The following is a 114111-nucleotide window of genomic DNA, read 5'->3' as shown; positions in this document are numbered from 1 at the left end:
GTTGCTCGGTGCTTACTGCGCGATGTTTCAGAACGATCTCAAGGGCCTGCTGGCCTATTCCACCATCAGCCATCTGGGGTTGATCACCCTGTTGCTGGGCCTCAACAGTCCACTGGCGGCGGTGGCGGCGGTGTTTCATATTCTTAACCACGCCACCTTCAAAGCCTCGCTGTTCATGGCCGCCGGGATCATCGACCACGAAAGCGGCACCCGCGATATTCGCCGGCTCAGTGGCCTGGTGCGGCTGATTCCTTTCACCGCCACCCTGGCCATGGTCGCCAGCGCGGCGATGGCCGGGGTGCCGCTACTCAACGGGTTCCTGTCCAAGGAAATGTTCTTCGCCGAAACCGTGTTCATTTCCGCCACGGCCTGGGTCGAGCTGGCGCTGCCGATCATCGCCACCATTGCCGGGACCTTCAGCGTCGCCTACTCCCTGCGTTTTACTGTGGACGTGTTCTTCGGCCCCCCCGCCACCGACCTGCCCCATACCCCCCATGAACCGCCACGCTGGATGCGCGCGCCGGTGGAGTTGCTGGTGTTCGCCTGTCTGCTGGTGGGCATTTTCCCGGCCCAGGTGGTCGGCTCGTTGCTGGCCGCCGCCGCGTTGCCGGTGGTGGGCGGCCCGTTGCCCGAGTACAGCCTGGCGATCTGGCACGGCCTGAACGCGCCGATGATCATGAGCCTGGTGGCGATGTCCGGCGGCATCGTGCTTTATCTGCTGCTGCGCAATCAGTTCAAACTGGGCCACATCAAGCATCCACCGTTCATAGGCCGATTCAGCGGCAAGCGGCTGTTCGAGCGCTGCCTGGTGCTGATGATGCGTCAGGGCCGACGGCTGGAACGCAAGATCAGCACCCGGCGCCTGCAAGCGCAGTTGTTCTGGCTGGTGCTGGCCGCCGTATTGGCCGGGTTGATTCCGATGCTCAACAGCACGCTGGTGTGGGGCGACCGGCCGAAGATCCCTGGCTCCATCGTGTTCGTGACCCTGTGGCTGCTGGCGATCGCCTGCGCCCTGGGCGCGGCCTGGCAGGCCAAGTATCACCGGCTCGCGGCCGTGACCATGGTCAGCGTCTGCGGCCTGATGACCTGCGTGACCTTCGTCTGGTTCTCGGCCCCCGATCTGGCATTGACGCAACTGGCCGTGGAAGTGGTGACCACGGTGCTGATCCTGCTGGGCCTGCGCTGGCTGCCACGGCGGATCGAGGACGCAGCACCGCGGCCCAACAGCGAACGGCGCGCACGCATCCGTCGTCTGCGGGACTTGCTGCTGTCCATCGCCGTGGGTGGCGGCATGGCGCTGCTGTCCTACGCAATGCTGACCCGTCAGACCCCCAACGATATTTCATCGTTCTACCTCAGCCGCGCCCTGCCCGAGGGCGGCGGCAGCAACGTGGTGAACGTGATGCTGGTGGATTTCCGCGGCTTCGACACCCTCGGAGAGATCACCGTGCTGGTAGCGGTTGCCCTGGCGGTCTTCGCCCTGCTGCGACGTTTCCGGCCGCCAAAGGAAAGCATGCAGCTACCGGCACAACAGCGGCTGCTGGCACCCGACGTGGTGACCGATCTGGTCAACCCGCGCCACGCCAGTGATACCGCGCTGGGGTTCATGATGGTGCCGTCGGTGCTGGTGCGTTTGCTGCTGCCGATCTCCCTGGTGGTGTCGTTCTACCTGTTCATGCGCGGTCACAACCAACCCGGTGGCGGTTTCGTGGCCGGGCTGGTGATGTCGGTGGCGTTCATCCTGCAATACATGGTCGCCGGCACCCAATGGGTCGAAGCCCAGATGAGCCTGCGTCCGCTGCGCTGGATGGGCACGGGCCTGTTGTTCGCCACGGTCACGGGACTTGGCGCGATGGCGGTGGGTTATCCCTTCCTGACCACCCACACCTGGCATTTCGAGTTGCCGTTGCTGGGCGATATTCACCTAGCCAGCGCGCTGTTCTTCGACATCGGCGTCTATGCCGTGGTGGTCGGCTCGACCCTGTTGATTCTCACCGCCCTGGCTCACCAGTCGGTGCGGGCCCACAAGCCTGGTCTGCATCCCAAACCCATTGCACAACCCGTAGCAGGAGGCGCGGCCTGATGGAAGAAGTCATCGCAATAGCAATCGGCGTACTGGCCGCCTCCGGGGTCTGGCTGGTGCTGCGACCACGGACCTTTCAAGTGGTTATGGGCCTGTGCCTGCTGTCCTATGGCGTCAACCTGTTCATCTTCAGCATGGGCAGCCTGTTCATCGGCAAGGAACCGATCATCAAGGACGGCGTGCCCCAGGATCTGCTGCATTACACCGACCCACTGCCCCAGGCGCTGGTCCTCACTGCGATTGTGATCAGCTTCGCCATGACCGCGCTGTTCCTGGTGGTCCTGCTGGCCTCCCGGGGCTTGACCGGCACCGACCATGTGGACGGCCGGGAGCCCAAGGAATGATGTTGACGCCTCATTTGATCGCCGCGCCGATCCTGCTGCCGCTGTTGACCGCTGCGTTGATGCTCATGCTGGGCGAAAAACATCGTCCGCTCAAAGCCCGGATCAACCTGTTTTCCAGCCTGCTGGGCCTGGGTATCGCCATGCTGTTGCTGTACTGGACCCAGGGCCAGGCCCTGCCCGCCTCCATCGGCGTGTACTTGCCGGGCAACTGGCAGGCGCCGTTCGGCATTGTATTGGTGGTCGATCGCCTGTCGGCGCTGATGCTGGTGTTGACCGGGATCATCGGCGTCAGTGCCTTGCTGTTCGCCACAGCCCGTTGGGATCGCGCCGGCGCAAGTTTCCATGCGCTGTTCCAGATCCAGTTGATGGGCCTTTATGGGGCCTTCCTCACGGCGGATCTGTTCAACCTGTTTGTGTTCTTCGAGGTGCTGCTGGCCGCTTCCTACGGTTTGATGCTGCACGGCTCGGGCCGGGCGCGGGTGTCGTCGGGGCTGCACTACATTTCCATCAACCTGCTGGCCTCCTCGCTGTTCCTGATCGGCGCGGCGCTGATCTATGGCGTCACCGGCACGTTGAACATGGCTGACCTGGCGTTGAAGGTGCCCCTGGTGCCGGAAGCCGACCGGGGCTTGCTGCACGCCGGGGCAGGCATCCTGGCGGTGGCGTTCCTGGCCAAGGCCGGCATGTGGCCGCTGAATTTCTGGCTGGTTCCGGCCTACAGCGCCGCCAGTGCGCCAGTGGCGGCGCTGTTCGCGATCATGACCAAGGTGGGCGTCTACACGATCCTGCGCCTGTGGACGTTGCTGTTCTCCGGTCAGGCCGGCGCCTCAGCGTATTTCGGCGGCGACTGGCTGATCTACGGCGGCATGGCGACGATCGTCTGTGCCGCCATCGCCATTCTTGCGGCCCAGCGCCTGGAGCGCATGGCCAGCCTGAGTATCCTGGTGTCCGCCGGGATCCTGTTGTCGGCCATCGGCTTTGCCCAGCCAAACCTGGTGGGTGCGGCGCTGTTTTATCTGGTGAGCTCGACCCTGGCACTCTGTGCGTTGTTCTTGCTGGCCGAGCTGATCGAACGCTCGCGCTCGGCCAATGAACCGTCGCTGGAGGACGATCTCGATGTCCTGCCTCGGCCACTTGAATCCCTGCAACCGCCCAAGGGCATCAACCTCGATGACGAACAGAAAGCCGTCATCGGGCAAGTCATTCCCTGGACCATGGCCTTCCTCGGCTTGAGTTTCATCGCCTGCACGCTGTTGGTGGTGGGCATGCCGCCGCTTTCGGGGTTCATCGGCAAGCTGGGGCTCATGAGCGCGTTGCTCAATCCTCAGGGGCTTGGGGAAAGTGTGGAACCGGTGTCGAACCAGGCGTGGGGCTTGTTGGCGTTGTTGATCCTGTCGGGGCTGGCGTCGTTGATCGCTTTCTCGCGCCTGGGTATCCAGCGTTTCTGGACGCCGCAAGAACGACCGTCACCCTTGTTGCGACCTTCCGAATGCCTGCCGATCATCGTGCTGCTGGGGTTGGGCATCGCGCTGACCTTCAAGGCCGAGCCACTGCTGCGCTACACCCAGGAGGCGGCCGCCGGGCTGAACAACCCCGAACATTACGTGATGTCGGTGCTCGCTACCCGCGCCGTCCCCGGCCCGAAAGCGGATAGCGCGCTGACAGAGGTGCAACCATGAAACGTTTGTTTCCTGCTCCGTGGTTGTCCCTGGCACTCTGGTTGCTCTGGCTGCTGTTGAACCTGTCCCTCAGCGCAGGGCATCTGCTGCTGGGAGCGGCACTGGGCGTGCTGGCACCTTTGCTGATGCGCCCGTTGCGCCCCAGGCCCATCCATATTCGGCGGCCTTGGGCGGTGCTGCGGTTGTTCCTGCTGGTGGGTCGCGAGGTGGTGGTGTCCAATCTGGCCGTGGCCTGGAGTGTGATGAACGCCGGACACCGCCCACCTCGCTCGCGGTTCATCAAGGTGCCGCTGGACCTGCACGATGCCAATGGCCTGGCGGCGCTGTCGATGATCACCACGGTAATTCCCGGAACGGTATGGTCGGAACTGGCCCTGGATCGCAGCGTCCTGCTGCTGCACGTGTTCGATCTGGAAGACGAAGCGGCATTCATTACGCACTTCAAGACCACCTTCGAGCGGCCGCTGATGGAGATTTTCGAATGAGCCCATTGCTGTCCAACGCGATCCTGTTGAGCCTGTTCCTGTTCTCCCTGACGATGGTGCTGACCTTGCTGCGTCTGTTCAAGGGGCCGTCGGCGCAAGACCGGGTACTGGCCCTGGACTATCTGTACATCGTGGCGATGCTGATGATGCTGGTGCTGGGCATTCGTTACGCCAGTGACACCTATTTCGAGGCGGCGCTGATGATCGCCCTGTTCGGCTTTGTCGGCTCGTTCGCCCTGGCCAAGTTCCTGTTGCGCGGCGAGGTGATTGAATGAGCGGCGAACTGTCGATGTGGGTCGAAATTCCCGTGGCCATCCTGCTGGTGCTCAGCAGCCTGTTCGCCCTGGCCGGAGCGATCGGCCTGGTGCGTTTGAAGGATTATTTCCAACGCATGCACCCTCCGGCCCTGGCTTCAACATTGGGCGCCTGGTGCGTGGCGTTGGCCTCGATCATCTATTTTTCAGCGCTCAAATCCGGCCCGGTGCTGCATGCCTGGCTGATACCGATCCTGCTGTCCATCACGGTACCGGTGACCACCCTGTTGCTGGCCCGGGCCGCGTTGTTTCGCAAACGCATGGCCGGCGATGACGTACCGGCGGAAGTCAGCAGCCGCAGGACGGATCAGGGCGACTCGCCAATGCCTTGAGAGCGAGGGGGTTATCTGCCAAGGATATCCCCCTGCCCTCGCAGCAATCGTTAAGCAACCCCTTGCGTTTCCGTCAATGCTTCCACCACCAGAGGATGCAGGACCGCGCCCGGGTGCTCGGTTTGCCAGGCACTCAACTGGCGACGCATGGCCGGCGTCCAGAAGCTCTTCATGTGTTGGCGCACCCCGTTCACTGCCAGCGTGTGATCCGGCTCACTGGCGAAGTACTGCGCGATCTGGTTGGCCATCTTGATCAGGCTTTCGGAACTCATCGGCGCACCTCGGCTTTCTCGGCATGGCGACGCTCTTTGAGCAGACGTCCCTGTTCATCACTGAAGGCCTGGTAGCGCTTCTGCCATTCGGAAGGCTGGCTGACCCGCACGATCTCGACCGCCGTCACTTTGTATTCCGGGCAGTTGGTGGCCCAGTCGGAGTTGTCGGTGGTGATGACGTTGGCACCCGATTCAGGGAAGTGGAAGGTGGTGTAGACCACGCCCGGCGCCACCCGCTCGGTGACTTTCGCACGCAGCACCGTCTGCCCGGCACGGCTGCCGATGCCGACCCAGTCGTCCTCGGCGATGCCGCGGTTCTCGGCGTCGGTCGGGTGGATCTCCAGGCGGTCCTCCTCATGCCAGGCCACGTTGTCGGTGCGTCGGGTCTGGGCGCCGACGTTGTACTGACTGAGGATGCGTCCGGTGGTCAGCAGCAACGGATAGCGGCTGTTGACCTTCTCTTCGGTAGGCACGTAGCCGGTGAGCATGAAGCGCCCCTTGCCCCGCACGAACTGATCGATGTGCATGGTCGGCGTGCCGTCGGGCGCGGCATCGTTGCACGGCCATTGCAGGCTGCCGTGACGTTCCAGTTCGGCGTAGCTGACGCGACTGAACGTCGGTGTCAGGCTGGCGATTTCGTCCATGATCTGCGAGGGATGGCTGTAGTGCATCTTGTAGCCCAAGGCGTCGGCCAGGGCCACGGTGGCTTCCCAATCGGCCTTGCCGGCCAAGGGTTCCATCACCTTGCGCACCCGAGAGATGCGGCGTTCAGCGTTGGTGAAGGTGCCGTCCTTCTCAAGGAACGAGCTGCCCGGCAGGAACACGTGGGCGAACTTGGCCGTCTCGTTGAGGAAGATATCCTGCACCACCACGCATTCCATGGCTGACAGCGCCGCAGTGACGTGCTGGGTGTTCGGGTCGCTCTGGGCGATATCCTCGCCCTGGCAGTAAAGCGCCTTGAAGGTCCCATCCAGAGCCGCTTCGAACATGTTGGGGATGCGCAACCCCGGATCGGGTTGCAGCGTCACGTTCCAGGCCTGTTCGAACTGGGCGCGCACCGTCTCGTTGGAAATGTGCCGATAGCCCGGCAGCTCGTGGGGGAAAGAGCCCATGTCGCAGGAACCCTGGACGTTGTTCTGCCCACGTAGCGGGTTCACCCCGACACCCTCGCGGCCGATGTTGCCGGTGACCATGGCCAGGTTGGCGATGCCCATGACCGAGGTGCTGCCCTGACTGTGTTCGGTGACGCCGAGTCCGTAGTAGATCGCCGCGTTGTCAACGCTGGCGTAAAGCCGCGCGGCGGCGCGGATCTGGTCGGCGGGTACGCCACAAACAGGGCCCAGAACCTCGGGGGAGTTCTCCGGCAGACTGACGAAATCGCGCCAGCGGTTGAAGTCCGCAGGCTCACAGCGTTGTTCGACAAACCCCTGATCAACCAGGCCTTCTGTGACAATCACATGGGCCAGCGCATTGAGCATCGCCACGTTGGTGCCCGGACGCAGCTGCAAGTGCAGGTCGGCACGGGCATGGGGTGAATCCACCAGGTCGATACGACGCGGATCGATGACGATCAGCCGCGCGCCCTGGCGCAGGCGACGTTTGAGCTGGGAACCGAAGACCGGGTGAGCGTCAGTGGGGTTGGCGCCCATCACCAGGATCACGTCGGCCTTCATCACCGAGTCGAAATTCTGAGTGCCGGCGGATTCGCCCAAGGTCTGCTTGAGGCCATAACCGGTGGGCGAATGGCAGACCCTGGCGCAGGTGTCGACGTTGTTGTTGCCGAAAGCGGTGCGCACCAGTTTCTGCACCAGGTAGGTTTCTTCGTTGGTGCAGCGGCTGGAGGTGATGCCACCGATGGAGTCGCGCCCGTACTTGAGCTGGATGCGGCGCAATTCGCTGGCCGCGTAGGTGACCGCCTCTTCCCAACTGACCTCTTGCCACGGGTCGCTGATGTGCTTGCGGATCATCGGCTTGGTGATGCGGTCCGGGTGGGTGGCGTAACCCCAGGCGAAGCGGCCCTTGACGCAGGAGTGGCCATGGTTGGCCTGGCCGTTTTTGTCCGGGACCATGCGCACCAGTTGCTCGCCTTTCATTTCAGCGCGGAAGGAGCAACCCACACCGCAATAGGCACAGGTGGTGATGACGCTGCGTTCCGGCTGGCCGATCTCCACGACGCTCTTGTCGATCAAGGTCGCCGTCGGGCAGGCCTGAACACAGGCGCCGCAGGAGACGCATTCGGAGTCGAGGAAGTTGTCACCGCCGGCTGCCGCCACGCGGGAATCAAAGCCGCGTCCGGTGATGGTCAGGGCAAAGGTGCCCTGGATCTCCTCACAGGCGCGCACACAGCGGTTGCAGACGATGCACTTGCTCGGGTCGTATTCGAAATAAGGGTTGGAGACGTCCTTGGCTTCGGCCAGGTGATTGGCACCTTCGTAGCCGTAGCGCACCTCGCGCAGACCGACCTGCCCCGCCACCGTCTGCAACTCGCAATTGCCGTTGGCTGCACACGTCAGGCAGTCCAGCGGGTGATCGGAAATATACATTTCCATCACGTTGCGCCGCAGGTCGGCCAGTTTGGAGGTCTGGGTACGTACCACCATGCCCTCGGTGACCGGCGTGGTGCAGGACGCCGGATAGCCGCGCATACCGTCGATCTCCACCAGGCACATGCGGCAGGAGCCGAAGGCTTCCAGGCTGTCGGTGGCGCAGAGTTTCGGGATGGTGGTGCCCAGCATGGCCGCCGCGCGCAGGACCGAGGTGCCGGAGGCGACGCTGATTTCGCGCCCGTCGATGGTCAGGCTGACCTGCACGTCGCTTTCACGCGCCGGGGTGCCGAGGTCGATATCGCTGCTGGGGTCGAAAATAGTGATCATTGGTCGGCCTCCGTGGTCGCCAGACCGAAGTCGGCGGGAAAATGCTTGAGGGCGCTGCCGACGGGAAAGGACGTCATTCCCCCCAGGGCGCAGAGCGAGCCGTACTGCATGGTGTCGCACAGATCATGCAACAGCAGTGCCTGCTCCTGGCGTGTAGCCGCATCGGTGCTGGCGATCAAGCGGTCCACCACTTCCACGCCACGGGTGGAACCGATCCGGCACGGCGTGCACTTACCGCAGGATTCCTCGGCGCAGAACTGCAAGGCAAAACGGGCCATGTGGGCCATGTCCAGCGTGTCATCGGCAACCACCACGCCACCGTGGCCGAGCATGGCGCCCATGGCGGCGAATGCTTCGTAGTCCAACGGCGTATCAAACTGTGAAGGCGGCACCCAGGCACCCAGCGGCCCGCCCACTTGCGCGGCCTTCAGCGGTCGACCACTGGCGGTACCGCCACCATAACCTTCCACCAGTTCACGCAGGCTCAGGCCGAAGGCGCGCTCCACCAGGCCGCCCTGGCGCACATTGCCGGCCAGTTGAAACGGCATCGTGCCCAGGGACCGGCCCATGCCGAAGTCGCGATAAAACTGCGCGCCCTTCTCCAGGATTACGGGCACCGAGGCCAGGGTCACCACGTTGTGGACCAGCGTCGGCAGCCCGAACAGGCCTTGGATGGCGGGCAGCGGTGGTTTGGCCCGGACCGTGCCGCGCTTGCCCTCGAGGGATTCGAGCAGTGCCGTTTCCTCGCCGCAAATGTAGGCGCCGGCCCCCACCCGAACATCAATGTCGAAAGCGCGGCCGCTGCCGCTCACGTTCGTGCCCAGATACCCAGCGTCACGGGCGATGCGCAGCGCATCGTTCAGGGTGCTGATAGCGTCCGGATACTCCGAACGTACGTAGATGTAGCCCATGGTCGCGCCGACGGCGATCCCGGCGATGATCATGCCTTCGATCAAAAGAAACGGATCGCCTTCCATCAGCATGCGGTCGGCAAAAGTACCGGAGTCGCCCTCATCGGCGTTACACACCACGTACTTCTGCGCCCCTACCGCGTCGCGCACAGTGCGCCACTTGATGCCCGCCGGAAACGCCGCGCCACCGCGTCCGCGCAAGCCGGAATCGAGCACGCTGGCGACCACCTCTGCGCCGTCCATCTGAATCGCCCGCGCCAGCCCGAGGAAACCGCCCTGGGCACGGTAATCGTCCAGGGACAGCGGTTGGGTGATGCCGGCACGCGCAAACAGCAGACGCTGCTGGCTTTTGAGATACGGGATCTGCTCAACCGGGCCCAAGGCCAACGGATGGCTGGCGGGATCGCCCGCCAGGGCATCGAGCAGGCCCGGCACGTCTTGCGGCGTGATGGGGCCAAAGCCCAGCCGGACGCCGTCGCTTTCAAGCTCCAGCATCGGCTCCAGCCAATAAAGGCCGCGTGAACTGGTGCGGCGCAGCTCGAATGGTAGTTGTCGACGCTCAGCTTCACTCGCCAACGCCGCTGCGACCTTGTCCGCGCCCACGGCACGGGCCACTGAATCACGGGGGATGCAGAGCTTCAGCATGCGCCCTCCTCCAGACAACCCTTGACCAGCTCACGCAAGCGCTCGGGGGTTAACCGTGCGTGCAGCTCACCGTCCAGTTCCAGCGCAGGTGAACAGACGCAGGCGCCCAGGCAATAGACCGGACGCAGGCTAATGCTGCCATCGGCACTGGTGCCGTGATCATCCAGCGCCAACTGCTCACGCAACTGTGCAGCCAGGCCTTCGGCCCCCATGCTCTGGCAGGACTCGGCCCGGCACAGACGTAGCGTGTGGCGCGCTGGCGGCGAGGTACGGAAATCGTGGTAGAAACTGATGACCCCGCGCACTTCAGCCTGGCTGAGGTTCAGGGCATGGGCAATTTCCGGGACGGCGGCGTCGGGGACGTACCCGCAGCCTTCCTGGATGGCGTGGAGAATCGGCAGCAAGGCACCGGGGGTGTCCTTTTCGCACTGCAACACGCTATGAATCAGAGGCAGGTGAAGCGTCTCATCAGGCATAAACGTACCTCGGCATCTCGAACGACACCGCCGCAATGCGGCAGCCGTCCGGAGTCTTGGCTGCGGTGCCGGGCCACGTCACGGACGCGTGGTTGATCCAGTCACCATTCTCGCTCTCCGGCCAAGTGTCTAGGCGCACCAGGTCCGGGGCATCGTTACAGCTTGCCACTCCCGGGGGGCGGCGGTTGCACACAGACGACTTAACGTGTCCTGAAAGCGACTTGAGCCAGGAGGCGGTCAGCTCTCATAGCTTAATTCACTATTGGTTATTAGCGAGTCGGGGCTGCCGGTGGCGGGTGGAGTACCTATGCTTCAGGGAGGGTTGCCCCTGGGATCGTCTCGGCGGCAGCTGAAGGCTTTCGTTGCCAAAGGTAAAGGCCGTCGAAGAACTGCTTGAAGCCATTCGTCGTTACTCCAAGTGAACCCATTCAGGTACACACTCATGAACAGCACTCACATCAACCACACACATGACCACGTGTTCCTTGGCTCAGGGCACGACGAAAACGCCAAGCGCACGCTTTGGGTGGTGGCACTAACCATGGTGATGATGGTTGGCGAGATCACCGCCGGCTATATCACCGGCTCAATGGCGTTACTGGCAGATGGTTTTCACATGGCAACCCATGCCGGCGCATTGGGCATCGCGGCGTTCGCGTATGGATACGCAAAACGCCACGCTTGCAGCCAGCGCTACAGTTTCGGTACCGGCAAGGTTGGAGACTTGGGCGGGTTCGCCTCGGCACTGATTCTCGGTATGGTTTCCCTGGGAATTGGCGTTGAGTCTGTCCTGCGCCTCTTGCAGCCAACGGACGTTCAGTTCGGCACGGCTACGCTCATCGCTATTGCCGGTTTGATCGTCAACATTGTCAGCGCCCTGCTGCTGGGCCACGGACACCATCATGGGCACGATCATGAGGATCATGGCCATGCCCACCACGGGAACGACAACAACCTGAAGTCCGCCTACGCCCACGTCATCGCGGACGCGCTGACTTCGGTTCTGGCCATTGTGGCACTGCTCGCCGGCCGCTATCTCGGTTGGGTGTGGCTGGACCCGGTCATGGGCATTGTCGGCGCCATCGTTATTGCGCGCTGGGCATGGACATTGATGGGGGTCACCGCAGGTGTACTGCTGGATCAGACAGATGTGCACATCGCCGAGGAAATCCGCGAACGGGTTGAAACGCCGGGGGATGCCACCCTCACAGATTTGCACGTCTGGCGGGTTGGGCCGCAAGCCCATGCGGCCATCGTCAGCGTCGTTGGTCACGCCACTGCGAGCGCCGACAGCATTCGTGAACGCCTCAAGCCGGTTCACGAAGTCAGCCATCTGACGGTCGAGTTTCGATCGGCCTGACTCAGCGCCTCCCCCACCATCGCCTCGAAAGGAACCCGCAATGCCCCTAGACCGCTCAGCAAGCTGCCAAAGGCAAGGAATAACCAGGTTTGCGTTCTACACCCAGAGGTCAGCCACTCCGATCAATTGAAAGACCTCTTCTCCCGAGGGCTCGGCGAAGATGATGTCCAGGTTACGGTAACCGGAGTGGTCCCCTGCCAAGCTCAACTCGAATCGAGCCCCATTGGCGTCGGCTTCGTAGCTTTTCAAGTAAGTCAGGTTCTTGGCTTCATTGACCACCACGTCCAACGTGCCGTTGTAACCATTCCCCAGCCGGGTAAAGGCCAAGGCGGACAAATCGATAGTGTCTTCACCCGCGGTATAGTCAATCAGGCGATCAGTGTGGTTTTCAGTGGCGGTACGGTAGCTGTCGCTCAGTGCGTCGAAGCGGAACACATCGTTGTTACCGCCACCCACCAATAGGTCCCGACCCTCTGCGCCAACCAATACATCATTCCCTAACGCTCCATAAAGGCGATCATCGCCCGCCAACCCTTCGATGATTTCGCCTCGAGCGTTGCCTTGTAAACGATCAGCCTCTTCGGTGCCCATCAAACTGGCGTGCTGGAACAGGACGTTGGTTTCATTCAGCGTTTGGCCCAAGTCACCGTCGAAGACCAATTCGAAGCGTTCCCCATCCGCGTTGGCATCGAAACTTTTGAGGTAAGTCCGCGTCCCGCTTTCATTGACTCGTATCGCCAGCGTTCCGTCATATCCATTGCCCAGGCCGAGCAAGCCCATGGACGAGAGGTCGATCGTATCGGTGTTGGGGTCGAAGTCGGTGATTCGGTCGCTATGGGCCGTGGTTGCGGTTCGGTAGCTATCTGTGACTGACTCGTAACGGAAAGTATCGGCTCCGGCACCGCCCGTCAGCAGGTCGCGACCTTGCTGGCCATCGAGCAGATCGTTACCGGCCCCGCCAACGATCGCATCGTCGAACGAGGCGGTACCCAGCAAGAAGTCATCATCGCGGCCACCGTCAAGGTGGTAATAGCCGTCGTCGGGATTGCCAAAGCTGTGGTCCAGGCTACCGTCGGGGTTCAACTGAACCAAGGCCGCCAGATAGCCGTCCGCGCTCGTGCCTTGCATTGCGCCGATCAACAGCTTGCCGTCGGCCAGCACGATCATGTCGGCTACGGCGAAAGGCGCGCTTTGCGAGCCCCAACTTACCCGACCCTGATCACCGAAATCGCTGTCGAGGGAGCCGTCGGCGTTGAGTCGAATGACGCTCGCCACGCCGCCCGAGGCGCCCGCCAGCAGGATTTTTCCGTCATCCTGGATGACGAGGGCGTCTGCGTGAATATCCAGGGCCAGGCTGCCGCCGTTGGCAAAGCTGCTATCCAGGGTACCGTCCTGGTTGAGGCGGGTCAGCGTATCTCGCCCCGTGACCAATACCTTCCCGTCGCCCTGCAGCGAAACGTCGATCGTGGCGCTGGGTTGAATACCGATGGACGCGGGTAGGTGCAGGACCCCTGCCTCTGCGAAAGACGAGACCAAGGCCCCTGTCGCGTCGAAGCGGGCGATATAGATCTCCCCAGAGGGATACGCAGCGCTCGCGAAAAAACTGCCGTCGCGTTGTACCGAGAACGACGCTTGCTGGCCTAGAGAGTCATTCCAGTAGAAAGGCACTGTCGCGGTGCCGCCGTTCCCGAAACTCGTATCGAGGCTGCCGTCAGCCAAGTTACGCGTTATGCCCGACACCCAGGCGTCGCCTACTTTCACGTATTGCGCCACCAGATAGCCTCCTCCCGGCTGCACCGCAGCATTACCGCCGTCCTCGATATCGAGCGACACAGGCAGGAGGGATTTACCGTCTCCACTGTAGTTGCGGTCCAGGCTACCGTTGGCATTGAACCGGACCAGGCTGCCGGTGAAGCCTGAATCCTCTTCGCCTCCCAGCCCCAGGCGACTGTAAGCGCCAAGCCAGATAGCACCGTCCGGATCGACCGTGATACCGCCGATGTTGTCCGAGCCCCATAAGGTCGTGGCTACCATGCCCGTGTTCCCCACAGCTGAAGCTGTGGGCGAGATGCTCTGACTCATGTCCATGCCTCCGATAGCAATCTGTCGCCAAAAACAATAGACACGCTTGAGTCTGGTTGCCACTTTACTAAACGAAGAGAGGTTCTTGGACGAGCTTCTACGCTGCTATCGATGCAACCAATCTGCGGAGCTGCGCAAGGTAACGCCAGGCTGGCTGAAGCTTTACTCATCGCGGGACTCTGAATCCAATCGCCGCTTGGCCACGGCCAACATCTGAGGAACTACGATTCGCTGGCTCAGAAAAGTAGCGACCATGAGGCGTTTTATCCAATCAGATTAATTCCTGAGCTTGTCTTGGTTGTCGCTGATCCAGAATATGAACCATCAGGCAGGCATACAGCGTCACGAGAATGAACAGTCCCATGCGTACGGCAAACGCCGTGTAGACATCCTTGCCTGCAATACTGTCTTGAACCGACTGGCCCAGCAGAATAATCAGCGTGATCAAGCTGTTGAGCCAGAACCCCGGGCTTAAGCGTGTGGGGCTTAGTCCATATAGCTTGCACGCCAGCGCGAGACCGAACAGCAGCATCCAAAGGAAGAACATCCATAGGTGTACAAAGAGGCTGAGTGCACACCAGAACAACACCGCCAGCAGGCCTCCCAACAAGGTCGAGCCAAGCAATTCGCGTGCGGCATTACGCGACGTCGTTGCGGAACTCTGCTGACCCAGGCTGACCGCTTTCAAGACAATGGGCAGGTAACCGGCCGGATCAATCAGGGCCACCAGAAACGCCGGTAATACAATCAGCGCAGCGCGCAGCGCAACCCTGTCGACGTCTTCCGCTCGCAGGGTCGGGGCCGCGGGTGGTGACGGCGTATGGGCTGACTCGGGAAACAGCCAATGACTTATCGCCAGCACCATGACGGCGAGGATCAAGCCTTTAACTAATGCACCGATGATCATCATCGCCAAGTCAAAATCGACGAAGCCAGCTGAGGAGATCATGGTCAGCCCGATCACCAGAAACGTGACGATCAGGTTATTGCCGCCACGCAGACCCAAGCGAAAAACCAGGAACAGGCTCACGCCGACCAGGAGAATGCCGCTGAACGGGTAGTAGCGCAGGATTGGGATAAGCAATAGGCCTACACCGGTGGTTAACATCGCGGCCAGTGCAAGTGTCAGTCCGGCCTTGAGTTGCAACGGACGATTGAGGGTGGCGATCAAAAGTACCGCAAGCACGGGCGCGATAAAGGGAATCGGCAAGGCCACGCCGAAGCTGATCGCAAGGCACAGCGCGGTGCCTGTAGCCAGGCGTAACGCCCGCTGAGTCCTCGGCGTCCGCTTAGTAGACATAAGACAGCCAACTCATCAGTCTCAGAAATAAGCGGCCCAGTGGGTTCAGCGGGTTGCTTTGAGAGGGGAAAGCCATGACCTCGGCTTGGCCACCGGCACGTATCGCGCGAGTGTCACGCAGCCTGGCCATTGAATCCTCGGAAAATTCGATGATCACCGGAAAACGCTGTGCCGGACGAAGCCAATCCCGGCTGTTCTGCACAGTTGGCAATGTACCGGGCGCCGTCGTTGGACCCACGCTGACGCCGTAACCGACACTGCGCACATGCCCGTCGAACACTTCGCCTGGCAATGCATCCAGAACGATCGCAACCGGTGTCTGGGGCTTGACCAGACCGAGGTTGTTTTCGGTCATGTCTGCGCTGATCCATACATCATGGATGGCGATCAGGGTCATGACTGGGCTGCCGATGGCCGCGAACTGCCCCGCGTCGGTGCGTAGATCGGTTATTAACCCTGCCGAACGTGCGCGAATCTGTGTATTAGCCTGATCGAGTTCAGCTTTCGACAACGCGGTGGCGGCGCTGCGCAGCAAAGCGTTGTTTTCCGCACTGCCGCCCTCTTGCTCGCGCGCGCGCTGGACCTCGGCACGGGCGGCGGCAACCTGGCTGACCGCTTGTTGGTAGTTGGCACGAGATACTTCGAGCAAGCGTACGGAAATGGTGCCTGGGTCTTCGCGGTACAAACCCTCGAGCCGCTGGTTATCCTGCTGCGCCTTGAGTTCATTCGCCTGGGCCGCTCGCAAATTGGCTTGAGCCGCGGCTATGCCGGCGGTGCTGGCACCGATCTGTCGACGGGTGGACTCAAGATCTGCACGCGCACGGTCGACGGCAATCTGATATGGCTGAGGATCCACTTCGAACAGCACGTCTCCTGCCTTGACGTCCTGATTGTTCCGCACGTTGACGCGGATGACTCGGCCAGCCACTTCCGCAGCCACCGGAATCACAAAGGCACCTACTCGAGCCTGTTGCGTATAAGGCGTAAAGCGGTCAGCCAACAAGTACCAGGCCAGACTCAGTGTGATTAAGATCAGTACCCACTTGATGCCTTTTGGCGCGGGTTCAGCTGGCGGTTCTGCCGCCTCGGGGGAAGAGGCATCGGGGGAGGACTGCGCGACTTCACTCATGATTGTTGACCTTTTTGGGTTCCGCTGCTGAAGGCTCATCCAGCAAATTGCCCCAGTCCGAGCGCTCTTCCATTTGCTGGCGGGTGGCCGGATCAACTTTCGGTCGGACGCTGTACCAACCGCCGCCCAGCGCTTTGTATAGGGCAATCACATTGCTGACGGCATTGCTGCGGCTGACCAGGTAATTGTCCTGTTGCTCTAGCAGCGCGCGTTGCGAGTCGAGCACCCGCTGGAAGTCCGAATACCCTTCCCGATACAGGGCGTTGGCCAGCACCAGCGAGCGCTTGGCGGCGACTTCGGCCTCACGCAGGATGGCTTCGCGCTCCAGGGACTTGATCAGTCCATTAGCTGCGTCATCTGCCTCGCGTGCAGCTTGGCGCACCTTTTCGCGGTACCCTTCGATCAGTTGCTGCAACCGCGCATCCTGCACGCGCACGTTGTTACTGATCTGGCCATGGTCGAACAGATTCCAGCGCAGACTCGGGCCACCGATCAGGTCCAGACTCCTGGGCGTGCCATTGAGCGTATCAGTCGTCCAAACGATGCTGCCCAGCAAGGTCAGCGACGGATAGAAATCGGTTTCGGCCACACCGATCAGGGCCGACTGAGCCGCGACATTGAGCTCGGCTGCACGCACGTCGGGCCTGCGCAGCAGCAGATTAGCCGGTACATCCTGCAGCACTGCACGGTCCACCAGCGGAATCCATCCTTCATTTTCGACCAGTTGCGGTAGCGCGCCGGGCGGCCGTCCAATCAATACGGACAACGAGTTACGGGTACGCAGAATCTGATCCTCGAAGTTGGGGATGGTACTGAGGGTGCCCAGGTATTGAGTTCTGGCTTGTTGCAGGTCGAGCTCTGCATTCTGGCCGCTCTTGAATAGCCTCTCGGTTATCTCGAAGTTACGTTTTTGCTGTTTGGCGTTTTCCTTAGCCACACGCAAACGTGCTTCGGTGGTACGCAGCGAAAAGTAAGTACTGGCCAGTTGGGCGCGTAGCAGAACCAGCCCGTCTTCGAGATTGGCCTGGGCGGCGAAGTAACTGGCATCGGATGATTCAATGGCGCGACTGAAACGCCCCCAGAAGTCCAACTCCCAACCCATGTCGAACCCCGCACTGTATTGCCAGAAATGACTGTTTTGCGGATGACTCCCGCCGGATTGATTACGGTTGAAGTACAGACTGTCGGCGCTGGCTTGCTGCAGTTGTGGGTAACGCCCGCTCTGGGCAATACCCAACTGAGCCCGCGCCTCAATCACCCGCAGACCAGCAACTTTAAGGTCTGAATTGTTGGCATCCGCCTCGGCAATGAGATGATTGAGGACCGGGTCACCGAAAACTTGCCACCATTGACGAAAGTCCGGGGTCCGGCTGCGTTGGCTGACTTGCTCAAGGGCAGGAGTCGTCCAATGTCCTGGCCACGCCTCCCTCGGTGACTGAAAGTCTGGCCCCAGGCGCACGCAGCCACTCAAGCCGAGCACTCCAAACACTAGCAGTTGGCCCGATCGCGTCAGATGCATGCGTTTTTCCCAGTCAAGGAAGACTACAGGAGCATAGACGCCCTGATCGCCCGCAGACTGCTAAGCTCTTCAAGCATCGTCACATTTGATAAGTCCAGTCAAAAAGGTACGGCAACCATGAATTCTCCCCATACCGCTAAATGGCGATTCAAACTGGGTATAGCCATCATTTGTCTGATGCTTGGCTCCTGGTTAATGGTGCCGGTCGCGGCAGCGCTCGATGTGCCTGGTTCAAAAATCGCAGCGCTGACTGGAGTGCTGTTTATCAGCAACAAAGTCCTGCTGATTCTGGTCATCGCCGTCATGGGCAAGGCCGGCTTCCAGCAGTTGAAGGGCAGCTTGGTCGGTTACGTGTCCGGGCTTGTGCCTTCCATGAAGGACGAAGTTGGCCCGGTTCGTCATCGAATCGGCATCGTGATGTTCTGCTTGCCGTTGATCTGCTCATTTCTCGAGCCTTACGTCGATGCCTTCTGGCCAGGTCTCAGACCGAACCTCTGGCAGGCTCAACTGTTGGGTGACATCATGCTGATTAGCAGCTTTTTTGTACTCGGGGGGAATTTTTGGGAGAAGGTACACGCGTTATTTGTGCGAACTGCACGTGTTTCAGACTCAAGTACGACGTGAGTCGACGATAGAAACGAAGGCTTTCAACTCAAGCGGACGTTTAACTGCCTGCGAGGCAGCCGGCTTCGAACCGCGAGTCGCTTTCGACTTCGTCATGCTGGCTCGGGGGCTGGCGAAGGGGTTATAGATCACTGATTGAATGGTTTTCTGCCCAGACGCTCCGAGTCAGCCGCCGTTGCTCTTCTCGCTGAACGAAACAGGCGACGGAGCAGTCGGAACACCAGGTCCCTCGGCAAAGAAACCTGACCCATGTCCTTACGATTCGCTGTCCTCGCTACGTTGCTCACGTTGGCCGCCTACACTGCGGCCGCCGCACAAGAACCGCTGCGCCTGGAACGCCTGGACCGCTGCGGTGACCTGCTGCAAAACCAGCACCAGGACTGGTGCCTGACCGTGCGCGGCTTGGGCAATCAAACACCACAACTGAAACTGGGTGAAAAGACGCTACCCGCGCTCATTGTCCAGCGCGAAGGCGAAACCCTGCGCGTGCGCCTGGACAGCGCCGCCTATCAGAGCGGCCCTCTTTGGCTGGAAGACGGACAGCGCGTCAGCAATGCAGCCTGGCTGAGCCTGCGCAACAGTCACGTACGGGCCGCCGGGCCAGACGAAGTGGCGAAGAACATGGACGGCTTGAGCACCTACGTCGATCTGGTCAGCCTGTTGATCGAGGAGAATCACGATGGGCGCCAGGAAGCTGAGCGTCTTGCCCAAAAATACGGCGCCACGGTCGTTGGCAGTATTGCTCCCCTGAACCTGTACCAGCTTCGTTTGCCGGCCAAGGACCTGGTGCAGCGCGACGCGCTGGTGCTGCGGATGGGCAGTGAGACCAGCGTCGATGCCGTGGTGATCGAGGAGTCGGCAGCCGAAGAGGCCGAGCAAGCCGCCAACCGCCCTGAAGAACCGAAAAAGCCGGCCCTGGACTCCGATGAGTGGGCCGCCAATCGTTTTCTCGACGCGGTGAACTACTACCAGCGGCGCATACCCGCGCGGCAACCGCCCACCCGCCCACAACCGGTGCGCATCGGCCTGATCGAACGTAACGTGGATTTCGACACCGCCGATTTCGCCGACTACCTCGGCGACTGCTCACTGCCGCGCACCTGCGTTTATGCGCGCGACGCGAACACACCAGACAACCACGGCACCACCGTCGCCGGCATCCTCGCCGCGCGCTGGGATGACGGTGGCAACACCGGTTTTCTCCGGGGTCTGGACAAAGCCAGTGGGGGCTTCGAAGTCATTGTCGAGCGCAATTCCGATGCCGGGATCACCGCCAACATCGCCGCCTCGGTCAACCTCGTGGAGGACGGCGTGCGGGTGCTCAACTGGAGCTGGGGCATTCACCGCGTTGGCGCGAAAAACGTCAAAGGCGATGAAGTCGACTCGCTGTTGCGCTCAGGCATCGCCATGAGTGGTTACGAGGAACTGCTGGAAGAGTTTTTCCTGTGGCTGCGCAAGGAGCATCCCGACGTGGTGGTGGTGAACTCCGCCGGCAATGGGTCGTCGTTCTCGGGCACCGATGAGTACCGCCTGCCCTCTTCGTTCATCACCGAACAACTGCTGGTGGTCGGCGGACACCAGCGCAGCGAGCGCGCCGGGGTGGCCGTCGATGACCCGGCCTATGCGGTCCAGCGCAGCTCCTCGAATATCGACATGCGCGTGGACATCACCGCCGCCGCTTGCGCCCACGCCTCGACCACCCGCGCCGGCGAAAACGGCGCAGTGCATTGCGGCACATCCTACGCCACACCCATGGTCGCGGGCCTGCTGGCGGCGATGCTGTCCATCAACCCGCAACTTCAGCCCGAGCAACTGCGCATGCTGCTACGGCGCAGCGCCATGACCATCGGTGAAAATCACGACTTCGAACGCATGGACGGCGAGGACCTAACCGCCCCCATCCTGCCGTCGGAGCGCAGCTATCAGCTTAACGACAAGGACGTGGGGCGTTCGGCGCGACTGGACATGCAAAAAGCGCTGGACCTGGCGGAGCAGAGTCGTACGCGCGTGCGTTGAATCATGCTCGCGGATTCCTGGCCGGCGGATCACAAGCAGTCTGGTGCAGTTGGTGCGGCGGCGAACAGGGCGATAAAGGATTGAACAATCTGTGCCAGGCCCTGGGGATCCTCGGCCGTCAACAAGTGCCCACATGGCAGGGAAAACAGGCTGCCGTTGGCCAATCGTCGATACAACGCAACACTCACCCTGACCGGGACCAACCGGTCGTCCAAGCCAATGATCACCGCCGTCGGACACTGAATCCGCGGGACCTGCGACGCGACATCCAGGGATAGGTTGAGGGCCAACTGGACGACGACACCGGGCCAATGAACCCGTAGATAAAACGCCTCGCTGTAAACAGCTACCTGCGCGGGTCCCATGGCCCGGCACCACGCGGCGGAAAAGCCTTGGCTGATAATGTTGGTCGCCAGCTCCCTGGGGTTCTTCTCGAGCAGCCGATGCCAATGTTCAAAGGTGCTACGTACCAGCGGGTCACGGGCATTGTCAAACGGCGCGATCAAGCTCAGCGTCAAGATATGCCGGGGAACGACGCTGGCCACCTCAATCGCCAGCGCCGCACCCAGTGAATACCCTATCAGGTGAACGCCTTCAACCGCGCGCTCCTGAATCTGTCTGGCAATCAGTCTGCCCAACTCCGTTACCGTCTGCGTTGCTGCGCTCGCCTGCTCCAGACGCGACAGGTCGACCGCCAGAACCCGATACGCCCCGTTCAGGTGACTGACAAACCTTTCCCAGGTGGAATGCGGACTACCTGCTGTGCCATGGATCAATACCAGGCAAATTTCTCCGCTTGCGTTGAGCTCAATCAGATTCAACATCTACGCACTTTCCCCAAGCCAGGTTCCTCTTTGATCTTAAGCCCTCTCACGCATTGTTCAGGTCATTTTTTCTAAACCGTGGAATCAGCTTTTGTGCGTTGAACTCCTCCCTGTACACAACCTAAAAAGGCCAAAAGGAGGAACGCCATGCAGACGATCAACTCAACGTTCAATTCGCAGCAGTTCAGTGCCGACTGGAGTTACCCCACCCCCATCTGGTTTGGTGTCGAACGGATCAGCGAACTGGTCAATGGATGCGTGCTACTGGGCAAACACAGGCCTCTGGTAGTCATTGATACAATGCTGGTGGAGCATCCACTGATCGTCCGTGCCTTGGAGCGTTGCAGCCAGGCGGGCATTGATCTGAAGATTTTTTCCAGCTTTCGCTCCGATCCAGATACCGAGATGCTCGACAGAGGCATCGGTATTTTCAATGAGTCCGCCCGAGACTCGGTCATCGGCATCGGTGGCGGGAGTGCTCTGGATCTGGCCAAGGCCATCGCCTTCATGGCGGTGCAAACCAAACCGATCTGGACCTTCGAAAGCCTGCCCAACCTCTGGAAAGCAGCGAATGACAATCTCCCGCCGATTATCAGTGTGCCAACCACCGCAGGAACGGGCGCGGAGGTCGGTCGGGCCGCCGTGCTGCTGGACACACTGGATAATCGCAAACGGCTGATATTCCATCCCAAGATGCTCTCCAGCCTGGTGATCGTCGACCCGACACTGACCCTGACGGTGCCGGCGTCCATCTCGGCGGCGGTGGGGATCGATGCGTTTTCCCATGCCTTTGAAGCCTATTGCGCTAACGGTTTCCATCCGATGGGAGACGGCATCGCCCTCCAGGCCATGTGCTTGATCAAGCAATGGCTACCTATCGTTTTCCGGGAGGGAAGCAACCTGCAGGCGCGCTGTTACCTGAGCGCCGCCGCCTTGATGGGCGCCGTGGCCTTTCACAAAGGCTTGGGCGCCGTGCACGCAGTCAGCCACTCCATAGGTGGCGTGTACGGAACGCACCACGGCCTGACCAATGGCGTGTTACTGCCCTATGTGGTCGCCTACAACCGCCCGGTCATTGAGGACAAACTCGTCCGGCTCAGCGAAAACCTGAACCTGCTGCAGCCTGGGTATGAGTCTTTCGTCACCTGGCTCAGAGAGTTCCTGGCGGATCTGGGAATACCCAGTCGCCTGAGCCAAATCATCCACGAACCCTTCGACTCCGAGTACATCGCACAACTGGCTACGGCAGACCCTACCGCGCGGACAAATCCGCAAACCCTCTCGCAACAACATTACAAAACCATCATCGACAACGCCTGGTTCGGACGCTGAGCCAGCACCCAAAGGAGGTCATATGTATAAGGACATTGGTTTGTTTATCAACGGTGAGTGGATTTACCCTCACGATGACAAGCCTTGCATCGACATCATAAACCCCAGTACCCATCAGAAACTCGGACGCTTGGCCTGTGCCCAACTCGGTGACCTGGACCACGCCCTGAAGGTCGCGCAACAAGCGTTCCTGAAGTGGCGAGCTTGCAGCGCCGAAGAGCGAAGCAAAGTGCTCTATGAGGCCTACCGCATTATCTTGAGCGAAGCCGAATCCATCGCCGCCCGGATGACCCTCGATCAAGGCAAACCCCTGGCCGAAGCCCTTGCAGAAGTGCGTTTTTGTGCAGAGCACGCCAAATGGCACGCCGAAGAATGCAAGCGTTTGTATGGAAGACTGATCCCCGCTCGAAATCCCAAGGTTCGTCAATTGGTGGTTAAAAGGCCGGTGGGCGTGTGTTGCGCATTCACACCCTGGAACTTCCCTTTCAACCAAGCCATTCGCAAAGTCTGCGCAGCATTGGGTGCCGGCTGCACGCTGATTCTCAAGGGACCCGAGGAAGCGCCTTCGGCGGTCGCGGCGCTCGCCGATATCTTTCATCGGGCAGGTCTGCCCGAGGGTTGCCTGAACCTGGTTTGGGGGGACCCTGAACAAATCTCCAGCTATCTGATCGACTCCCCGGTCATTGCCAAAGTCTCATTCACAGGCTCCATTGCCGTGGGGAAAAAACTCGCGGCCCAGGCGGGGGCGAAAATGAAGAGGGTCAGCATGGAACTGGGCGGCCATGCTGCTGTGATTGTCTGCGCCAGCAGTGATATCGACAAGGTGTGCACCTTGCTGGTGGAAGCCAAGTTCCGTAACGCCGGGCAAATTTGCATTTCCCCTTCGCGTTTCTATGTCCACGAGTCAGTGATGGATAAGTTCGTCTCCACCCTTCTTGACAAGACCTGCAAGGTCAAGGTGGGCGATGGCATGGACCCTGAGACCAAAATGGGGCCCTTGTGTAACGAGCGCCAAATAAAACGTCTCCAAGACCTCATAGATGACAGCCTGGCCGAAGGCGCCAGCCTGCTGACGGGTGGCAGCCGGATGGACCGGCCGGGAAATTATTTCCAGCCCACGGTGCTCGCCAATGTGCCTGCAAGCGCCCGTCTCATGCAGGAGGAACCTTTCGGCCCGGTGATCCCGGTCAACACGTTCGACGATCTGGACACCGTGATCGAGCTGGCCAATGCACTCCCCTATGGCCTTGCTGCCTATGGATTCAGCGAGGATCGCCAAGAATGCGCCAAGCTCGTCGAAGGCTTGGAAGCAGGCATGATTTCGATCAACCACTACGGTCTCGGCATGCCGGAAACGCCCTTCGGTGGAATCAAGGAAAGTGGCTACGGCAGCGAAGGCGGCATGGAGACTTACGACAATTATTTGTCCACTGTCTTTGTCAGCGAACTGACCCGGCCCTGAAAAATACGCCGCATTGCACATGAGGCAACACGATGAACATCACCCTCAGAACCTTTCAAGATAGTGATTTCGATACGGTTATTTCCTGGATCGATGGGCCACAAACCCTTTCCCTGTGGGCAGGAGCCACCTTTACCTATCCTCTGGACAAGGAACAACTTGAACGCTATCTGGCCAAGGCCCAAGAACGTTATCCATGGCGTTTCCTCTACGCCGTGGTGGACCAGGACGAAAAATTGATCGGCCACATCGAGTTTTCGGACATTTGGCCACATCTGTCCTTGCGCTTTGCGCGGATCCTTATCGGCGATCCCGAATCACGTGGCAAGGGTTATGGCCAGGCCATCCTGCGTCAGGCGTTGGCACTGGCGTATACCCGATTCAACGTTGCCCGGGTCGACCTGGGCGTAAAAAAAGAGAACCTGCTGGCGATCAATTGCTACCGCAAAGCCGGCTTCAAGGACATCGGGCTGTGGCCTCAGGCAATCGAAACGCCTATCGGTTGGATCGATGTCCACTGGATGACCCACACCCGAGAGGAGCAATGCCCATGAATCCGATCACCCTGTACGGCCACCCGGAGTCCGGACACAGCTATAAGGTCAAGTTAATGCTGGATGTGGCCAAGGTGAATTACACCTATCGCCAAGTGGATATTCTCGTTGAGCGGGACGCACGCCCCGAACCATTCAGGTCGTTAAGTCTGGCGCGCTTTGGTGAAGTACCACTGGTGAGCATCGGCCAGACGCACTACGTGCAATCCAACGCCATCCTGATCGAACTGGCCGATACCCTTGGGCTGTTCGGCGGTAGCGGGCGCAAAGGCACGCTCTCGTGCAAGGAATGGCTGATGTGGGAAGCCAACAAACTTGGCCTGTCACTGCCGCACCTGCGCCTGGCCCGAAATTACTTCCCCGATGATTACCCACCGGGTGCCGTGCAATGGTTGGCCAGTCGGTTCAAAGAAGACATCGGCAGACTAGACAAAGAGTTGCGCGATGGTCGCCGCTTCATTCTGGACGACGAGTTGTCCATCGCTGACTTCTCCCTGGCCGGCTATCTGTTCTGGAGTAATCAGGCCCAGGTGGATCTGCCTGGGACTGTCATTGACTGGCTGGGCCGCATCGCCAGCCTGGAAGGTTGGCAAAGCCCCTACGCGTGTCTGTCGCAGCACCCCGGCTATGAAACCTTTGGTCTAGTCAAGGAAGAGTTCGACCCCCGCCTCGCCGTCGTCTGAATATTGGAATCACATCGTCGGCGAGGAGGCAATCTCCTCGCCTTTTTTTGATCTGCCCTAGCTAATGGATTGATCCATTTCCTGTGCCGGTCGCTCATGCCTGGGCTGGCCCACCACACAGGCCGGGATCCCCACTACCGTAGTCCTGGCAGGAACCGCCTTGAGCACCACGCTATTGGCACCCACCTTGGACCCCGCACCGATCTCAATATTGCCGAGGATCTTCGCCCCCGCTCCAATCATCACTCCAGTCCTGACCTTGGGATGACGATCACCACTATCTTTTCCTGTGCCTCCCAAAGTAACGCCTTGCAAGATGGACACGTTATCCTCGACCACGGCTGTTTCACCGATAACGATTCCCGTGCCATGGTCCAACAACACGCCGCGACCAATACGGCACCCTGGGTTGATATCAATGCCCAGTACTACATTGCATCGCGCCTGAAGATACAGCGCTTCCAGGCGACGCCCCTGTTGCAACAGTGCATGACCGAAGCGGTAGGCCTGCAGCGCGGCGAAGCCCTTGGCGAACAGAAACACCTCCAGTTCGTTCTGATACGCTGGGTCTCGCTGAACCACGGCTTTCAAATCAGCCACCATGCAGCACACCAGATCGTGACAGCCACTGAGTTCCTGTAACACCTCGCGCATCAAGCCACGCTCACGGGAATCGTGGGGCGCCAGCAGGTTCGCGATACGCGCGGCCATGCCCGAGCCCAGGTCCGGGCACTCAAGTACCGCCTCGTTGACCATGTGACCCAGGCTGGGGTGGCGCCCGAGGGCATTCATCGCTTGCGCTCGGAGTACCTTCCACAGCATGGCATCGACGCCAGAGTCGGCGGTGCTGTCCAACAAATCATCATTGATCAGAAACATAGGCATGACCTCCCAGGTCTTTGGCCGAACTCATGGCCTCGAAGCACGTACGCGCGAACGCCGCAAACCAGGCCGCCCCCGAATACAGAATTGCATCGTTGAAATCGTAATGCGCTGAGTGAAGCGGTGGATCATCCGACCGACGCGCCGATCCCAGGAAGGCGAAAACACCAGGGATACGCTCGCTGAAAAATGCGAAATCCTCAGCTGCCATGGACGCCTGTGCCTGGGCTTGCACATACGGCTCTGCGAACACCTGCCGAGCCGCTTCCAGTCCAAGGTCAACCATAAACGGACAGTTGATCAGCGCAGGGTAACTGCGGCGAAAATCCACCGTTCCCCTGCATCCGAAAGCTTGGGCTATACCCTCGCTCATCCGCTCGATCGCTGATGCCAACCGATCGACCGTCAGGCTGTCGAAAGCCCGCACGGTACCGCGGATACTTACGCGCTCGGGGATGACGTTAAAGCCATTGCCCGCTTTTATTTCTGTCACCGTCACAACCGCAGCCTCCAACGCATTCACCTCGCTGGCCACCAACGATTGCAACCCCAGGCACAACTGCGCCGCGGCGTTAATGGGGTTGATCGCAATATGCGGCTGCGCGGCATGACCGCCACGGCCATCGAGGTGAATCTCGAACTTGTTGCTCGACGCCATCAAGGCCCCCGGCCGGGTAGCAAAACTTCCTGCCGGCAACGAAGGCCAGTTGTGTAAACCGGCGATAGCCTGGATTGGGAAACGCTCAAGCAGGCCATCGTCGAGCATGGCTTTGGCACCGGCCTGGCCCTCCTCGGCGGGCTGAAAGATCAAACACACCGTGCCGTTGAAATCGACAAACCGGTTGATTAACTCGGCGGCGCCAATCAGCATCGCCATATGTCCGTCGTGACCACAGGCATGCATGCAACCGGGGTGCTGTGACACATGGCCAAAAGTGTTGCGCTCAGTGATTGGCAAGGCATCCATGTCGGCGCGCACCGCAATACACGGACCGGCATTGCCTTTGGTGATAATGCCCACGACGCCAGTCTTGGCGAGTCCTCGAATGAACGGGATACCCAAAGCCCCCAGCGCTTCACAGATCACATCGCTGGTGCGCACCTCCTGGTAGGCCAGCTCAGGTATACGGTGCAGCACCTGCCGTAGCTTGATCAACTTGTTCACAAAATGCCGCTGTTGCTTGTGGCTCAGCATCATGATGTCGTCCTCCGACGGTTATCATGACCGCTACTCTCGTGACGAAAACCGATTTCCGTTAAAGCCAGGGATGAGAAAAACTAAACCTGCTTGTAGCCGGGCGTATTGCCAGATGAAGCCAGCGGTGCTTCCCTTGAGGAGAACGAACATCCATTGTTCGACCCACCTCGAAGTGAGAGATACATCGGGAGCATAACCTGTCAGCCAACATGGAGGAGATGGCGATGAAGCACACCCGTTTTTTTGGAAAGACTGTTCTGACCTGCACATTCATCCTGGCAATGATTGGTTGGGGGGTCGGTTTCTATGGACCGCCGATCTATATGCAGGCCGTGATGGATCGCACCGGCTGGCCGGTGGCCCAGGTGTCGGCGGCCGTTACCCTGCACTTTCTCAGCGGCACGCTGGTCATCGCCAACCTGCCCAGGCTCTACGCGCGCTTCGGTGTGCCGGCCATTACCCTGCTGGGCAGCATAGTGCTGGGAGTCGGGGTGAATATCTGGGCTCAGGCGAGCCAGTTATGGGTGCTGTATGCCGGAGCCATCTGCTCGGGCATCGGTTGGGTGACATTGGGCGCCGCAGCCGTGAATACCCTGATCGCCCCGTGGTATATCAAGGAGCGACCCAAAGCCTTGGGCAAGGCTTACAACGGCGCCAGCATGGGTGGGGTGATTTTCTCGCCGTTGTGGGTGTTGCTGATCGAGCGTTTTGGCTTCGCCACGGCGGCGCTGGTGATCAGTTCCGTAGCCGTGGTGCTGCTCGGCTGCTTCGCCTTTCTGGTTTTCAATAAAAGCCCGCAAAGCCTCGGCCAGCATCCTGACAATGCCGACCAGCCAGAGCCCGTGGCGATCAGCTCAAGTGCCGTACCCTGGACTGCGGCGCAAACCCTCAAGTCGGCAAATTTCCGTTCCCTGGCAGCCGGCATGTCCTTGGGGTTGTTCGCCCAGATAGGCTTGATCGCCCATCTGTATTCGATTCTGGCCGCACGCATGGGCGCCCAGGACGCTTCATTCGCCATGGGCCTGGCCACCGCCAGCGCCATGGGCGGGCGTTACGTGGCCGCACGCTTGATGACCCAAGGCATGAACCGCCGTCAACTGGCCTGCCTGGGCTACGGGATTCAGATGCTTGGCACACTGATGCTGCTGGGTCTGGATATCCATCCGGCGGTCGCCTGGGTGGCGGTGGTGTTGATCGGTTCGGGGATCGGCAACGCCACTTCATTGCCGCCACTGATCGCCCAGACTGAGTTCAGCCGCGAACAAACCGCCAGGGTGATTGCGCTGATGGTCGCAATCAGCCAAGCCACCTATGCCTTCGCCCCGGCGTTCTTCGGCCTGGTCCGTTCGGCCTTTGCCGTACCGAGCCAAGCCATCGCCGCTATCGTGATTGCCGCCGTCGTGGTGCAACTGCTCGCGATCCTCTCGTTCTACAAGGGCGTAGTCACCCGCCCTTTTAAAAAAACCGTGTACTGAAGCTTCCCCACTGACCCGTTCCCCCGGCCAGGCAGTTTCGCTGCCTGGCTACTCCCGCACCCTCTCCTGAATTTAGTCCTTCTTAACCCAGAATTGAATAATTCTGCGTTGTCAGCTTTCACGCCAGCAAACACCATCGAGTGAACTTCTCCAATCGCAGGGTGAGCTCATGGGTTTTGAGATTTTCAGGAAAATGGATTGGTCCGCACTGGTGCATGAATACGACCTGGACGGAAAACGCCTGCTGCCGTGGGACAGATACCCCATGCCGTTTGCCGCCGGCTGGTGTGTCGTCAGACCCCACACTCACAGCGAACCTCACGTACAGATCGACCAGGAAATCTTCATTGCCCTTAAGGGCACCGCCCGACTGGTGATCGGTGACGCGCAGTATCTGTTTGAAACCGGTGACATCGCCGCGATTCCCAAGCACACCAATCACTATGTCATCAACGACAGCGACGAAGACTTTCACTTCTACGTGATCTGGTGGGACAAGTTTATCGCGGGGGACTACATGAAGGCCGATATCACTCATCTGGAGAGCGAGAATGTCTAGATTCATTGTCACCATCACACCTCCCACACCCAATGGCGATCTACACATCGGTCACCTGGCCGGACCATTTCTGAGCGCCGACATCTTCACCAGGACCCAACGGCAAAAAGGCCACGAATGCGTGTTGGTTTCCTACTCCGATGATTACCAGTCCTACATGTTGCGCCGAGGCCGGGAACAGGGTCGTGAGCCTGCGGTGGTGGGCGAGGAAAATACTCGCAAGATCAAAATCAGCCTGCAGATGGCAGGTATCGAGATCGACCACTGGATGAGCTCTCTGGACAACGCATTTTTTCGCGATGCTGTGCTGGAGCTCTATCACCAGGGTGTCAGCGATCACAACATCTATCAGAAAACCGTCCTGGCGCCCTATTGCCGAGCCTGCAATGTATGGGGCTATGAAGCCTTCGGCCGGGGCCAGTGCAGCAGTTGCGGGCAAGACTCGGACGCCAGCCAGTGCGAAGAATGTGCCTGTGCACCGAATTATCTGTACATGAAGAACTTCCGGTGCAAGCTCTGCGGTGGCGAACATGAATGGATGGAGAAAGAACACGCCTATCTGAACATTGGTAAGAATGTGCACAAACTGCAGACCTGGCTCGGTAACAGTGCGGTGCGCCTCAACTCGCGAGCTTTCGTGGAACGTGAGCTGGCACCGACCCCACAAGACTGGCAAATCACCCGCCATGGCGATGCTGGCCTGGATATCGGCCAACCCGGCCTGGGCAAGACCCACACTTGGTTCATGGGCATGGCCGGGTACATCGCGGCGACTCGGGAACACTTTTGCGTCAACCAGCAGACACCCGAACTGTTCGATACGTTCTGGCGTGCCGATGACACCACGTTAGTGCACTTTCTCGGTTATGACTGCCTCTACAGCCACGGGATCGCCTACCCGATCCTTCTGGCGGGCAGCCCCTACGCGAAAACTACTCAGCGCCTCTACACCAATATGTTCTTGAAACTCAATGGCCTGAACCTCTCCACCAGCCGAAACCATGCCATATGGATTCGCGATCTGGTCAGTGACTACGACACTGACCCCGTCAGACTCTACATGGCGTTGCTGGCGCCGGAAGAGCAAGAAAGTGACTTTGTCGAAACGCAATTCGTTGAATGGCACCAAGACTTCTACCAAGACAAACTCGAAGTGCTCACCGTCGCCGCCATGCAGGAATCGCCGGCGTTCTGGTTGGATGGCATGCAACGCAATGAACACAGGCTGCTATGTGAGGTGTACAACCGCTGGTCCACAGTGACGAGCGCCGACAGCTTCTCCAGCCGCAATCTGGCCCTGTTGGCGGTGGAGCTTTACGAACTCGCCTACTCTCGGCTGCAAGCGGGACAACCCCTGTACTACCTGATGGCACTGGCATCCTGTATTTGTGCCCCGATCACCCCGAGCCTTTCCAGACAGATCCAGAAACGCTGCGCGATCAGTGAAACGCTGGTCCTGGACAATCTGATCAATGCCAACTTCCTCGACTACTCCATCTAGGGGAAAGGCCATGCACAGCGATTTCGAAGTGGCCGTCATCGGCGGCGGGATTATCGGGCTGACTATCGCTGCGTTACTCGCGGAGCGTGGTGTCGATACTTTGTTGATGGAGAAGAGCCGCTGCGGTTATGCCGGTGCAACGGCCCATACTGGGGGTATATGTCGTGCATTCGAACCGAACCCTGAGCTAGCCAGGATGGCCGAAGTAATCGGTCTAGCACCCGGCGAAACCGAGGTGGAATCAATCTTAAGTAGCCATCAGACGACAACCGGCGCGCTTTACCGAATGCCGCTGTCGTTTTCAATGGCCCGCTGTGAGGCCCGGGTTCAAGGGATCTCACCCGCAGCTGCGGCGCAGTTGGTTGGCCGTCCGCTCGCCCATGACGGTGCTTACTACCATGAGCCCAGCGCCGCGATCAGCGATGTCCACGCCACAATGAGCGGGCTGCGCGCCGCGTTGCGCAAGCACGGCTGCTTGATCGAACACTGCGAGGTCCAACGACTGGTGGAGCGCAACACCCAGGTCGAGATTCATGGCCTTGAAACCGTCTATCGCGCACGGTTGGTGATCAATGCAGCAGGCTCTGGAAGCCAGGTTCTGAGCTACATCAAAGACGCCCAGGTACGCACCATCCCCTATTTCAAGTTCCGGGGGCCGCTCGTCCCCCAACTGCCTTGTATCGATTATGTCGCCAGCAACTACATCCTTGCCCTACCCGGCGGTCTTGTGCAAAGCAGCACGGTAATCAGGCCCAGTCTGTCAGAGATAGAAGGCGACCCTGGATACCTGCGCACCATGGTCGAGGATTGCAAGCAGCGGCTACAGGATCTGTTGGGCAACGTCGATGAGTATTCGTTGCTATCAATCGATCTGGCAACCGACCTGTATACCCCGGACGGGTTGCCCAGGCTGGGGCCACAACATCCCGGGTCAAGTATCTGGCTAGCGACCGGTTTCAATGGCGTTGGTTACAAATACGCCTTCCCGATCGCTGCGCGCATCTACAGCCAAATAGCCCGACAGCGTTAACCATTACCCTGCTGCATTCCTTGAAATAAACGTCCAGGGAGGGACAAGCATGTCCTTTTGCATCGGCATATCCGCAATTTTCGAAAGTTTCAGGACAGTGCATGCCCGCACCTTCCTCGCGGCTATCAATCACTTCATCAACACACACGACACCCTGGGGCTGAGGTTTGTCTTCGAAGATGACGACGCCAGTCCTCAGGGGGGGCGCCGAGCCGCGCAGAATCTCATCGCCAAAGGCGTCGATGTGGTGGTTGGGCATTTTTCTTCGGACGCCGCGGCAGGCGCGCTGCCGTTGTATCAGGCATCCGGCATTCCAGTACTGCTGCCGGCAGCGACCAAGCAGGATCTGCTGGAAGGCGCCGCACACGCCTTTCGTCTCTGCCCATCCGACAAAGACCTGATGGAGCTACTGGCCAAAAACCTGATCATGGATGCCCCACGAGGAAACGTGTTGATTGTTCATGATTCAACCGAACACGGTAAATCCCTGGCACGAGTGCTGACTGCAATTTTAGCTGGCTCCAGCATGTTTGTTGCCCCAACGCTCGAGCTGGCCGAGGTGGTGGTTTATTGCGGGCGATTGAACAACAGCATCCGCTACGTCAATTCCCTTCTCAACGAGCATCGTGACCTACCGATTTATCTCACCGACGATGCGCTTTCCAACTGGTTTATTCAGAACACCTCGCCTTTGCAAAACCTTCGGATCGTCGGCCTGGTAACAGCCGAGCCTACCTATTTCCAGGAAAGTCTGGCTGCCCTGCAAATCGCCAGGACTCTGAGCCACTGCGGCGAGATGCTCGATGCACTGCAAACCGCCACCTTCAATACCGTTCTGGGTCAGGTGCAGTTTTGCAACGGCCAAAATCGTTTCGCCCACGCGGCCCTTTGGGAAATACGCGATCAACGTTTCATCCCTTCCACTTCTGCTTGATCACAGGTGCCACATGCAGGTTACTCCCGACTATTACGAGATGATCAATATCGGCTTCGGCCCCGCTGGCATCGCCTTGGCGTGCGCCCTCGAAGACGCCGCCCATGGCCCGCTGGAAACAAGGCAGTGTCTGTTTCTGGAAAAGAACGCCAGCTGCGCCTGGCACCCGGAATTTCTGCTGGACGGCACTGACATCAATCACCATGTATTGCGCGACCTCGTCACACCGCGCAACCCGCAAAGTCGGCATTCGTTCGCCATGTACCTCAAGGCACATGACCGCTTGTATCAGTTTGGTCTGCTGGGCCGTCCGGCCAGTCGCAATGAATGGTCCGACTATGTCGCCTGGGTCGGCAAAGCCTTTTCACCGTATGTGCACTATGGGGAGGAGGTCCAGGAAATCCGCCCCGTCATGGAGGACGGCCAGGTCGAGCAGTTGCTGGTCATGACCACTAAAGGCCAATACCTGACTCGCAGCCTGGTGCTGTCTACCGGAAGCACACCGAATATTCCCAGGCAGTTCACGAAACTGGACACTTCGAGAGTGATCCACACCTCGCGTTACCTGAGCAGTATCGACACATTGGATTGCCAGGGCGCTTGGTCGTTTGCGGTCATCGGGTCCGGCCAGAGCGCCGGAGAATCCATCGTCGATCTGTTGAACCGTTTTCCCAACGCCCAGGTCACCTCCATCCACCGCAGCAGCGGTTTCAAAATTGCACAATTGGGGCAGTTCCCCAACCAGGCGTTCCATCCGGATCGCGTGGCCTATTTCCATAAACTGGGCCAGGTCGAAAAAGCGATGATTCTGGAGGAAGTCAAGTCCACCAATTATTCCGGTATCGATGTCGACGAAAGCCAGGCGCTGTATTCGCTGTTTTATGAGGGATTGGTCAGCAATAAACCAAGGTTGGCGTTGAAGATCTTCACTCAAATCGAATCGGTCTCACACACCCCGACAGCCGTCACCTTGCACACCTGCGACCCCTACACCCTGGAACGCAACAGCGTCAGCGTCGATTACGTGATCCTGGGTACAGGCTACCAGCAAGACTACATTCCTTCCGTGCTCTCGCAACTGCAACCATGGCTGACCTTGGGCACTGACAACGGTGTGCTGGTCGAACAGAACTACAAGCTGACCACTACCGCGTCATTTAAACCCACCCTTTTCGTCAACGGCCTTTCCGAGCGCTCCCACGGCATCGGCGAGGGGCAGTCGTTTTCCTTGCTGGCCATGCGCGCCGGCATCCTGACCCACTCATTGTTCTGAATACCTACAGGTGTCGACATGTATAACGCCTCTTCCGATATCGTGTTTGACGACGTATTCCTCACCGTCAAGGGCCTGGGCATCCGCTGCGCCTTAAAACTGGACTACTTCAACGCCGCCGGCTCGATCAAGATGAAAACCGCTCTGGGCCTGGTCTTGAGCCTGGAACAGAAAGGTCTGATCAACAAGCACACTACGCTGATCGAATCCTCATCCGGCAACCTCGGCGTTGCCCTGAGCATGATCTGCGCAGAGCGTAAATATCGATTCATCTGTGTTTGCGATCCTAATACTTCCGAATCCAATCTGAAGTTGATGAAAGCCCTGGGTACCCGGATTGTTCAGGTGGACACCAAAGACTCCAATGGTGGTTTCCTGGGTACCCGAATTGCCTATGTCCAACAAAAAATAGCCGCGGATCCGAGCTGTCTCTGGCTGAATCAATACTCAAATCCGGCCAACCCAGAGACCCATGCCCGTACCACCGCCACCTCAATCTTCAATAGCTTCACCCGGGTCAATTACCTGTTCGTGGGAGCCGGCACCACCGGGACGTTGATGGGCTGTATCGATTTTTTCAAAAAACACAGCCCTTACACCAAGGTCATCGCGGTGGACAGTCTGGGGTCCGTTACGTTTGGCGGGCCTGCGGGAAAGCGGCATATCCCGGGCCTGGGCTCCAGCCAGATGCCGCCCTTGTTTCGCGCCGACAACCTGCATGCCCTGGAAGTCGTCAAGGAAGCAGACACCATCCAGATGTGCCGCTATATGGCCAGGGAGAACGGCCTGTTGTTCGGAGGTTCCACCGGCACGGTCCTGGCCGGTGTATTGGCCTGGAAAGACCGGATTCATCCCGACGCGACCGTGGTTGCCATTTCTCCGGATGCCGGTGAGCGCTACCTGGACACGATCTACAACGACGATTGGGTACGTGCACGATTTCCAGAGTATGACTTCACTCGCATCCGCCCCAGCGCTCTTACAAGAGACAAGGAGTACTCCAATGCCTAGTACCTTGAAGAATCAGGACTTTCACGTCGTCGGCGGAGGCACCGTTCGCGATATCTTGAAGCAGTTTCCAAACCTGGCCCTGGATGTCGTCCGGGACACTTACCTGCAACATCATTACGGGTGCACCGAGAACCCGGACAGCTATTTTTTAAGGTTCAAGGACAGTCCTGCGGACCGGATTATTGCCCTTCCCGCTGCCTGCCTCGCGGGTCCGGATAAAGTGGCCGGGATCAAATGGATCGCCAGCTTCCCGGGCAATACCCGCCATAACCTGCAACGCGCTTCGGCCACGTTGATTCTTAATGATCTCTCCACGGGCTATCCCATTGCCTTGCTGGAAGCGTCAATCATCAGCGCCGTGCGTACGGCCGCCTCCGCGGTATTGGCAGCGTACTGCCTGTTGGAGCACCGCACCGAGATTTCGCGGTTGTCATTTATCGGGGCGGGCATCATTTCACGAACCATTCTGGAGCAGTTCCAGATCAACCAATGGTCGATCGGCCAAGTCGTGATCCATGACACCGACCCAGCCTCCGCCCGGGCGTTCAAAGCCTATGCCATGGATCTGGGGTTCGACTGTAACCTGAGCGAAAGTCTCGACCAGGCCTTGCAAGGTGACGTCGTGGTGCTGGCCACCAACACCTCACAGCCCTATATCGATGAGCGCTACCCGTTACGGCCTGGCGCCGTGCTGCTCAACGTATCCCTGCGAGATTTGGCGCCTTGCCAGATCCTGAAGGCGTTCAACTTGACCGACGACATCGACCACTGCCTCAAAGCCAACACCTCGCTGCATGTGACAGAACAGCAAGTAGGTCATCGCGATTTCATCAACTGCACCCTTGCCCAACTAATGCTCGGCGAACGCGCCCCCGACCGTTCACGAACCATGATTTTTTCTCCCTTTGGCCTGGGTGTTCTGGACGTGGCATTGGGTAAAAAGATCCTGGACCTTGCGCTTTCCCAACACCAGACCGTCCCCGTGAACAATTTTTTTGAATCCACCGCCCGCTGGAGCTGAACCATGCGTATAGCAATTATCGGTTTGGGCGCCACAGGCTTGCTGGCGCTTACCAAGACTTTTTCCATGGCCAAGCGTCACCCTCACATGTCGATATCCGTACATGCCTTCGATGCCCAGGCACCTGGCCAAGGCGTCCACCGCAGCGATCAGGCGAGTTACTTACGCCTCAATACCGTGGCAGGACAGCTTTCGATGTTCGAAGATGGCGATTTTTCCCTGTTCCCCCGGCAAGCGTTTCGCCCCACACTTTATGAATGGATGACACATCAGCATCCCCACGCTATCAGTTGCGAGCAGGATCGCTTCGCCTTCTTACCGCGTAAATACCTAGGTCTCTATCTGCAGTGGTACTTCACGCAATTACTTGAGCGCGTACCTCTCAATGTGCGATTCGAGACCTCGTGTCGCTTGATCCGCTCCGTCGAGGAGGAGCCGGATGGACGTTTTCGACTGATCGCTTCGCCGCCAATGAACGGAGCCTTCGACACGCTGTTGTTGTGTACCGGGCATGGGGTGCTGCATGGCAACGAACCCTCTACCCCGGACATCAAGCCCTATCCATTGCCCGCCGCCCTTGATCACATTGCCAGTGGTTCGGCAGTGGCCATCCAGGGCGTAGGATTGACCGCCATGGATGTAGTGGCCGCGTTAACCACGGGCCGAGGTGGGATCTTTGAGCAAACCGACAGCGGATTGAGGTATTCGCGCTCCGGCCGAGAACCGGTGATCAGCCTGTACAGTAACTCGGGAATGCCCTACCGAGCGCGACCGGAAATCAACGATGCGGTCATCCGTCACCAGCCTCTGGTCATGACGCAGGAGAGAATCGATCGGATCAGGCGCGAGACAGCGACTCAAAAAATCGACTTTGAAAAAGACCTGCTGCCGCTGCTTCATCAAGAAATGACGGCTGCGTACTACTGTGCCTGCGCCGCCCAATACGAAAAAAGCGCGTATGCCTATCAGGAGCAATACCGCGATGTCCGGACAACGCTCCAACACGCTCAGGCCAGCGGGAATCTATCCGCCGCATTGGACCGCCTGGCCAACGACTACGGCCCTTTTAAGGTGCAGGAGGTTCTTACGTGTAGCCCGCCCCTCCATCTGACCACAAAGAACTACCCGCATTGGTTTGTCACGCAACTTCAAGAAGATTTGCGGGACAGTGCCCTGGGCTGCCAACACAGCCCACTGAAGAAATCGTTAGAGATCTGGCGTGATCTGCGCGATCAGTTGTGTTACGCCATTGACCATCAGGGATTAACCGAGGAGGCCCACCGCACCTTCTATACAAACTACTGCCCGCTCATCAATCGACTGGTTGCCGGGCCACAAAAAGAACGCCATGAAGAACTGATTGCATTGATTCAAAGCGGAACTGTTCATATTCTGCCAGGCTATAGCGCCACTAACAGTTACAACTCCACCACCCGCAAACATACGGTCACACTGAAAAAACCCGAACAGCAATGCTTGCTATTCGACCACCTGATTAACGCTAATATCAACACACGAGATTCCCAGCGTCACCTGTATGCTTTGCTCAATGACGTCACCGAATCTACGGCTGAACGTTCTCATCTGGCGTACAGCGATTTCACCTCACTTCATCAACCTGAGTTTGTCCAGCGCCTTTTGCGAGAACGGATTTACGTATTTGGTCCGGTTCTGGAAGGGGCCAGTTACTACAATCACTACGTGCCGTCCAGTCACCGCTCGCGTCTTTCATCAGCCCTTGAAAAGTGCCTGAGCAATGCAGTCAACCATTACACTCACTGCTTTAGCGAAACGTTCTGAAAACAAGTGCTTAGCTTATATTTCCATCTGCTGGAGAATGAGGTTCTTGCGCCCTTGCATAGGTATAAGTTTGAGATTAGCGTAGGTGCATCAGGCCTGCCAACGCTGACTTCATCACCCATAGCGCACGTTTAACGATAACACCGCAATCACCTGAACCCTGATGCACCACAACAGAGCAAGAACTACTCATAAGGAAATATTTGATGCTGTGTCCAGCCCATACTTCCTGAATGCACCGAGGTTAATGTCGGGCAATACTTTCTTACCACAACCTATCGCCGTCCACAGCGGTGAGGAAACAAGTATTGTCCTGAAACAAGGGTATTCGTGATTAGCAGTACGAATTGCGCCGCGGCTAAACGACAACAAGGACTGAACGATGAGCCGATCCATGCCATTATCATCGCTCCATGTATTTGTGGAAGTTTGCAAATACAACAGTATGAAAAAGACGGCCGATATACTGTGCGTTACACCAGGCGCTATCAGTCAGCAGATAAAAAACCTGGAAGACCGGATGGCCGTAAAGCTGTTTGAACGCTCTCATCGAGAAATCAGCCTGACCAGCGCCGGGAAAAACCTGATGGAGCAGCTGGCGGTCTCCTTCAACAACATCGAAGCCGTGTGGGAAGACTTCGAGTCGTTCAGAACTAAATGCGCCCGCCTCTCGGTCAATACCACTGTGTCATTTGCCAGTTCCTGGCTGATCCCACGGCTCACGCGTTTTCAACAGCAATGGCCTGATATTGAAATCAACCTATCGACTTCCCATTACTCGGCGGATCTGCGCCGCGATGGTATTGATGTCGCTATACGCCATGGGCTGGGAGCGTCAGCCGGTCATTACAGCGAAAAGCTATGGACACCCAAAATCGTGCCGATCGCCAATCCCGCCTTGCTGAAAAACGGCCACCGAATCGAGGCACCTAGCGATTGTCTGCACTATCCACTGCTTCAGGATGCGAGCCGGTCGAACTGGAAACTCTGGCTCAAGGCTCACGGCATAGAAGACAGCCGCTCACGTCGTGGTTGCAGCTTTACCGATGATCACCTACTGCTCGGCGCGGCCATCGCTGGCCAAGGCTTGGCGTTGGTCAGTGACCTGTATGCTCGCCCCGCTATCGAGGCCGGATGGGTCATACCCGTGCTTGAAGCTTCGTCGCATACCGAAATGGCCTATTACTTGGTCAGTGCACATGAACAAGCGGACGATTGGAAAATAAACATCTTCCGAAACTGGATAAAAACGGAAGTCAGCCTGTTCTTCAAGACAAGCGACCCATCTACTATCATCCGTCAGCTTGATTACGCCTGTGAGTAGCGCGAGCGACACAACAACAAACGTTTGCTCATGCTCGCAAGACCGATCCGTAGACCGTGCGGCTTCACCGCCTGAACACCGTTGACACCCGCCACATGGGCCCCGCCCGCCCAGGGCCCGGTGGGAGCAAGCTTTAGGCAATTACGGCCGCTGAGCGCAGACGTCGTCTGGATCGGGCCAGCGCTAGCCCCCTGAACGGATGCGCTCGACCAGACGTGCCTGCAGCAATTTGAGCTCCTCGGGATCGGCCTTGCCCCGCCCATGTATGCCCGCCTCTTCGCCCTCCCAGCGAGGGACTATGTGGACATGAATGTGGTAGACCGTTTGCCCCGCCGGGGCACCATTGAACTGCGCGATCTGCACGCCATCGGGCTTCAGTTCGTCGACGATGACCCGCGTGAGCCGTTGCACGGTAGCCATCATCGCGCCCAGTACGGCGGGCTCGACCTCGAGAATATTTCGCGCCTGGGATGCTTTGGGAATCACCAGGACGTGGCCGCGTGACTGGGGGAAAACATCCAGAAACGCCAAGACATCGGCATCTTCGTAAATCTTGTAGGACGGCGCTTCGCCGCGAAGAATCAGCGCGAAGATGTTCTGTGGATCGTAATCGCCGTGCAGGCTCATGATCATTCCCTTAAGCGGTTGTTGGAACAGTTGACTGCCAGCAAGCCGGCATCGATCGATCGGAAGGTTTAGCACAATCACCTGGCGGTTTTCCATAGAACGGGCAAAAGCCCCGGTACTTTGCAGTGCCGGGGCCTGATGTTGCGTGGCGTCACGCGCGGTTGTTCAACGTGTCATAGGCTTCAAGCGAACGCAGCGAGTAAATGTACGCGGCGCCTGCATTCAGCGAGATCGCGGTTGCCAGGGCGGCGGCCACTTCCTCGCGGCTCGCCCCAGCCTTGATCGCCGCGTCGGTGTGCGCGGCGATACAGCCATCGCAGCGGGTGGTGACCGCGATCGCGATTGAAATCAGCTCGCGGGTCTTGGCATCGAGTACGTCGTTTTCGCTGGCGGCCTCCCCAAGGGCCATGTAGGCCTTGACCATTTTCGGGTTGCTCTTGCCCAGCGCGCCAAAGGCTTTTTGAATGGTGGGCAACAATTCAGACCAGTTGTTGAACATGGCATTAACTCCTGAGTGGGTTGGGTGTACTGTTTCGACGCCCTCAGTTTTTCACTCTGGCGCGGGTCGATTTTGTTCAATCCGCTCAGTTTTTTTGGCGATGCTCTCAAATGAATGCAATCGATAAACTCATGAGCCTGGCCAACGTGCGCGGTAGCCTGGATCTGCGTTGTCAGTTTCAGGGTGACTGGGCGTTGGATCACGAGCAACAAGCCCTGGGCAACGCGCCCTATCACATCGTGTTGGCGGGAGAGTGCCGGGTGGAGTTTCCCGATGGGCAGCGTTTGCCCATGCGCGCCGGCGACATCCTGCTGTTGCCTCGTGGCGCCCGGCGTGTCTTGCATAGCCCAGGAAAAATGGTTGCGCCCTCCTCGCCAGAACTTGTCCTGGGTGGCGCGTTGCCGATCCATCGGATTGGCGGCGCCAGCGCGGACCTGGACATGTTGTGCGGTAGCTTTCACTTCAATCGAGCGTCACTGCTGCTTGCAGCCTTACCCGAATACCTGGTGATTCCCAGCGGCGCCTTGCCCGCCAACGGGCCGCTACCGACCCTGGTCGAGGTCATGCGAGCAGAGGCGGATGAGGACAAGGTCGGCGCTCGTTTTCTGCTCGATGCGCTTTCCCAGGCATTGTTCACGCTGATTCTGCGTGCGCATCTGGCAAGTCATGGCCAGCACAGCGGCTCGCTGGCCCTGCTGGGCGATAAACGTCTGGGGCGAGCCTGGCAGGCGATGCTGGCAGATCCGGCCTACGAGTGGACAATTGAAGGCCTGGCGGACCTCGCGAACATGTCCCGCGCGAATTTCATGCGTGCGTTCATTCGCGTGGCCGGGGTATCGCCTTGGGTGTTGTTGACGCAAATACGCATGGAGTTGGCGTTCAGTCTGCTGAGCCATTCACATTTGGGCTTGAGCGATATTGCCGTACAGGTCGGTTACCAATCCCAGGCAGCGTTCAGCAAGAAATTCAAGGAGGTTTATGGGCAGGCACCAGGAAGAGTGCGACGCAGGATCTAGCCTGTGGCAAGGGCGCTGGGGTGCGCAGCAGCCCTAAGATCTGCCATCGCGGTGCGTCAGGTTGATTGTGTTCAGCTCTTTTGGGGGCTGCTGCGCAGCCCAGCGGGAGCAAGCTCCCTCGCCACGGGTTCTGTTGGGCTGGGCGATTGGGGCGAGATGAGCACCTGCTCAAACGTCCAGAACCAGGGTCTCACTGCCCTGCGCCGGCACTGCGCAACAGATCAGCACCTCATCCTCGGCAACCGGCTCGGCCGGACTGTTCAGATAATGCACCTGCCCCTGGCTCAACCGGGTCTTACAGGTGCCGCACGAACCACCGCGGCAACTGAACTCCGGACTAAGGCCCCGGGCCTCGGCGAGTTCCAGCAAGGTCCCGCTGCCTGGCTCCCAACGGGCCTCCTTGCCGGAGCTGGCGAACAATACCTTTACCGTCTCGCTCGATGCAGGCACTTGCGGGATCGCCGGCACACTGATTTCGGCGTCACGCACCAGCGTGGATGGGCCGAAAGTCTCGGCGTGAATGCGATCATCGGGAATGCGCAATTTACGCAGCCCGTCATACAGCGACTGGGTGAAGCTGCCCGGTCCGCAGAGGTAGTAGTCGTAGTCATCGAGCGCCAGCAGCTGCTTGAGTAGCTCGACATCAATCCTGCCCGTCGCGTCGTAACCTTGCCCGGCTCCGTCGCTCGGCGGTTGGCTGACCACGCGCAGGACTTTGACCTTGCCCCCAGCGCGGTTCGCCAGCTCATCGATTTCCTCGCGAAAGGCCAGGTCGGCAACCGTGCGCGCGCTTTGCACCATCCAGACCGGCCGCATCCGGCTCATGCGCAGGCCCTGATAAACCACCTCGCGCAACATCGACAACAGCGGCGTCACACCCACGCCCGCCGCCAGCAGCACCAAGGGCCGCCGCTCAGTGGCCTGAACGGTGAAGTGCCCTTGGGGCGCTCGCGCCTCAAGCTGCTGCGCCACCTCGAACCGGTCATGCAGGTGCGAGGAGACCAAACCATCGCGCTTGACGCTGATGCGCAGGAAGTCATCCGACGGCGCACTGGACACGCTGTAGGTGCGAATCAATGGCGCTTTCTGCCCCTCCAGCGAAATCCGCACGGGCAAGTGCTGGCCGGCGTCAAACCGGGGCACGCCCGCGCCGTCGGCCGCTTGCAGGTAGAAGGAGCGAATGTTGTGGCTCTCATCCACCACACGAACCACGCGCAATGGGCGCCAGTGGGTCCGCAGGGCTTCGGCCTGCAAGCGCTCGGCGGCTTGTTCCCAGCTCCCGGTCATCAATGAGTTGGGCGAGTCGCCCGCGCTCTGGTCCTTCCAGCGCAGCGGGACCGCTGCCGGGCGGTAAACAACGCGCTGCGGCTTGAAGCGCAGCAACCGCTCGGCCCCCTGGAACGCCGCTATTTCGGGATCGTCCAGCAACACTTGGGCTGAACCGGTCATTTGCAGAAGGTCGCCGGTCTTGAAATCGATAAAGGTAAGGCCTGCGCGGGGATTGAGCAGGATGTTGCCCAGGGTGTTGAAGAACAGGTTTCCGGAAAAGTCCGGAATGGTCAGTGTGCCGTCCTCGTCCATGCGCACAAAACCTGGCTTGCCGCCACGGTGGGACGCATCGACCTGCCGCTCGCCGTCGCGCTCCACATAGGTGGCGATGTAAAACGAATCAGCCGCTGTGATCAGACGACGGGCCAGTGGGTCCGTCGCCACCAAGTGCCGAGCGTCGCCGGCCTGTTCCCGGACAAAGGAATATTGGCGCAGGTTGATATAGCGAGGGCAATTGCCATAGGCCTGACGTACGGATATTTCCAGCCCGTGACCGAGCAGACGGCAGATGTTGCCGTTCATGCGGTTGCGCCGGCGGGTGTGCAACTCGATACCCAGCATACCGATGGCATCCCCCTCGCCCATGCCCTCCTGGGCCGGATCGCTGGGTTGCGGCTCGATATTGATCTGCAGGGTTTGCGGATCCGGTGAGCTCATGAAACCGGGTTTGCCGGTGCGCAGGGTCGCCCACACGTCACCTTGCCGATCCACGGCGCCCAATACCACGAAAGGCAACTGCGCGTAGAAGTCCCGGTGCTGGTCCGGCATCCAGTCGCGTGCCAACTGCCGCTGGCCGACGCTGGTCATCATGTCGACCGCACCGACCGAGCGCTGCAAGGTCAGTTCGCCTTCATGCCAGGGTGAGGGTTGTGCTTTCGAGGCTTCGTCCATCAGCTACTCCTCGCGCCCGCAGCCTTGCAGACTGCGTTCAGACGCTACGGTCAGGGGGACTGCGCTACGCCTCTTGCCGAGGGTGCATTGCAGGTGGGGTTATCTTCTTCCCAAAGGGATTGGGGAGGAATACGCACGAACTGCAATCCACCGTTTCATAAACTGGAATGAACGCGCCCGAAGACGCCTGCGGAGGGAATCACCAGGACCGGACAGTAAGCCCGTTCATCGCTGAAGGTCAGCGCCCCAGGGCAAGGGCGATCTTCAGTTGCAAGTCGTTTTCGGAAAATGGCTTGTGCAACACGGGGCGATGGGCAAACTCGCTAGGCAGCCCGCTGGCACCGTATCCGGTGCTGAATAAAAACGGAATCTGCCGAGCCTGGAGAATCTCGGCAACCGGAAAAACCCGCTCACCGGCCAGGTTGACATCCAGAATGGCCAAATCAATCGCCACCTGGTTCGCCACTTCACACGCCGTAGCGAGCCGGGCCACGGATGCCACCACCACGCATTCGAGTTCTTCGAGCATTTGCTCGACCAACATGGCGATGGCGCCTTCGTCCTCGACCACCAGCACTCTGACTCCGGGGAACGCACTCATGGGCTGGACGCGCCGAGCGGAAACGAGAAACGGCAGACAACCCCGTGCGGGTCGAAGGTAAGGTCAAATGTCCCGCCCAAATCGCGCTCGATGCAGCGTTTCATCAAACGAGAACCCAGCCCTTCCCGCTTGGGCTGGGAGACCGCAGGCCCGCCCCGCTCGCACCAGTCCAAGGTCAGCAACATACCCTTGGCTGCTGGTTGCACAGACCATTTCACTGAAAGCGTGCCGGTCTCGACTGACATCGCTCCGTATTTAAGTGCATTGATCGCCAGCTCATTGAGGGTCATTGTGAGGTTGAGCGCCACTCGGGTGCTGACGTCCACAGGGTCGCCCTCGACCACGATGCGACCGGGTTCCTGGCCAAATATCGGCATCAGCACTTCTTGAGCAAGGGAACCCAGGGGCGTATGCCCCCAATGCCGCCGGGTCAACAGATCATGGGCCCGGGACAACGCCAGCAACCTGGCTTCGAAACGCCTGTAACCATCTTTCGCATCTTCGGCATTGCGCGCCGTTTGTGCCGCCAGCGATTGCACAGTGGCCAGGGTGTTCTTGACCCGATGGTTGAGCTCGTCGATCAGGGTTTTCTGCCGGTTCTCCGCCTGCTTTCGCTCGGTGATGTCCACCAGCATGTTGATGGCGCCCACCAGGTTGCCATCGGCGTCATGCAGCGGTGTGGGGTAAGGCGCAAACGGCACACGAGTGCCATCAGGCCGCTCGGCAATGGCCTCGACACCGCGTATCGGGCGGTTTTCCTTCAAGGCCACCGCCATCGGGCATTGGTCGTGGGGAAGCGCGCTCCCGTCAGTATTGAATATTTTCCAGGTCACGCACCACAGGTCACCCAGTTGAGGCGTTCGCCCGGACAACTCGACAGCGGCCCGATTGAAGAAGGTGATGCGCCCTTGCGCGTCGGTGGTATAAACCGCGGCGGGTAAAGCCTCGAGCAGATTGCGCATGTGCCGTTCACTTTCACGAATCTGGCTTTCCATTCGCTGGGCGAGCGTGACGTCGATGGTGAAACAGCGTGTGTGAAAGAGCTTACCGTCCTCGAAACGCCCATTGGAGGTAATCGCTACATGCCTGATCGTGCCGTCTTTGGCCCTCAACCGCGCGGGATAGCTGTCCAGACTTTCGCCGCTGCCCAGTTTGTTGAGGATGTCACCAATAACGGACTCATCGACATGAAACTCCGTAATGTGGCGGCCAATATATTCTTCAGCCGTGTAGCCCAGCATGTTCAGCTCGGCCTTGTTGGCACGCTGGATAATGCCCGCGTTGCTGACAATGTGAAGCCCCACCGCGCTGTTTTCAAAAAAATCCTCGAGGTCGGCACTCTTGCGACGAAGCTCTTCGGCCATGGCATGGTGCGCCGAGACATCCTGGAAGCAATTGATCGCCCCTTGAATGGCCCCGCTTCGATCTCTAAGGGGCCGGATGTTCACAAGGGCGACGATCCGCGCTCCGTCTGGACGCTCAATGATCACTTCCTGATTGCGTGTGGGTACGCCGCTGTTGAGAGCCGACGCCATTGGGCAGTCCTCAAAAGCCAGCGGCGTACCGTCGGGCAAGAAAAGCCGGTGCGAGCCACAGAAGCGGTCACCGTGCTCGCCTAGTACCGGCACCCTACCCCACAGCTCGGCGGCCTCACTGTTATACCTGACGAGCCAACCTTCGCGATCGCAGAGATAGACCGCCCCCGGAATGGCGTCGAGCGCGCTCGCTCCCATCGTGGCCAGACTTTCGTACTCGCTCGATGTGCGGGTTTCCACGGGTAGCTCTTGAATGTTCAACATCAGTAAATATCCTCAATCCACCTGGCTGAAGCGCCCCTTGCTGTCCATCGCCCCCCTTTGTAATACCCGGAGTCGGTGATGCCAGCTCGGATAAATGACTTCAAGTGCGGGTACGGATATTTGTCGTAAAGCTGCGGTATTGGAGTCTAGATCCCCATTCTCTTTGCGAGTTCAGGAAAACTCAGCGGCACGTAACCGGTGGCCGAGAAAGGGCTGAATCAAATCAACCGACGTGCGGTGCAGCCCCATGAGTTAAGGGCCCAATCGACTCAAATCAGTCACTTATTTGTGGCCCAACGCTTTTTGCATTCACTGCCGGAGTCGCCTGAGCCGATAAAAGTGGCAATGACCCCGGAAAAACAGGCACAGCTCGGTTATTCCCCTATGCTTGTTGCAAAAGGAAGCCGTCCAATGTCATCACAAGTGTTACACGTGCATGGCCTCAAGACTGCCTGTTCCAATTGCAGCGTGCTTGAACTGTGCCTGCCCATTGGGCTGACAGGCGGTGAAGTCGAGCGTCTCGACACCTTGATCGCCCAGCGACTGAAGATCAAAAAGGGCGCGGCGCTGTACCGCACCGGCGATCCGCTGCGCTCGCTGTATGCCGTACGGCTGGGCTTTTTCAAGACCAGCATCTTGTCCACGGATGGCCGCGAACAAATCACAGGGTTTCAGATGCAGGGCGAAATGCTCGGTCTGGACGCCATCAGCACCGATCATTACGCTTGCACAGCGATAGCCCTGGAAGACAGCGAAGTCTGCCCGCTCCCCTTCGCGCTCCTGGAAAAACTCGCCCGCGACCTCCCCTCCCTGCAGCACAACCTCAACAAACTCCTGAGCCGGGAAATCGTACGTGACCACAGCATGTTGCTGTTGATGGGCAACATGAATGCCGATGAGCGTCTGGCGGCGTTCCTGCTGAACCTGTCGCAACGACTCAATATGCGCGGCTACTCCTCCAGGGAATTTGTCTTGCGCATGAGTCGCGAGGCCATCGGCTCCTATCTGGGCCTGCGGCTGGAAACCATCTGCCGGGGGATCGCCCACCTGCGAGAGGAGGAACTGGTGGACATGCATGGACGCAACGTCACCATCCTAGACCTGCCCGGCCTCAAGCAAAAAGTAGCCGGTTGCCATCGTCACTCAGAGCAGTAAAAAACCAGTCGATGCGTTCACATCACCGGTTATCTGCTTGCCGCCTGACCGACCACCCTGTTCGCTCGGTAGGTCGTCTTTCTGATCCTCACCAACTTACAGACAGTTGCCCGACCGCACGGGGGCTCATTACGCCCTTGTTGATTTAGCTCAATGCGTCGGCCTCACCCAGGGGTAAAAAAGCAGACCGGGCCCTAACAGCTCGCCCGCTTTGCATCATCTGGAGGACGCCTCGATGAGCGACTTGACCCTGCGCAAAACCATTCTGGAAGAACTGGAATTTCAACCCGACCTCAACGCAGCCCATATTGGCGTGGCCGTGGACAACGGCGTTGTCACCCTCTCCGGCCACGTCAGCAGCTATGCAGAAAAAATCAGCGCTGAACGCGCTGTCAAAAACATCGAAGGCGTGCGCGCGGTGGCTGAAGAAATCCAGGTTCGCTTGAATAAAAACGCCGGCACGGCAGACGACACCATTGCCAATCGCGCCCTGAACATCATCAACTGGAGTTCCGACGTTCCCGAGGGCGACATAAAAGTCGTCGTCCAGAACGGCTGGGTCAGTCTGGAAGGTGAAGTAGATTGGCAATACCAGAAAGAAGCCGTGGAGCGAGCCGTGTTCAAGTTGTCCGGCGTCATGGGCGTCAACAATCGGCTGACGCTGCGCCCTCGAGTGGACGCCGACAATATCCAGCACCGTATCGAAGAGGCCCTTAAGCGCAATGCCGAAGTGGACGCCAAGGCCATTCACGTCAAAGTTGATGGGGATGTGGTGAGGCTCGACGGCAAGGTCCATTTATGGCGCCAGCGTAAAATCGCGGAACGGGCGGCCTGGTCGGTGCCGGGGGTTAGAGAGGTGAACGATCATCTGTTGCTGGTCTGAGTCGCTGGCCCGGGGAGCCAACGCTCACTCCGGCGATGAGTGCGCTGCCTGTCATCTGATGCCGTTATTGAGCTGAGGCCATGAAAAAATCCGAGAGGATGCCACCAATGAACACACCCTCGTCACACACGTTTGATGGACTTTCTGGTTCTCCCCACCCGATTGAAGCGGTAACAGCACTGGCTATGCCAAAAAGCCAGAAACTCGAGCAGGAAGACGAAACCTTTCCATTTGGCGTGTAAGCCAGTTAGCAGTCCGGCCGCCCTACCCCTGAGGGCCGGCGGTCGACTCCCGCTGCCAGGCTCGCTGCAGCAAATCGATGACGATTTCATCCGATGTCTGGGGGAAGTCCTTGTACCAATAGCCTATGGAAACCAGCCAGTCAGGAATCAACGGACAAATCACCTCATCCACTTCGCTGCGTAGCGCCTCCAGCGTTTCAAGCGGCGCAACCGGCACAGCGACCACGATGCGCGAGGGCCCTTGCGTGCGGACCGCGTGGATCGCTGCCATCATCGAGGCCCCTGTGGCCAGACCATCATCAATCAGGATGACCACCTGGTCCTTGAGCTGTACAGACTCACGCGTGCCTCGATACGACTGTTCACGACGCAGCAGCTCCCGGGTCTCCCGGGCGACCACGGCGTCGAAATCAGCCTGACCAATCGGATGGGCACGAAGAGCGTCGTCATTGAGGATCTGTATGCCACCACTGGCAATGGCGCCCATCGCGAACTCGGGGTTGGACGGCACACCCAGTTTGCGAACCAGCATCAGGTCGAGGCGCACGTGCAGAGCGGTGACCACTTCATAAGCCACCGGAACTCCGCCGCGCGGCAAGGCCAGGACGATGACATCGGGTCGATGGGCGTATTTGAACAAAGCGTCCACCAGCCCTTGCCCTGCGGCGCTCCGGTCTTTCCATACTGTTTGCATTGAGGGACTCTGACTCATTGGAAAACCTCCACAGGCTGTTGCGCCCCGTCGTTCAGCGTCAATCCAGCGTCCTCTGATAGAGCTGCCGGTGCGTTGATTTATGTCAATTTCCCTGCAAGGCAGCTCAGCCCTTCTCCTATGAAATTCACACACTCACACCCTGCATAACCTCTGATCTAAATCAATGCTCCCTACCCTCTTCACGCAGAGATTAATAACCAGCGTTAGGACCTTCGCCTGGGCGAAGGTTGTCGACCCCCTCGTCTCGTGGAGACTTCATCATGGCAACGCACCTGCAAGGCACCGAGCCGGTCATCCCGACCGTTAAACCTCATCCTTTGGCCGGCAGTTTGCGAAAGGTCGAACCCAAACGTCTGTCATTGAGCCTGCTGGTTGCGCTAGTGGTCGGTTCGATGATCGGCAGCGGCATTTTCAGCCTGCCCCAGAACATGGCCTCCAGCGCGGGAGCCGGGGCTATCCTGATCGGCTGGCTGATTACCGGCGTAGGCATGCTGTCACTGGCCCTGGTCTATCAGACTCTCTCCAACCGCCAACCGGAACTCGATAATGGCGTGTTCGCCTACGCCCGTGCGCTGGGGGGTGAGTTTCTGGGCTTCAATTCGGCGTGGGGCTACTGGATCAGCGCATGGATTGGCAACGTCAGCTACCTGGTGATTCTGTTCGCGGCGCTCAGTTATTTTTTCCCGCTGTTCGGCGAAGGCAATAACAAAGCCGCGATCGCCGGTGCGTCTGTGGTGCTGTGGTCCTTGCACTGGATGATCCTGCGCGGGATGCGCACCGCCGCCAAAGCCAACGCCCTGACCACCGTGGCCAAGGTTGTGCCGCTGTTGCTGTTCATCGGTCTGGTGATCGCCGGGTTCTCCAAAGACACCTTCATGGTCGACTTTTGGGGCACGCCGGCATTGGGTAGCACCCTGGATCAGGTCAAGAGCACCATGCTGGTGACGGTCTGGGTCTTTATCGGCATTGAAGGTGCCAACGTGTTTTCCGCCCGTGCCGCCGACCGGGCGGATGTGGGCAGGGCCACGGTGATCGGTTTCGTCCTGACGTTGCTGCTGCTGATTGCCGTGTCGCTCCTGTCTCTGGGGATCCTCAGACAACCTGAACTGGCTGCCCTGAAGAACCCATCCATGGCGGGTGTTCTGGAGGCGGTGGCCGGTCCTTGGGGTGCGGTGTTGATCAGTATCGGCCTGATTGTGTCGGTCGGTGGTGCGCTGCTGGCCTGGACCCTGCTGGCAGCGGAATCGGTGTTCACGCCGGCCAAGGAAAAGGTCATGCCCCGCGCGCTGGCCTCGGAAAACCAGCACGGCGCGCCGGCCAACGCGCTGTGGATCACAAACGGCTGCATTCAGTTGTTTCTGTTGTTGACGCTGTATTCGAGCGCCAGCTACCTGGCCCTGATCTCGCTCGCTACCTCGATGATCTTGCTGCCGTATCTGTTCAGCGGTCTGTACGCGCTGAAGATGACCTGGCAAGGCCAGACCTACGCCGGGCACCGCGCCCTGCAATTGCGCGACATGGCCATCGCCTTGGTCGCCACCACCTATTGCATTTGGCTGCTCTACGCCGCCGGCCCTCGCTACATGCTGCTCAGCGCCCTGCTCTATGCCCCCGGTTCGCTGATTTACCTCAGCGCCCAACGGGCCAGGACCGGACATGCGCTCAATGGTTTCGGCTGGGGGTTGCTGCTGGTGATCTGGGTGGCGGCGATCTTTGCCGGCTGGATGCTCTGGTCCGGACAACTCTCGTTGTAAAGCTTGCAAGCGTGCATTGACCCGTCCGGAACCAGCGCCTGGCAATGATGCCAGGGCCCGCCCGGACATCACCCAAGAGGAAAACCAAATGTCCAATTCAGTGAAAAAAATGCCGGTCGATACCCAAGACAAAAGTCAACATCCGGTCAAGCATGACCTTTGGCATCCACTGGAAAAACTCCGTCAGCAGGTGGATCACCTGTTCGATGATTTCAACCGGGGCACAGGCCTTTCTCCCTTCAGTCGCGGGCTGTTCGACGTCGAGCCCTTCTGGCGCCGGGAGTTCTCTGCAAGCCTGCCAGCCGTGGACATCAGCGAAAAGGAGAAGAGCTTTGAAATCACCGCCGAATTGCCCGGAATGGATCAGAAGGACATCGAAATCCGGCTAGCCAATGGCAACCTGGTTATCAAAGGGGAGAAAAAGGAAACCAAGGAAGAAAAGAAGAAAGGTTATTACTTGTCCGAACGCCATTACGGCTCCTTCGAGCGGGTGTTCAACCTGCCAAAAGGGGTCGACAGCGACAAGATCGAAGCCCAGTTCAGCAAAGGCGTGCTGACCCTGACACTGCCTAAAAAACCGGAAGCGTTGAAAGCGGAAAAGGTCGTGCCGATCAAGGCTGACTGAATGCAGTACACCTTGCCCCTCGCCGGCCAACGACGAGGGGCTTTTTCTTGCCTGTGCATTTCTGCGTGAATGAATTTGCTCAAATGTGCTGGTGCAGCTAACGGCCTGTTCGCGAGCAGGCTCGCTCCCACAGTTTTCGAGTCGTTTGCACAACTTTCGTGGGAGCAAAGCTTGCTCGCGATAGCGGTCGTTCAGAGTTCCACGCTGTCGCGGTATTCCGGCACCGACACCGACCAGCCCAGTTCATCGCGAATACGATGACGCAAGACGTCGGAAGCGTTGGGTTCGCCGTGGACGACATAGGTATGCCGGGGTGGTGTCTTGAAGCCACGCAACCATTGCATGATTTCATCGGCATCGGCATGGGCGGACAACGTTTGCATCGGCACCACTTCAGCGTTGATCGGCACGTCCTTGCCATGGATGCGCACCGACGGCTCGCCCGCCACGATTCTTGCGCCGCGCGTACCGCCGGCCTGGAAACCTGGCATCAGCAAGGTATTGATGGGGTTGGGCGCCAGGCTCTTGAGGTGAAACAACACCCGCCCTCCGGTAGCCATGCCACTGGCGGCGATGATCACCGCCGGGGTGCGTTGCAGGTCCAGGTCCATGGAGTCCTTGGCCGAACGCACCGGATGCGCGATGTGGCACATGCCTTCGCATTCTTCCTTGGACAATCGGTGCTCATCGCCAAAGCGCTGATACAAACGGGTGACGTCGATGGCCATGGGGCTGTTGAGGTATATCGGGATATCCGGGATCGCCATACGCTGTTTCAGGCGATACAGGTGGTACATCAACAGTTGCGCCCGACCGACCGTGAATGAGGGCACCAACGTGATGCCGCCACGCAATGCGGTGCGGGTGATGACGTCGGCCAGTTGATCTTCCGGCGAATCGTGTGGATGCCGCCGGTCGCCGTAGGTGGACTCCACCAACAGGTAATCCGCACGTTCGATGGTTTGCGGGGCGAACATCAACGGATCCTCGGGGCGTCCCAGGTCACCGGAACACACCAGCGTTACGCCACCGGCCTGAACCTGCACCGTGGCGGCACCCAGAATGTGCCCGGCGCGACGCAGCAAAATATTCAGTCCCCGGCCGATATCCACCGGATGATCGAACGCCACAGGACGTAGCAGCTTCAGCGCCCGCTCGACATGCTCACGGGTGTACAGCGGCAAGGCCGGATCGTGTTTGGAAAACCCTTTGCGGTTGGCGTATTCGGCCTCCTCTTCCTGCAAGCGGGCGCTGTCGAGCAGGAGAATTTTTGCCAACTCGCAGGTGGCCTGCGTGGCATAGACCGGACCGCGATACCCGTTGCGCACCAGCACCGGCAGGTACCCGCTGTGATCCAGATGCGCGTGAGTCAGTACGATGGCGTCCAGGTCACGCATCGGCAGTTCGAACGGGTCCCAGTTGTGCAAGCGCAATTGTTTGTAGCCCTGAAACAGTCCGCAGTCGATCAGAATGCGCTGATCGTCGTGCTCCAGCAGGTACTTGCTGCCGGTGACCGTGCCGGCCGCCCCTAGAAACGTCATGCGCATGAGCGTGCTCCTGAACCATCGATGGGAGTTGCATGGGTCGCACTATTCACACCAACGGCCATTGATTTTCATCAAGGACGCCGCGGTGAACGCCGGTGTCCTCACACCGCCAGCACGCTGCACGACACCTGATACAAAATATGCTCTGTGGTGCTGCCTAACAGCCCGTGCGGGCCACTCTTTTGGGAGCGCCCCATGACGACGACATCCACCTCATGCTCCAGGGCAAACTCACTCAAGGCTGAAACCGGATGGCCCAGCACAAAATGCCTGCGTTCGGCCGGAACGCCGAACAGGTTGGCCAGCTCCAGGAACGTTTTTTCCAGGCTTCTGCGCAGTTCATTACTGAGCTGCTTAAGCGTCAGCCCACCGCCACCGACATCGCCCAGATAGACCGACGAAACCTCATACGCGTGAACCAGATGCAGCTCGGCGTCGCACTGCAAAGCCAAGCCGATTGCCTCGCGAATGATCCGGTCGTTGAGCCCACTGTTTTGCGCAAAGTCGCTGGAGGGGTCCACCGCCGCAACCACCTTGCGCGGTAAGGCGTGGCCGGTGGCGCCCACCAGATACATGGGAACCGGACACTGGCGCAACAGACGCCAGTCCAGCGGGGTAAGAAAGGCCCGTTTGAGCAGGGGCTCGTGTTGCACCTGCTTGATCAGCAGATCAGGCTGGATTTGCGTAACGTGCTGCAGAATCTGCTCGTCCATGCCGTCGACCCAGTCCACCTGGGTGGTGACCCTCAGGCCTCGACGCCGCATCTTGTCGGCCTCCTCCTCCAGCCAGTGACGGTGGTCCTGCAGGTAGTTCTGGCGCGCTTCCTCGCGGGGCTCCTGCTCCAACAGCGAGAGTATGTCCAGTGACGGCACCAACGCCGAAACATGCAAGTGCGCCCCGCTGGCCGCCGTCAGGGCCGCTGCGTGATGCAGGGCAGGAGAATGTCGTTGTGCCGGGTTGAGAATCAACAGCAAGCGCTGGTACTGGCTCATGATGGATCTCCAAAAGTAGAACGGCGCGACGTCGACGTCATGACCCGCGCAGGACAATCAACCCGGCGCTGGCGTCCAGTGCCAGTTCAAGACCTCGGGCATGTCCTGCCCATGTTCGATCAGGTAGAGCTGGTGCTTCTCCATGGTGGCCCAGTAGCGGTCGCGGGCGCCTTCCACCAGCGGTTGCAAGCGTGGGACTCGCTGAATGACATCCAGGGCCAGTTGGTAGCGATCCAGGTGATTGATGACCGCCATGTCGAACGGTGTGGTTGTGGCCCCCTCCTCCATGAAACCGCGCACGTGGAAGTTGTCGTGGTTATGGCGTTTGTAAACCAGGCGATGGATCAATGAAGGATAGCCGTGGAAAGCGAAAATCACCGGTCTGTCCACGGTGAACAGTTCATCGAACATGGCCTCCGGCAACCCGTGGGAATGCTGTTGCGACGGTTGCAAGACCATCAGGTCGACCACATTGACCACTCGCACCCGCAGGTCGGGGACGTATTCGCGCAGCAGGGTCACGGCGGCCAGGGTTTCCAGGGTCGGCACGTCACCGGCACAGGCCATTACCACATCAGGGTCTTCATCGTCCTTGCAGGCGAAGGCCCAGCGGCCAGCGCCGGCCATGCAATGGCGGATGGCCGAGTCGATGTCCAGCCACTGCCACTCCGGCTGTTTGCCGGCCACGATCACATTGATGTAATTGCGACTCTTGAGGCAGTGATCGGCCACAGATAACAGGCAGTTGGTATCCGGCGGCAGGTAGATACGCACCACGTCCGCGCTTTTGTTCGCCACCAGATCAATGAACCCCGGGTCCTGATGGGAAAAGCCGTTGTGGTCCTGACGCCAGACATGGGACGTGAGCAGGTAGTTCAGCGAGGCGATCGGTGCGCGCCAGGGAATCTGGGCGGCTGTCTTGAGCCACTTGGCGTGCTGGTTGAACATTGAATCGACGATATGGATGAACGCTTCGTAGCAGGAGAACAACCCATGACGACCGGTCAGCAAATACCCTTCAAGCCAGCCTTCACACACCTGCTCGCTGAGGATTTCCATCACCCGGCCGTCGCAGTCCAGATTCGTATCGCCGGTTTCCTGCGCCGCCATCCAGGTCTTGCCACTGACCTCATACACCGCATCAAGGCGATTGGACGCGGTTTCGTCAGGGCCGAACAGGCGAAAGTTGCCAGCCTTGAGGTTTTGTTTCATCACGTCGCGCACAAAACCACCCAATACCCGAGTGGACTCTGCCTGCACGCTGCCGGGCGCGGAAAACTGCACGGCGTAATCGGTAAACCGCGGTAGCTCAAGTGGCTGCAGGAGCAAACCGCCATTGGCGTGGGGATTGGCGCCCAAACGCCGATGCCCCGTCGGCGCCAGCGCGGCGATATCCGGCAGCAACGCACCGCCGGCGTCGAACAGCTCCTGCGGCCGGTAACTCTCGAGCCATTGTTGCAGTTGCGTCAGATGCATGGGCTGTTCGAAGTGGCTCAGCGGCACCTGATGAGAGCGCCAGGTGCCTTCGACCTGCTGACCGTCGACGAATCGCGGACCGGTCCAGCCCTTGGGCGTGCGCAGCACCAGCATAGGCCACAGTGGCCGCTCCAGTTCACGTCCCGAGGCGTCCGCACGGGCCGTACGCTGGATTTCGCGGATCTTGAGCAGCATGCCGTCCAGGACCATCGCCAGTTGCTGATGAACGGTGTGGGGGTCGTCGCCTTCGACAAAATAAGGGTCGTAGCCATAGCCGTACATGAGGGCTGACAGCTCGTCTTCACTGATACGCGAAAGCAGCGTGGGGTTGGCGATCTTGAAACCGTTAAGGTGCAAGATCGGCAACACGGCGCCGTCGCGCCTGGGGTTGAGGAACTTGTTGGAATGCCAGCTCGCCGCCAGCGTCCCGGTTTCCGCTTCACCGTCACCGATGACGCAGGTCACGATCAGGTCAGGGTTGTCGAACGCCGCACCGTAGGCGTGGGCCAGGCAATACCCCAGCTCTCCACCTTCATGGATGGAACCTGGAATCTGCGCCGAGACATGACTGGACAACCCGTATGGCCAGGAAAACTGCCGGAACAAGCGCAGCATCCCGTTTTCGTTCTGTTCCACCGAGGGATAACACTGGGTGAAGCTGCCCTCCAGATAGCTCTGGGCAACGATAGCCGGTCCGCCATGCCCAGGGCCGGTGATCAGGATCATATCCAGATCGTGGGTCTTGATCAGGTGATTGAGATGCACGTAAACCAGGTTCAACCCCGGTGTCGTGCCCCAATGGCCCAACAGGCGTGGCTTGACGTGGCCCAGTTGCAGCGGCTTGCGCAGCAACGGGTTGTCCTTTAGGTAAATCTGGCCCACGGCCAGGTAGTTGGAAGCGCGCCAGTAGGCGTCAATGCCTTCCAGTTGATCGGGGCTAAGAAAATCAGTCATCACATTCTCCCAAAGAGGCTCGCTTACCCGCGACCTGCCTGATCGCTTGAACCACTATCGAACCGCCTGCCATCCTGATTCTGGAGCGCTTGAACAAGCCCGACTTGATTTACATCAGAATCAGCGCCCTCCTCATGCCCTGACCGCCAACAGACTGCCCGACACCGAATACAGTGCCCGCTCCGTCGTGCTGCCGATCAGACGGTCCAGACCCAGACGTTGTTCGGTGCCCATCACCACCACATCAACCTCGAACTCATCGAGGAACTCATGAATCACCGGCACCGGCAGGCCAATGACGAAGTGCCGGCGCTCGGGAGGCACGTTCCAGCGCTCGGCCAAATTGATGAATGCAGCGTGCAGCGACTCTCGCAAGGCCTCGGCAAAGTCTTCATCCCCGGCCCCTGCCAGCAACGAGACCTCGCCGTTGAAGGCCGGTGACAGGTCGCAGGCGTGCAGCAGATGCAGCGGGGCATTGCATTGCAGGGCCATTGCCCCGGCGGCCTGGATAATGCGCTCGTTCAAGGCGTTGGCCTGCGGATTGACGGGGTCCACCGCCGCCACAACCCGGCGCGGCAAGCTGTGGGTGGCGCGATTGACCAGATGCACCGGCACCGGGCAATCGCGCAGCAGATGGCAGTCCAGAGGTGTCACGAAAACACGCTTGAGCAGCGGTTCGAGGGTCACATCCTTGATCAGCAAGTCGGGCTGAAACTGTTCGACGTAACGCAGGATGTCCAGCAATGGATGAGTGGTCCAGACCACGTGTGTCGTCACGTCCAGCCCTTGCTCTTTGAGCAGCGCCGCTTCCTCCACCATCCAGCGACGATAGTGGTGCATATAGCGCTGAAGCGTCGCTTCATCGTCTTTTTCGCCCCACAAATGGGTGTGCGGCGGTGGTTGAACGAATGCGCACAAGTGCAAGACCGCGCCGCTGACCCTGGCCAGGGCACAGGCCCGACGCAGTGCGGCAGACGGATGCAGGTCGGCTTCAACGATCAACAGCAAACGTTGGTACTGCTCCATTACACACCTCCACTGATCTGTTCGCCATCAGGTTCCCAGCGGTCCCTCTCTGGCCTGTGCAACAGCCTGCGCTTGTCCCCCCTGGGGCGGCTTGATCTTTATCAACTGCATGCACATACCTGTGGGAGCAAAGCTTGCTCGCGATGCAGGCACCCAGGTCTTCAGGTGGACCGCATGAACGTTCATCGCGGGCAAGCCTTGCTCCCACAGGTTTGACTCCCACAGAAATTGCTCCCCCGGCATTGATCATCGACGAGTGGATTCGCGAGCACTGATCCAGATCAGAATCGATCTGCCACGCCGGCGTAGAACAGTGATGAATGCGCGGCCTTTGCCGCGCCGAAGGTTCACACCCGATGGAGGAACACATCATGCTCAACGTCAAAGACCACAATGAACGCGCCGCAGCCATGTACGCCAGTATCAGCGGCAAGCACTGGATCCAGGCGCTCAGAGATGGCCGGCACGTGCTGATCAGGCCATTGAAGGAAGAAGATCGCCAGCGCGAATATGACTTCATCAAGCGTCTGTCGCCGGAGTCCCGGCACATGCGTTTTCTGGCGCAAATCAATGAACCCGGTGCGGCGATGCTCGACCAATTGATGGACATCGACTGCAAGACGCGCATGGCCTATATCGCCCTGGCCCACGACAACGGTCAGTTGATCGAAATCGGCGTCAGCCGTTATTGCGCCACCCGTGAAGACGAATGTGAATGCGCGGTGACCGTCGCCGATCAATGGCAGCATCTTGGGCTGGGGACGTTGCTGATGGAGCACCTGATAGAGACCGCCCGCAAGAACGGCTACCGCCAGCTGTATTCCATCGACGCCGCCGATAACGCCCCGATGCGGGAGCTGGCCCACAGTCTGGGATTTGAAACCCGCACCGATCCCGACGACGCCCGGCAGGTCATCCACCGGCTCTATTTGTAGCCGTGGCTGATTGCGCGGGACCCGTTCCAGGGCCCGCGCAGCGTTGCCTCTGCCTTCACTCCCCCGGCTTGATTGCCCATACGCTGCAAGGTGCCCGTTGCAGCACCTGCTCGGCGGTACTGCCCAGGTGCTTGTCCAAACCTCGATGCTGTGTCGTACCCATGACAATGACGTCGCATTGATGATCGGTGGCGAAGGTGCAGATGCTGCTCAGCGGCGCACCTTCGATGAAGTGACGCTGCTGCGGCGGGACGCCGTGACGCTCGGCCAGGGATTCAAACACTTCATGCTGCGCCTGCCCCAATGCTTCATAGAGCCCGGTGGCCAGCGGCAGCGCGCCCACGCCCATATCGGCGGCGTACACCGCCGTCCAGTCGAAGGCATGCAGCAACTCAACCTGGGCGTTGCATTGTTCAGCCAGTTTCACGGCGGCATCGACGATCCGATCGTTGAACACCAGGTCCTGCTCCTCGCTGCGCAGCACATCGACGATCGCCAGAACCTGCCGCGGCCGCGGATGACGCGCATCGGTGACCAGGTGCACCGGCACCGGGCAGTCCCGCAGCAGGCGCCAGTCCATGGGCGTGAAGAAAATCCGCTTCATCACCGGTTCAGGCTCGGCGTCCTTGATGATCAGCGCCAATGGCATCTCTTTGACGTACTGCTGCAAGGCCTGATAAGCGTCTTTGCCCCAGACCACCTCGCTCGTCGCCTCCACCCCATGGCGGCGCGCCAGCTCAGCCTGTTGCCATAACCAGTGCCGGTGCGTTTCCAGATACCCGTCGCGGGCCTTCTTGACCTGCTCTGGCGCAAAAAGACCGGCCACCGACAGCACCTCCAGATAGTCGATGGCGACGATGTGCAGGGGTAAATCCAACGCCAAGGCCAGTTCGGTGGCGCGGTCGAACGCAGGCGAACGGGTCATGGCATCGGGTGCCAATAACAACAAACGTTGGGTCTGGGACATGGAACACCTCGGCACGGGGCGGCAGCCACCTAAGGGAGTGAGGGTTCCAGAATGAACGCATGCCGCGGGCGGGACTTGATCTTCATCAAACTGCCACCACACAGGCTCACAGATTCGGGAGCAGAACACCGGCCCACATCGCCAGTGTCACCAGCACTTGGCCAGGAATGACATACCCGGCGAAACGCCTTCCGCCACTGAGCCAGGCCACTGCGCATTTACTCAGGGAGTTGCTGCTCATCGCCACCAGGACCGGTACGGCGATGCCCTCCAGGGGCAACATCCCGGACTTCGCCAAGGAGGCAACGGAAGCAATCGAGGCATGCGCGTCAACCAGCCCGCTGAACATCGCGGTGACGGTTACGCCGGCTTGCCCGAACTCGGCAAGCATCGCCGACGACAGGACCGTGATACCGGCCATCGCCAGGACTACCGTCAAGGCCAGTTTGAGGTTGAAGGCCCCGCCTCGCTTGATGGGTTCATCCGCCCGAGCCCTCGGGCGCGGAAACATCAGCACCCCGGCGTAGATCAATGTTGTCAGCAGGCCGCAGAGCAGCGGGCCCCACATCCAGAGTAACAGGGCCGGTTCGACGGCACCGAGGATCAGCCCCATTTGCGCCACTGTCGCCAGATTGGATAGCACGGCAGCGGCGCTCAGCACCTTGAGATTGGCCGGCTCTTTCGCGGCGATGTTACCCATGGTCGCGACGGTCAGCGTGGCCGAGGCGAAACCCGAGGCAACCGCGCTGAGGGCGTAACCGTAGCGAGTGCCGAGGGTCCGCACCGCAACATGCCCCAGCGCGCCCACAGCCATCAACATGACCGTCAACATACAGATGGTGCGCAGGTTGATCGCATCGTAAGGCCCGAGGAAACGATCCGGCACCAGCGGCAGCACCACCAGCGCGGCGATCAACAACACTAGCCCGTCACGCATTTCGGCTGCGGTCAATTGATTGCGGGCAAAGTGGTGCAGCGCCTGGCGGCTGGCGAGCAGACCGGCCATCACCACCCCAATCGCGATCGCAAGGGCCGGGGCGGTCATGCAGAGCGCCCCCAACGCCAGCGCCGCGAATAACGCCACTTCGCTGGTGATACCGGGGTCCTGGTCGAGGTTTTTCCAATAGGCCACCGTCACCAAGGCCCCCAGCGCAAGCGCCACGAACCCCAGCAACAAGACTCCGCCAGCCTGCGCCGTGACATACCCCAGCAATGAAGTAATGGCAAAGGTCCGCAGACCGGCAAAATCGCGTCTGGCGCCCTCGCCTTTGCGTCGCTCGCGCTCTAACCCGATCAACAGGCCGATTCCAAGCGCGGCGGCGGCATTGGCAAAGCCCAGGGTCTCGGTCATGGCGGCGGTTCTATACTGAGGGTTGCGGTTATACCTGGGTCCAGGGTAGTCCCTGGCCGGATTCATGATCAAACATAGCGCTATTGCCCGGCGCCGTGCGCATTGATACCACGCTTCTGGCGTGGGTTTGATGCAAATCAACTTGCCGGCGCCCGATGCGATCATGATCAAAGCCTGATATCACGCCGCGCGAACAGTCGCCCGGTGCCAACACGCCAATGCTCGGGAGGTTTGTCATGTCCACGCAATCACGTTTGATGCTGGTCGTCTCGCCGCTGATGGAACACAGCCCGGCCTTCGACCGGGCCGCGGCGCTGGCCAAGGCCGAAGGCGCCGCGCTGCATATCGTGGCCTTCGACTACCTCGAAGGCCTGGCCACCGCCAACCTGGTCAATGAACAGGCACTGGAGCAGATGCGCCTGGGTTACGTTGAACGCCATCGCCACTGGCTGGAAGAGCAGGCCAGGCCACTGCGCAAGCTCGGCATCGAAGTCACGACCGAAGTGACGTGGGTCGAGCGGCCATTGCAGGAAATCCTGATCCACCTCAAAGAGCAGCCGATGGATGCGCTGATCAAGACGGTGGAGCATGAATCCTGGTTCTCGCGCCTGATGTTCACGCCGCTGGATGTACATCTTCTGCGCGAAAGTGACGTACCGCTGCACTTCGTCAACAAAGTCATTCATGCCCGGCCGCGCAAGATTCTCGCTGCCATTGACCCGTTCCATCTCGATGGGCGCTACGAAGGCCTCAACGACCGGATCCTGAGCGAAGCCAACAAACTGGCCTCCTCCTGCGACGCGAGCCTGGAAGTCATCTACGCCTATGACCTGTCGTCCATCACCGCCTCCGAATACGGGTTCGGCAGTGGCTCGATGTTCTTCTCCTCGACCCTGGCCCGGCAGCTTTACGAATCCCAGGGCGAAGCCTTCGATGCGCTGGCCGAGCGCAACGGCATCGCGCCGGAACAACGGCGCATGATCATGGGCGACCCGGCCAAGGTGCTGGCCAGCTACGCTGCATCCCATGACATTGATGTCATTGTCATGGGGCGCGTGCGTTACTCGGGCCTGGACAAGCTGATCGGCAGCACCGTGGAAGGGCTGATGTACAAGATGCCGTGCAGCCTGTGGGTGATTGCACCGCAGAAGATGGATTGACAGGAACGAGCACAGGGAAAATGGACGGATGAACCGACCGAGCAACGCATCGACCGAGCAAAATCCGACTCCCGTGGATGCCGAGGCTTGGTACACGTTACCTGCGCAGCAGGTGCTCAAGCGGCTTGAGGTCAATGAACACACCGGGCTCAACGACGCCGAAGTTCAAGCCCGGCTCGCGCGCACAGGCCTCAATCGCTTGCCGGAATCGGCCCGACGACCGGCGTGGCTGCGGTTTCTGTTGCAGTTTCACAACATCCTGATTTATGTGCTGCTGGGCTCTGCGGCGATCACCGCGCTGCTGCAACACCTTTGGGATACGGTGGTCATTCTGGCGGTGGTGGTGGCCAACGCCGTGATTGGTTATGTCCAGGAAGGCAAAGCGGAAAAAGCCATGGACGCGATCCGGCAGATGCTGGCACCACATGCAGCCGTGATTCGTGCCGGCCAACGTTTAAGTGTTGCAGGTGAGGAGTTGGTTCCGGGCGATATTGTGTTACTGGAGGCCGGTGACAAAGTCCCTGCGGACCTGCGTCTGCTGCACGCCAACAGGCTGCAGATCCAGGAAGCCATCCTCACCGGTGAGTCCGCCCCCGTCGAAAAACACATTGAACCTGTGCGCCTTGGAGCGGCCCTGGGTGATCGCGCCTGCATGGCCTTCAGTGGCACCCTGGTGACCTGCGGACAGGCCACCGGGGTCGTCGTGGCCACCGCAACGGCGGCCGAGATCGGGCGCATCAGCAATCTGTTGTCAGAAGTCGAGACACTGACCACTCCGTTGGTCCAGCAAATGAACGTCTTCGCGCGTTGGCTGACGATTCTGATTCTGCTCGTTGCGGGGCTGTTACTGGTTTACGGTCATTTTGTCGGCCATTACGCATTCAACGAGATCTTCATGGTGGTGGTGGGCATGTCGGTCGCTGCCATCCCCGAAGGACTGCCCGCCGTACTCACCATTACCCTGGCGGTTGGGGTTCGCGCGATGGCCCGGCGCAACGCTATCGTGCGTCGCCTGCCCGCCATTGAAACGCTGGGCTCGGTTTCGGTCATCTGCACGGACAAGACCGGCACCCTCACCCGCAACGAAATGATGGTCGCCTCGGTCGTCACCAGTGATCTCACCTTCACGGTCGACGGTGCCGGTTATCAACCGTCGGGCAACATGAACCTGGCCGACCAGTTGATTGACACCTCCAACCACCCCACGTTAGCCGAACTGGGACGTGCCGCCTCGCTCTGCAATGACGCGGTGTTGAGACAGCACGAAGCCACCTGGAAGGTCGAGGGCGACCCCATGGAAGGCGCGCTGCTGGCGTTTTCCGTGAAGGCCGGGATCGCTGGTGAAGAAGAGCGACACACCTGGCCCCGCACCGACGCGATTCCGTTTGACGCCAAACACCGCTTCATGGCGACGCTGCACCACAACCATGAGCGACAGGCTTCCATCTATGTAAAAGGTGCACCGGAACAGATCCTGGCCATGTGCGCGCAACAGCGTGGCAGCAGCGGCGCCACAGAGCCGCTCAATGCTGACTATTGGCACCAACAGGCAAACGCCATTGCCAGCAAAGGTCAGCGCGTGCTGGCGTTTGCCAGCCGGCCTGTGCCGTCCGAGCACACCGTGCTGGAGTTTGGCGACGTGCAGGGTTCGCTGACCCTGCTTGGCATGACGGGCATGATTGACCCGCCTCGCCCTGAAACGATCCAGGCGGTCCAGCAATGCCAGGCGGCCGGTATCGCAGTCAAGATGATCACCGGCGATCACTTCGGCACCGCCGCCGCCATCGGCGCGCAAATCGGTCTGCAAAATCCCGACAAGGTGCTGACCGGCGTCGACCTGGACGCGATGAACGACGCCACGCTCAAAGAAGCGCTCAAGGACGTGAACATCTTCGCCCGCACCAGCCCCGAACATAAGCTGCGGCTGGTGATGTTGCTGCAATCCAATGGCATGACCGTGGCCATGACCGGCGATGGCGTCAACGATGCGCCCGCGCTCAAACGCGCCGACGCCGGCATCGCCATGGGTGACAAAGGCAGTGAAGCGGCAAAAGAGGCGGCAGACCTGGTGCTGGCCGATGATAACTTTGCCTCTATCGTGGCTGCGGTGCGTGAAGGCCGGACGGTCTACGACAACATCAAGAAGGTGTTGAGCTGGACGTTGCCCACCAACGCGGGCGAAACCATGACCATTATTGTCGCGCTGCTGTTTGGCTTCACCCTGCCGGTAACACCGATCCAGATCTTGTGGATCAACCTGATTACCGCGATCACGCTGGGGATCGCCCTGGCGTTCGAACCGACCGAAGAAAACACCATGCGCCGGCCGCCGCGCTCAAGGCACGAGCCGTTGATAAGCGGCGCCTTGATCTGGCACATGGTGCTGGTTTCGATCCTGTTTCTTTGCGGCGTCTACGGCATTTTTACCTACGCACTGGATCGGGGTTACCCGGTGGAGTTGGCCCGCACGATCGCCGTCAACACGCTGGTGGTGATGGAAATATTCCACCTGTTCTTCATACGCAATCTTTACGGCACGTCACTCACCTGGAAGGCCGTCAGAGGTACAAAAGTCGTGTGGCTGACCGTCGCAGTGGTAACCTTCGCCCAGTTCGCCATCACCTACGCGCCTCCCCTGCAAAGGGTGTTTGCCACGCAAGCGATTCCCTTTATGGATGGGCTATTGATTATCGCTGTGGGCGTCGCGCTCTTTGCAATCATCGAAACGGAAAAACAGATTCGGCTACGGTTGACCGACCCCAGGAGCGCTACGCTCCTAGTGGGACAGCGCCCGAAGTCATGACACTGAAAGAGGATACGCAAAATGCATAAAGTATTGGTCGCAGTCGATGGTTCAGAGCACTCCGAACGTGTAGTGCATTACCTCATTGGGCTGATCCAGAACGGCGGACTATTGGGAGGCAGCGTGGAGGTACATCTGGTGAATGTTCAGTCATTTTTACCCACTCGCATCGCGCAAACCATGAGCAAGGATGAACTTGACGATTACTACGACGGCAAGAGTGCCGAAGATGCGCAAAAGGCAATCGCGCTTCTGAAGCAGCAAGGCATCGCCTTCACCTTCCATACGTTGCACGGCGACGCGGCCACCAGAATCGTGGCGTGCTCCAAATCCCTGGGGTGCGACAGCATCATCCTGGGTTCGCACGGCAGTGGTTTTCTCGAAGGCATCTTCCTGGGCTCTGTCGCGGCCAAAGTCATCCAGCTGTCCAGTATCCCGATTACCTTGGTCAAATAACCGAGGGTGAGTTGCAGTTGATGGCGCACCAGGGGGCCTGCCCCCCATAACGTCTGCGAGGCAGAACGATGGGTATGTCGCGATGGGGATCAGTCCTTGCTTTATCCGGTGCGCTGGCAACCTCCGCTTATGCAGCGGACGCGCAAAAGACCTTCACCCAGGGCGGGGGCAATCCCGCCGCCATTGCCTGTTCAACCTGTCATAGCGCGGACGGTACAGGGATGCCTGAATCAATCGAAGGTGGGCAGGTGCGGACCTGTTATCGGTTTTCCGGCGCTGACCCAGGCATCAAACCCACCGAGGATCGATTTTACATGCAGGTAGCCCATCCCCTTCATTGATGCCGCCGCCAGCGCTGCACGGCCACTGGTCTTGCAATACAGAACAACTTGAAGTTCCCGCGAATCAAGCGCGGTGTCGGCAGTCAGCTTAAATTCCAACATGCCGCGCGATACATGTATCGCACCGATGAGGTGACCGGCGGCATACTCATCCGCCTCACGCACATCGATCAATACATCCGCCTCCCGGATAGCCTGATCGGCCTGATCAAGGGTGATTTCCTCTATCAGTGCTTTAGCGTCAGTGACTAGATCATGTGCCGTTTTCATCATGATATTTTCAGAACCCCTGTTGAAGGACGTGAAGATTTCCACGGGTAAAAGCGCATTGAGACATCAGGCAGCGCTGGCAAGCACTACGCGGGTGAGCCCATATCCACACTGCGCCCGTCGGTATTGATCATGTGATCAGCCATTTCCGAAAACATGCGTTGCAACTTGCTGTTTAGCGTCGGATCACTCACCTGCTCGTTAATTGCCCGGCGCATGCACAGCATCCATTCATCACGCTCGACGACACTGACAGCAAAAGGAGCGTGTCGCATGCGCAAACGCGGGTGTCCGCGCTCCTGCTGGAACAGCGGCGGACCGCCAAACCAGCCACTGAGAAACTTGAACAGACTGTCGGCACTGCCAGCGAGGCTCGGTGGATGCATGCGACGCACCACTTGCGCCTCAGATAGCGTCTCCATCAACTCGTAAAAGCGCTCAACCAGTTGATAGACCCCTGCCTCACCGCCTAACTGGAGGTAGGTGCTCGCGGGGTTCGTGGTCGGGTTATTCAAATGTTCAGTCATGTTGTCAGCCTCAATGCAGCCACTTTAACCAGCCGGCGAGCACCAGCACCGCGAAGCAGGTCCAGCCTGAGAACAGCCATCGCCAGATGAGCCTGCGCGGGATAAAACCCACGCCCCTCACAAAAGCCACGCTCATGGCCGCGAACAAGGCCGTTGCCAGGGCATGGTCAGCTTTCCCATCGGGCGCCGCCATCAAAGGGGGATAGAGCGAACAGGCGAGCATGATCGCCACCGCAATGGTCAGGCTCAGCACATGAAGCTGTGAGGATGGCTGGGCGTTAGCAACATTCGGCGTCATGGCTGGGCCTCGTCACGATCACTCGAGGCTCGACCTGCTTCGTTCTCACCCCACATTGCATTCAGTATTGCCAGCAGCAATGCAAAGCCGACTCCCAGCATCCAGGCGAAATACCACATATCGTTTACTCCTTTGCCGGCACTAGTAGGCTGAATGTTCGTTGGCTTTGATCTGTGCGACGGTGACCTTGCCGCGCATGACGCGATAGGCCCATGAGGTATAAATCACAATCATCGGCATGAAGATCAACGTCGCCCAGAACATGATGGCCAGGCTTAAATGACTGGCGACGCTGTCCCACACGGTGAGGCTGGCCGCAGGCATCGTTGATGACGGCATGATGAACGGAAACATCGACACGCCCGCCGTGCAGATGACACCGGTCAGGGCAAGCGATGACGCGACAAAGGCTGAAAGGGTGCGACGCCTGAGCAGTAACATCGCCGCACCGACTGCACCGGCCAGGCCAAGCGCGGGAAGCAGCCACAGCAAAGGGTAATGGCCATAGTTAGCCATCCAGGCTCCAGGTTCGCGTACCACGGTCTTGCTGAGGATGTCAGGCAGCCCGGCAGTATCGACGAGCGAGGTAATGCGATAGCCATCAATCCATTGCAGCCAGATACCGGCCAGGATGAATGAGCACAGCAATAGGATCGCCGCGCCTACTGCGCCTTTGATGGCCCGGGACTGGATAACGCCTTCGGTACGATGTGCCAGATAAGCGCCGCCCTGCAGGGTGATCATCGCGCTACTCACCACGCCGGTAAGAAGTGCGAACGGATTCAGCAGTTGCCAGAAGCTGCCGGTATACGTGGACACCAGGTACTCATTGAAATGGAACGGTACACCCTGAAGCAAATTGCCAAACGCAATGCCGAACACCAGAGGAGGCACTGCCCCGCCGACAAAAAGTCCCCAATCCCAGGTGCTGCGCCAGCGGGCGTTGTGGATCTTGCTGCGATAGTCAAAACCCACCGGGCGGAAGAACAACGCCCAGAGCACCAGGATCATCGCCCAGTAGAATCCGCTGAACGCTGTGGCGTAAACCACGGGCCACGCCGCGAACAGTGCGCCACCGGCGGTGATGAACCAGACCTGGTTTCCGTCCCAATGCGGCCCGACCGTGTTTATAACAACCCGCCGTTCCATGTCGTTGCGGCCAACAAAGGGCAGCAGCGTGCCAACGCCCATGTCATGACCATCCATGATGGCGAAGCCGATCAGCAGGACGCCGACCAATGCCCACCAGATGATTTTCAAGGTGAAGTAATCAAGCATGTTGAAGCTCCTTCAGGTGGGCGTCGTGAACATAACGGCCTGTACCGAGGCTGCCAGGCCCCTGGCGGGCGAACTTGATCATCAGGAACATTTCCACCACCAGCAGCACGGTATAAAAAATGACGAACCCCGCCAGCGAGCCATACAGGTTGTTGACGCTGAGGGTCGATACGCTCATGTGGGTCGGCAGTACGCCGTAGATGGTCCAGGGCTGGCGGCCATATTCGGCAACGAACCAGCCCAGTTCACAGGCGATCCACGGAGCAGGCAGCATGAACAGCGCCCAACGGAGCAGCCAGGGACTGCGCGTACAGGTCGATTTCAAGGTGCTCCAGAATGCAAGTGCGAAGAGCATCAGCATGGCGAAACCAAGGCCTACCATGATCCGGAATGCCCAAAACATGGGTGTCACACGCGGCACAGTATCGTTTACGGCCTTTTCGATAATGGCCGGGGTGGCCTGATTGACGTCCTCGACATACTTTTTAAGCAACAGGCCGAAACCCAGATCAGCTTTGTATTCTTCAAACGCCTGGCGTGCCGCCATGTCGCCGCGATTGGCTCTGAGTGCTTCAAGCGCGTTGACGGCGGGAATACCCCGCAGGATTCGAGCCCGGTTCTTTTCCTTGATCTCATTGATCCCTGGAATCTGCTTGCTCACCGAGCGCGTTCCAATCAGGCCCATCAGCCATGGAACGTCAACCTCCCAGTTATTCCTGGACTCGGCTTCGTTGATGCTGGCCACCAGCGTCAGGCCTGCGGGCGCCGGTTTGGTTTCCCACATCGCCTCCATCGCGGCCAGCTTGGTTTGCTGCGCTTCGCCCACCGTGTAGCCGGACTCATCCCCCAGCACGATCACACTCAGCACTGACGCCAGACCGAAAGCCGCCGCGACCCGAAAGCTACGTCTGGCAAACTCGACATCACGATTTTTCAGCAAATACCAACTTGAAATCGAGAGCACGAACATCGAACCGGTGACGTAACCCGCCGACACGGTGTGCACGAACTTGGCTTGCGCGACGGGATTGAAAACCACCGCCCAGAAATCGACCATTTCCATGCGCATGGTGATGTAACTGAACTCCGAACCTACCGGGTTCTGCATCCACCCATTGGCGATCAGGATCCACAGCGCCGACAGGTTCGTGCCAATCGCCATCAGCAGCGTGACCAGCAAGTGATGCTGTTTCTTCAGGCGGTCCCAGCCAAAAAAGAACAACCCGATCATGGTCGATTCAAGGAAGAACGCCATCAGTCCCTCGATGGCCAGCGGTGCACCGAAGATGTCACCGACGTAATGTGAGTAGTAAGCCCAGTTGGTACCAAACTGAAACTCCAGAGTGATACCCGTGGTCACGCCCAAGGCGAAGTTGATGCCGAACAACTTGCCCCAGAAGCGCGTCATGTCTTTCCAGATGACATTGCCGGTCATCACGTAGACGCTTTCCATGATGACCAGCAGCCACACCATGCCGACGGTGAGCGGTACAAAAAGAAAGTGGTAAAGCGCAGTGGCTGCAAATTGCAGCCGTGACAAATCCACCAGTTGTTCTGAGATCACTTACTTGCCCCTTGAGCCGAAGTGGGTACGCCGAACCTTTCACCGATGGTGTTCGAGTCCACGCTGACGCGTGAATCGCGGATGAACAGCCACCACAGTAGTGTCAGTACGACCAGTTTGATCAGTACTGCTGTGAGCAGATGGCGACGCAGTCGTTTATCGGAAATAGTCATGACGATGTGATTTGCACACGTCATGCCAAGGGGCCACATTCTTTTTTTATTCTTTTAAAACAAACAGTTATTCATAACTTCAAATACACGAACGGAGCCTTGGCAGGCAAATACACTGCCAGACTGCCAGCGCGGCAGTCATTGGCAGTCGTGCGTCGGACCCACTGGCGATCAGGCCAGACCCTGTTCTTTGAGCCGTCTGTATAAAGTGCGCTCGCTTATGCCCAGGTGCGTGGCCAGTTCGCTGCGGGTACCTTGAAAAGTAGCCAGCACCTGGGCCAGCGCGCTGCTGTCCAAAGGGGCGGGAGCAGACATCTGGGGCGCACTTACCGCTCGGGTCTGGGGTAAATGTACGTTGTGAATGACCCCGTCATCGGCGAACAGGCTGGCTCTTTCCAGCACATTGCGAAGCTCGCGGATATTGCCCGGCCAGGAATACCGCTGCAGTTGCATCAGGGCGTCAGGGTCGATGGTCAGCCGGCGCTTGCCTGTACCGGAACGTTGCAGAAACGAATTGACCAGCAAGCCGATGTCTTGCACCCGATCACGCAAAGGGGGTAAGTGGATGGGAAACACGCTGATGCGGTAATACAGGTCTTGCCGGAACTCGCCGTTCTCCACCATTTGTTCCAAAGGTTTGTGGGTCGCCGCCACCAACCTGAAATTCGCGTGCTGGGTCTCTACACTGCCGACACGGCGATAAGTGCCGGACTCAATCAAGCGCAGCAGTTTTACCTGCATGGGCAAAGGGACATCGCCAATTTCATCGAGAAACAGCGTACCGCCCTGAGCCGTCTCCACCAGGCCCTGCTTGCGCATGGTGGCGCCGGTGAACGCGCCTTTCTCATGGCCGAACAGTTCGCTTTCAAATAGCGTTTCAGTCAACCCGGAACAGTCCACCACCACGAAAGGCCCCGAGGACCGCTCACTGGTTTCATGCACGGCGCGCGCAAACAGCTCCTTGCCCGTCCCGGACTCGCCCAACAGCAGAACAGGCAACATGGACGGCGCGACCCGTTGCAGTTCCGACAGCGCGCGGTTGAATGCAGGAGAACTGCCCACCAGGCCCTCATTGCTGGGCCGCGCCGATGCACTGCGAACCAGCGTCAGACGCTCTACATAAGCGGTGATATCGCCGTATTCATTGAGGATCGGGCGCAGTTCCACGTCGACATGCTCAGGCCCGCGAGGGGTGTGGTGAATGTGCAGGACCCGATCCGGGCCGCGCATTTCCCTGGCCTTCTTCATCGGGCAGTTCTCCCCTGCCTGATCGCAAGGCACATCGTAATGATGGGAAACCCGATAGCACTTATGGCCGATAAAGGGCTTATCGGCACTGCCGAACTGGCGCCGATAAGCGGTGTTCGCCGCCAGGATGTTGTAGTCCGGGTCCAGCACGATCATCGGATGCGGCTCGTGCTCGAGAAACGAAACCAGTGACTGCACCTGATCCGGTGGAGGGATCAAATTGTTCGGGGTCGGCAGGAGAGTGCTCATTGGGGTTCCTGTAGGTTCATCCGCACGCGAGTGACACTGCCACTATGCCAACAAACACTGCCAATGGCAGTTGTTTATTCGTCTGCGTGAAAATGCCGCATCCAACCTACAAAAATAAACACAGCAAATTCAATTAGATAGCTGAAAATCCTGCCTCAATCGGCCCATGGCAAACTTATTGCTACTTCAGGTTAAACCTGTCGGCAACAAGACCAAGGAGACCGATCATGTCCGCTACATTGCACGTCGAAGGATTTTTCGATCCCGATACCCATACTGTCAGTTATATCGTGCTCGATCAGGCGACCCGCCACTGCGCACTCGTGGACAGCGTACTGGATTACGATCACAAATCCGGCCATACCACGACGTCGTCTGCCGACACGTTGATCGCCCGGGTGGCCGAGCTGGACGCCAAGGTTCAATGGATTCTTGAAACCCATGTCCACGCCGACCACCTCACGGCAGCGCCGTACCTGAAGGAACAGCTGGGAGGCAAGATCGGCATCGGCAGTCGGATCACCACTGTGCAGCAAACCTTTGGCACGTTGTTCAATACCGGTGACGAGATGGCCCAGGATGGCAGTCAGTTCGATCATCTGTTCGTCAATGAATACCCGTTCTCTATCGGCTCGCTGGAGTGCCGCGCGCTGCATACGCCCGGCCATACACCCGCGTGCATGACGTATGTCGTCAGCGACTCCCGGCAAACGGCGGCATTCGTCGGCGACACCCTGTTCATGCCCGACTACGGTACTGCGCGCTGTGATTTTCCAGGCGGCGATGCCCGCACCTTGTTCCGGTCCATCAACAAGGTGTTGAGCCTGCCGGCCGATACGGTGCTGTACATGTGCCACGACTACCAGCCCGACGGCCGCGAGGTGCTGTTCGCCAGTACCGTGGCCGAGCAGCGCGCCGACAACATTCATGTGCGTAATGGCATCAGTGAAGAAGCGTTCGTGGCCATGCGCACCCAGCGTGACAGCACGCTGGAAATGCCCACGCTGATCCTGCCCTCGGTTCAGGTCAACATGCGAGCCGGACACTTGCCTGAGCCGGAATCGAACGGCACACGCTATCTGAAGATCCCGCTCAACATGCTCTGACGTCCCCTCCCCCTATAAGAACATCCCATCACGGAGACCACCATGGACATCCGCCACCTTGCGTCAGGCTTAGCGGTATCAGAGCAGATTTTCCCTCATCAATTGACGGAACTGAAAAACACCGGCTTTCGCGCCATCGTGTGTAATCGCCCGGACGGTGAAGGCAGCGATCAACCCTTGTTTGCCGAAATCAAGCGCGCGGCTGAAGCGCTGGGCATTGAGGCTCACTACCTTCCCGCAGAATCGGGCAAGGTCACCGACGAACAAGCCGTTGCCTTCGGCCAGCTATTTGAATCACTGCCAAAACCGGTGTTGGCGTATTGCCGCTCCGGCATGCGCTCGACCACTCTGTGGGCGCTGTCACAAGCGAGCCTGCTGCCGCTGCCGCAGATCGTCGAAGCGGCCAAGGATGCCGGGTTTGACATGAAAGGCGTTATCCGCCGGATTGCGAACAAAGGGCTGACCCCGGTCGAAGTGGCCGAGGCCGAGCATGCGGTGGTCATTATCGGCGGCGGCGCAGCGGGCATTGCGGCGGCATCGAGTTTATTGGCCAGGGAACCGGGGCTCGACATCGCCATCATTGACCCGGCAGATGTGCATTATTACCAGCCAGGCTGGACGTTGGTCGGTTGCGGTGTCTTCGACGCCCCCCGGACCGCCCACACGATGGGCTCGACCATTCCGCGCGGCGTGCACTGGATCAAAGCCGCCGTGGCCGCTTTTGAACCCGAGAGAAACGCGGTCATTCTCGATGGCTGCAGGGTCGTCAGGTACGCACAGTTGATCGTGTGCCCCGGCCTCAAACTCAACTGGAATGCCATTGAAGGCCTGCCGCAGACATTGGGTCGCAACGGCGTCACATCAAACTACCTGTATCACCTGGCCCCCTACACCTGGGCGTACGTGCAGCAACTGCGCGATGGCCGGGCGATCTTCACGCAACCGCCCATGCCGATCAAATGTGCCGGCGCGCCGCAAAAAGCCATGTACCTCTCGGCCGACCACTGGCGGCGTGAAGGGGTACTGGGCAACATCAAGATCGATTTCTGCAGTGCCGGTGCCGTGCTGTTCGGGGTGCCCGACTACGTGCCGGCCCTGATGGAGTACATCCGCGCCTATGGCATCGACCTGAACTTCGGCAGCACGCTGACCCGCGTTGACGGGGCCGCGCAAACCGCCACCTTCAGTTGCGTCAAGCCCGATGGCACGCACCAGCTTGTCACCCGTGACTTCGACCTGCTACATGTGGTGCCCCCACAGATTGCGCCGGACTTTATCCGCGTCAGCCCCCTCGCCGATGCGGCTGGCTGGATTGATGTCGACCCCAGCACGCTGCGCCATAAAACCTGGGCGAATATTCACGCACTGGGCGACGCCACCAACTCCAGCAACGCCAAGACCGCCGCGGCCGCTCGCAAGCAGGCGCCGGTGGTCGCCCATAACGTGCTGGCGGCCATGGGCAAAGCCAAGGGCAACGCCCACTACGACGGTTACGGCTCCTGCCCGCTGACAGTCGAGCGGGGCAAGATCGTCCTGGCGGAGTTCACCTATGGCGGCACCGTCGCCCCCAGCTTCCCATCCTGGCTGATTGACGGGACCCGGCCGTCGAGACTGGCGTGGCTGCTCAAGGAACGGATTCTCCCTCCGTTGTATTGGAAGGGCATGCTCCGCGGGCGTGAGTGGCTGGCAAAACCGGAGTTGGCAGATCAATGAAACCGGACCTCAAGGCAAGGAGAGAGGGATGATCATCATCTTGCTGCTCGGCCTCACCGTGGGTGTGATTCTGGCGCTGACCGGCGCTGGCGGGGGCATACTGGCGGTTCCCCTGCTGGTCTTCGGGGCGGGCCTGGGCATGGCCGAAGCCGGGCCCATCGGCTTGCTGGCGGTGGGTTTGGCCGCGTCCCTGGGCGCGGTGATGGGCCTTAGAAACGGCACCGTACGCTATAAGGCTGCACTGCTGACCGCAGGCGCGGGCATCATCTGCTCTCCACTGGGGATCTGGCTGGCTCAGCGCACGCCCAACCGGCCCTTGACGATCCTGTTTGCCCTCCTATTGCTGTACGTGGCCTTCCGCGCCTTTCAAAAGTCATTACCCTCGCGCGTCGATGCCAACGCGACGTCGACGCGCAACCCCCCGCCCTGCGTACTGGACGAAAACCGCGGCAAGCTCCATTGGACCGCACCTTGTGCATGGGCGCTGGCGCTCTCCGGCATGCTCGCCGGCGCGCTGTCCGGCTTGCTGGGTGTGGGCGGCGGTTTTGTCATGGTCCCGGCGCTGCAGCGCTACACCAATCTGACCACCCAGTCGGTGCTCGCCACGTCGCTGACGGTCATTGCCCTGGTTTCAATTTCCGGTGTGGTGGCAAGTTCGGCAGCGGGACACTTGCAATGGGCGATTGCCGCGCCTTTCACCCTTGGCGCATTGTTGGGAATGACCGGCGGGCGTTTGCTCGCCGCCAGGCTGCCGGAGCCCAGTCTGCAAAAAGGTTTTGCCATTCTGGCTGCGCTGGTGGCCGTGGCATTGGTGGTAAAGGCCTTGGTTTAAGCGCCTGGTGGAGTATCAACGTGGTTTGCATCGGAGAAATCGCATGAACATCGACTGGCTCAACTTCACGCCCTGGTCGTCCCTTGCCGGCGGTGCATTGATTGGTGTGGCTGCCAGCCTTTTTGTGGTCGCCAATGGACGTATCGCCGGCATCAGCGGGTTGCTCGGCAGCCTGCTGCAGCGTGGTAGCGAGGGGGTCAGCGAGAAGGCCCTGTTTCTGCTGGGGCTGCTCGTCGCACCGCTGGTATGGGGCCTGTTCACCGCGTTGCCGCAGATTGAGTTTCAGAGCGGCTGGAGCGGCCTTACCGTCGCCGGTCTGTTGGTGGGCATCGGCACCCGCTACGGGTCGGGCTGTACCAGCGGCCACGGCGTGTGCGGTATATCGCGCCTTTCCCCGCGCTCGATCGTCGCCACGGCGTGCTTCATGTTCAGCGGTTTCGCCACGGTCTTTGTCCTGCGTCATGTGCTGGGGATCTGAACATGCTCAAACTGACTGCATTCATGGCCGGTCTGGTGTTCGGCCTCGGTCTGCTCCTGGCGGGCATGGCCAATCCGAGCAAAGTCCTGGCGTTCCTGGATGTGAGCGGCACCTGGGACCCCTCCCTGGCGCTGGTGATGCTCGGCGCGATTGCTGTTGCGATCGGCCCGCTGACCTGGGCCCGCCGCCAGACCCGCTCGATACTGGGAAACCCGATGCAATTACCGCTCAAGCGTGAGCTGGACCCGCGACTGATCGGCGGCAGCCTGCTGTTTGGCATCGGTTGGGGAATAGCCGGTATCTGCCCCGGACCCGCTGTAGCGATCCTGCTCACCGGGCACTGGCAAGTCATCGTATTCGTGTTGGCCATGCTGGCCGGCATGTTGTTGTTCACCGCGCTGGAGAACCGGCGCACTCACTGATCGGGAGATCGTCATGAAAGCCAACATCGGAACCATCGACCGCAGTTTGCGTATTGCCGCGGGACTTGTCCTCATTGCGCTGAGCCTGAGCGGTGTGATCGGCTTGTGGGGCTGGATCGGCCTGGTGCCGCTGGCCACGGGGATTTTCCGTTTCTGCCCGGTCTATACCCTCCTGGGCATCAAGACCTGCAAACGCTGCTGAGACGGATGCTGCCGCGCCTGCAAATGACGGTACTGGCAGCCCTTACACTGGCTTGTTTTTTCACCTCAATTGGAGAGCACCGGCATGACGCACTCGCCTGCCAGTCAATATGACGTGGTCAGGGTCGCGTGATGGATAGCCATCCTGCGTGGGCGGCAGGGGAACTGATAGCGCTGTTCGTACTGCTTGAGGTAGTCGGTGATCTGGTGCACCGGCTTCCGTCCCGCCCTGCAGCATCTGGAGCCACTGGGTGTGCTCAACCCGCAAGGACGCGTGGACGTTGACGGGACTCATTCGATTCAAGAACCCAGGCTATGGCTGGTCGGCTATGGTGAATGGACCGGTGCGGCCTCCGCTACGCTGATTGGCGTAACACGCACGGCCCGCAGCACGGTCAGCGAAATCGCAGTTTTTTTCGCCGATCCATCCGACGCCCAAACGCTACCCGCCCGCGAAGAGCAAAGTTAAAGGCGGCCCATCTGCAACGTGGCGCGCAAACCTCCCTCGGGGCGATTCTCCAACCGGACCTGCCCGCCCAGCCGCTTGGCGATGGTCTGCACGATCGTCAAGCCCAACCCGGCCCCCTGATCGTTCCCGCGGCTGTAGAAGCGCTCGAAAAGCCGGTCCCGTTCGGCCTCGTCGATGCCTGGCCCCTGATCCTCGACCGCCAGCTCGTAATGATCGCCCTGCCGGGCCAGCCGCACCGTGATCAAGCCATTGGCGGGAGAAAAGTTGGCCGCATTGGTCACCAGGTTGTTCAAGGCAATATCGATGGACACCGGATCAATCCTCACCGGGCCGATGTCATCACTGACGTCCAGGACCAGTTCAAGTCCTTTACTCAACAGCCAGGGAGTCATTTGCCCCAGACTTTCACGCACCGTGGCGGGCAGATCGATAACGCCGGGTGCAGGCACGCCAGATTGCGGTTCAAGGCGGGCCATGGTGAGCAATTGATTGACCAGGCGCGTGGTGCGATCCACCCCGACAATCAGGTGTTGCAAGGACTCACGACGGCTCTGCTCATTCCCTGCCTCCATCAGGTTCTGCGCATGAACCCTGAGCACCGCCAGGGGGGTGCGCATTTCATGGGCGGCGTCGGCGATAAAACGCCGCTCACGGCCCATCAACTCCTGAATCTGCGCCAGCACCCGATTGAGGGCCGCTTGCATGGGCTCAAGTTCGCTAGGCAGCGGCACCAGTTGCAGGGGTTCCAGTGAACCCGGGTGCCGCGCACGCAACTTGGCCGCCATGTCGACCAGCGGCTTGAGCCCCCAGCCGATGGCCAACCAGATCACAGCGGCAAGCACCAGGCTGCCGATCAGATTGGGCACCACCGTGTGACGGACAATTCGATCGACCAGATCGGCCCGCACATCATCACGCTCTCCCACCCAGATTTTCAGGCCGTACTGTGTGTCATCCAGTACGAACGCCCGCCATATACGCTCCTTTTGGTCTATCACGTCGCTGAAGCCAGGAGCAATCGGCGGTGAGGTGAACGTCGGTGCACTGGAGGTGTGAACCAGCAACGCTCCTTTTGAATCCCAGACCTGAAAGGCGATCTTGCTTTCATAGGGATGACCATCGACTTTGGGAACCGCCGACGCCAATGCCGAATTGAATGCCTGATACAACTGCGCATGTTCCGTGCTGGCCATGGGCATGCGCATGACACCCTGCAATAGCCGCGCATTCTGGGCCAATTGGGCATCGTAGACTTCCGCGATTTCGTGGTTGCTGTCATGCAGATTGAATACGGTGATGATCAGCAGACCAACGAATAAAAGCCCCAGGATCAGTGTGAGGGTACGACGCCGAATCGAAGTCATCGGCGCTCCTCCACCAGATACCCGACGCCCCGAATGGTACGGATCAGGTCGGTGGAAAATTTCTTGCGCAGGTGGTGGATATGCACTTCCAGGGTGTTGCTCTCAGCCTCCTCATTCCAGCCGTAAAGCAATTGCATCAGGTGATCGCGCGTCATGACCCGGCCCGGCGGCGACAGCAACTCATGGAGCAACTGATACTCCTTGGGCGTCAACGCCACCGGGTTGCCCTGATAGCTGACCTGCTGGGTCCCCGGGTTGAGGCTGATGCCGGCATGCTCGATCAGTGCCTGGGCCCGACCGGCGCTGCGGCGCAACAAGGCCCGCAACCGGGCCTTGAGTTCCGCCAGATCAAAGGGCTTGATCAGGTAGTCGTCAGCCCCGGCATCGAGCCCGGCAATGCGATCTTCAGTCGCGTCCCGGGCGGTGAGAATCAGCACCGGCAGGTTGGAACCGCTGTCACGCAAGCGACGCAACACCTGCAGGCCGTCCATCCGTGGCAGGCCCAGGTCAAGCACGGCCAGGTCAAAGGTTTCACTGAGCAGTGCGTGCAAGGCGCTGCTTCCGTCCTTCAACCAGTCAACGGTATAGCCTTCGCGGCTCAGGGCCTGATGGATGCCTTCGCCCAGGGCCACGTCATCCTCGATCAGTAATAAGCGCACGCACTCTCCCTCAGCCCAGTTTTTTGTTCACATCCACCAGCAACGCTTCGATCTCTTTGCGACGTCCCGCGTCGGCGGTTTCCCGGCCGGGCCGCGGCGCTGCCTGCAAGGCTTTGTGCAGGGCAACCCGGGCCTCAGCGTAGCGCTTCTGACGGTAGAGGTGATCGCCCCAGAAGTACAGGCTGTCAATGCCGTTAGGGTTCAGTTGCAGCGCCTGCTGGAGTAATTGCTCGGCCTTGTCCGAGTCGCCAAACCCCAAGGGCCAACCGGGAACCCGGTCATAGAGTGCGCCGAGACTGGTGTAGGCCGACCCTTGCAAGGCTTTGGGATCCAGGGCCAGGGCCTGCTCCAGGTCGGCCTTGGCGTCCTTGACCTTGCCCAGCGCACCGATTCCGCCTGCGGCCCCTGCCCAACTGCTTTTGACAATGCCCGACCAGATCCATGCCTCGGCCACGGATTGACGTTGTTGCTTGAACGCCGATGCCTGGGCGGCGAGTTGTTCAAAAGCCTCGGCACGCTGCCCTTCAGGCACGTCATATTGGATATGCGCCCAGCTTTGCTGGATGCCTGTGAGACGTTGCTGGTCGGCGGCGTCCAAAGCCCAGGCGCTTTGAGCCAGGGCGCCGAACAGCAAACAGATCAGGATTTTTTTCATGGTTTGAGGTGCTCGTTCTCGGGTTTATGGCTCAGGCGGCGAACCAGTGGCAGTTGCTTGCGCAGGCCACGGTCCACCAGGTTGGGCAGCAGGCTGTTGAGGCCGACGAAAAAGCGCTCGGGCCAGCCCAGATACAGCTCGCGACGGTCGCCGGTGATGGCCTGGATGACCGCCGACGCTACGGCGTGCGGGTCATCGACGTTGGCTTTGAGCGCCTGATTGAGGGCTTGGGCCGCCGCGCTGTTCATCGACGTGCGCGTAGCCCGGGGCGCCACGTAGAGCACGCCGACACGGGTATCCGCCAACTCCCGGCGCAGGGCTTCGGAGAACCCGCGCAGGGCGAACTTGCTGGCGCAATAACTGGCGTAGCCTGGGTAGCCGATCGAGCCGTAGGTCGACCCGACATTCACCACCATGGCGCTGTCGGCCTGCTTGAGCAGCGGCAGCAACAGTTTGGTCAGGCAGATCGGCGCGCTGATGTTCAGCGCCAGCATGGCGTCGACTTCGCTGTCCTCGAGTTGTTCGAGCATGGCGAAGTGGTTGACACCGGCGGCATTGATCAGCAGGTTGAGGCCGCCCAGGGCCTCGGCTGCGGCCAGTACCTTGCGCCGATCACCCGCAACAGTCAGGTCTGCGCCTACCCAGCACATGTGCTGCGGGTAGCGCTCGAGCAAGGGTTCCAGCGCTTCTCGATGCCTGGCCACGGCCAGCACCCGAGCACCACTGGCGCATAGGGCCTGGGCGATGGCCTGGCCAATTCCGCCACTGGCACCGGTCAAGACGATCCGGGCGTCACACAGGCGCATGCTGATGCCCCTCGTCACGGGGCAGGCCCCGGAACATCTCGGTGTAGAGCCTATACACCACTTTGGAGGCGTGGATCACCGCCGCCTGGTCGGCAGGATCCTCCAGTTTGTTCATCAGGCTGCGATAGGTCTGCATGTGCTCGATATCCAGCGAGCCATGGGAGCTGAGGTAGCTGAAAGCGGTGGGCGGCAGCTCCAGGTGTTCACGAATGGCGTCGGCGGCGTGGGTCGCCAGAGCGATGCTGGTGCCTTCCAGCACATTGACCATGCCGAACAGCCCCACCGGGTTGCCCCGGGCGATCAAGTCATACAGGTAACTGACCATCAACTCGATAGCCAGCGACGGCTGACCGTCACGCACCGCATCCTTGTCGCCTCCACACGCGGCGATGTCATCCAGCACCCATTGCTCGTGACCGTATTCCTCGTCGATGTACTCGCACACGGCCTTGCGCAGCCATTCCAGGTGCGCTGGCAGGCGTGCACCGCACGCCATCATCAACGGTACGGTGTGGCGCACGTGGTAGTAGGCCTGGATCAGAAACGCCCGGTAACTGGCCAGGCTGACCTGGCCATCAAGGGCATCACGGATGATCGGCAGGTTGAACAGCGTCTGGCGTTCCTGATGGGTGGTTTCTTGCAGCGTGTCGAAAAAACTCATGACGGATATTCCTCGGACAGAACGGATTCACTGAACAACCCACGGTAATGCTCGACAATCGCTTCGCGGCGCGGTCGGCCATTGGCGGTGAGCATGCCGTTGGTTGCGGTAAAGGGTTGCGCCAGTCGCGTCCAGTGGTGGACCCGAGCGTATTCAGGCAGCGCCGCGTTGGCCTTGCTCACAGCCAGCTCCAGCGCTTGATCAGAGCAGTCAGCGCGGGCGGGCCACAGCAATGCCTGGTTGTGCGGCAAGGCTTCGCCATAGACGAAGGCCTGGGCGATGGTGCCGCCCTGGGTAAGTTCGGCTTCGACCCATTCGGGATTGACGTTGCGACCGAAGCTGGTCACGAACTGATGCTTCTTGCGGCCACGCAGGTACAGGAACCCCTCTGCGTCGAACTCCCCCAAATCCCCGCTTGGCCACCAGTCACCGGTGTGCAAGGGTTCACCCAGGTACCCGAGCAAGGTCGAGCCCTTGATCATGACTTCGCCGTCATCGGCCAGGCGAACCTGCACATGGGGCAACGGCTGACCGACACTGCCTGCGCGGTGGGCCTGTGGCCGGTTGAGGCACACCACCGAAGCGCATTCCGACAGCCCGTAGCCTTCAAATACCGGCAGGCCGGCACGCTGGGCCCGTTGCAAAAGATCGTCGGATACCCGCGCACCGCCCACGGCGGCAAATCGCAACGCGTGCGGGTAGAACGCTTTCTGCTCGGCGGCCGTGACCAGCATCAGCAACAATTGTGGAACCAGAATCAGACTCTGCGCCCGGCGCTCAGTCAGGCACGCCAACAGGCGTGTCGGGTCGGCGCCACTGGCGCCCTGGATGCCCAAGGTCTTCTGGCCAGGCAGGCTGAGCATCGCCCCGGCATACAGCGCCGCATAGCAACCGAGGTTTTCCAGAAGGACCGCCAGGGGCAGCAGCGCCAGGTGATGCCTCGCGTTGACCGGCCGGCTGGCCTGCTCCAGTTCACGGGCGACCCGCAACAGACCGTCAGCGCTGAGGCAGACACCTTTTGGCGTGCCAGTGGTGCCTGAGGTAAAGGTCAGTTTGGCGGTGCCCGCGGGCAAGCGGCTCGGCCCGGCAAAATCTTTCTGCCAGAACTCGCCGCTGTGGCGGTAACCCGCGGCCTGGAGTTCGGCTGCCAATCCGGGCTCGGCAATCACCCGCTGCGCCTGGCTCTGCTCCAGACAGTGCAGGCGTTGAGCCGGACTGAAAAAACCTGGCAGGATGACGCAGGCCAGGTCTTCGAACAAAGCGGCCAGGTCCCACAGCATGGCTTCGACCCCGTTATCCAGGGCCAGGGCAACCACCTTGATGTGTTCCTCACGCAAGCGTTGCTGGCGGTACACCACTTCGGAGTAAAGCGTGGCGTAGTCCAGCCGCAAGTTATCGCCCCACAGCGCCACGGCGTAGCCCTTGTGTTGGGCATGCTCACGCAGGGTGAGTTTGAAGCGCTCCACTTCAGGCAACATGGCTCACCTCCCCGCAGGTCTGTGAAAAGCCCAGGCGATCGAACAGACCGGCATCGCGCAGATGAACGAAGCCGGCGCGGATGTTGCCGACGTGAACCCATGGCTGACTCTCGTAGTAGCTGCCCCAGAGGTGCCGCTCTTCCCCCAGGCGCTGCGGGTCGGCCGGGCACAGGGTGACGGGCTTGAGGCCAAGGCGATGGAAACTGTTAACCAGGCCGATATTGCCGGTGAAGGCCACCCACTCCAGCCCGCCCATCGCCAACAGATAGGTGATTGCGATGATGCTCAGGCGAGCACTGCCGGTGTCACTGGCGGCCAGATTGCCGACTTCGACAATACCGCCGCGATCCACCGCGCAGTCTGCGTCGGCCTTGATCAACGGCTCGATGGGATCGTCCAGATAACGTTCGAGAAACAGCGGCCCCTGCGCGGCCAGACGCACGCCCGCCACGGCGCAGAGCTTACCGTCGGCATCGTCGAGCCCGAACAGTTCAGGCATGAAGTGACGAATCTCGGCGCCGTGGGCCTGGCGAAAACGCTGGTGGATGAAGGCTTCGAACTCATCCCGCCGGGGCTCTTCCGGCAGGGCTCGATGCAAGTGACGAACCGCTCGACCGGCATTACCGAAAGCCAGCGGCAGGTGGATGTTCCAGTCAGAATCGGGCATGGCTCAACGTTCTCCCTTGGGTATTGGGAGAAAGTATCGAGGCCCTTTCTTAACGAAGTCTGAAGGTGGCTAAAGATCGACCGCCGGACTGGCGTGGCGAGGCAACCCTATGGAAATCAAAGCGGCGAGCAGCACGAATGCGCTGGATATCCATAAGCACGCCCCCAGCCCATACGTTTGATAGACCCAGCCGGAGAGCACCGTTCCGAGCAGTCGCCCCATGGCGTTGGACATGTAGTAGAAACCCACGTCCAGCGACACGCCGTCTTCCTTGGCGTAGGACACAATCAAGTAGCTGTGCAGCGACGAGTTCACCGCGAACAGCACCCCAAAGACCATGAGCCCACCCAGCAGCACCGCCTGGGGTGACAACCCGTTATCGAGCCCAAGTGCGATGGCCGCCGGCAGGCCCGCCAGAGCCAGTGCCCACACAAACGCCGCGCGACCATCCGGTACGTGCCCACGTTTCTTGCCGGTGATGCTGGGCGCAAAGGACTGCACGATGCCATAGCCGATCACCCAGGCTGCCAGGAAGCCACCGACCTTCCAGAAGTCCCAACCAAAAACACTGCTCAGGTACACCGGCAAGGCCACCACGAACCAGACATCGCGGGCACCGAACAGGAACATCCGCGCCGCTGACAGGATGTTGATCGCCTTGCTCTTGGACAGAATGTCGCGAAACCTGGGCTTGGCTTTCGCTTTGCCCAAGTCCTTTTTCAACAGCATCAGGCTACCGATCCAGATCAGCGCGAGCACGCCGGCCATCGCCAACAGCGAACCTTTGAAACCGATCAGCGCCAACAACGCTCCACCGAGGAAAAAGCCAACGCCCTTGAGGGCATTCTTGGAGCCGGTGAGGATCGCCACCCACTTGTACAACTTGCCCTGCTGCCCATCGGGCACCAGCAGCTTGATCGAGCTTTTCGCGCTCATCTTGTTCAGGTCTTTGGCGATACCGGACAGTGCCTGAGCGCCCATCACCCAGGGAATGCTCAGCCAGGCTAGCGGAACCGTCAGCATCAACAGCGCCACGACTTGCATGCCCAAGCCGATGTTCATGGTTCGGTTCAAACCTAGCCGGGCACCGAGGTAACCGCCCACCAGATTGGTGATTACGCCAAAAATCTCATAGAACAAAAACAGCGCGGCGATTTGCAGCGGGCTGTAGCCCAACGCATGGAAGTGCAGCACCACCAACATGCGCAAGGCGCCATCGGTGAGGGTGAAGGCCCAGTAATTGCCGGTGACCAGCAAGTACTGCCGCACTGGCGGAGCGAGGGCTGACAACGCTTTCATGATCGCTCCTCAGACTGCCTGACCGACCATCCGGGCCAGCTCCACGGTGCGGTTGGCATAGCCCCACTCGTTGTCGTACCAGGCATAGAGTTTGACCTGGGTGCCGTTGATGACCATGGTCGATAGCGCATCAATGATCGATGAGCGCGGGTCGGTGCGGTAGTCGATGGACACCAGCGGACGCTCTTCAAAACCGAGGATGTCTTTGAGCTCATTCTCGGAAGCGTCCTTGAGGAGCTGATTGACCTCCTCGACAGTGGTGGCCCGCTCGACTTCAAAGACACAGTCCGTCAACGAAGCGTTGGCCAGCGGCACACGCACGGCGTGGCCATTCAGGCGTCCGCGCAGTTCCGGGAAGATTTCCGCGATAGCGGTGGCTGAACCGGTACTGGTTGGAATCAGGCTCATGCCCGAAGCACGCGCTCGACGTAGATCCTTGTGGGGTTGATCGAGGATGCTCTGGGTGTTGGTCAGGTCATGAATCGTGGTAATCGAACCGTGACGAATACCCAGCTTCTCGTGGATGACTTTCACCACCGGTGCCAGGCAGTTGGTGGTGCAGGAAGCGGCGGTGACGATCGAATGAACATCGGGTTTGAACAGCTGATGATTGACGCCCATGACGATGTTCAATGCGCCTTTTTCCTTCACGGGAGCGCTGACCACCACACGTTTAACGCCTTGGTCGAGATAGCCCTGAAGTACGGCGACCGTTTTCATCTTGCCACTGGCCTCGATCACCAGATCGCAACCCGACCAGTCCGTGTCGGCAATCGCTTTGTTGGCGGTTACCTTGATGCGTTTGCTGTCGATGACGATGCTGTCGCCCTCGGCGTCGGCCTGATAATTCCAGCGGCCATGTACCGAGTCGAAGTTCAGCAGGTGCGCGTGGGTCGCCGCATCACCTGCCGGGTCGTTGATCTGCACGAACTCGAACTCTGGCCAATGCCAGGCGGCGCGCAATGCCAGGCGACCGATGCGTCCAAAACCGTTGATGCCCACTTTGATAGTCATGTAGTTGTGCTCTGTATCGGGTGTTTGGGGAGTTCGACATCAGGTCGAACCAGGCGATGGTTTGACTCAGATGGAGCGCTGATTGACCCGTTGCATCAGTTCTTGCGCCGACTCCTTGCGTTCGGAATAGCGGTCGACCAGGTAATCCTGGCGGTCGCGAAGCAGCAGCGTGAACTTCACCAACTCCTCCATCACATCCACGACGCGGTCGTAGAACGGTGAAGGCTTCATCCGGCCGTTGTCGTCGAATTCCATATAGGCCTTCGGCACGGAGGATTGGTTGGGGATGGTGAACATGCGCATCCAGCGTCCCAGCACGCGCAGTTGATTGACCACGTTGAACGACTGCGAGCCACCGCAGACCTGCATGACGGCGAGGGTTTTGCCCTGGGTCGGACGGACCGCGCCCATGGCCAGCGGCACCCAATCAATCTGCGCCTTGAACACCGCGCTCATTGAACCGTGACGCTCCGGCGAGCACCAGACCTGGCCTTCAGACCACTGCATCAGCTCGCGCAGTTCCTGGACCCGAGGATGATCGACCGGTGCGTCATCGGGTAGCGGCAAACCCGACGGATTGAAAATCCGCGCTTCGGCGCCGAAGTGCTCCAGTAACCGAGCGGCCTCCTCCACCATCAGACGACTGAAGGATCGCTCGCGGGTGGATCCGTACAACAGCAGAATGCGCGGTTTGTGCAGGGAGGTTTTCTCAATACCCAGCTTGTCGGCCGATGGGAGATCAGCCAGCTCGGTGTTCAGTTGGGGGATTGGCTCATCAAACATAGTCTTTGTCCTGCGCAACGGCGCTCGTAGGGTCATCAAACCCGCGGTGCATGATCACCGCTCCCGGATTACAACGTGCCGATCAGGGCCAGCTCTGCCCTGAGCTGTTCAGCGCCCAGTTGGGGAAGCGGCAGTGCCAGGAAGGCTTCAATACGGGTTCTGATCTGCTCCAGGGTGGCTTCGAAAGCCGCCTCGATCTCTTCTTGAGTACCGCGGTACTCCGAAGGATCAGCCAGCCCCCAATGGGCTTTTGTCGCCGGACCGAAGAACACCGGACAGGCTTCACCGGCGGCTTTATCACATACCGTGATCACGAAATCAGGCGCCAGTTCTTCATGAACGTCACTGGACTTACTGAACAGGCCATCGGTGCAAATGCCTGCTTGCTCCAATGTTCTGAGGCTCAGCGGATGCACTTCTCCCTTCGGCTGGCTTCCGGCGCTGTAGGCTTTCATCCCTTGGGGGGCCAAATGATTGAAAAGCGCTTCACAGAGGATACTGCGACAGCTATTGGCAGTGCAGAGAAACAGGATTTTCATCGGCTCGTCTCGTAGTCGAAGGCGGGATCAGGCGGTTGTGCTTTCACAACAAGCGATTGCCCGCTCAGGACGGTCACCCATGTCATCCAGTCGCCTGGCATCCGGGCTTAACCAGTGCTTGTTGGTTTCAAGTACCACGGTCAATACCTGAAGCACCCAGTCAGGCAGGTTGGGGTGCAGTCGGTAATAGACCCATTGCCCCTGCCGACGGTCCGACAGCAACCCGCACGTGCGTAACTGCGCCAAGTGCCTGGAGACTTTCGGCTGACTCTCGTTCAACGCGCACGTCAGCTCACAGACGCACAACTCCCCCTCTCGGGTGATGAGCAGCATCATGCGTACACGGTTGTCGTCGGCCAGGCATTTGAAAACAGTGGTTGGGGTCAGGTGGTCAGCCATTTCAGTTCTCAGTGTTTGGTTTTCACCAAGACAAACATCTTGATGCGATCATGAATCTCGTGAAGCGTGTGACGGAACGCATCGGGCTTGGTGCTGGTGACCGGATCCTCGAAGCTCCAGGCCATGGCCTCGCCTGCGCCGGGGAGCGACTGGCATTCCGAAGCGGCTTTATCACACAAGGTGATGACGTAATCGAAACGCTCACCCCGGAACTCATCAATCGATTTGCTCCGTAACCCGTCCGTACTGACCCCCAGATGCGCCAGGGCTTCGAAGGTGCGAGGGTCGACCTCAGTGGGTGCAGTACCGGCGCTGAATGCCTCGAAATGCTCCGAATCCGTGTGCCTGAGCAGCGCCTGAGCTAACTGGGAACGAGCAGCGTTGGCGGTGCAGACGAAGAGTACGCTGGCTTTGCCAATCATGATGAAGCCTCATCAAATATTCGGAAAGTCGAATATATGATTATCCGAATATAAGGTAAAGCTTCCACTGCTTATTTTCCTATGAAAAGCGACGTTTACAGCGAGATAGAGATAGAATCCTCTTAGAAGAATTTGCTGAAAAAGATCGCCCCAGGCTCAGGAATATATGATTTTTTATATATAGGGTTCTCCATCCACAACCTGCGCCCACTGATCCACAGAGAAGAGGTTTGAGCATGAGCACCACCCAGCCAATCGGCTTTTTCGAGCGTTACCTGTCGGTTTGGGTCGCACTGTGTATCGCGGCGGGAGTCGGGTTGGGCAGTCTGTTCCCACAGCTGTTCCAGACCATGGCCGGTTATGAATACGGCTCGGTCAATTTCATTGTCGCGGGACTGATCTGGCTGATGGTCTACCCGATGATGGTGTCGGTAGACTTCTCCAGCCTCAAGCGCATTCACGAACGGCCCAAGGGGCTGGTCATCACCCTGGTGGTCAACTGGTTGATCAAACCGTTCACCATGGCGGGGCTGGGGGTGTTGTTCTTCCATTATTTCTTTATCGACCTGATCGATCCCCGTGATGCCGGCCAGTACATCGCCGGCTTGATCCTGCTCGGTGCCGCACCCTGTACCGCCATGGTGTTCGTCTGGTCGCAGCTGACTCGCGGTGATGCCACCTACACCCTGGCGCAGGTGGCGTTGAATGACGTGATCATGATTTTCGCCTTCGCGCCGCTGGTGGCGTTGTTGCTCGGAGTGACCGATATCGAGGTGCCTTGGGCAACCTTGATCCTCTCGGTCGGACTCTATGTGTTGATCCCTCTGATTGCCGGGGTGCTCACCCGCCTGAAGCTCAGCGCTTCCGCGCAAAACACCGGCGAGGCCGAGGATGCGGTCAAGCGTTTCAACGCCCGGGTCAAGCCCCTGTCGATCCTCGGCCTGCTGGGCACCGTGGTGCTGCTGTTCGGATTTCAGGGACAGATCATTCTGGATAAACCGCTGCTGATTGCCTTGATTGCCCTGCCCTTGCTGCTCCAGTCCTATGGCATTTTCGCGATTGCTTACGCGGCGGCGCGACTATGGAAAGTCCCGTTCAATGTGGCGGCCCCCTGCGCCCTGATCGGCACCTCGAATTTTTTCGAGTTGGCGGTGGCGGTGGCGATCGGTTTGTTCGGCCTCAACTCCGGGGCGGCCCTGGTCACCGTCGTCGGGGTGCTGGTGGAAGTACCGGTGATGCTGTCGCTGGTGGCCTTCGCCAACCGGACCCAGGCCTGGTTCCCGAAAGAAAGCGTAGAAATGACGCCAACCGCCTCGCCCACCTCTGTTTCAGAAGAACATCCTCTTGTTTAAGAGGGTGTTGATCGGCGCTTTACATGTGCATACTCATGCACATATAGTCGACGCATGACTACAACACTCACCCGAGCCCAAGCCATCGAGGCCGCTATCGAATCGCTGGATGGCGCCTTCTTCAAAGCCCTGTGCGAGCCGCCGCGAGTCGCCGTGCTGAAGCGCGTCATGCAGTTAGGCCGAGCCGATGTCACCGAAATTGCGGCGCAGTTGCCTCAGGAGCGTTCGGTGGTGTCCCGCCACCTGCAGGTGCTGCTGGATGCCGGTATCGTTCGCGCCTCGAAGGTCGGCCGACAGGTGTTCTACGAGGTGGATGGCCCAGCCATTATCCAGCGTCTGGAAGACATCCTGCACCACACCAAGAGCATCACCCCCTTGTGCTGCCCCGGCAGATCGAGCTGATTTTATTTATCCAAAAACGTGTATAGGTGCGCACATATGAACCAAATATATCAGCCAGTCGACGTCGTTGTGATCGGTGCTGGCCAGGCAGGACTGGCCAGTGGTTGGCATTTGAAACGCCAAGGGCTCAGTTTCCTCATCCTCGACGAGCAACTGCAACCGGGCGGGAACTGGCGCAACTACTACGACAGCCTTGAACTGTTCTCGCCTGCGGCCTACTCCTCTCTACCGGGAATGCCGTTCCCCGCAGTTCCAGGCCACTACCCTGCTCGCGACGAAGTGGTGCGATACCTCGAGAAATATGCCGAGCTCTTTGAGCTACCGATCCTCCAGGGGGTTCGGGCCACGCGGGTAGATCGGGTGAACGGGGGGTTCCAGATAACTGCCGCCAGCGGACAACACTTTCTGGCCAGAGCGGTGGTCGTCGCATCGGGAGCCTTCAGCCGCCCCTACACACCCGATATTCCCGGGCTCGGAAGCTTCAACGGCACTCAACTCCACAGTGCCGACTATCGAAACAACCAGCCCTTCGATGGACAACGCATCGTCGTGATTGGCGCCGCAAACTCTGCCGTACAGATCGCTTACGATTTGGCCAAAGTGGCAACGGTGACGCTGGCAACACGCGAGACGATTCGGTTCGTACCCCAACGCATATTGGGGGCAGACTTTCATACCTGGTTGAAATGGACCGGCCTGGGGAAAACCCGCTGGCTGAATGACCAAAGCACACCGGTACTGGACGACGGCACCTACAGCAAGGCACTCAAAGCCGGCGATTTCAATCAAGCGGCCATGTTCACCCAGGTCACCTCAACCGGTATTGTTTGGCCCGATGGCCAGCATGAAGCCGTTGATAGCCTGGTGTTTGCCACCGGCTTTCGTCCGAACCTGGGATTTCTCGAAGGCCTGCCAGTGCTGGACGAACGAGCTCGTGTGCGGCAGCGTGACGGACGAGCCACGCATGTCCCCGGCTTGTACTTCGTTGGTCTGCCTAAACAACGCAACTTTGCTTCGGCAACCCTCAGGGGCGTAGGGCCAGATGCCGAACAGATACTCCGGCATTTACTGAACCACCTCCGCGCTCCGGCATGAAACCAGGCTTTCAAGGCGACACCGGCAAAGGCATCGCCGCAGGTCACCTCAACTCTTTTTCGAACCCGCCTTCATCAGCACCAAGACTCCGATAATGGCAGACAGTGTGGAGCCCAGCAGCACGCCGACTTTAACTTCATCGACCAGATGGGGCGCAGTGGGGAACGCCAGCGCACCGATAAAGAGGCTCATGGTGAAGCCGATTCCGCACAAAAGCGCCACGCCATACATCTGAGACCACTTCGCCCCGTGAGGCATCTTGGCCAGACCGAAACGAATGGCCAGCGCCGCCAGACCGAACACCCCGATCTGTTTGCCCACCAGCAGCCCCATCGCCACCCCCATCGGTACGGGATCGATCAGATTATTCGGGGAAATACCGGCAAGGGATACGCCGGCATTGGCGAAACCAAAGATAGGCACCACCGCGAAAGCCACCCACGGATGCATCTTTTCTTCGAGGTAGAGAAGCGGCGACCACCCTCCTTCGTTGGAATCACCGAGCGGAATACACAGGGCAAGGATGACACCGGCCAAGGTCGCATGGATGCCGGATTGAAGCATGAAGTACCAGAGCAGTGCGCCTGCGATCAAATAGGGGAACAGCCTCTTCACCCCGCAGCGGTTGAGTACCACCAAAAGAGCAGTCACGCCCAGCGACGCCAGCAACATGTTGACGGACAAATCGCTGGTGTAGAACAGCGCGATGATAAGGACCGCCCCGAGGTCATCCAGAATCGCCAGCGCCGACAAAAAGATCTTCAGGGAAATCGGCACACGCTTGCCCAGCAGCGACAGCACGCCCAAGGCAAATGCGATATCCGTTGCCGTGGGAATCGCCCAGCCACCCAGGGTTTGCGCATTGCCCCAGTTGACCGCGACGTAAATCAGGCCAGGGACCAGCATGCCGCCCAGCGCGGCAAAACCTGGAAGCGCGCGTTGACTCCAGCGCGACAACTGGCCTTCAAGCATTTCGCGCTTGATCTCAAGGCCGACCAATAAAAAGAACAGAGCCATCAGGCCATCATTGATCCAGTGCCCGACCGAAAGCCCGAGGGCTTTGACGTGCAGTGCGGAGAAGTACACCTCTGACCAGGGCGAATTGGCTACGATGAGTGCGGCCAGGGCGGAGGCCATCAGGGCCAGACCGCCAGCTGATTCAGCGGCGAAAAAACGGGAGAGGAAAGCCATGGCGGAAGGTGACTCACTTTTATTATTCAGGCGCAACGGTTCCGGGCTCATAGGCACAGCGACTCCGCGCTGGCGGCCCGACCTGCGCTTGATTAAACCTGCCCTGCCGCGTTTGCGGTGACACCCTTGCACGGCATTCTATACAAAAGGTACTGCTCGATGGGAGGCGGTTTTCCAATTAAGCCCTTTAGCGCTTATCCCGTAGTAAAGTGCATGCCACTGATATGAGAACCCACTTTGAGACACCTGAAGTGCCCAAGGTCCGGTTTGAAAGGCTCCGCGCACCACGTCCCCGTCAGCAGCAACGGTAACAACATGATCGAAATCACCGAAGTCTCCATCGCCCAGTTACGCGCAGCACTCGAATCCGGCCAGACGACCGCCGTCGAGCTGGTCCAGGCCTATCTTGCCAGGATCGATGCCTACGACGGCGCCGACACGTCCACCGCCCTGAACGCCGTGGTCGTTCGCAATCCCGATGCCCTGAAGGAAGCACAGGCGTCCGATGACCGTCGGGCCAAGGGTCAGCTCCTGGGTCCGCTCGATGGCATTCCCTATACCGCCAAGGACAGTTATCTGGTGAAGGGGCTCACGGCCGCTTCTGGCAGTCCGGCGTTCGCGAGCCTGGTCGCCTATCGCGATGCGTTCACCATCGAACGGCTTCGCGCCGCCGGGGCGATCTGCCTGGGCAAGACCAATATGCCGCCCATGGCCAACGGCGGCATGCAACGCGGGGTGTATGGCCGCGCGGAAAGCCCCTACAACGGCGAATACCTCACCGCGCCTTTCGCATCCGGCTCTTCAAACGGTGCGGGTACTGCGACGGCGGCCAGTTTCGCCGCATTCGGCCTTGCCGAAGAAACCTGGTCGAGCGGCCGAGGCCCGGCATCGAACAACGGCCTGTGCGCCTATACGCCTTCGCGCGGGGTGATCTCGGTGCGCGGCAACTGGCCATTGACCCCGACAATGGACGTTGTCGTGCCCTATGCCAGGACGATGGCGGACCTTCTCGAAGTGCTGGACGTCGTGGTGGCGCATGACCCTGACACTCGCGGCGATCTGTGGCGCATGCAGCCCTGGGTACCCCTCCCGAGTGTCGACTCGGTGCGCCCCGCCTCGTATCCCGGCCTTGCCGCCGACGCAGGCGCACTCGCGGGTGTCCGTTTCGGCGTTCCGCGTATGTACATCAACGCCGATCCCGATGCGGGCACGGCGCAAGCACCCGGCATTGGCGGGCCGACGGGGCAGCGAATCAACACCCGCGCCTCGGTGATCGCCCTGTGGGAAGAAGCTCGCAAGGCGCTCCTGGCCTGTGGTGCGCAGGTGGTCGAGGTCGATTTCCCGCTGGTCTCCAATTGCGAGGGAGATCGTCCGGGCGCGCCGACGGTTTTCACCCGAGGCCTGGTATCCAAGGAGTTCCTGCACCATGAGTTGTGGGACCTGTCGGCCTGGGCGTTCGATGATTTTCTGCGGGCCAACGGTGATCCGAAACTCAATCGTCTGGCCGATGTTGACGGGCCGCTGATATTCCCCCACGACCCGGGCACCCTGCCCAATCGTGAGGACGATCTTGCCGCCGGCATGGACGAATACGTGCGGATGGCCGAGCGCGGCATTACCCCCTGGGACCAGATTCCCACCCTGGCGGACGGACTGCGGGGACTTGAACAGACCCGCCGCATCGATCTTGAAGACTGGATGGACCGGCTTGGGCTCGATGCGGTGATATTCCCGACAGTCGCCGACGTCGGCCCTGCAGACGCCGATGTCAATCCGACCTCCGCCGATATCGCCTGGAGCAACGGGGTCTGGGTCGCCAATGGCAACCTGGCCATCCGGCACCTGGGTGTGCCCACGGTCACCGTGCCGATGGGCGTGATGGCGGACATCGGCATGCCCGTGGGGCTGACATTTGCCGGACGTGCCTATGACGATTCGACGCTGTTGCGCCTGGCTTCGGCGTTTGAGTCGACAGGGTCGAAACGGGTGATCCCGCCCCGGACGCCGCCGTTGTCGGGGGCGACAGCGACAGATAAGCGTGGCGCAGGCCGCCCCTAAAGCCGGAAGTGCTGCTGCATGGCATGCGAGAGCAGGTTCACCGCTTCATCGGCGTGTGATGCCTGCGATCGCATGAATACCACCTCATGCTCTGGAACCACCGGCAAGCTGTCGAGAATCTGCATCTTGTCCGTCACCCGGGCACGGTCTATCAGACTGATCGCCAAACCGGCCTCCACAGACGCTTTGACGGCTTGAGTGGAGGGGCTTTCCAGGACGATGCGCGACTTGCGTGCGCATTGCCTGAGCGCTTCGATCATGGCTTGCCGATAGGGACACTGCGCTGCATGCACGGCCAGTGGCAGCGGCTGCGTCGAGGCAATCACGCTATTGATCGGGCCGACCCAAACAGGCGACGTGGAGGTTAACAGCAGAGACTCTGTGCCCGGCTGCGCCTTCGGCCGGGCAATCACCGCAGCCTGAAGTTTCCCCCGCTGCACCTGATCACGCAGCGCATAGCTTGGCGCTGTCCTGAGCTCCAGGACCACATTCGGCCAGCCGGCTGCGAAGGTCGGGAGGATGTCGCGGATGACATGGTCCGCGTATTCATCCGGCACACCCAAGGTGATGCGCCCCGCCAGGCGGGTCCCCTGCAAGTCGGCCAACACCCGGTCATGGGTGCTCAGCAACTCCGTGGTAGACGATAACAAGCGTTTGCCCAGGGCGGTCAGGGACACCGCCTGATTGTCACGATTGAGCAAGCGTCCGCCGGCCACCGCCTCCAGCCGCTGTATATGCACGCTCACCGCCGCCGGGCTTTTGTGCAACTGCTGCGCCGCCGCGCTGAATTTCCCTATGCGCGCCACTGCATGAAAAGTCCGTATCAGTTCAATATCGAGTATGGCCGGCATGATTCAACCTTTGTGAACGACTGCTGCACTATATTTTGATTTATTAGATTAGCCTGCTTTCGTAGCCTGTGGGCATGAACCCATATCGATCGATCTCATGCCCTTCCCTATCCAAACCGGCCTGGCACCGGGCGGTGCCCCTGGTCCTGCTTGAAGCGGCACTGCTGCTGACCTGGAGCTCCGGGTTCGTTGGCGCGCGCTTCTCGATTGACTACGCCCCTGCATTGCTGGTGGTGTTCTGGCGCTGCGTCGTGGTCACGCTCATTCTGTTTCCCTTCGTCGCCAGGGCACTGGCTCGAACCTCGCCTGCGGTGCTTCTGAAAAACGCCGGCATTGGCCTACTGGCCATGGCGGGCTATCTGGCGGGCATTACCCAAGGTATTGCCCTGGGCGTACCTACGGGGCTTGCCGCGCTATTCGCCGATTTGCTGCCCATGGGGCTGGCACTGTTGGCCGCTGGCGTACTGGGACAGCGACTGGCCTGGCGAGTCTGGGCAGGCCTGGTCATCGGCCTGGCCGGTGCCGCGCTGGTGACCCACGGCGCGCTCGCCTGGGGCGATGCGCCCTTGTGGGCTTATGCCCTGCCGCTGCTTGGCATGCTCTCGCTGGCCGTCGCGACATTGTGGCAAAAGCATCTCCCGGCGTCGCAGTCGCTGGGCCTGCTTCCCAACCTGTGGTTGCAATGCTGCGTTTCAGGGTTCGCCTTCGCCTTGCTCGAAGGTGTACAAGGCAGCCTCGCGCCGATACCCAGCGCAGGTTTCGCCTTGAGCGTGCTGTGGACGGCGGGCTTGTCGACGATCGGCGGATATGGGCTCTACTGGCTATGCCTGCGCCGGGCGACAGCCACCCGGGTCGCCAGCGTGCTGTACCTCAGCCCACCCGTGACGATGCTGTGGGCCTGGGCCATGTTCAACGAACCCCTTTCCTGGCAAATGGTGTCGGGCATGGCGGTGTCCGGACTCGGTATCTGGCTGGTGGTGCGCACCGAAGCCAGGCAGACCGCAAGGGTGGCGTAGGCACCCTATTCGGGCCCGGAGCGCAAACAGCCGCCAAGTCAGTCGCTACCCGACGCGGTGATAGATGTCAGCCTTCACTCTCCAACGCCCCCTCCAGCCACGCAATCAATGCGCTGACTTCAGCGCGATCTCCTGCGTACGAACTTCTGAAAACGGATATCGCATCGGGCAAGGGAATACTTTGTGCGCAAGGCCTTACCAAGGCCCCACTTTCAATCAACCTCGCGGCGGTCCGGCGCCACCCCAGTGCAATTCCATGGCCCTCGACCGCCGCCTGAAGCATCAAGGGGTAGCTGTCAAACACAGCGCCTTGAGAATTGACATTCGCTGCCTGCCCAAACGCCTGTAGCCAACCCTCCCACTGCAGCCAGTGGGGTGGTGTGGCGCGGTGATGCAAAAGTGTGTGATGCAGAAGGTCCGCGACCGGTAGTGGCTCCTGGGCATTGAGGTAACCAGGACTGCACACCGGAAACACTTCATCGGTCGCGGTAAACACCAGAACATGCGCACCACTGGGGCGCCCCGTGCTTTGCAAGGCCACGTCAAAATGCTCATTGAATTCAGTCAGCGGCCCGGTAGACGTGACCACCTGGATTTCGATCTCGGGGTATTGCTGGTGGAATGACGAAAGGCGCGGCATCAGCCAGTAGAACGCTTCGCACAATTGGCACAGCAGAACGACACGGTGCTTGCCGGACGCCTGGCGAAGGGTCTCGGCGACATCGCTGATACTGCGCAAGGCGCTGCTCACCACACGCCCTAGCTCGCGTCCTTCCTGGGTGAGAAACACAGCGCGGTTGCGCCGGCTAAAGAGCTTGAGCCCCAGATTTTCTTCAAGCCCCCGTATCTGCCGACTGACCGCCGCCTGGGTAATGTGCAGCTCCTCGGCGGCCTTGGAAAAACTCTCCAGCCGGGCCGCCGCTTCAAAGGGCAACAAACTGGCAAGCGGCGGTAAAGACTTTCCAAGCGTATTCATAATCACCGGTAATGCATCCGTGGCCGAGAACTCGTTTGTAGCATAGCGCTGACGCTGTGCAACATGAGCTGAATGTCCCGCGGAGAGGCCTGATGCCCAGGAGTGACTCAAACACCACCGCAGGCGTGGCCCTCGCCGTCGTCGCCACGCTGAGTTGGGCCTTGAATTTCATTGCGCCCTACGTCACGGGGGCCTATTCGATCTACGACTTGATGATCGTTCGGTTTCTGATCGCCGGGACGCTGGGTGCAGGGGTCATGGTGTTCTATCGCGCCCGGCTCCGATTCCTGAGCCGCGAACAGCAGCTTCTCGGCGCAAGCCTGGGCGTTATCGGATACCTCGGATACAGCACCTGCATTGCCGCCGGGGTGATTTATGCAGGGCCGGTACTGACCCCAGCGCTTATTGGCATGGTGCCGCTTCTACAGGCCGTACTCGGCAACGCTACGAGCAGAACCATCGAATGGCGCAAACTCGCGATACCACTGGCGTTGATGACAGGCGGGCTGTTGCTGTTGAACGTCGGCAGCGTCAATCACCCCCCGACCGGCGACGGCGCCTGGCTGAAGGGGCTGTTCTTTTCAATCAGCGCTGTTGTCCTGTGGCTCGTATTCGCCGCCTTGAATCAAAGGGGCCTGGAGAAACTTGCCGTCAACGTATCAGGGGCATGGACCGGCCTGATGATGGCAGGCGCCGGGCTGGGCTGCTTGATCGCCTTACCTGCCGTACTGGCGCTTGATCTACTGAAACTGCCAAGTCTGGGCTTCAGCCTTTCCCTGGCTGGGCATGTGTATGCCTGGGGGTTCTTTATCGCGCTGATGTCGTCTGTCGTCGGCGCCTGGGCGTGGAATGCCGCGTCCCGTCGCCTGCCCATGGTCCTTAGCGGGCAACTGATATCCCTGGAGTCACTCTTCGCGACGGTACTGGGCCTGGTGTTTCATCAGCGACTGCCGACACTTTGGGAAACCTCAGGGCTTGCCGGTGTTCTTGTCGGCGTGGTTGTGGCCGTTCGTATCATCCTGACAACCAGCGAATCGAACGCCCGCGCCCGGCACAATGAGAACATCGCCAAGCGTAGCGGATGATGCATCTTTCACTGACTATCGTTTCTTGCCAGACTCATTGGGTCCACTGACCGCAAGGATAGCCAGCATGATCTCTCACGTTTTTCTAGGCATAGGCGATTTCGACCGCGCGTTCGCCTTCCACTCCAAGATAATGGCCGAGCTGGGCCTGACGTTGAAATTCTGCGATGCCACTAAAGGCTGGGCCGGCTGGGTTTGCGAGGGCTCGCCTCGGCCGATCTTCGTGATTGGGAAACCATTTGACGGCAACCCGAGCGCGCCCGGCAACGGTCAGATGGTGGCGCTGCTTGCTCCCAGCCGGGATATGGTTAGAGCCAGCCACGCAACCGCACTGGCCCTGGGGGGAACATGTGAGGGAGCGCCTGGCTTGAGGCCCCATTACCATCCCGACTATTACGGCGCCTACTTTCGAGACCTCGATGGCAACAAGCTGTGTGTCTGCTGCCATGATCCTCTGGGTTAGGCGTCCACGGCGTTGCGGGGTTTGCCGTCTGCCGCCTGAGACAAATTGGCCGCGAGTACGTCTAACAAGGCACTGACCTTGGGAAGCTGCTCACGGCTTTTCTGCCAAAGCAGGTTGATCAACATTCCGTCGGTTGCCAGATGGGCAAGCACCTCAATCAACGTGCCCTCCTCAAGCTGGCGCTGGATCAACCATGAAGGTAACTGTGCAATCCCGCATCCGGCCGATACCGCAGCAACCAGCCCTTCGCCGTCCCCCACGACCAGCGCTGGCGACACCTGTTTTTTTATCGTCTCGCCGGGACGCTCACCGGCAAAATTCCACGGACTGAGCTTGCCGTCCGGCCAGCCATAAGCGATGCACTGGTGATGTTCCAGATCGCGATCGGTCATGGGGACGCCATGCTTGGCCAAGTACACGGGTGAAGCACAGAAGACATGCCATTCACGGCCCAGATAACGATGGCCCAGCGTGTCAGGCCAAACCTGTGAACCACCAATAGTGACGACGATATCCACGCCTTCCTGGAGGGGGTCGATGAAACGATCCGTGAACGAGATGTGCGGCACCAACCGCGGATAGTCCTGGATACACCGCAAGATGATGGGCAGCACTTGCGAGCGACCAAAGGCGGCTGGAAGGTCAAGTCGAACCCTGCCCTGTGGCTCGGCGTCTTCAGCACGCAGCGACAGCTCAGCCTCTTCCAGGTCTGCAAGCACCCCCGTGCAGGTGCGATAAAACGCAGTCCCGGCGTCCGTCAGCGATACCCGCCGAGTGGTTCGATCAAACAATCGAGCCCCAAGACGGCTCTCCAGACGGGCGACGCTTTTGCTGATGGCCGAGCCCGTGAGGCTCATCCGCTCTGCGGCGTCCTTGAAACTGCCAGACTCGGCGACGCAGACAAATACATCGATCCCCTTCAATCGCTCGGAGGAAAACATAGGCGCCTTATATTGATGAACTGAATTCAACTGACAATGGAAAAACCATCATAAATCAGAACTGGATTCCTCAGTAAACTTGTCGCGAGCGTATTGCGCCACGCTGCGCCCTCTGGCAATGATCGATTGAACAATGAGGCAAGGATGCTCGCCACCCTTAGAAACTACCCCACCACCGTCAACCTGCTGCTTTGCGCGTCCTCAATACTGACGCTGGCCCGAGCGATCACGCTGCCCTATCTGGTCATCTATCTGTCCGAAAACTTCGCCATGGGAGTGGCAGATATCGGAGTGGTCATCGGCAGCACACTGATCATTGGATCGCTATTGAGCCTCTATGGCGGTTTCCTGGTGGACAGGCTCTCCAGCTACCGACTCATTCTGGGATTCACTGGCTTGTTCAGCCTAGGGTTCCTCGGGGCAGTTGTGACGCGCGAACTCTGGCTTTTTTTCATCTGCCTGGTGCTGATCAATCTGGCCTATGCCGTCATCGATATAGCGGTCAAGGCGGGATTTGGCAGCTTGCTCCCCGCCGCCGAACGCAGCGAGGTGTTCTCGATCAAATACACATTGACCAACATCGGCTATGCCGTCGGACCGTTTCTCGGGGCGGGGATAGCCAAGCTAGGGATCAGCTTGCCATTTCTATTGTCTGCCGGGCTCGGTGCTGGCTTCTTTCTCATTTACTTCGTTTGGGGCGACAGACATGCCGCCCCCGTCGACGCAGGTCAGACGCCTGTGCCTTTTCTGGCGGTGGGCAAGGTTCTGCTCCACGACTACCGGCTGGTGTGTTTCACTCTTGGCGGCCTGCTCAGCGCCGTGGTCTTCGGCCAGTTCACCGCCTATCTGTCGCAGTATCTGGTGGTGACAACCACGCCTGAGAACACCTACCGAATCATCAGCGCTATCGTCACGACAAATGCGCTGATGGTGATCAGCTTGCAATATTCCATCGGCAAGAAAATATCCCATCGACATCTGAATCTTTGGCTGATGGCCGGACTGGGAATGTTCCTCATGGGCCTGGCCGGTTTCGCCCTGTCCAACTCGGTGCTGTTCTGGGTGATGTCCATGGCTGTATTCACTGTCGGGGAGATTATCGTTTTCCCGGCGGAATACATGTTCATCGACAACATCGCGCCCAACCATTTACGCGGCATGTACTACGCCGCGCAGAACCTCAGCAATTTGGGAGCCGCGGCCGGGCCGCTGCTCTGCGGTGTGGTATTGGCCACGCAACCGCCCCACAGTATTTTCTACATGCTCGGGCTCTTTATTATCGCGGGTGGGGCGTTCTATATATTGGGGGCTTCCCGGCTGCTCAACCAGGCACGACGAAACTTGTGAAAGGTGTCCGCCATCCGCCACCCAGCGAACAGAAAGCGCTTTTCGGAACAGCCCGTGGACGCCCGAACGCTTCAGTCAAAACTGCCGGGCGGCAGGCGACCGACCTCAGGTCTGGCAAACAGGTAGCCCTGCATCAGGTCGATCCCCAGGTCCAGCAGCGCGGCGCTTTCCCCCCGCGTCTCAATACCCTCGGCTATGACGGTAATGTCCAAGCGCTTGGCGACCAGGACGATGCCCTCGACAATCGCTTGTTTGACCGGGTCTTGATCAATGGTGCGGGTCAACGCCATATCAATCTTCAGCACGTGCGGCTGAAACATGGCCAGCAGATTGAGCCCCGAGTAGCCGGAACCAAAATCGTCAATTGCCGTAGTGAAACCCTGGCGTTCGTACTCCACGAAGATTGACTTGAGGTGGTCAGGATCTACCACCTTCTCGCCTTCCGTCACTTCGAACATGAGTCTGTTAGGCGGGAAGTTCGTAAGACGCGCCGCTTCCAGGGTTGCCCGTATACAGGTCTCGGGCCGGTACACGGCGTTGGGCAGGAAATTGATGCTGAGCAAACAGTCGGCAATCTCCAGAATGCCCAGCCTGGCGGCCTCCTCGATCGCCTTCACGCGACACGCCTGGTCGAATCGGTAGCGGTTACCGTCATTGACCAGCCCAAGAATGTAGCCTGCCGATTCACCATTGACACCCCGCACCAGCGCCTCATAAGCGAACGCGGTGCGCGTGCGAACATTGAAGATAGGTTGGAAGGCCATTGTGAAGTCGAACCCCAGTGCCTCATGGTTGCGGCAGTCGGCGCAACCAAGGGATTTGAAGGCTGGTTCGGAGGAATCTTGGGTCATGATCAGTATTCCGTTGCTTAACGGGCGTCCCCTGCACTTGCAAAGAACTGTAGTCGACACCGCCTGAATCGGCACAAGCCAAGCTTTCTGAAGGACCTGATCATGTCACAAACGCCCCGTTAGTCGAGGGCGCTCGTGCGCCTCAACCTACCCAGCCAACCGCCGTTTTGGGGATGACCTCGGACTCATCGAGCTTGGAAGCAAACATGCTCACCGCTTCGAGTGCGTCACTGGTTCCGGTTCTGATCTGCAAGATAACCGATCCCGCCTGGTCAGCCAGGGTTACGCCACGCAGGGCGCCCTCCTGGGTCACCGTCATGCTGGCGACGGCGTCACGGGTTTCAGACAGAATCAAGCCAATCATCTCGGCAATCTCGGCCGTCGAACGACTGGTGCGCCCGGCCAGTTGCCGGACTTCATCAGCGACAACCGCAAACCCTCTCCCTTGATCGCCGGCCCGCGCCGCTTCGATGGCCGCGTTAAGGGCAAGCAGGTTGGTCTGGTCGGCGATGCCGCGAATGGTATTGACGATCGCCGTGATCTCTTCTGAACGAGCGCCCAACTGCCCGACCAAGCGTGCGGAGGCCCCGATGTTGTCAGCGATCTGGCGCATTTCCTTGGCCGTTTGCTGAATCACTTGCGAACCCTGTTCAGCGACTTTTTCGGTCTCGGAAGAGATGTGGTAGGCACGGGAGGCGCCGCGCGAGTCCTCTTCAAATTTCTCGACCCGTTCGCTGATGTCACTGGCGAACTTGATGATCTTGCTCAGCTTGCCTTCGGCATCGTAGACCGGGTTGTAGCTAGCCTCCAGCCAAACGACCTTGCCGTGCTTGCCCAGACGCTTGAATTGACCATTGAAAAACTCGCCGCTATTGAGGCGACGCCAGAAATCGCTGTATTCGGAGCTGCTCACCAGCTCCGGCTCGCAAAACAGTCGGTGGTGCTTGCCTTTGAGCTCTGCCAGTGAGTAATTCATGACGCCGAGGAAGTTGTCGTTAGCGGTCAGGATGTTGCCGTTCAGATCGAATTCGATCACCGCCATAGCACGATCAAGGGCTGCCAGCTTGCCTTGGGTTTGCGCCTCATTTGCCACCCGCGCTGTGACGTCGAGTGCATACTTGACCACTTTTACCACGCGCCCCTGCTCATCGGTTACAGGGTTGTAGCTGGCCTCCAGCCAGACGTTCCCGCCCCGGCCATTGAGTCGCTGAAAAGTGCCGGACACGAATTGACCGGCCCGCAGCCGCTCCCAGAATTGCCGATACTCGGCGCTGCTAACCAGTTGCGGCGTGCAAAAATCCCGATGAGACAGACTTGCCAACTGATCCGCCCGGTACCCCATCGTGCTCAAGAAGTTCTCGTTGGCACGCAGAACCTTGCCATCAGGGCTGAACTCGACAACGGCCATCGACCGCTCCAGAGCGCCAATCAATCCTTTGTAGGTTGTCAGTTCAGCTGTCCTGGCCGTCAATTCACTTTTGAGCATTGAATTAAACATGAGATACCCTCGCAGACCGCGGAAATCAATCGGACCTTATTCATGTATCGGCGAGGCAAGTGAAGGCTGAATGGGCCTTGAATAATTATGTCTTGACGCCAGACCAACGGCACGATACGCGCTGTTCGTGAACTTAGACGGCAAACGCCATACCGCACTGGCTCGGGGCGCCGGCGCGCCCCGGAGTCAGGACTCATTGATTGCGCGTCACCCTCCACACCGTGTTTGCCAGGTCGTCGGCAATGATCAGGGCGCCGCGCGGATCGACAGTGACCCCGACAGGCCGCCCCCGTGTTTTCCCGTCGGAACCCCGAAAGCCGGTGGCGAAGTCAACCGGCTCACCCGCGGGACGCCCCTGGCTGAACGGGACGAAGATGACTTTGTAGCCCACCGGATTGTCGCGGTTCCAACTCCCATGCTCGCCAACAAATACGCCCTCGGCGTACTGCTCACCCATCGCCGGCAGGGAAAAATCGACACCCAGCGCGGCCACGTGCGCCCCCAGGCTGTAATCGGGTTTGACCGCGGCAGCCACTTTGTCCGGATTCTGCGGCTGGGCGCGCGAATCAACGTTCTGCCCCCAATAGCTGTAAGGCCAACCGTAAAATGCACCCTCGCGCACCGAGGTGAGGTAATCGGGAACCAAATCGGGACCCAGCTCATCACGCTCGTTCACCACCGCCCACAACTGGCCGGACTCGGGCTGGATCGTCAACGCCGTCGGGTTACGCAGACCGGTTGCGTAAGGCTTGTGAGCCCCCGTCGTGGCGTCGATCTGCCACACCATGGCGCGGTCGGTTTCGACCTCCATGCCACGTTCAGTGACGTTGCTGTTGGAACCGATGCCGACGTACAGGAAGCGACCGTCGGGACTGACGGTCAGGGCCTTGGTCCAGTGGTGGTTGATCTCGGACGGTAAGTCGGTGACCTTGGTTGGCGGGCCGTCGGCCTTGGTCTGGCCTTGCTGATAATCGAAGCGGACCAACGCATCCTGATTGGCCACGTATAACTTGCCGTCGGCAAAAGCCAGGCCATACGGCGCGTTGAGATTTTCGGCAAATACCGTCTTCAGTTCGTAGGTCCCGTCGCCATCGGCATCACGCAGCAATGTCAGGCGATTGCCGCCTTTGACCTGGGTGTTGCCCTGCGCCTTGATGACACTGGCGATCACGTCCTTGGGCTTGAGTTTCGCCGCATTGCCGCCACGGCCTTCGGCCACAAGAATGTCGCCATTGGGCAGCACGAGGGTCTGGCGCGGAATCTTCAGATCGGTCGCGATGGCCGTGACGCTGTATCCCTGGGGTACCGTCGGCTTCTGCTCACCCCACGGGACCGGCTCGGCAATTTTCATGCTGGGCAACAGCCCGCGTTGGGGCTCTGGCAGTTTGGGGTCCGGGCCACGTGCCTGAACGGCGTCCCCTTCACCACCACATCCGCTGAGTAACAACGCCATGCTCAAGGCAGTCAGTGCAATCGAATGTTTCATTGCCCACCTCCCGAGCGCGAGTGGGTGAGTCCTGTCCACGCCGTCACACAGGCCAGCAGGGTCACGATGACAGACAGCACCAACCCCATGGGCATGACGGCCCAGGCGTCCTTGGCATGCTCGAAGGCGTTGACCAGCCCCAACACCCAGGTGACCAGCAGTAGCACCGGGTACATCACGACGCGCCCCGCCTTGCGGTCCGCCCGGAGCAGATTGACGAGGGCGAACAACAGCGCCAGCCCACCGAAAACCAACCCGCCGGCAATCAGCCAGGAGGCAAAGTTGCTCCACTGGATCTGATAGGTCTTGTAGTAGGCAATGTCACTCAGCAATGCCCCTAGAAACAGGGGAACGGTGCCGGCCAGCAAGATCGCGTGAAGCGGGCCGGGAGTGCTTGCGTAGAGGGGGTGAGCGGTAACGGTCATGGGGCCTCCTTATGGTTCAACGACCTGGATGGATACTCATGACGGATGAATCGGCCGATCCGGGTCGTATTGACTACGCACAGGGAAAGGGATCGTGAGGCGAAAGCGTTAGTTCCCGATTTTTCTTATCCTTACGCCTGAAGCCAAGCCGTAACGCTGGCGAACTCAGCGGCTTTGTTGAGGGGTTCATGCCAGGCAAGCCGCGCCGGCTTACCTGGCAAGAACCGGTGTTGCTCGCGCCGTCAGCCCTCCCCGACCGGCTGCAACGCGCCGGCCACCTCAGGCTTTTTTGCGAACAAGCGTTGCGGCAACAGGAAGTACGCCAATGCCGGCAACAGGATCAGCGCGCCGAGCATGTTCACCAAGAACATGAAGGCCAGCAGGATGCCCATGTCGGCCTGGAACTTGATTGGCGAGAACGCCCAGGTCGCCACGGCGATTGCCAGGGTGATGCCCGTCAGCAAAACCACCTTGCCGGTGAACAGCAGCGCCCGGTAATAGGCCTCGGACAGCGTGGCGCCAGCGCGCATGTGGGTCAGGATCACGCTCAGCACATACAGGGCGTAGTCGACACCAATGCCTACCCCGAGGGCGATCACCGGCAGTGTGGCCACCTTGACGCCCATGCCCAGGCCAACCATCAGCGCCTCGCAAAGAATCGAGGTGAGCATCAGTGGCAGCACCGCGGCGAGTACCGCACGCCAGGAACGGAAGGTCACCCAGCAAAGCAGGATCACCGCGCCGTAGACCCAGAACAGCATCTCGCGCATGGCCTTCTTCACCACAATGTTGGTGGCCGCCTCGATTCCAGCGCTCCCCGCAGCGAGCATGAACTTCACGTCCGGCAGTCGCTGCTGGGCGATAAAGGCTTCGCTGGTCTGCACCACCCGTTCCAGGGTGTCAGCCTTGTGGTCGGCCAGGTAGACGTAGAGCGAGAGCAATGAACACCCCTGGTTGAACAGCTCACGCGGCGCACGGGTCTGTACCGCGCCAAGGGCCCCGTCGTTGGGGATCAATTCGTACCACTTGAAGTTACCCTCGTTATACCCGGCGGCAGCGATCTTGCTCAGGGCGGCCATGGAGTTGGTCGACTCCACACCCGGCAACTGCTCCAGTTGCCAGGCCAGGGCGTCCACCGCGGCGAGGGTCGGATAGCGGGTGCATTGGTCTTCCGGGGTTTTGACCATGACCACGAAAATGTCTGAACTGGCCGCGTAGTTCTGCGTCATGAAGGCCGCATCGCGGTTGTAGCGCGAATCGGGACGCAGCTCCGGGGCACCGGGGTCCAGGTCGCCGATTTTCAACTGCAGGCTGACGGCGAAACCGCCGATCGCCAGCGCCAGGCCCACCAGACAGGCGCCGTAAGCCCAGGAGCGGCGGGTGAAGAGGTCGAGGAAACTCCAGAGCGGATGCTTGACGTTCGCTTTCAACTCGGCCGTTTCGGCCCGCAAGCTGCGCTCGGCTGCCTTGGCGCCTACGCCGATGTAACTGAGCAGAATCGGCAGCAGGATCAGGTTGGTGAAGATTAGCACCGCCACCCCGATGCTGGCGGTGATTGCCAGGTCCTGGATCACCTGGATCTTGATCACCATCAGCACGGCAAAACCCACCGCATCACAGAGCAGCGCGGTCATGCCGGCGGCGAACAAACGGCGGAAGGTGTAGCGCGCGGCCACCACCCGGTGAGTGCCACGGCCGATGTCCTGCATGATGCCGTTCATCTTCTGCGCGCCGTGGCTCATGCCAATGGCAAACACCAGGAAAGGCACCAGCGCCGAGTAAGGATCGAGGTCATAACCCAGGGTCGCCAGCAGACCGATCTGCCAGAGCACCGCCACCAAGGAGCAAAGCACCACCAGCGCGGTACTGCGCACGCAACGGGTGTACCAATAGAGCACCGTCACCGTGACCAGCACGGCGATGACGAAGAACAGCATGACCTGCGCCAATCCGGCAATCAGGTCGCCGATGATCTTGGTGAAGCCGGTGATGTGAATCTGGATGCGCTCGTTCTGGTATTTGTCGCGCAACGCTTCCAACTGCCGTGAGAGCTCGCCTGCGTCCAGTGCCTTGCCGGTCACCGGGTTGATTTCCAGCAGCGGCACGAAGATCACACTGGACTGGAAGTTGCCCGCCACCAGTTGGCCAATTTCGCCGGAGCGGGCCACGTTGGTGCGTACCTGCTCCAGGCTGGCCGCAGAACCGTCATAGGTGTCCGGGATCACCGTGCCGCCATCCAGCCCCTCCTCTGTCACCGCGGTCCAGCGCGTGGTGGGCGTCCATAGCGATTTCATATAGGGCTTGTCGACGCCTGGCAGCAAATAGATCTCGTCGTTGAGCCGGGCGAGAACGTCGAGGTAGTCCTTGTCGAAAATGCTGCCGTCCTTGATCTGTACGGCGATGCGAATCGAATTGCCCAGACCGCTCAGTTCACTGCGCCGCTCAAGGAAGTTGGCCACGTAGGGGTGAGAGGTTGGAATGGTCTTTTCAAAACTGGCGTTAAGGCCAATCTTGCTGGCCTGGTAACCCAGCACCAGAGTGACCAGCAGGCAGAACAGGACCACCCAGGGGCGGTGATTGAAGATCGCCCGCTCGCCCAGATTGCCGGAGCGCGGATCGAAATCCTCCAGCCGGGCAATCACCACTTGCTGTTCGAGGGAGGGATTATTGTCGTTCACATCGGACTCCGAATACGGCCGCGTAGGGCTCTGGCAAGTTGTTCAACGTTGGGCCGAGGAAAGGTTGTGTTTGAGGCGGGCCACGCCACTGAAGCCGACACTGATCAAACTGCCATCGGGGGCGGCGACCAGGCCGGCGATCGAGGCGCCAGCCGGGCCTGTAAGATGCCGTAAGCTGCGTCCCCGGTCGGGGCTGAGTAACAAATCACCGGCCTGGCTGGCCAGGATCAACGCGCCATCAGGCAGTTGGGTGCCGCTCGACAGCGCCACCTCCAGACCGGTCTCAACGCGCCGCCATGTAAGCCCCTGGTCGCCCGACCAATAAGCATTGCCGCGCAAACCGAAGGCCACCAACTCGCCGGCAGGACTGCCCTGCAAACCGAAGAAGCTGCCGTCATAGGGTGACTCGAGCGCCTGGAAACTGCCGCCGTTGTCAACCGAGCGCAGCAGCAGACCTCGTTCGCCGACGATGAACAGCGCGCCGCCCGCAGGGCGAACGCCGTACAGGTTGAGGCCCTCGGGGTTATCCACCTGCTGCATCCACGGCTGCCAGCTATCGCCCCCATCCGTGGTATGCAGGATCAGGCCATAGGCACCGACCACGTAACCGTTACGGCGGTCGCTGAAGTACAGGTCGAGAAAGGGTTTGTCCGGGCCATCGGCGACCAGCCACTGGGCATCCTTGAGCCGCTTGGCGTCGTTACCTTGTTGCGCCGAAACCAGCGCCAGATGCGCCGCTGCGACACCATCGAGTTGCTTGACCCAGGTTTGGCCACCGTCGGTGCTGCGCAGAATCACGCCCATATGACCGACAGCCCAGCCCTGCTCGGCATCCACGAACTGCACGGCCGTCAGGCTGACGCTGACCGGCACACGCGCCTGACGCCAGCTCTGGCCGGAGTCGTCAGAGAGCAGGACGATGCCGCGTTCACCGACCGCCACCAGCCGGTCGCCGGCCCGGGTGACCGCCAGCAGCACCGCACGGGGTGCCTTGGCGCTCTGCAAGGCCGCTTGGTTGAGTAGCGCAATCCCCGGGCTGGCCGTTGCCCAACCTGACACTGATAACGCAGCCAGCAGCAAAGCCACCGGTAGCGCCCGCATGAGTAAAAAGTTACCGATCATGTCCGCTCCGACCATCGCATAAGAGTTATCCAGACGCTGATCGCACAACGCGCCGATGCCTGGGGCCCGGCGCCTTGCACAATCGCTTAGCGCATGCTGTCGCTGGCCATGGCATCAGGGGTAAAAAACGCCGCCGGCGGACGCGGATAGCTCTGGTACTGCACGCCCAGATCGTTGGCCGAGGAGTTCAGGAAGTAGGCCCCGGTTTCCAGGTTGTAACTGCCCCACATCATTTGAGAGGTCAGCGCCGGCATTTCGGGCGCCAGCAGGGTGAGCGTGTAGTTATGCCGTCCCAACTTGCCTTGGGCGTCATAGCCGTCGAGCAGCAGCACTTGCCAGGAGTCCTCGTCCACGTAGTAGGTACGCTTGGGCACCACGTGACGCTTGCCGTCCTTGAGCGTGGCGCTCACAACCCAGACCCGATGCTTCTCCCAGCGCACCAGATCCGGGTTGAGGAAACCTGGCTTGACCAACTCGTCGCTGCTCACCGCCGCCGCGCGGTTGTTGTTGTAAGGCACCAGTAGTTCTTTCTTGCCGATCAGTTTGAGGTCATGACGGTCGGTGGGCCCGAAGATCATGAAGGCCTCGTCGAAGAAACCGACACCCGAGGTGACGAAGTCCGGCGTATCGTATGCGACGTTCGGTGCACGGCGCACCCGACGCTGGCCGACCAGGTACTGCCAGGCGGCGCGTTTGCCGGGGTCCATGTCCCAGTGGGTCATCAGCCCCTCGCCGGCCTTGGAGGACGGCAGTTCCGTAGCCAGTTTGCCGATCAGAAATTTGCCCGCGAAGGTGTCGAGGTTGCCCTCTTTGAAGTAGTAAGGGCTCTGGTACCAGAAACGCGCGCGGGTGGCCTGGATCTTCTTGCCGCCAGCCGTCATCAGCCAAGTGTCGAACGGCGAATAGAAGGTGTCGGCGCCCTGCCAGGACAGGCGGTGGTTCCACAACACCTCGGCACCGTTTTGCGGCAATGGGAAAGGAATCCCGCCATAGGCGCCGCTGACTTTCTCAGTGGGCACATCGAGGGTGGCGCGGGTGGCGTTTGTCAGGGTGTTGTCGTACACCCACTGCGGCGCGGCAGCACTGCGCCGGGTCGGATAGACGTCCAGGCGGTAACCGGGATACTTCTGCAGCAAGGCCTTGGTGCCCTCGGCCAACTGGTCGGCGTACTGTGCCATGTTGGCCGCGCTGACCGAATACAGCGGCTTGTCGGCGGCGAACGGATCGGCACGTTTGTCGCCGTTCTTGTAGCCGGCCGGCGCCGTGGTATAGCCACCTGTCCACTCAGGAATGCTGCCGTCCTGGTTGCCGGCGCGCTCGGCGCCGAGCGGCGTGAGCTCGGTGCCAAGCCGTGCGGCCTGCTCAGGGGAAACGGCCGCCTGCACCAGGCCGGCACTCAACAAGGCAATGGCCAGGGCCGAAATACGCAAGGAAAATAGGCTTTGCATAGAAAATGAAACCTCTTATTAGAATGTGGTTTTCACGTACATGGCGACGAAGTCACGGTCGGCCAGGGATTGGCCGTAGCTGAAGTTGCCGTCCTCGCGCAGCCCCGCCGCCTTCTTGCCGAAGAAATTCACGTAATTGATGCCGAAGTCCCAGCGCTGCAGGTACGTGGCTTTGAGCCCGACACTCCAGTCGCCGGCGTGGGTATTGCCGAACCCGGCCTTGCTGACGGCTGAGGAGCGTCCATCGAGGACGACGCCAAACCCCACCGGCACGCTCAGGTCCAGACCGTCGGCGACCTGGAAATAAGCCGGCTCGGCCAGCACCCGCAGCGCCGTCGCGTCACGGGTGGTGTTGGAATCCAGTGCCGCGCGGTTGTCGGTGACGCTGAGGGTACGGTTCCAGGCCAGTTCGGCGAGCACCGAGCCGCCATCCCAAAGCGAGTTGGGCGACAGCAGGTAGATGGTCGAGAGGTTGACGTGGGCCGTCTTGCCCTTGGCGTAGAGCGCATCGCCGCTGTTGTCCGCGGCCATTCCCGGTGTCACCACCTGCAGGTTGCTCACCAGCGGAGCATCCCAACGCACCGAGGTCTCGCCGGCGAAATTGAACGGGCCATAGGCCGTGGAGAAGCTGGCGCCCAGGGTTTTGATGTCTTCGGCGTAAACCTGGCGATAGGAACCCAGGATCGGCAGCCCGGTGGCGGCAGCCGCTGCACCATCCAGATAGGCATAGAGCGCGCTCGGCGCCTTGTCGTGATACTTGGCGGCGTAGAAGCCCAGCTCCAGTTCGGTGCCTTCGGGCTTGTAGCGCAGTTGCATGCCGCCTTGGCCGGAATTCCTGGCCTCGATGTCGGAGGCATGCACGGTGGTGTTGCCAAACACCTGGGTCCAGTCGCCGGAACCTTCGCCGATGCCATCGTTGTCACTCAGGTAGCTGCCCGCCCCCGGCAGGTTAGAACGCTCCCATTCGAACTGATAGTAGGCACCCACAGACAACTGCGGGTTGATCTGCAACTGCCCGGACACTTGATTGACCGGCCGCAGGATTTCCTTGAATTGGGTGCCGGGGACGCTGAGCAGTTTGACGATATCGCTGGGACCCTGGGCGTTGGCGATGCCATTGCCCCCGTAGAACAGGCTTTCGCCGTAGATCAGGCTATGCCGGCCCAGACGCAGGGTGCCCTGGCTCGATTCGCCGACATCGCCTCGCACGAATACGAAGGCATCGAGTAACTCGGCATCACGCCCGTGCAGCTCGCGGGTATCGTCGAGGAAGTGCCGTTGCTCGCTGCTGTCGGTGTTCTTGTTGTAGATATCGTCGTACCAGGCCGCAGCGCTGAGGCGCAGGCCGTAGTTTTCCCGGCTCAGGTCCATCTCACTGAACAGGTCCAGGCGGTTGGAGACCAGGCCGCTGCTGAAATTCTTGTCGCCCTGGCTCTGGATCGAGGGGTACAGGCCGCCTGCCGTCGGCGCGTTGACCAGGTTGTCGTCGGCACCTTGCAGGCGCCAGGCCTGGCTGTACTTGAGGGTGTTGTCCCAGCGCAAACGCCATTCACTGTCGCCCAGGTCAATTTGCGCGGCCTGGGGTTGGGAGGCCCAGCCGGCCAGGCAAACCGAGAGTGCCAGGGCGGAACGCTTGAAGCCTGGATAGCATCGAGAGTTGTGCATGTTGTTCCTCATTGTTCTTGTTGTTGGAAGCATGTGTTGTGAACGGGCCGGCCGGCGGTAACTCGCGCAGGGCTCCTCGTTCAGATGTAGGTGGATGCCAGGCCGCCATCGACCGGCAGATTGACGCCGTTGATCCAGCGCGATTCGTCGGCACACAGAAAGGCAATGGCAGCCGCCACTTCATCGGCGTAGGCCGGACGCTTCATACGATGAGCGTCAGCCTCAACGCGCTCTTGACCGAGCATGCTGACGAAATCACCCAGGATGGGCGTGAACACCGGGCCCGGTGCCACGCAGTTCATGCGCACCGAGGTGTGCAAGAACCAGGGTTGGGCCTGCTGGTAGTTCCAGACGATCAAGGCCTCTTTGAAATACTGGTAGCAGCTCTCTTGAGGCACCGGATGTTCGGCCAGCCAGGCCTGGCCATGGGCAAAGCTTTCCGTAGCGGCCAGCGCCTTGTGCAGGTCCAGGCGCTGCGGCCACTGCGCGCCAAGAATCGAAGCAACGTTGACGATGCTGCCTCCGGCAGCGATGCGCGGTAGCACCGCCCCACAGAGATGGCGCACCCCCAGGTAATTGACCTGGGCAACCACTTGCGGATCGGCGGTCCCGGGGACTCCAGCGATGTTGCACAAGCCGTCGAGGGCCTGCGGCAACCGGCGCACAGCCGCATCAATGGCATCAGGGTGGCTGAGATCAGCCTGGATGAAATCGTCCAGGCTCAGGTTGGGCTCGTTGCGATCCATGCCAATGACGGTGGCCCCGTGGGCACGCAGGATCCGGGAGGTTTCGGCGCCGATGCCCGAGGAAACCCCGGTCACGACTATCCTCTTGTTGGTCAACTTCATACGGGCTTCCCGATTCTTGCTTGTGCTGCCTGCTCGAACGCGGCGACAGCCAAGCCATATTGTTATTGCCGAATTAGTTAATCTCGGTAACTAGTTGTAGCAAGCGATATGCCATCTCCGGGCAATCGCAAAGCAACCGCTCAAGCCCGGGGCATCCAGCTCAAACGCAGGCAAGCAAGGGTCATGAGTGGAGAACTGGGCGGGTAAAAAAAGTGATGATTTCAGCAATTTCATGCTGCACTATGCGGATTATGATTATTCCGATTAAGGATTGGTGATGGCGGACAAGCTGATTTCCCTGGCCGAACTCTCTCGCGCAACGCCAAGCAAACCCGTGCGCGGTGCCAGCGAGCAGCTGCCACCGGGTGCACCGCCGACGCTGCAGGATCTGACTGAATGCCTGATGTTCAGCCCGGGCGACGGGCGCATCTGGTTGAACGGCGCACGCATGCTGCTGATCCACAACAGCGGCATCGGCGCGCTACGCCGAGAGCTGATTGAAAGCATGGGCCTGGCCCGCGCGCGAGGCATCATGTTGCGCACGGGCTACCATTGCGGCGCCCGGGACGCCGCCCTGATCAAGGAGCGCTTCCCCGAGGCTGACATCCTGGCGCTGTTCGCCGCCGGCCCGATCATTCATGCGATCGAAGGTGCGGTGAAAGTCGAGCCGGTGCATTTCGAATTCGACATGAACCTGGGCACCTATTACGGCGAGTTCCTCTGGCACCATTCCAGCGAAGATGATGAGCACATCGCCCACTTCGGCATCGGCACGGAACCGGCCTGCTGGATGCAGACCGGCTATGCCACCGGGTATACCTCGGCAATGGTCGGCCGGCTGATTCTCTACCGCGAGGTCGAATGCCGTTCCACCGGCTCCAGCATTTGCCGGCTGATTGGAAAACCCGCGGAGGAATGGGACGACGCCGAAGCGGACCTGGCCGACCTGAACGCCGAACCGTTCGTCAGCACCGGCGGGCGCAGCGTGACAGCCCACAGTCGCAATGATAAAGGCGCCCTGCCGACGAGCTTGCTGGTTGATCCGACACCCGCACAAGACAGCGACATGGTGGGGATTTCCTCAGCCTTCAACGCCGCCTGCCACATGTTGCGCCGGGTTGCGCCGACCCAGGCGACGGTGCTGTTCACCGGCGAGTCCGGGGTCGGCAAGGAAATGTTTGCCCGGATGCTGCATCGCATCAGCCCGCGCCACGATGAGCCCTTCGTCGCCATCAACTGCGCTGCGATTCCGGAAAACCTGATGGAATCGGAGCTCTTTGGCGTCGAGCGCGGCGCCTACACCGGTGCCACTCAATCGCGCGCCGGGCGCTTCGAACGCGCCGACGGAGGCACCCTGTTCCTTGACGAGATCGCCACCCTCAGCCTGGTGGCCCAGGGCAAGCTGCTACGCGCCTTGCAGGAGGGCGAAGTCGAGCGGGTCGGTGGCAGCCGCACGTTGAAGGTCGATGTGCGGGTGGTCGCCGCGACCAACGTCGACCTTCGTGCCGCCGCGCAACGTGGCGAGTTCCGGGAGGATTTGTTCTTTCGCTTGAATGTGTTTCCGATCCACCTGCCGCCGCTGCGCGAACGCAAGGAAGACATCCCGCTGCTGATGACCCACTTCCTGCATCGCTTCACCCAGCGCCATGGTCGCCAGATCAGCGGTTTCACGCCGCGCACGGCCGATACGCTGCTGGCCTATGACTTCCCAGGCAATATCCGCGAGTTACAGAACCTGGTGGAGCGCGGCGTGATCAGCGCCCCGGACGGCGGCGCAATCGACCTGGCGCACCTGTTTACCAGCGGCGAACGGCTGGCCCAGCCCATGTTCTCCATCGGCACCCGCGGCCAACTGGCAGCCAGCCCCAACGACCCGCCGCCGGCCAGCCCTACCAAGACAGCCGCAGCCAGTACGGGCAGTGGTGCGATTCTGGAACTGTTTGGCGGCAAGGATCCAAGCCGGCTGTCATTGCAAGAGATCGAGGACACCATCATTGACCACTGCCTGGGCGAAGTGAAAGGCAATGTCTCGGAAGCGGCCCGCCGTCTGGGCCTGACCCGTGCTCAGTTGTCCTATCGCCTGTCGCGACGCTCGACCAGCGAGTAACGGCATCGCCGATCCGGGAAAAAGTGCGGGGGCAACTGTCTTGGACGCTTATGTTGCTTTCGATGTCCCGGCCATCCAAACCTCCTCTGGGGGAGCAAAGCTTGCTCGCGATAGCGGTGGTTCCGCTCGCATCAATGTTGAATGTGCCTCAGTCATCGCGAGCAAGCTTTGCTCCCACAGG

General features: G+C 59.9%; 102 protein-coding genes and 4 pseudogenes (1 of these 106 cut by a window edge). 48 read left to right on the top strand and 58 right to left on the bottom strand.

Annotation, left to right across the window (positions count from 1 at the left end; translation table 11 throughout):
* The 6 genes in view from BMY45_RS09140 to BMY45_RS09115 are tightly spaced (each overlapping or abutting the next) and all read left to right on the top strand, a layout consistent with a single transcriptional unit that may run on beyond the window.
* Nucleotides 1-2083: the 3' portion of a monovalent cation/H+ antiporter subunit A gene (locus tag BMY45_RS09140; RefSeq protein ID WP_092396805.1), read on the top strand. It extends 845 nt beyond the left edge of the window; only the last 2083 of its 2928 coding nucleotides appear in the window; the start codon falls outside the window, past its left edge; it ends in the stop codon at nucleotides 2081-2083.
* Complete coding sequence (locus tag BMY45_RS09135) at nucleotides 2083-2427, top strand: Na+/H+ antiporter subunit C (RefSeq protein ID WP_003202835.1); 345 nt, start codon at nucleotides 2083-2085, stop codon at nucleotides 2425-2427. The genes BMY45_RS09140 and BMY45_RS09135 overlap by 1 nt, the downstream gene beginning before the upstream one ends.
* A complete protein-coding gene (locus tag BMY45_RS09130; RefSeq protein ID WP_092396803.1) occupies nucleotides 2424-4106 on the top strand; it encodes a monovalent cation/H+ antiporter subunit D in 1683 nt (560 codons plus the stop codon). Before BMY45_RS09135 ends, BMY45_RS09130 begins: the two co-directional genes overlap by 4 nt.
* Nucleotides 4103-4591 (top strand): Na+/H+ antiporter subunit E, encoded by a 489-nt coding sequence (locus tag BMY45_RS09125; protein WP_092396801.1) that lies wholly within the window; start codon nucleotides 4103-4105, stop codon nucleotides 4589-4591. The genes BMY45_RS09130 and BMY45_RS09125 overlap by 4 nt, the downstream gene beginning before the upstream one ends.
* Complete coding sequence (locus BMY45_RS09120; RefSeq protein ID WP_047225717.1) at nucleotides 4588-4866, top strand: K+/H+ antiporter subunit F; 279 nt, start codon at nucleotides 4588-4590, stop codon at nucleotides 4864-4866. The genes BMY45_RS09125 and BMY45_RS09120 overlap by 4 nt, the downstream gene beginning before the upstream one ends.
* On the top strand, nucleotides 4863-5237 hold the full coding sequence (locus BMY45_RS09115) for a Na+/H+ antiporter subunit G (protein ID WP_092396799.1): 375 nt from the start codon (nucleotides 4863-4865) through the stop codon (nucleotides 5235-5237). The genes BMY45_RS09120 and BMY45_RS09115 overlap by 4 nt, the downstream gene beginning before the upstream one ends.
* Before the next feature lie 50 nt (nucleotides 5238-5287).
* Here the strand turns inward: BMY45_RS09115 and BMY45_RS09110 are convergent, their stop codons facing one another.
* Genes BMY45_RS09110 through BMY45_RS09095 form a run of 4 tightly spaced genes read right to left on the bottom strand, consistent with a single transcriptional unit; the run spans nucleotide 5288 to nucleotide 10414 of the window.
* Nucleotides 5288-5509, bottom strand: coding sequence for a formate dehydrogenase subunit delta (locus BMY45_RS09110; RefSeq protein WP_092396797.1), 222 nt, complete (start codon nucleotides 5507-5509; stop codon nucleotides 5288-5290).
* Nucleotides 5506-8382 carry a formate dehydrogenase subunit alpha gene (gene fdhF / locus BMY45_RS09105; RefSeq protein ID WP_092396795.1) on the bottom strand — a complete coding sequence of 959 codons (2877 nt, stop codon included), beginning with the start codon at nucleotides 8380-8382 and terminating at the stop codon, nucleotides 5506-5508. The genes BMY45_RS09110 and fdhF overlap by 4 nt, the downstream gene beginning before the upstream one ends.
* Nucleotides 8379-9938 carry a formate dehydrogenase beta subunit gene (locus BMY45_RS09100; protein ID WP_092396793.1) on the bottom strand — a complete coding sequence of 520 codons (1560 nt, stop codon included), beginning with the start codon at nucleotides 9936-9938 and terminating at the stop codon, nucleotides 8379-8381. Before BMY45_RS09100 ends, fdhF begins: the two co-directional genes overlap by 4 nt.
* Entirely contained in the window at nucleotides 9932-10414 is a 483-nt protein-coding gene (locus BMY45_RS09095; RefSeq protein ID WP_092396791.1) for a formate dehydrogenase subunit gamma, read from the bottom strand. The genes BMY45_RS09100 and BMY45_RS09095 overlap by 7 nt, the downstream gene beginning before the upstream one ends.
* Nucleotides 10415-10856: 442 nt before the next feature.
* Between BMY45_RS09095 and dmeF the strand changes: the two genes are divergently transcribed.
* Nucleotides 10857-11774, top strand: coding sequence for a CDF family Co(II)/Ni(II) efflux transporter DmeF (dmeF, locus tag BMY45_RS09090; RefSeq protein WP_092396789.1), 918 nt, complete (start codon nucleotides 10857-10859; stop codon nucleotides 11772-11774).
* Nucleotides 11775-11870: 96 nt separating this feature from the next.
* Here dmeF and BMY45_RS09085 read toward each other — a convergent pair whose 3' ends face one another.
* From BMY45_RS09085 to BMY45_RS09070, 4 genes are all read right to left on the bottom strand, one after another.
* Nucleotides 11871-13808, bottom strand: a complete 1938-nt coding sequence (locus tag BMY45_RS09085; protein WP_256573636.1) for a M10 family metallopeptidase C-terminal domain-containing protein — start codon at nucleotides 13806-13808, stop codon at nucleotides 11871-11873.
* 319 nt (nucleotides 13809-14127) lie between these two features.
* Nucleotides 14128-15156 (bottom strand): DUF2955 domain-containing protein, encoded by a 1029-nt coding sequence (locus BMY45_RS09080; protein WP_092396785.1) that lies wholly within the window; start codon nucleotides 15154-15156, stop codon nucleotides 14128-14130.
* Nucleotides 15146-16285: an HlyD family secretion protein gene (locus BMY45_RS09075; protein ID WP_092396783.1), complete on the bottom strand. Its 1140-nt coding sequence runs from the start codon at nucleotides 16283-16285 to the stop codon at nucleotides 15146-15148. Before BMY45_RS09075 ends, BMY45_RS09080 begins: the two co-directional genes overlap by 11 nt.
* The gene (locus tag BMY45_RS09070; protein WP_092396781.1) at nucleotides 16278-17804 is read right to left on the bottom strand and encodes a TolC family protein; all 1527 of its coding nucleotides are present in this window, start codon (nucleotides 17802-17804) and stop codon (nucleotides 16278-16280) included. Before BMY45_RS09070 ends, BMY45_RS09075 begins: the two co-directional genes overlap by 8 nt.
* A gap of 117 nt (nucleotides 17805-17921) precedes the next feature.
* Here BMY45_RS09070 and BMY45_RS09065 point away from each other — a divergent pair, with 117 nt between their 5' ends.
* Nucleotides 17922-18428, top strand: a complete 507-nt coding sequence (locus BMY45_RS09065) for a transporter suffix domain-containing protein (protein WP_092396926.1) — start codon at nucleotides 17922-17924, stop codon at nucleotides 18426-18428.
* A 249-nt stretch (nucleotides 18429-18677) separates the two neighbouring features.
* Complete coding sequence (locus BMY45_RS09060) at nucleotides 18678-20444, top strand: S8/S53 family peptidase (RefSeq protein ID WP_092396779.1); 1767 nt, start codon at nucleotides 18678-18680, stop codon at nucleotides 20442-20444.
* 29 nt (nucleotides 20445-20473) lie between these two features.
* On the opposite strand, the gene BMY45_RS09055 is transcribed toward BMY45_RS09060, so the two are convergent.
* Entirely contained in the window at nucleotides 20474-21268 is a 795-nt protein-coding gene (locus BMY45_RS09055) for an alpha/beta fold hydrolase (protein WP_092396777.1), read from the bottom strand.
* A 147-nt stretch (nucleotides 21269-21415) separates the two neighbouring features.
* On the opposite strand from BMY45_RS09055, the gene BMY45_RS09050 reads away from it, so the two are divergent.
* From BMY45_RS09050 to BMY45_RS09035, 4 genes are read left to right on the top strand one after another with little or no spacing between them, the layout of a single operon-like run.
* Nucleotides 21416-22600: an iron-containing alcohol dehydrogenase gene (locus BMY45_RS09050; RefSeq protein WP_092396775.1), complete on the top strand. Its 1185-nt coding sequence runs from the start codon at nucleotides 21416-21418 to the stop codon at nucleotides 22598-22600.
* 22 nt (nucleotides 22601-22622) lie between these two features.
* Nucleotides 22623-24062, top strand: a complete 1440-nt coding sequence (locus BMY45_RS09045) for an NAD-dependent succinate-semialdehyde dehydrogenase (RefSeq protein WP_092396773.1) — start codon at nucleotides 22623-22625, stop codon at nucleotides 24060-24062.
* Nucleotides 24063-24094: 32 nt separating this feature from the next.
* The gene (locus BMY45_RS09040; protein WP_092396771.1) at nucleotides 24095-24616 is read left to right on the top strand and encodes a GNAT family N-acetyltransferase; all 522 of its coding nucleotides are present in this window, start codon (nucleotides 24095-24097) and stop codon (nucleotides 24614-24616) included.
* Entirely contained in the window at nucleotides 24613-25299 is a 687-nt protein-coding gene (locus BMY45_RS09035) for a glutathione S-transferase family protein (protein ID WP_092396769.1), read from the top strand. Before BMY45_RS09040 ends, BMY45_RS09035 begins: the two co-directional genes overlap by 4 nt.
* A 57-nt stretch (nucleotides 25300-25356) precedes the next feature.
* On the opposite strand, the gene cysE is transcribed toward BMY45_RS09035, so the two are convergent.
* Both cysE and BMY45_RS09025 read right to left on the bottom strand, forming a co-directional pair.
* Entirely contained in the window at nucleotides 25357-26178 is an 822-nt protein-coding gene (gene cysE / locus BMY45_RS09030) for a serine O-acetyltransferase (protein ID WP_092396767.1), read from the bottom strand.
* Nucleotides 26162-27346 carry an amidohydrolase gene (locus BMY45_RS09025; RefSeq protein WP_177193326.1) on the bottom strand — a complete coding sequence of 395 codons (1185 nt, stop codon included), beginning with the start codon at nucleotides 27344-27346 and terminating at the stop codon, nucleotides 26162-26164. Before BMY45_RS09025 ends, cysE begins: the two co-directional genes overlap by 17 nt.
* A 257-nt stretch (nucleotides 27347-27603) precedes the next feature.
* Between BMY45_RS09025 and BMY45_RS09020 the strand changes: the two genes are divergently transcribed.
* The 9 genes and pseudogenes from BMY45_RS09020 to BMY45_RS08975 all read left to right on the top strand — a co-directional run bounded on the left by BMY45_RS09020 (nucleotide 27604) and on the right by BMY45_RS08975 (nucleotide 39307).
* A complete protein-coding gene (locus BMY45_RS09020; protein WP_092396763.1) occupies nucleotides 27604-28854 on the top strand; it encodes an MFS transporter in 1251 nt (416 codons plus the stop codon).
* 169 nt (nucleotides 28855-29023) lie between these two features.
* Nucleotides 29024-29413 carry a cupin domain-containing protein gene (locus BMY45_RS09015; RefSeq protein ID WP_092396761.1) on the top strand — a complete coding sequence of 130 codons (390 nt, stop codon included), beginning with the start codon at nucleotides 29024-29026 and terminating at the stop codon, nucleotides 29411-29413.
* Nucleotides 29406-30914: a methionine--tRNA ligase gene (locus BMY45_RS09010; protein WP_092396759.1), complete on the top strand. Its 1509-nt coding sequence runs from the start codon at nucleotides 29406-29408 to the stop codon at nucleotides 30912-30914. Before BMY45_RS09015 ends, BMY45_RS09010 begins: the two co-directional genes overlap by 8 nt.
* Nucleotides 30915-30924: 10 nt before the next feature.
* Nucleotides 30925-31944, top strand: coding sequence for an NAD(P)/FAD-dependent oxidoreductase (locus BMY45_RS09005; protein ID WP_177193325.1), 1020 nt, complete (start codon nucleotides 30925-30927; stop codon nucleotides 31942-31944).
* A gap of 49 nt (nucleotides 31945-31993) precedes the next feature.
* Complete coding sequence (locus BMY45_RS09000) at nucleotides 31994-32878, top strand: ABC transporter substrate-binding protein (protein ID WP_092396755.1); 885 nt, start codon at nucleotides 31994-31996, stop codon at nucleotides 32876-32878.
* A 13-nt stretch (nucleotides 32879-32891) separates the two neighbouring features.
* Entirely contained in the window at nucleotides 32892-34151 is a 1260-nt protein-coding gene (locus BMY45_RS08995) for a SidA/IucD/PvdA family monooxygenase (RefSeq protein ID WP_177193324.1), read from the top strand.
* Nucleotides 34152-34169: 18 nt separating this feature from the next.
* Nucleotides 34170-36183 (top strand): annotated as a pseudogene (gene sbnA / locus BMY45_RS28140) (2,3-diaminopropionate biosynthesis protein SbnA).
* Between the two features lie 3 nt (nucleotides 36184-36186).
* The gene (locus tag BMY45_RS08980; protein ID WP_092396747.1) at nucleotides 36187-37983 is read left to right on the top strand and encodes an FAD/NAD(P)-binding protein; all 1797 of its coding nucleotides are present in this window, start codon (nucleotides 36187-36189) and stop codon (nucleotides 37981-37983) included.
* A 394-nt stretch (nucleotides 37984-38377) separates the two neighbouring features.
* Nucleotides 38378-39307 (top strand): LysR substrate-binding domain-containing protein, encoded by a 930-nt coding sequence (locus BMY45_RS08975; protein ID WP_218157834.1) that lies wholly within the window; start codon nucleotides 38378-38380, stop codon nucleotides 39305-39307.
* A gap of 183 nt (nucleotides 39308-39490) precedes the next feature.
* Here the strand turns inward: BMY45_RS08975 and BMY45_RS08970 are convergent, their stop codons facing one another.
* Both BMY45_RS08970 and BMY45_RS08965 read right to left on the bottom strand, forming a co-directional pair.
* Nucleotides 39491-39934: an HIT family protein gene (locus BMY45_RS08970; protein ID WP_092396743.1), complete on the bottom strand. Its 444-nt coding sequence runs from the start codon at nucleotides 39932-39934 to the stop codon at nucleotides 39491-39493.
* Between the two features lie 151 nt (nucleotides 39935-40085).
* Nucleotides 40086-40433, bottom strand: a complete 348-nt coding sequence (locus BMY45_RS08965) for a carboxymuconolactone decarboxylase family protein (RefSeq protein WP_092396741.1) — start codon at nucleotides 40431-40433, stop codon at nucleotides 40086-40088.
* Nucleotides 40434-40543: 110 nt separating this feature from the next.
* Here BMY45_RS08965 and BMY45_RS08960 point away from each other — a divergent pair, with 110 nt between their 5' ends.
* Nucleotides 40544-41449 carry an AraC family transcriptional regulator gene (locus BMY45_RS08960; RefSeq protein WP_092396739.1) on the top strand — a complete coding sequence of 302 codons (906 nt, stop codon included), beginning with the start codon at nucleotides 40544-40546 and terminating at the stop codon, nucleotides 41447-41449.
* A gap of 168 nt (nucleotides 41450-41617) precedes the next feature.
* Here the strand turns inward: BMY45_RS08960 and BMY45_RS08955 are convergent, their stop codons facing one another.
* From BMY45_RS08955 to BMY45_RS08945, 3 genes are all read right to left on the bottom strand, one after another.
* A complete protein-coding gene (locus tag BMY45_RS08955; RefSeq protein ID WP_092396737.1) occupies nucleotides 41618-43669 on the bottom strand; it encodes a 2Fe-2S iron-sulfur cluster-binding protein in 2052 nt (683 codons plus the stop codon).
* Between the two features lie 238 nt (nucleotides 43670-43907).
* Nucleotides 43908-44270, bottom strand: a complete 363-nt coding sequence (locus BMY45_RS08950) for a response regulator (RefSeq protein WP_092396735.1) — start codon at nucleotides 44268-44270, stop codon at nucleotides 43908-43910.
* Nucleotides 44267-46069, bottom strand: coding sequence for a sensor histidine kinase (locus tag BMY45_RS08945; RefSeq protein ID WP_092396733.1), 1803 nt, complete (start codon nucleotides 46067-46069; stop codon nucleotides 44267-44269). The genes BMY45_RS08950 and BMY45_RS08945 overlap by 4 nt, the downstream gene beginning before the upstream one ends.
* A gap of 411 nt (nucleotides 46070-46480) precedes the next feature.
* Between BMY45_RS08945 and fnr the strand changes: the two genes are divergently transcribed.
* The 3 genes from fnr (at nucleotide 46481) to BMY45_RS28135 (ending at nucleotide 48349) form a co-directional block, all read left to right on the top strand.
* A complete protein-coding gene (fnr, locus tag BMY45_RS08940; RefSeq protein ID WP_092396731.1) occupies nucleotides 46481-47224 on the top strand; it encodes a fumarate/nitrate reduction transcriptional regulator Fnr in 744 nt (247 codons plus the stop codon).
* Between the two features lie 235 nt (nucleotides 47225-47459).
* Nucleotides 47460-48107 (top strand): BON domain-containing protein, encoded by a 648-nt coding sequence (locus tag BMY45_RS08935; protein WP_092396729.1) that lies wholly within the window; start codon nucleotides 47460-47462, stop codon nucleotides 48105-48107.
* Nucleotides 48108-48187: 80 nt separating this feature from the next.
* Entirely contained in the window at nucleotides 48188-48349 is a 162-nt protein-coding gene (locus BMY45_RS28135; protein ID WP_177193323.1) for a hypothetical protein, read from the top strand.
* 22 nt (nucleotides 48350-48371) lie between these two features.
* Here BMY45_RS28135 and BMY45_RS08930 read toward each other — a convergent pair whose 3' ends face one another.
* Nucleotides 48372-49061 carry a phosphoribosyltransferase gene (locus tag BMY45_RS08930; RefSeq protein ID WP_092396727.1) on the bottom strand — a complete coding sequence of 230 codons (690 nt, stop codon included), beginning with the start codon at nucleotides 49059-49061 and terminating at the stop codon, nucleotides 48372-48374.
* A 263-nt stretch (nucleotides 49062-49324) separates the two neighbouring features.
* Between BMY45_RS08930 and arcD the strand changes: the two genes are divergently transcribed.
* Together arcD and BMY45_RS08920 are read left to right on the top strand one after the other, a co-directional pair.
* Nucleotides 49325-50818, top strand: a complete 1494-nt coding sequence (gene arcD, locus BMY45_RS08925; protein ID WP_092396725.1) for an arginine-ornithine antiporter — start codon at nucleotides 49325-49327, stop codon at nucleotides 50816-50818.
* A gap of 88 nt (nucleotides 50819-50906) precedes the next feature.
* Nucleotides 50907-51443: an Hsp20/alpha crystallin family protein gene (locus tag BMY45_RS08920; protein WP_092396723.1), complete on the top strand. Its 537-nt coding sequence runs from the start codon at nucleotides 50907-50909 to the stop codon at nucleotides 51441-51443.
* A 191-nt stretch (nucleotides 51444-51634) separates the two neighbouring features.
* On the opposite strand, the gene BMY45_RS08915 is transcribed toward BMY45_RS08920, so the two are convergent.
* From BMY45_RS08915 to BMY45_RS08900, 4 genes are all read right to left on the bottom strand, one after another.
* Nucleotides 51635-52990 (bottom strand): MBL fold metallo-hydrolase RNA specificity domain-containing protein, encoded by a 1356-nt coding sequence (locus BMY45_RS08915; protein WP_092396721.1) that lies wholly within the window; start codon nucleotides 52988-52990, stop codon nucleotides 51635-51637.
* 101 nt (nucleotides 52991-53091) lie between these two features.
* A complete protein-coding gene (locus BMY45_RS08910; protein WP_092396719.1) occupies nucleotides 53092-53982 on the bottom strand; it encodes a universal stress protein in 891 nt (296 codons plus the stop codon).
* Between the two features lie 57 nt (nucleotides 53983-54039).
* Nucleotides 54040-56412 (bottom strand): phosphoketolase family protein, encoded by a 2373-nt coding sequence (locus BMY45_RS08905; protein ID WP_092396717.1) that lies wholly within the window; start codon nucleotides 56410-56412, stop codon nucleotides 54040-54042.
* Nucleotides 56413-56544: 132 nt separating this feature from the next.
* Nucleotides 56545-57438, bottom strand: coding sequence for a universal stress protein (locus tag BMY45_RS08900; RefSeq protein WP_092396715.1), 894 nt, complete (start codon nucleotides 57436-57438; stop codon nucleotides 56545-56547).
* 371 nt (nucleotides 57439-57809) lie between these two features.
* On the opposite strand from BMY45_RS08900, the gene BMY45_RS08890 reads away from it, so the two are divergent.
* Nucleotides 57810-58373, top strand: a complete 564-nt coding sequence (locus tag BMY45_RS08890) for a GNAT family N-acetyltransferase (RefSeq protein ID WP_092396924.1) — start codon at nucleotides 57810-57812, stop codon at nucleotides 58371-58373.
* Between the two features lie 55 nt (nucleotides 58374-58428).
* On the opposite strand, the gene BMY45_RS08885 is transcribed toward BMY45_RS08890, so the two are convergent.
* Both BMY45_RS08885 and BMY45_RS08880 read right to left on the bottom strand, forming a co-directional pair.
* On the bottom strand, nucleotides 58429-59340 hold the full coding sequence (locus BMY45_RS08885) for a universal stress protein (RefSeq protein WP_092396711.1): 912 nt from the start codon (nucleotides 59338-59340) through the stop codon (nucleotides 58429-58431).
* Between the two features lie 106 nt (nucleotides 59341-59446).
* A complete protein-coding gene (locus BMY45_RS08880) occupies nucleotides 59447-60691 on the bottom strand; it encodes an MgtC/SapB family protein (RefSeq protein ID WP_092396709.1) in 1245 nt (414 codons plus the stop codon).
* A gap of 236 nt (nucleotides 60692-60927) precedes the next feature.
* On the opposite strand from BMY45_RS08880, the gene BMY45_RS08875 reads away from it, so the two are divergent.
* The 3 genes from BMY45_RS08875 to BMY45_RS08865 are packed head-to-tail and all read left to right on the top strand — an operon-like array spanning nucleotide 60928 to nucleotide 65110.
* A complete protein-coding gene (locus BMY45_RS08875) occupies nucleotides 60928-61851 on the top strand; it encodes a universal stress protein (RefSeq protein WP_092396707.1) in 924 nt (307 codons plus the stop codon).
* 28 nt (nucleotides 61852-61879) lie between these two features.
* On the top strand, nucleotides 61880-64654 hold the full coding sequence (locus tag BMY45_RS08870) for a cation-transporting P-type ATPase (protein ID WP_092396705.1): 2775 nt from the start codon (nucleotides 61880-61882) through the stop codon (nucleotides 64652-64654).
* A 21-nt stretch (nucleotides 64655-64675) separates the two neighbouring features.
* Nucleotides 64676-65110: a universal stress protein gene (locus tag BMY45_RS08865; RefSeq protein ID WP_092396703.1), complete on the top strand. Its 435-nt coding sequence runs from the start codon at nucleotides 64676-64678 to the stop codon at nucleotides 65108-65110.
* 230 nt (nucleotides 65111-65340) lie between these two features.
* Here the strand turns inward: BMY45_RS08865 and BMY45_RS08855 are convergent, their stop codons facing one another.
* From BMY45_RS08855 to BMY45_RS08820, 8 genes are all read right to left on the bottom strand, one after another.
* Nucleotides 65341-65721, bottom strand: coding sequence for a rhodanese-like domain-containing protein (locus tag BMY45_RS08855; RefSeq protein ID WP_092396922.1), 381 nt, complete (start codon nucleotides 65719-65721; stop codon nucleotides 65341-65343).
* An 86-nt stretch (nucleotides 65722-65807) separates the two neighbouring features.
* A complete protein-coding gene (locus BMY45_RS08850; protein WP_092396699.1) occupies nucleotides 65808-66248 on the bottom strand; it encodes a group II truncated hemoglobin in 441 nt (146 codons plus the stop codon).
* Nucleotides 66249-66258: 10 nt separating this feature from the next.
* Nucleotides 66259-66546 carry a cyd operon YbgE family protein gene (locus BMY45_RS08845; RefSeq protein WP_092396697.1) on the bottom strand — a complete coding sequence of 96 codons (288 nt, stop codon included), beginning with the start codon at nucleotides 66544-66546 and terminating at the stop codon, nucleotides 66259-66261.
* Complete coding sequence (gene cydX, locus BMY45_RS08840) at nucleotides 66543-66665, bottom strand: cytochrome bd-I oxidase subunit CydX (protein ID WP_092396695.1); 123 nt, start codon at nucleotides 66663-66665, stop codon at nucleotides 66543-66545. The genes BMY45_RS08845 and cydX overlap by 4 nt, the downstream gene beginning before the upstream one ends.
* A 22-nt stretch (nucleotides 66666-66687) precedes the next feature.
* Entirely contained in the window at nucleotides 66688-67824 is a 1137-nt protein-coding gene (cydB, locus tag BMY45_RS08835) for a cytochrome d ubiquinol oxidase subunit II (RefSeq protein WP_092396693.1), read from the bottom strand.
* Entirely contained in the window at nucleotides 67817-69388 is a 1572-nt protein-coding gene (locus BMY45_RS08830) for a cytochrome ubiquinol oxidase subunit I (protein WP_092396691.1), read from the bottom strand. The genes cydB and BMY45_RS08830 overlap by 8 nt, the downstream gene beginning before the upstream one ends.
* Nucleotides 69385-69561: a cytochrome oxidase putative small subunit CydP gene (cydP, locus tag BMY45_RS28635; protein ID WP_353049239.1), complete on the bottom strand. Its 177-nt coding sequence runs from the start codon at nucleotides 69559-69561 to the stop codon at nucleotides 69385-69387. The genes BMY45_RS08830 and cydP overlap by 4 nt, the downstream gene beginning before the upstream one ends.
* Before the next feature lie 171 nt (nucleotides 69562-69732).
* On the bottom strand, nucleotides 69733-71058 hold the full coding sequence (locus tag BMY45_RS08820; protein WP_092396687.1) for a sigma-54 interaction domain-containing protein: 1326 nt from the start codon (nucleotides 71056-71058) through the stop codon (nucleotides 69733-69735).
* 227 nt (nucleotides 71059-71285) lie between these two features.
* Here BMY45_RS08820 and BMY45_RS08815 point away from each other — a divergent pair, with 227 nt between their 5' ends.
* The 7 genes and pseudogenes from BMY45_RS08815 to BMY45_RS08785 form a co-directional block, all read left to right on the top strand.
* Entirely contained in the window at nucleotides 71286-72164 is an 879-nt protein-coding gene (locus BMY45_RS08815; RefSeq protein WP_092396685.1) for an MBL fold metallo-hydrolase, read from the top strand.
* 42 nt (nucleotides 72165-72206) lie between these two features.
* The gene (locus BMY45_RS08810; protein WP_092396683.1) at nucleotides 72207-73877 is read left to right on the top strand and encodes a bifunctional protein tyrosine phosphatase family protein/NAD(P)/FAD-dependent oxidoreductase; all 1671 of its coding nucleotides are present in this window, start codon (nucleotides 72207-72209) and stop codon (nucleotides 73875-73877) included.
* A gap of 28 nt (nucleotides 73878-73905) precedes the next feature.
* Nucleotides 73906-74709 carry a sulfite exporter TauE/SafE family protein gene (locus BMY45_RS08805; protein WP_092396681.1) on the top strand — a complete coding sequence of 268 codons (804 nt, stop codon included), beginning with the start codon at nucleotides 73906-73908 and terminating at the stop codon, nucleotides 74707-74709.
* Between the two features lie 43 nt (nucleotides 74710-74752).
* Nucleotides 74753-75187, top strand: a complete 435-nt coding sequence (locus BMY45_RS08800; RefSeq protein ID WP_092396679.1) for a YeeE/YedE family protein — start codon at nucleotides 74753-74755, stop codon at nucleotides 75185-75187.
* A gap of 2 nt (nucleotides 75188-75189) precedes the next feature.
* Nucleotides 75190-75609 carry a DUF6691 family protein gene (locus tag BMY45_RS08795; RefSeq protein WP_092396677.1) on the top strand — a complete coding sequence of 140 codons (420 nt, stop codon included), beginning with the start codon at nucleotides 75190-75192 and terminating at the stop codon, nucleotides 75607-75609.
* Nucleotides 75610-75622: 13 nt separating this feature from the next.
* Nucleotides 75623-75811 carry a YgaP family membrane protein gene (locus BMY45_RS08790; protein ID WP_092396675.1) on the top strand — a complete coding sequence of 63 codons (189 nt, stop codon included), beginning with the start codon at nucleotides 75623-75625 and terminating at the stop codon, nucleotides 75809-75811.
* Between the two features lie 198 nt (nucleotides 75812-76009).
* Nucleotides 76010-76279, top strand: a pseudogene (locus BMY45_RS08785) (pyridine nucleotide-disulfide oxidoreductase); the annotation flags it as partial.
* On the opposite strand, the gene BMY45_RS08780 reads toward BMY45_RS08785, so the two are convergent.
* The 13 genes from BMY45_RS08780 to BMY45_RS08720 form a co-directional block, all read right to left on the bottom strand.
* Nucleotides 76276-77643 (bottom strand): sensor histidine kinase, encoded by a 1368-nt coding sequence (locus tag BMY45_RS08780; protein ID WP_092396673.1) that lies wholly within the window; start codon nucleotides 77641-77643, stop codon nucleotides 76276-76278. The pseudogene BMY45_RS08785 and the gene BMY45_RS08780 overlap by 4 nt on opposite strands.
* Nucleotides 77640-78302, bottom strand: a complete 663-nt coding sequence (locus tag BMY45_RS08775; RefSeq protein WP_047225655.1) for a response regulator — start codon at nucleotides 78300-78302, stop codon at nucleotides 77640-77642. Before BMY45_RS08775 ends, BMY45_RS08780 begins: the two co-directional genes overlap by 4 nt.
* Nucleotides 78303-78312: 10 nt before the next feature.
* Nucleotides 78313-78957, bottom strand: coding sequence for a tetratricopeptide repeat protein (locus tag BMY45_RS08770; protein ID WP_092396671.1), 645 nt, complete (start codon nucleotides 78955-78957; stop codon nucleotides 78313-78315).
* On the bottom strand, nucleotides 78954-79763 hold the full coding sequence (locus BMY45_RS08765; protein ID WP_092396669.1) for an SDR family oxidoreductase: 810 nt from the start codon (nucleotides 79761-79763) through the stop codon (nucleotides 78954-78956). The genes BMY45_RS08770 and BMY45_RS08765 overlap by 4 nt, the downstream gene beginning before the upstream one ends.
* Entirely contained in the window at nucleotides 79750-80424 is a 675-nt protein-coding gene (locus tag BMY45_RS08760) for an iron-containing redox enzyme family protein (protein WP_092396667.1), read from the bottom strand. Before BMY45_RS08760 ends, BMY45_RS08765 begins: the two co-directional genes overlap by 14 nt.
* On the bottom strand, nucleotides 80421-81902 hold the full coding sequence (locus BMY45_RS08755; protein ID WP_092396665.1) for an AMP-binding protein: 1482 nt from the start codon (nucleotides 81900-81902) through the stop codon (nucleotides 80421-80423). The genes BMY45_RS08760 and BMY45_RS08755 overlap by 4 nt, the downstream gene beginning before the upstream one ends.
* Nucleotides 81892-82569, bottom strand: a complete 678-nt coding sequence (locus BMY45_RS08750) for a thermostable hemolysin (protein WP_092396663.1) — start codon at nucleotides 82567-82569, stop codon at nucleotides 81892-81894. The genes BMY45_RS08755 and BMY45_RS08750 overlap by 11 nt, the downstream gene beginning before the upstream one ends.
* A gap of 69 nt (nucleotides 82570-82638) precedes the next feature.
* Nucleotides 82639-83868, bottom strand: a complete 1230-nt coding sequence (gene arsJ / locus BMY45_RS08745; RefSeq protein ID WP_092396661.1) for an organoarsenical effux MFS transporter ArsJ — start codon at nucleotides 83866-83868, stop codon at nucleotides 82639-82641.
* A gap of 9 nt (nucleotides 83869-83877) precedes the next feature.
* Entirely contained in the window at nucleotides 83878-84882 is a 1005-nt protein-coding gene (locus BMY45_RS08740; RefSeq protein ID WP_092396659.1) for an ArsJ-associated glyceraldehyde-3-phosphate dehydrogenase, read from the bottom strand.
* Nucleotides 84883-84948: 66 nt separating this feature from the next.
* The gene (gene arsH / locus BMY45_RS08735) at nucleotides 84949-85665 is read right to left on the bottom strand and encodes an arsenical resistance protein ArsH (RefSeq protein ID WP_092396657.1); all 717 of its coding nucleotides are present in this window, start codon (nucleotides 85663-85665) and stop codon (nucleotides 84949-84951) included.
* Nucleotides 85666-85733: 68 nt separating this feature from the next.
* On the bottom strand, nucleotides 85734-86204 hold the full coding sequence (locus tag BMY45_RS08730; protein ID WP_092396655.1) for an arsenate reductase ArsC: 471 nt from the start codon (nucleotides 86202-86204) through the stop codon (nucleotides 85734-85736).
* 27 nt (nucleotides 86205-86231) lie between these two features.
* On the bottom strand, nucleotides 86232-86603 hold the full coding sequence (locus BMY45_RS08725) for a metalloregulator ArsR/SmtB family transcription factor (protein WP_092396653.1): 372 nt from the start codon (nucleotides 86601-86603) through the stop codon (nucleotides 86232-86234).
* A gap of 8 nt (nucleotides 86604-86611) precedes the next feature.
* A complete protein-coding gene (locus BMY45_RS08720) occupies nucleotides 86612-87025 on the bottom strand; it encodes an arsenate reductase ArsC (protein ID WP_092396651.1) in 414 nt (137 codons plus the stop codon).
* Nucleotides 87026-87261: 236 nt separating this feature from the next.
* On the opposite strand from BMY45_RS08720, the gene arsB reads away from it, so the two are divergent.
* From arsB to BMY45_RS08705, 3 genes are read left to right on the top strand one after another with little or no spacing between them, the layout of a single operon-like run.
* On the top strand, nucleotides 87262-88377 hold the full coding sequence (gene arsB / locus BMY45_RS08715) for an ACR3 family arsenite efflux transporter (protein WP_092396649.1): 1116 nt from the start codon (nucleotides 87262-87264) through the stop codon (nucleotides 88375-88377).
* Nucleotides 88378-88431: 54 nt separating this feature from the next.
* On the top strand, nucleotides 88432-88779 hold the full coding sequence (locus tag BMY45_RS08710; RefSeq protein WP_092396647.1) for an ArsR/SmtB family transcription factor: 348 nt from the start codon (nucleotides 88432-88434) through the stop codon (nucleotides 88777-88779).
* A 36-nt stretch (nucleotides 88780-88815) separates the two neighbouring features.
* On the top strand, nucleotides 88816-89874 hold the full coding sequence (locus BMY45_RS08705; RefSeq protein ID WP_092396645.1) for an NAD(P)-binding domain-containing protein: 1059 nt from the start codon (nucleotides 88816-88818) through the stop codon (nucleotides 89872-89874).
* A 48-nt stretch (nucleotides 89875-89922) separates the two neighbouring features.
* Here the strand turns inward: BMY45_RS08705 and nhaA are convergent, their stop codons facing one another.
* On the bottom strand, nucleotides 89923-91116 hold the full coding sequence (nhaA, locus tag BMY45_RS08700; protein ID WP_092396643.1) for a Na+/H+ antiporter NhaA: 1194 nt from the start codon (nucleotides 91114-91116) through the stop codon (nucleotides 89923-89925).
* A 264-nt stretch (nucleotides 91117-91380) separates the two neighbouring features.
* Here nhaA and BMY45_RS08695 point away from each other — a divergent pair, with 264 nt between their 5' ends.
* Nucleotides 91381-93123, top strand: coding sequence for an amidase (locus BMY45_RS08695; RefSeq protein ID WP_092396641.1), 1743 nt, complete (start codon nucleotides 91381-91383; stop codon nucleotides 93121-93123).
* Here the strand turns inward: BMY45_RS08695 and BMY45_RS08690 are convergent.
* Nucleotides 93120-93974 (bottom strand): LysR family transcriptional regulator, encoded by an 855-nt coding sequence (locus BMY45_RS08690; RefSeq protein ID WP_092396639.1) that lies wholly within the window; start codon nucleotides 93972-93974, stop codon nucleotides 93120-93122. The two genes, BMY45_RS08695 and BMY45_RS08690, sit on opposite strands and share 4 nt — an antisense overlap.
* Before the next feature lie 74 nt (nucleotides 93975-94048).
* On the opposite strand from BMY45_RS08690, the gene BMY45_RS08685 reads away from it, so the two are divergent.
* On the top strand, nucleotides 94049-94990 hold the full coding sequence (locus BMY45_RS08685; protein ID WP_092396637.1) for a DMT family transporter: 942 nt from the start codon (nucleotides 94049-94051) through the stop codon (nucleotides 94988-94990).
* Between the two features lie 67 nt (nucleotides 94991-95057).
* On the opposite strand, the gene BMY45_RS08680 is transcribed toward BMY45_RS08685, so the two are convergent.
* The gene (locus BMY45_RS08680; protein WP_092396920.1) at nucleotides 95058-95966 is read right to left on the bottom strand and encodes a LysR substrate-binding domain-containing protein; all 909 of its coding nucleotides are present in this window, start codon (nucleotides 95964-95966) and stop codon (nucleotides 95058-95060) included.
* 92 nt (nucleotides 95967-96058) lie between these two features.
* Between BMY45_RS08680 and BMY45_RS08675 the strand changes: the two genes are divergently transcribed.
* Together BMY45_RS08675 and BMY45_RS08670 are read left to right on the top strand one after the other, a co-directional pair.
* Nucleotides 96059-97051: a DMT family transporter gene (locus BMY45_RS08675; RefSeq protein ID WP_092396635.1), complete on the top strand. Its 993-nt coding sequence runs from the start codon at nucleotides 96059-96061 to the stop codon at nucleotides 97049-97051.
* Nucleotides 97052-97118: 67 nt separating this feature from the next.
* Entirely contained in the window at nucleotides 97119-97514 is a 396-nt protein-coding gene (locus tag BMY45_RS08670; protein ID WP_092396633.1) for a VOC family protein, read from the top strand.
* Here the strand turns inward: BMY45_RS08670 and BMY45_RS08665 are convergent.
* Entirely contained in the window at nucleotides 97511-98455 is a 945-nt protein-coding gene (locus tag BMY45_RS08665; RefSeq protein ID WP_092396631.1) for a LysR family transcriptional regulator, read from the bottom strand. The genes BMY45_RS08670 and BMY45_RS08665 overlap by 4 nt on opposite strands.
* A 144-nt stretch (nucleotides 98456-98599) precedes the next feature.
* Between BMY45_RS08665 and BMY45_RS08660 the strand changes: the two genes are divergently transcribed.
* A complete protein-coding gene (locus BMY45_RS08660; RefSeq protein WP_092396629.1) occupies nucleotides 98600-99802 on the top strand; it encodes an MFS transporter in 1203 nt (400 codons plus the stop codon).
* A gap of 71 nt (nucleotides 99803-99873) precedes the next feature.
* Here BMY45_RS08660 and BMY45_RS08655 read toward each other — a convergent pair whose 3' ends face one another.
* The 10 genes and pseudogenes from BMY45_RS08655 to BMY45_RS08615 form a co-directional block, all read right to left on the bottom strand.
* Nucleotides 99874-100653 carry an EAL domain-containing protein gene (locus BMY45_RS08655; protein ID WP_092396627.1) on the bottom strand — a complete coding sequence of 260 codons (780 nt, stop codon included), beginning with the start codon at nucleotides 100651-100653 and terminating at the stop codon, nucleotides 99874-99876.
* A gap of 142 nt (nucleotides 100654-100795) precedes the next feature.
* A pseudogene (locus tag BMY45_RS28630) lies at nucleotides 100796-101272 on the bottom strand (methyl-accepting chemotaxis protein); the annotation flags it as partial.
* Between the two features lie 111 nt (nucleotides 101273-101383).
* A pseudogene (locus BMY45_RS28625) lies at nucleotides 101384-102061 on the bottom strand (PAS domain-containing protein); the annotation flags it as partial.
* A 283-nt stretch (nucleotides 102062-102344) separates the two neighbouring features.
* On the bottom strand, nucleotides 102345-103637 hold the full coding sequence (locus BMY45_RS08645) for a PQQ-dependent sugar dehydrogenase (RefSeq protein ID WP_092396623.1): 1293 nt from the start codon (nucleotides 103635-103637) through the stop codon (nucleotides 102345-102347).
* Entirely contained in the window at nucleotides 103634-104062 is a 429-nt protein-coding gene (locus tag BMY45_RS08640) for a DUF2231 domain-containing protein (protein WP_092396621.1), read from the bottom strand. Before BMY45_RS08640 ends, BMY45_RS08645 begins: the two co-directional genes overlap by 4 nt.
* A 242-nt stretch (nucleotides 104063-104304) precedes the next feature.
* Nucleotides 104305-106740 (bottom strand): efflux RND transporter permease subunit, encoded by a 2436-nt coding sequence (locus tag BMY45_RS08635; RefSeq protein ID WP_092396619.1) that lies wholly within the window; start codon nucleotides 106738-106740, stop codon nucleotides 104305-104307.
* Between the two features lie 42 nt (nucleotides 106741-106782).
* Nucleotides 106783-107877, bottom strand: coding sequence for a WD40/YVTN/BNR-like repeat-containing protein (locus BMY45_RS08630; protein ID WP_371913921.1), 1095 nt, complete (start codon nucleotides 107875-107877; stop codon nucleotides 106783-106785).
* A 71-nt stretch (nucleotides 107878-107948) separates the two neighbouring features.
* Nucleotides 107949-109310: a DUF1329 domain-containing protein gene (locus tag BMY45_RS08625; protein ID WP_092396615.1), complete on the bottom strand. Its 1362-nt coding sequence runs from the start codon at nucleotides 109308-109310 to the stop codon at nucleotides 107949-107951.
* Between the two features lie 18 nt (nucleotides 109311-109328).
* On the bottom strand, nucleotides 109329-110975 hold the full coding sequence (locus BMY45_RS08620; RefSeq protein WP_092396613.1) for a DUF1302 domain-containing protein: 1647 nt from the start codon (nucleotides 110973-110975) through the stop codon (nucleotides 109329-109331).
* An 80-nt stretch (nucleotides 110976-111055) separates the two neighbouring features.
* Complete coding sequence (locus BMY45_RS08615) at nucleotides 111056-111823, bottom strand: coniferyl-alcohol dehydrogenase (protein ID WP_092396611.1); 768 nt, start codon at nucleotides 111821-111823, stop codon at nucleotides 111056-111058.
* A gap of 277 nt (nucleotides 111824-112100) precedes the next feature.
* On the opposite strand from BMY45_RS08615, the gene BMY45_RS08610 reads away from it, so the two are divergent.
* Nucleotides 112101-113930, top strand: coding sequence for a sigma-54-dependent Fis family transcriptional regulator (locus BMY45_RS08610; protein ID WP_092396609.1), 1830 nt, complete (start codon nucleotides 112101-112103; stop codon nucleotides 113928-113930).
* The last annotated feature ends 181 nt before the right edge of the window (nucleotides 113931-114111 follow it).

This window comes from Pseudomonas sp. NFACC39-1, from assembly GCF_900110355.1.
Lineage (GTDB): Bacteria > Pseudomonadota > Gammaproteobacteria > Pseudomonadales > Pseudomonadaceae > Aquipseudomonas > Aquipseudomonas tehranensis.
Note: the sequence above shows the minus strand (reverse complement) of the source record. Positions and strands in the feature narration are given on the sequence as shown.

What these genes read in the sequence shown, in the direction of transcription:
- BMY45_RS09135 (WP_003202835.1), top strand. Translation starts at nt 2,083, where the DNA reads ATGGAAGAAGTCATCGCAATAGCAATCGGCGTACTGGCCGCCTCCGGG.
- BMY45_RS09130 (WP_092396803.1), top strand. Translation starts at nt 2,424, where the DNA reads ATGATGTTGACGCCTCATTTGATCGCCGCGCCGATCCTGCTGCCGCTG.
- BMY45_RS09125 (WP_092396801.1), top strand. Translation starts at nt 4,103, where the DNA reads ATGAAACGTTTGTTTCCTGCTCCGTGGTTGTCCCTGGCACTCTGGTTG.
- BMY45_RS09120 (WP_047225717.1), top strand. Translation starts at nt 4,588, where the DNA reads ATGAGCCCATTGCTGTCCAACGCGATCCTGTTGAGCCTGTTCCTGTTC.
- BMY45_RS09115 (WP_092396799.1), top strand. Translation starts at nt 4,863, where the DNA reads ATGAGCGGCGAACTGTCGATGTGGGTCGAAATTCCCGTGGCCATCCTG.
- BMY45_RS09110 (WP_092396797.1), bottom strand. Translation starts at nt 5,509, where the DNA reads ATGAGTTCCGAAAGCCTGATCAAGATGGCCAACCAGATCGCGCAGTAC.
- fdhF (WP_092396795.1), bottom strand. Translation starts at nt 8,382, where the DNA reads ATGATCACTATTTTCGACCCCAGCAGCGATATCGACCTCGGCACCCCG.
- BMY45_RS09100 (WP_092396793.1), bottom strand. Translation starts at nt 9,938, where the DNA reads ATGCTGAAGCTCTGCATCCCCCGTGATTCAGTGGCCCGTGCCGTGGGC.
- BMY45_RS09095 (WP_092396791.1), bottom strand. Translation starts at nt 10,414, where the DNA reads ATGCCTGATGAGACGCTTCACCTGCCTCTGATTCATAGCGTGTTGCAG.
- dmeF (WP_092396789.1), top strand. Translation starts at nt 10,857, where the DNA reads ATGAACAGCACTCACATCAACCACACACATGACCACGTGTTCCTTGGC.
- BMY45_RS09085 (WP_256573636.1), bottom strand. Translation starts at nt 13,808, where the DNA reads ATGGTAGCCACGACCTTATGGGGCTCGGACAACATCGGCGGTATCACG.
- BMY45_RS09080 (WP_092396785.1), bottom strand. Translation starts at nt 15,156, where the DNA reads ATGTCTACTAAGCGGACGCCGAGGACTCAGCGGGCGTTACGCCTGGCT.
- BMY45_RS09075 (WP_092396783.1), bottom strand. Translation starts at nt 16,285, where the DNA reads ATGAGTGAAGTCGCGCAGTCCTCCCCCGATGCCTCTTCCCCCGAGGCG.
- BMY45_RS09070 (WP_092396781.1), bottom strand. Translation starts at nt 17,804, where the DNA reads ATGCATCTGACGCGATCGGGCCAACTGCTAGTGTTTGGAGTGCTCGGC.
- BMY45_RS09065 (WP_092396926.1), top strand. Translation starts at nt 17,922, where the DNA reads ATGAATTCTCCCCATACCGCTAAATGGCGATTCAAACTGGGTATAGCC.
- BMY45_RS09060 (WP_092396779.1), top strand. Translation starts at nt 18,678, where the DNA reads ATGTCCTTACGATTCGCTGTCCTCGCTACGTTGCTCACGTTGGCCGCC.
- BMY45_RS09055 (WP_092396777.1), bottom strand. Translation starts at nt 21,268, where the DNA reads ATGTTGAATCTGATTGAGCTCAACGCAAGCGGAGAAATTTGCCTGGTA.
- BMY45_RS09050 (WP_092396775.1), top strand. Translation starts at nt 21,416, where the DNA reads ATGCAGACGATCAACTCAACGTTCAATTCGCAGCAGTTCAGTGCCGAC.
- BMY45_RS09045 (WP_092396773.1), top strand. Translation starts at nt 22,623, where the DNA reads ATGTATAAGGACATTGGTTTGTTTATCAACGGTGAGTGGATTTACCCT.
- BMY45_RS09040 (WP_092396771.1), top strand. Translation starts at nt 24,095, where the DNA reads ATGAACATCACCCTCAGAACCTTTCAAGATAGTGATTTCGATACGGTT.
- BMY45_RS09035 (WP_092396769.1), top strand. Translation starts at nt 24,613, where the DNA reads ATGAATCCGATCACCCTGTACGGCCACCCGGAGTCCGGACACAGCTAT.
- cysE (WP_092396767.1), bottom strand. Translation starts at nt 26,178, where the DNA reads ATGTTTCTGATCAATGATGATTTGTTGGACAGCACCGCCGACTCTGGC.
- BMY45_RS09020 (WP_092396763.1), top strand. Translation starts at nt 27,604, where the DNA reads ATGAAGCACACCCGTTTTTTTGGAAAGACTGTTCTGACCTGCACATTC.
- BMY45_RS09015 (WP_092396761.1), top strand. Translation starts at nt 29,024, where the DNA reads ATGGGTTTTGAGATTTTCAGGAAAATGGATTGGTCCGCACTGGTGCAT.
- BMY45_RS09010 (WP_092396759.1), top strand. Translation starts at nt 29,406, where the DNA reads ATGTCTAGATTCATTGTCACCATCACACCTCCCACACCCAATGGCGAT.
- BMY45_RS09005 (WP_177193325.1), top strand. Translation starts at nt 30,925, where the DNA reads ATGCACAGCGATTTCGAAGTGGCCGTCATCGGCGGCGGGATTATCGGG.
- BMY45_RS09000 (WP_092396755.1), top strand. Translation starts at nt 31,994, where the DNA reads ATGTCCTTTTGCATCGGCATATCCGCAATTTTCGAAAGTTTCAGGACA.
- BMY45_RS08995 (WP_177193324.1), top strand. Translation starts at nt 32,892, where the DNA reads ATGCAGGTTACTCCCGACTATTACGAGATGATCAATATCGGCTTCGGC.
- BMY45_RS08980 (WP_092396747.1), top strand. Translation starts at nt 36,187, where the DNA reads ATGCGTATAGCAATTATCGGTTTGGGCGCCACAGGCTTGCTGGCGCTT.
- BMY45_RS08975 (WP_218157834.1), top strand. Translation starts at nt 38,378, where the DNA reads ATGCCATTATCATCGCTCCATGTATTTGTGGAAGTTTGCAAATACAAC.
- BMY45_RS08970 (WP_092396743.1), bottom strand. Translation starts at nt 39,934, where the DNA reads ATGAGCCTGCACGGCGATTACGATCCACAGAACATCTTCGCGCTGATT.
- BMY45_RS08965 (WP_092396741.1), bottom strand. Translation starts at nt 40,433, where the DNA reads ATGTTCAACAACTGGTCTGAATTGTTGCCCACCATTCAAAAAGCCTTT.
- BMY45_RS08960 (WP_092396739.1), top strand. Translation starts at nt 40,544, where the DNA reads ATGAATGCAATCGATAAACTCATGAGCCTGGCCAACGTGCGCGGTAGC.
- BMY45_RS08955 (WP_092396737.1), bottom strand. Translation starts at nt 43,669, where the DNA reads ATGGACGAAGCCTCGAAAGCACAACCCTCACCCTGGCATGAAGGCGAA.
- BMY45_RS08950 (WP_092396735.1), bottom strand. Translation starts at nt 44,270, where the DNA reads ATGAGTGCGTTCCCCGGAGTCAGAGTGCTGGTGGTCGAGGACGAAGGC.
- BMY45_RS08945 (WP_092396733.1), bottom strand. Translation starts at nt 46,069, where the DNA reads ATGTTGAACATTCAAGAGCTACCCGTGGAAACCCGCACATCGAGCGAG.
- fnr (WP_092396731.1), top strand. Translation starts at nt 46,481, where the DNA reads ATGTCATCACAAGTGTTACACGTGCATGGCCTCAAGACTGCCTGTTCC.
- BMY45_RS08935 (WP_092396729.1), top strand. Translation starts at nt 47,460, where the DNA reads ATGAGCGACTTGACCCTGCGCAAAACCATTCTGGAAGAACTGGAATTT.
- BMY45_RS28135 (WP_177193323.1), top strand. Translation starts at nt 48,188, where the DNA reads ATGAAAAAATCCGAGAGGATGCCACCAATGAACACACCCTCGTCACAC.
- BMY45_RS08930 (WP_092396727.1), bottom strand. Translation starts at nt 49,061, where the DNA reads ATGAGTCAGAGTCCCTCAATGCAAACAGTATGGAAAGACCGGAGCGCC.
- arcD (WP_092396725.1), top strand. Translation starts at nt 49,325, where the DNA reads ATGGCAACGCACCTGCAAGGCACCGAGCCGGTCATCCCGACCGTTAAA.
- BMY45_RS08920 (WP_092396723.1), top strand. Translation starts at nt 50,907, where the DNA reads ATGTCCAATTCAGTGAAAAAAATGCCGGTCGATACCCAAGACAAAAGT.
- BMY45_RS08915 (WP_092396721.1), bottom strand. Translation starts at nt 52,990, where the DNA reads ATGCGCATGACGTTTCTAGGGGCGGCCGGCACGGTCACCGGCAGCAAG.
- BMY45_RS08910 (WP_092396719.1), bottom strand. Translation starts at nt 53,982, where the DNA reads ATGAGCCAGTACCAGCGCTTGCTGTTGATTCTCAACCCGGCACAACGA.
- BMY45_RS08905 (WP_092396717.1), bottom strand. Translation starts at nt 56,412, where the DNA reads ATGACTGATTTTCTTAGCCCCGATCAACTGGAAGGCATTGACGCCTAC.
- BMY45_RS08900 (WP_092396715.1), bottom strand. Translation starts at nt 57,438, where the DNA reads ATGGAGCAGTACCAACGTTTGCTGTTGATCGTTGAAGCCGACCTGCAT.
- BMY45_RS08890 (WP_092396924.1), top strand. Translation starts at nt 57,810, where the DNA reads ATGCTCAACGTCAAAGACCACAATGAACGCGCCGCAGCCATGTACGCC.
- BMY45_RS08885 (WP_092396711.1), bottom strand. Translation starts at nt 59,340, where the DNA reads ATGTCCCAGACCCAACGTTTGTTGTTATTGGCACCCGATGCCATGACC.
- BMY45_RS08880 (WP_092396709.1), bottom strand. Translation starts at nt 60,691, where the DNA reads ATGACCGAGACCCTGGGCTTTGCCAATGCCGCCGCCGCGCTTGGAATC.
- BMY45_RS08875 (WP_092396707.1), top strand. Translation starts at nt 60,928, where the DNA reads ATGTCCACGCAATCACGTTTGATGCTGGTCGTCTCGCCGCTGATGGAA.
- BMY45_RS08870 (WP_092396705.1), top strand. Translation starts at nt 61,880, where the DNA reads ATGAACCGACCGAGCAACGCATCGACCGAGCAAAATCCGACTCCCGTG.
- BMY45_RS08865 (WP_092396703.1), top strand. Translation starts at nt 64,676, where the DNA reads ATGCATAAAGTATTGGTCGCAGTCGATGGTTCAGAGCACTCCGAACGT.
- BMY45_RS08855 (WP_092396922.1), bottom strand. Translation starts at nt 65,721, where the DNA reads ATGAAAACGGCACATGATCTAGTCACTGACGCTAAAGCACTGATAGAG.
- BMY45_RS08850 (WP_092396699.1), bottom strand. Translation starts at nt 66,248, where the DNA reads ATGACTGAACATTTGAATAACCCGACCACGAACCCCGCGAGCACCTAC.
- BMY45_RS08845 (WP_092396697.1), bottom strand. Translation starts at nt 66,546, where the DNA reads ATGACGCCGAATGTTGCTAACGCCCAGCCATCCTCACAGCTTCATGTG.
- cydX (WP_092396695.1), bottom strand. Translation starts at nt 66,665, where the DNA reads ATGTGGTATTTCGCCTGGATGCTGGGAGTCGGCTTTGCATTGCTGCTG.
- cydB (WP_092396693.1), bottom strand. Translation starts at nt 67,824, where the DNA reads ATGCTTGATTACTTCACCTTGAAAATCATCTGGTGGGCATTGGTCGGC.
- cydP (WP_353049239.1), bottom strand. Translation starts at nt 69,561, where the DNA reads ATGACTATTTCCGATAAACGACTGCGTCGCCATCTGCTCACAGCAGTA.
- BMY45_RS08820 (WP_092396687.1), bottom strand. Translation starts at nt 71,058, where the DNA reads ATGAGCACTCTCCTGCCGACCCCGAACAATTTGATCCCTCCACCGGAT.
- BMY45_RS08815 (WP_092396685.1), top strand. Translation starts at nt 71,286, where the DNA reads ATGTCCGCTACATTGCACGTCGAAGGATTTTTCGATCCCGATACCCAT.
- BMY45_RS08810 (WP_092396683.1), top strand. Translation starts at nt 72,207, where the DNA reads ATGGACATCCGCCACCTTGCGTCAGGCTTAGCGGTATCAGAGCAGATT.
- BMY45_RS08805 (WP_092396681.1), top strand. Translation starts at nt 73,906, where the DNA reads ATGATCATCATCTTGCTGCTCGGCCTCACCGTGGGTGTGATTCTGGCG.
- BMY45_RS08800 (WP_092396679.1), top strand. Translation starts at nt 74,753, where the DNA reads ATGAACATCGACTGGCTCAACTTCACGCCCTGGTCGTCCCTTGCCGGC.
- BMY45_RS08795 (WP_092396677.1), top strand. Translation starts at nt 75,190, where the DNA reads ATGCTCAAACTGACTGCATTCATGGCCGGTCTGGTGTTCGGCCTCGGT.
- BMY45_RS08790 (WP_092396675.1), top strand. Translation starts at nt 75,623, where the DNA reads ATGAAAGCCAACATCGGAACCATCGACCGCAGTTTGCGTATTGCCGCG.
- BMY45_RS08780 (WP_092396673.1), bottom strand. Translation starts at nt 77,643, where the DNA reads ATGACTTCGATTCGGCGTCGTACCCTCACACTGATCCTGGGGCTTTTA.
- BMY45_RS08770 (WP_092396671.1), bottom strand. Translation starts at nt 78,957, where the DNA reads ATGAAAAAAATCCTGATCTGTTTGCTGTTCGGCGCCCTGGCTCAAAGC.
- BMY45_RS08765 (WP_092396669.1), bottom strand. Translation starts at nt 79,763, where the DNA reads ATGCGCCTGTGTGACGCCCGGATCGTCTTGACCGGTGCCAGTGGCGGA.
- BMY45_RS08760 (WP_092396667.1), bottom strand. Translation starts at nt 80,424, where the DNA reads ATGAGTTTTTTCGACACGCTGCAAGAAACCACCCATCAGGAACGCCAG.
- BMY45_RS08755 (WP_092396665.1), bottom strand. Translation starts at nt 81,902, where the DNA reads ATGTTGCCTGAAGTGGAGCGCTTCAAACTCACCCTGCGTGAGCATGCC.
- BMY45_RS08750 (WP_092396663.1), bottom strand. Translation starts at nt 82,569, where the DNA reads ATGCCCGATTCTGACTGGAACATCCACCTGCCGCTGGCTTTCGGTAAT.
- arsJ (WP_092396661.1), bottom strand. Translation starts at nt 83,868, where the DNA reads ATGAAAGCGTTGTCAGCCCTCGCTCCGCCAGTGCGGCAGTACTTGCTG.
- BMY45_RS08740 (WP_092396659.1), bottom strand. Translation starts at nt 84,882, where the DNA reads ATGACTATCAAAGTGGGCATCAACGGTTTTGGACGCATCGGTCGCCTG.
- arsH (WP_092396657.1), bottom strand. Translation starts at nt 85,665, where the DNA reads ATGTTTGATGAGCCAATCCCCCAACTGAACACCGAGCTGGCTGATCTC.
- BMY45_RS08730 (WP_092396655.1), bottom strand. Translation starts at nt 86,204, where the DNA reads ATGAAAATCCTGTTTCTCTGCACTGCCAATAGCTGTCGCAGTATCCTC.
- BMY45_RS08725 (WP_092396653.1), bottom strand. Translation starts at nt 86,603, where the DNA reads ATGGCTGACCACCTGACCCCAACCACTGTTTTCAAATGCCTGGCCGAC.
- BMY45_RS08720 (WP_092396651.1), bottom strand. Translation starts at nt 87,025, where the DNA reads ATGATTGGCAAAGCCAGCGTACTCTTCGTCTGCACCGCCAACGCTGCT.
- arsB (WP_092396649.1), top strand. Translation starts at nt 87,262, where the DNA reads ATGAGCACCACCCAGCCAATCGGCTTTTTCGAGCGTTACCTGTCGGTT.
- BMY45_RS08710 (WP_092396647.1), top strand. Translation starts at nt 88,432, where the DNA reads ATGACTACAACACTCACCCGAGCCCAAGCCATCGAGGCCGCTATCGAA.
- BMY45_RS08705 (WP_092396645.1), top strand. Translation starts at nt 88,816, where the DNA reads ATGAACCAAATATATCAGCCAGTCGACGTCGTTGTGATCGGTGCTGGC.
- nhaA (WP_092396643.1), bottom strand. Translation starts at nt 91,116, where the DNA reads ATGAGCCCGGAACCGTTGCGCCTGAATAATAAAAGTGAGTCACCTTCC.
- BMY45_RS08695 (WP_092396641.1), top strand. Translation starts at nt 91,381, where the DNA reads ATGATCGAAATCACCGAAGTCTCCATCGCCCAGTTACGCGCAGCACTC.
- BMY45_RS08690 (WP_092396639.1), bottom strand. Translation starts at nt 93,974, where the DNA reads ATGCCGGCCATACTCGATATTGAACTGATACGGACTTTTCATGCAGTG.
- BMY45_RS08685 (WP_092396637.1), top strand. Translation starts at nt 94,049, where the DNA reads ATGAACCCATATCGATCGATCTCATGCCCTTCCCTATCCAAACCGGCC.
- BMY45_RS08680 (WP_092396920.1), bottom strand. Translation starts at nt 95,966, where the DNA reads ATGAATACGCTTGGAAAGTCTTTACCGCCGCTTGCCAGTTTGTTGCCC.
- BMY45_RS08675 (WP_092396635.1), top strand. Translation starts at nt 96,059, where the DNA reads ATGCCCAGGAGTGACTCAAACACCACCGCAGGCGTGGCCCTCGCCGTC.
- BMY45_RS08670 (WP_092396633.1), top strand. Translation starts at nt 97,119, where the DNA reads ATGATCTCTCACGTTTTTCTAGGCATAGGCGATTTCGACCGCGCGTTC.
- BMY45_RS08665 (WP_092396631.1), bottom strand. Translation starts at nt 98,455, where the DNA reads ATGTTTTCCTCCGAGCGATTGAAGGGGATCGATGTATTTGTCTGCGTC.
- BMY45_RS08660 (WP_092396629.1), top strand. Translation starts at nt 98,600, where the DNA reads ATGCTCGCCACCCTTAGAAACTACCCCACCACCGTCAACCTGCTGCTT.
- BMY45_RS08655 (WP_092396627.1), bottom strand. Translation starts at nt 100,653, where the DNA reads ATGACCCAAGATTCCTCCGAACCAGCCTTCAAATCCCTTGGTTGCGCC.
- BMY45_RS08645 (WP_092396623.1), bottom strand. Translation starts at nt 103,637, where the DNA reads ATGAAACATTCGATTGCACTGACTGCCTTGAGCATGGCGTTGTTACTC.
- BMY45_RS08640 (WP_092396621.1), bottom strand. Translation starts at nt 104,062, where the DNA reads ATGACCGTTACCGCTCACCCCCTCTACGCAAGCACTCCCGGCCCGCTT.
- BMY45_RS08630 (WP_371913921.1), bottom strand. Translation starts at nt 107,877, where the DNA reads ATGGTCGGAGCGGACATGATCGGTAACTTTTTACTCATGCGGGCGCTA.
- BMY45_RS08625 (WP_092396615.1), bottom strand. Translation starts at nt 109,310, where the DNA reads ATGCAAAGCCTATTTTCCTTGCGTATTTCGGCCCTGGCCATTGCCTTG.
- BMY45_RS08620 (WP_092396613.1), bottom strand. Translation starts at nt 110,975, where the DNA reads ATGCACAACTCTCGATGCTATCCAGGCTTCAAGCGTTCCGCCCTGGCA.
- BMY45_RS08615 (WP_092396611.1), bottom strand. Translation starts at nt 111,823, where the DNA reads ATGAAGTTGACCAACAAGAGGATAGTCGTGACCGGGGTTTCCTCGGGC.
- BMY45_RS08610 (WP_092396609.1), top strand. Translation starts at nt 112,101, where the DNA reads ATGGCGGACAAGCTGATTTCCCTGGCCGAACTCTCTCGCGCAACGCCA.